Source organism: Magnetospirillum sp. (genome assembly GCA_027532905.1).
Classification (GTDB): domain Bacteria; phylum Pseudomonadota; class Alphaproteobacteria; order CACIAM-22H2; family CACIAM-22H2; genus Tagaea.
Genome location: JAPZUA010000005.1, coordinates 285,328 through 397,078, shown reverse-complemented (window position 1 = coordinate 397,078; position 111,751 = coordinate 285,328). Strand labels below are relative to the sequence as shown.

The 111,751-nt window shown below is 64.6% G+C and carries 116 protein-coding genes (2 of these 116 running past the window's edge); 77 read left to right on the top strand and 39 right to left on the bottom strand.

Translation table 11 applies throughout. The features are described from left to right. The 13 genes in view from O9320_18520 to O9320_18460 are tightly spaced (at most 41 nt apart) and all read left to right on the top strand, a layout consistent with a single transcriptional unit that may run on beyond the window. Positions 1-31, top strand: partial view of an AMP-binding protein gene (locus O9320_18520; protein MCZ8312846.1) — the final stretch only. The gene continues 1,337 nt to the left of window position 1, outside the view; 31 of the gene's 1,368 nt are visible here — the last part of the coding sequence; its start codon lies off the left edge, out of view; the stop codon is at positions 29-31. Next, positions 28-762 carry an SDR family oxidoreductase gene (locus O9320_18515; GenBank protein MCZ8312845.1) on the top strand — a complete coding sequence of 245 codons (735 nt, stop codon included), beginning with the start codon at positions 28-30 and terminating at the stop codon, positions 760-762. The genes O9320_18520 and O9320_18515 overlap by 4 nt, the downstream gene beginning before the upstream one ends. Before the next feature lie 2 nt (positions 763-764). After that, on the top strand, positions 765-1,406 hold the full coding sequence (locus O9320_18510) for a hypothetical protein (GenBank protein MCZ8312844.1): 642 nt from the start codon (positions 765-767) through the stop codon (positions 1,404-1,406). Then, positions 1,403-2,200 (top strand): AAC(3) family N-acetyltransferase, encoded by a 798-nt coding sequence (locus O9320_18505; protein MCZ8312843.1) that lies wholly within the window; start codon positions 1,403-1,405, stop codon positions 2,198-2,200. Before O9320_18510 ends, O9320_18505 begins: the two co-directional genes overlap by 4 nt. After that, positions 2,197-2,955: an SDR family oxidoreductase gene (locus O9320_18500; GenBank protein ID MCZ8312842.1), complete on the top strand. Its 759-nt coding sequence runs from the start codon at positions 2,197-2,199 to the stop codon at positions 2,953-2,955. The genes O9320_18505 and O9320_18500 overlap by 4 nt, the downstream gene beginning before the upstream one ends. Then, a complete protein-coding gene (locus O9320_18495) occupies positions 2,949-3,665 on the top strand; it encodes an acylneuraminate cytidylyltransferase family protein (GenBank protein MCZ8312841.1) in 717 nt (238 codons plus the stop codon). The genes O9320_18500 and O9320_18495 overlap by 7 nt, the downstream gene beginning before the upstream one ends. Positions 3,666-3,668: 3 nt before the next feature. After that, entirely contained in the window at positions 3,669-4,451 is a 783-nt protein-coding gene (locus O9320_18490; GenBank protein MCZ8312840.1) for a class I SAM-dependent methyltransferase, read from the top strand. A gap of 41 nt (positions 4,452-4,492) precedes the next feature. Then, the gene (locus O9320_18485) at positions 4,493-5,230 is read left to right on the top strand and encodes a WbqC family protein (protein ID MCZ8312839.1); all 738 of its coding nucleotides are present in this window, start codon (positions 4,493-4,495) and stop codon (positions 5,228-5,230) included. A gap of 12 nt (positions 5,231-5,242) precedes the next feature. Beyond that, positions 5,243-6,256: a UDP-2,4-diacetamido-2,4,6-trideoxy-beta-L-altropyranose hydrolase gene (gene pseG, locus O9320_18480; protein MCZ8312838.1), complete on the top strand. Its 1,014-nt coding sequence runs from the start codon at positions 5,243-5,245 to the stop codon at positions 6,254-6,256. Beyond that, positions 6,253-6,891: a class I SAM-dependent methyltransferase gene (locus tag O9320_18475; GenBank protein ID MCZ8312837.1), complete on the top strand. Its 639-nt coding sequence runs from the start codon at positions 6,253-6,255 to the stop codon at positions 6,889-6,891. The genes pseG and O9320_18475 overlap by 4 nt, the downstream gene beginning before the upstream one ends. A gap of 4 nt (positions 6,892-6,895) precedes the next feature. Continuing rightward, positions 6,896-7,948 (top strand): pseudaminic acid synthase, encoded by a 1,053-nt coding sequence (gene pseI / locus O9320_18470; GenBank protein ID MCZ8312836.1) that lies wholly within the window; start codon positions 6,896-6,898, stop codon positions 7,946-7,948. Positions 7,949-7,959: 11 nt separating this feature from the next. Next, the gene (locus tag O9320_18465) at positions 7,960-8,811 is read left to right on the top strand and encodes a class I SAM-dependent methyltransferase (protein MCZ8312835.1); all 852 of its coding nucleotides are present in this window, start codon (positions 7,960-7,962) and stop codon (positions 8,809-8,811) included. Next, positions 8,808-10,187, top strand: a complete 1,380-nt coding sequence (locus O9320_18460) for a hypothetical protein (GenBank protein ID MCZ8312834.1) — start codon at positions 8,808-8,810, stop codon at positions 10,185-10,187. The genes O9320_18465 and O9320_18460 overlap by 4 nt, the downstream gene beginning before the upstream one ends. On the opposite strand, the gene O9320_18455 is transcribed toward O9320_18460, so the two are convergent. Together O9320_18455 and O9320_18450 are read right to left on the bottom strand one after the other, a co-directional pair. Continuing rightward, entirely contained in the window at positions 10,177-11,085 is a 909-nt protein-coding gene (locus tag O9320_18455) for a Gfo/Idh/MocA family oxidoreductase (protein ID MCZ8312833.1), read from the bottom strand. The two genes, O9320_18460 and O9320_18455, sit on opposite strands and share 11 nt — an antisense overlap. Then, positions 11,082-12,032: an aldo/keto reductase gene (locus O9320_18450; protein MCZ8312832.1), complete on the bottom strand. Its 951-nt coding sequence runs from the start codon at positions 12,030-12,032 to the stop codon at positions 11,082-11,084. Before O9320_18450 ends, O9320_18455 begins: the two co-directional genes overlap by 4 nt. A gap of 50 nt (positions 12,033-12,082) precedes the next feature. Here O9320_18450 and O9320_18445 point away from each other — a divergent pair, with 50 nt between their 5' ends. The 9 genes from O9320_18445 to O9320_18405 are packed head-to-tail and all read left to right on the top strand — an operon-like array spanning position 12,083 to position 22,626. Continuing rightward, positions 12,083-12,769: an acylneuraminate cytidylyltransferase family protein gene (locus O9320_18445; protein MCZ8312831.1), complete on the top strand. Its 687-nt coding sequence runs from the start codon at positions 12,083-12,085 to the stop codon at positions 12,767-12,769. Further along, on the top strand, positions 12,766-14,406 hold the full coding sequence (locus tag O9320_18440) for a hypothetical protein (protein ID MCZ8312830.1): 1,641 nt from the start codon (positions 12,766-12,768) through the stop codon (positions 14,404-14,406). Before O9320_18445 ends, O9320_18440 begins: the two co-directional genes overlap by 4 nt. 16 nt (positions 14,407-14,422) lie before the next feature. Next, a complete protein-coding gene (locus tag O9320_18435; GenBank protein ID MCZ8312829.1) occupies positions 14,423-16,270 on the top strand; it encodes a hypothetical protein in 1,848 nt (615 codons plus the stop codon). Positions 16,271-16,300: 30 nt separating this feature from the next. Continuing rightward, the gene (locus O9320_18430) at positions 16,301-17,434 is read left to right on the top strand and encodes a class I SAM-dependent methyltransferase (protein ID MCZ8312828.1); all 1,134 of its coding nucleotides are present in this window, start codon (positions 16,301-16,303) and stop codon (positions 17,432-17,434) included. Positions 17,435-17,468: 34 nt separating this feature from the next. Then, entirely contained in the window at positions 17,469-18,509 is a 1,041-nt protein-coding gene (locus O9320_18425) for an N-acetylneuraminate synthase family protein (GenBank protein MCZ8312827.1), read from the top strand. A 4-nt stretch (positions 18,510-18,513) separates the two neighbouring features. Next, a complete protein-coding gene (locus O9320_18420; protein ID MCZ8312826.1) occupies positions 18,514-19,353 on the top strand; it encodes an NAD(P)-dependent oxidoreductase in 840 nt (279 codons plus the stop codon). Further along, entirely contained in the window at positions 19,350-20,570 is a 1,221-nt protein-coding gene (gene neuC, locus O9320_18415; protein MCZ8312825.1) for a UDP-N-acetylglucosamine 2-epimerase, read from the top strand. The genes O9320_18420 and neuC overlap by 4 nt, the downstream gene beginning before the upstream one ends. Continuing rightward, on the top strand, positions 20,570-21,628 hold the full coding sequence (locus O9320_18410) for a nucleotidyltransferase family protein (protein MCZ8312824.1): 1,059 nt from the start codon (positions 20,570-20,572) through the stop codon (positions 21,626-21,628). Before neuC ends, O9320_18410 begins: the two co-directional genes overlap by 1 nt. Next, positions 21,625-22,626 (top strand): GDP-mannose 4,6-dehydratase, encoded by a 1,002-nt coding sequence (locus O9320_18405; GenBank protein ID MCZ8312823.1) that lies wholly within the window; start codon positions 21,625-21,627, stop codon positions 22,624-22,626. Before O9320_18410 ends, O9320_18405 begins: the two co-directional genes overlap by 4 nt. Here O9320_18405 and O9320_18400 read toward each other — a convergent pair. Beyond that, positions 22,614-22,901, bottom strand: coding sequence for a hypothetical protein (locus O9320_18400; GenBank protein ID MCZ8312822.1), 288 nt, complete (start codon positions 22,899-22,901; stop codon positions 22,614-22,616). The genes O9320_18405 and O9320_18400 overlap by 13 nt on opposite strands. Between O9320_18400 and O9320_18395 the strand changes: the two genes are divergently transcribed. Continuing rightward, positions 22,902-24,050: a hypothetical protein gene (locus O9320_18395; GenBank protein ID MCZ8312821.1), complete on the top strand. Its 1,149-nt coding sequence runs from the start codon at positions 22,902-22,904 to the stop codon at positions 24,048-24,050. Between the two features lie 137 nt (positions 24,051-24,187). Continuing rightward, complete coding sequence (locus O9320_18390) at positions 24,188-25,168, top strand: radical SAM protein (GenBank protein MCZ8312820.1); 981 nt, start codon at positions 24,188-24,190, stop codon at positions 25,166-25,168. 223 nt (positions 25,169-25,391) lie between these two features. On the opposite strand, the gene O9320_18385 is transcribed toward O9320_18390, so the two are convergent. Beyond that, positions 25,392-25,556 (bottom strand): hypothetical protein, encoded by a 165-nt coding sequence (locus O9320_18385; protein MCZ8312819.1) that lies wholly within the window; start codon positions 25,554-25,556, stop codon positions 25,392-25,394. Between the two features lie 579 nt (positions 25,557-26,135). Between O9320_18385 and O9320_18380 the strand changes: the two genes are divergently transcribed. From O9320_18380 to O9320_18335, 10 genes are read left to right on the top strand one after another with little or no spacing between them, the layout of a single operon-like run. Further along, positions 26,136-27,950, top strand: coding sequence for an ABC transporter ATP-binding protein (locus O9320_18380; GenBank protein MCZ8312818.1), 1,815 nt, complete (start codon positions 26,136-26,138; stop codon positions 27,948-27,950). Positions 27,951-27,981: 31 nt separating this feature from the next. Further along, positions 27,982-29,076: a Gfo/Idh/MocA family oxidoreductase gene (locus O9320_18375; protein MCZ8312817.1), complete on the top strand. Its 1,095-nt coding sequence runs from the start codon at positions 27,982-27,984 to the stop codon at positions 29,074-29,076. A 23-nt stretch (positions 29,077-29,099) separates the two neighbouring features. Next, a complete protein-coding gene (locus tag O9320_18370; protein MCZ8312816.1) occupies positions 29,100-30,668 on the top strand; it encodes an N-acetylneuraminate synthase family protein in 1,569 nt (522 codons plus the stop codon). Next, complete coding sequence (locus O9320_18365) at positions 30,665-31,276, top strand: HAD family hydrolase (GenBank protein ID MCZ8312815.1); 612 nt, start codon at positions 30,665-30,667, stop codon at positions 31,274-31,276. Before O9320_18370 ends, O9320_18365 begins: the two co-directional genes overlap by 4 nt. After that, the gene (locus O9320_18360; protein ID MCZ8312814.1) at positions 31,273-32,172 is read left to right on the top strand and encodes a class I SAM-dependent methyltransferase; all 900 of its coding nucleotides are present in this window, start codon (positions 31,273-31,275) and stop codon (positions 32,170-32,172) included. The genes O9320_18365 and O9320_18360 overlap by 4 nt, the downstream gene beginning before the upstream one ends. A 28-nt stretch (positions 32,173-32,200) precedes the next feature. Then, a complete protein-coding gene (locus O9320_18355; protein ID MCZ8312813.1) occupies positions 32,201-32,923 on the top strand; it encodes an acylneuraminate cytidylyltransferase family protein in 723 nt (240 codons plus the stop codon). A 7-nt stretch (positions 32,924-32,930) separates the two neighbouring features. After that, entirely contained in the window at positions 32,931-34,013 is a 1,083-nt protein-coding gene (locus O9320_18350; protein ID MCZ8312812.1) for a glycosyltransferase, read from the top strand. Continuing rightward, positions 34,010-35,032 (top strand): hypothetical protein, encoded by a 1,023-nt coding sequence (locus tag O9320_18345; protein ID MCZ8312811.1) that lies wholly within the window; start codon positions 34,010-34,012, stop codon positions 35,030-35,032. The genes O9320_18350 and O9320_18345 overlap by 4 nt, the downstream gene beginning before the upstream one ends. Further along, positions 34,987-36,045: a hypothetical protein gene (locus O9320_18340; protein MCZ8312810.1), complete on the top strand. Its 1,059-nt coding sequence runs from the start codon at positions 34,987-34,989 to the stop codon at positions 36,043-36,045. The genes O9320_18345 and O9320_18340 overlap by 46 nt, the downstream gene beginning before the upstream one ends. Continuing rightward, a complete protein-coding gene (locus tag O9320_18335; GenBank protein MCZ8312809.1) occupies positions 36,042-36,998 on the top strand; it encodes a hypothetical protein in 957 nt (318 codons plus the stop codon). The genes O9320_18340 and O9320_18335 overlap by 4 nt, the downstream gene beginning before the upstream one ends. Here O9320_18335 and O9320_18330 read toward each other — a convergent pair. Both O9320_18330 and O9320_18325 read right to left on the bottom strand, forming a co-directional pair. Next, positions 36,965-38,677 (bottom strand): hypothetical protein, encoded by a 1,713-nt coding sequence (locus tag O9320_18330; protein MCZ8312808.1) that lies wholly within the window; start codon positions 38,675-38,677, stop codon positions 36,965-36,967. The two genes, O9320_18335 and O9320_18330, sit on opposite strands and share 34 nt — an antisense overlap. Then, on the bottom strand, positions 38,674-39,567 hold the full coding sequence (locus tag O9320_18325; protein MCZ8312807.1) for a class I SAM-dependent methyltransferase: 894 nt from the start codon (positions 39,565-39,567) through the stop codon (positions 38,674-38,676). The genes O9320_18330 and O9320_18325 overlap by 4 nt, the downstream gene beginning before the upstream one ends. Positions 39,568-39,690: 123 nt before the next feature. On the opposite strand from O9320_18325, the gene O9320_18320 reads away from it, so the two are divergent. The 8 genes from O9320_18320 to lptE are packed head-to-tail and all read left to right on the top strand — an operon-like array spanning position 39,691 to position 47,596. Continuing rightward, positions 39,691-40,512 carry a class I SAM-dependent methyltransferase gene (locus O9320_18320; GenBank protein ID MCZ8312806.1) on the top strand — a complete coding sequence of 274 codons (822 nt, stop codon included), beginning with the start codon at positions 39,691-39,693 and terminating at the stop codon, positions 40,510-40,512. A gap of 45 nt (positions 40,513-40,557) precedes the next feature. Further along, entirely contained in the window at positions 40,558-41,526 is a 969-nt protein-coding gene (locus tag O9320_18315; GenBank protein ID MCZ8312805.1) for a glycosyltransferase family 2 protein, read from the top strand. Between the two features lie 11 nt (positions 41,527-41,537). Beyond that, positions 41,538-43,496, top strand: a complete 1,959-nt coding sequence (asnB, locus tag O9320_18310) for an asparagine synthase (glutamine-hydrolyzing) (protein MCZ8312804.1) — start codon at positions 41,538-41,540, stop codon at positions 43,494-43,496. A gap of 22 nt (positions 43,497-43,518) precedes the next feature. Further along, on the top strand, positions 43,519-44,319 hold the full coding sequence (locus O9320_18305; GenBank protein ID MCZ8312803.1) for a methyltransferase domain-containing protein: 801 nt from the start codon (positions 43,519-43,521) through the stop codon (positions 44,317-44,319). Continuing rightward, on the top strand, positions 44,316-45,416 hold the full coding sequence (locus O9320_18300) for a glycosyltransferase family 4 protein (protein MCZ8312802.1): 1,101 nt from the start codon (positions 44,316-44,318) through the stop codon (positions 45,414-45,416). Before O9320_18305 ends, O9320_18300 begins: the two co-directional genes overlap by 4 nt. Then, positions 45,413-46,174, top strand: a complete 762-nt coding sequence (locus O9320_18295) for a class I SAM-dependent methyltransferase (GenBank protein ID MCZ8312801.1) — start codon at positions 45,413-45,415, stop codon at positions 46,172-46,174. The genes O9320_18300 and O9320_18295 overlap by 4 nt, the downstream gene beginning before the upstream one ends. Positions 46,175-46,187: 13 nt before the next feature. Next, the gene (locus tag O9320_18290; protein MCZ8312800.1) at positions 46,188-47,051 is read left to right on the top strand and encodes a glycosyltransferase family A protein; all 864 of its coding nucleotides are present in this window, start codon (positions 46,188-46,190) and stop codon (positions 47,049-47,051) included. A gap of 26 nt (positions 47,052-47,077) precedes the next feature. Further along, the gene (gene lptE / locus O9320_18285) at positions 47,078-47,596 is read left to right on the top strand and encodes an LPS assembly lipoprotein LptE (protein ID MCZ8312799.1); all 519 of its coding nucleotides are present in this window, start codon (positions 47,078-47,080) and stop codon (positions 47,594-47,596) included. Positions 47,597-47,614: 18 nt separating this feature from the next. On the opposite strand, the gene lptD is transcribed toward lptE, so the two are convergent. Then, a complete protein-coding gene (gene lptD, locus O9320_18280; GenBank protein ID MCZ8312798.1) occupies positions 47,615-49,780 on the bottom strand; it encodes an LPS assembly protein LptD in 2,166 nt (721 codons plus the stop codon). 295 nt (positions 49,781-50,075) lie between these two features. Between lptD and rpe the strand changes: the two genes are divergently transcribed. From rpe to galE, 3 genes are read left to right on the top strand one after another with little or no spacing between them, the layout of a single operon-like run. Continuing rightward, entirely contained in the window at positions 50,076-50,750 is a 675-nt protein-coding gene (rpe, locus tag O9320_18275; GenBank protein MCZ8312797.1) for a ribulose-phosphate 3-epimerase, read from the top strand. A 2-nt stretch (positions 50,751-50,752) separates the two neighbouring features. Further along, positions 50,753-52,390 carry a heparinase II/III family protein gene (locus O9320_18270; protein MCZ8312796.1) on the top strand — a complete coding sequence of 546 codons (1,638 nt, stop codon included), beginning with the start codon at positions 50,753-50,755 and terminating at the stop codon, positions 52,388-52,390. A gap of 11 nt (positions 52,391-52,401) precedes the next feature. Beyond that, a complete protein-coding gene (gene galE, locus O9320_18265) occupies positions 52,402-53,397 on the top strand; it encodes a UDP-glucose 4-epimerase GalE (protein MCZ8312795.1) in 996 nt (331 codons plus the stop codon). On the opposite strand, the gene rfbG is transcribed toward galE, so the two are convergent. The 5 genes from rfbG to fsa all read right to left on the bottom strand — a co-directional run bounded on the left by rfbG (position 53,394) and on the right by fsa (position 59,349). Continuing rightward, positions 53,394-54,416 (bottom strand): CDP-glucose 4,6-dehydratase, encoded by a 1,023-nt coding sequence (gene rfbG / locus O9320_18260; GenBank protein MCZ8312794.1) that lies wholly within the window; start codon positions 54,414-54,416, stop codon positions 53,394-53,396. The genes galE and rfbG overlap by 4 nt on opposite strands. 46 nt (positions 54,417-54,462) lie before the next feature. After that, entirely contained in the window at positions 54,463-55,638 is a 1,176-nt protein-coding gene (locus O9320_18255; protein ID MCZ8312793.1) for a hypothetical protein, read from the bottom strand. Positions 55,639-55,646: 8 nt separating this feature from the next. Beyond that, a complete protein-coding gene (locus O9320_18250) occupies positions 55,647-57,185 on the bottom strand; it encodes an MBOAT family protein (protein MCZ8312792.1) in 1,539 nt (512 codons plus the stop codon). Between the two features lie 178 nt (positions 57,186-57,363). Further along, positions 57,364-58,662 (bottom strand): MFS transporter, encoded by a 1,299-nt coding sequence (locus O9320_18245; protein ID MCZ8312791.1) that lies wholly within the window; start codon positions 58,660-58,662, stop codon positions 57,364-57,366. Between the two features lie 30 nt (positions 58,663-58,692). Further along, positions 58,693-59,349 (bottom strand): fructose-6-phosphate aldolase, encoded by a 657-nt coding sequence (gene fsa / locus O9320_18240; protein MCZ8312790.1) that lies wholly within the window; start codon positions 59,347-59,349, stop codon positions 58,693-58,695. 133 nt (positions 59,350-59,482) lie between these two features. Between fsa and O9320_18235 the strand changes: the two genes are divergently transcribed. Next, positions 59,483-60,202: an SDR family NAD(P)-dependent oxidoreductase gene (locus O9320_18235; protein MCZ8312789.1), complete on the top strand. Its 720-nt coding sequence runs from the start codon at positions 59,483-59,485 to the stop codon at positions 60,200-60,202. Here the strand turns inward: O9320_18235 and O9320_18230 are convergent. Then, entirely contained in the window at positions 60,199-61,152 is a 954-nt protein-coding gene (locus O9320_18230; GenBank protein MCZ8312788.1) for a hypothetical protein, read from the bottom strand. The genes O9320_18235 and O9320_18230 overlap by 4 nt on opposite strands. 92 nt (positions 61,153-61,244) lie before the next feature. On the opposite strand from O9320_18230, the gene O9320_18225 reads away from it, so the two are divergent. The 4 genes from O9320_18225 (at position 61,245) to O9320_18210 (ending at position 64,012) form a co-directional block, all read left to right on the top strand. Then, positions 61,245-61,679 (top strand): SxtJ family membrane protein, encoded by a 435-nt coding sequence (locus tag O9320_18225; GenBank protein MCZ8312787.1) that lies wholly within the window; start codon positions 61,245-61,247, stop codon positions 61,677-61,679. A gap of 13 nt (positions 61,680-61,692) precedes the next feature. Continuing rightward, on the top strand, positions 61,693-61,845 hold the full coding sequence (locus O9320_18220) for a DUF5989 family protein (GenBank protein ID MCZ8312786.1): 153 nt from the start codon (positions 61,693-61,695) through the stop codon (positions 61,843-61,845). 1 nt (position 61,846) lies between these two features. Continuing rightward, positions 61,847-63,682 carry a carbamoyltransferase gene (locus tag O9320_18215; protein ID MCZ8312785.1) on the top strand — a complete coding sequence of 612 codons (1,836 nt, stop codon included), beginning with the start codon at positions 61,847-61,849 and terminating at the stop codon, positions 63,680-63,682. A 162-nt stretch (positions 63,683-63,844) separates the two neighbouring features. Then, positions 63,845-64,012: a hypothetical protein gene (locus tag O9320_18210; GenBank protein ID MCZ8312784.1), complete on the top strand. Its 168-nt coding sequence runs from the start codon at positions 63,845-63,847 to the stop codon at positions 64,010-64,012. Positions 64,013-64,027: 15 nt separating this feature from the next. On the opposite strand, the gene htpX is transcribed toward O9320_18210, so the two are convergent. Beyond that, positions 64,028-64,939 (bottom strand): zinc metalloprotease HtpX, encoded by a 912-nt coding sequence (gene htpX, locus O9320_18205; GenBank protein MCZ8312783.1) that lies wholly within the window; start codon positions 64,937-64,939, stop codon positions 64,028-64,030. A 75-nt stretch (positions 64,940-65,014) separates the two neighbouring features. On the opposite strand from htpX, the gene O9320_18200 reads away from it, so the two are divergent. The 3 genes from O9320_18200 to O9320_18190 all read left to right on the top strand — a co-directional run bounded on the left by O9320_18200 (position 65,015) and on the right by O9320_18190 (position 66,369). After that, positions 65,015-65,170 carry a DUF1674 domain-containing protein gene (locus O9320_18200; protein MCZ8312782.1) on the top strand — a complete coding sequence of 52 codons (156 nt, stop codon included), beginning with the start codon at positions 65,015-65,017 and terminating at the stop codon, positions 65,168-65,170. 37 nt (positions 65,171-65,207) lie between these two features. Further along, a complete protein-coding gene (locus O9320_18195) occupies positions 65,208-65,861 on the top strand; it encodes a CPBP family intramembrane metalloprotease (protein ID MCZ8312781.1) in 654 nt (217 codons plus the stop codon). A 70-nt stretch (positions 65,862-65,931) separates the two neighbouring features. After that, positions 65,932-66,369, top strand: a complete 438-nt coding sequence (locus O9320_18190; GenBank protein MCZ8312780.1) for a hypothetical protein — start codon at positions 65,932-65,934, stop codon at positions 66,367-66,369. Here the strand turns inward: O9320_18190 and O9320_18185 are convergent. The 3 genes from O9320_18185 to O9320_18175 are packed head-to-tail and all read right to left on the bottom strand — an operon-like array spanning position 66,366 to position 69,542. Continuing rightward, positions 66,366-67,592, bottom strand: coding sequence for a multidrug effflux MFS transporter (locus O9320_18185; GenBank protein ID MCZ8312779.1), 1,227 nt, complete (start codon positions 67,590-67,592; stop codon positions 66,366-66,368). The two genes, O9320_18190 and O9320_18185, sit on opposite strands and share 4 nt — an antisense overlap. After that, on the bottom strand, positions 67,589-68,809 hold the full coding sequence (locus O9320_18180) for a multidrug effflux MFS transporter (GenBank protein ID MCZ8312778.1): 1,221 nt from the start codon (positions 68,807-68,809) through the stop codon (positions 67,589-67,591). The genes O9320_18185 and O9320_18180 overlap by 4 nt, the downstream gene beginning before the upstream one ends. Beyond that, positions 68,802-69,542 (bottom strand): SprT family zinc-dependent metalloprotease, encoded by a 741-nt coding sequence (locus O9320_18175; protein MCZ8312777.1) that lies wholly within the window; start codon positions 69,540-69,542, stop codon positions 68,802-68,804. The genes O9320_18180 and O9320_18175 overlap by 8 nt, the downstream gene beginning before the upstream one ends. 83 nt (positions 69,543-69,625) lie before the next feature. Here O9320_18175 and O9320_18170 point away from each other — a divergent pair, with 83 nt between their 5' ends. After that, entirely contained in the window at positions 69,626-70,396 is a 771-nt protein-coding gene (locus tag O9320_18170) for an aldolase/citrate lyase family protein (protein ID MCZ8312776.1), read from the top strand. Here O9320_18170 and O9320_18165 read toward each other — a convergent pair. Further along, complete coding sequence (locus O9320_18165; GenBank protein ID MCZ8312775.1) at positions 70,393-71,646, bottom strand: class I SAM-dependent RNA methyltransferase; 1,254 nt, start codon at positions 71,644-71,646, stop codon at positions 70,393-70,395. The genes O9320_18170 and O9320_18165 overlap by 4 nt on opposite strands. A 47-nt stretch (positions 71,647-71,693) precedes the next feature. Here O9320_18165 and O9320_18160 point away from each other — a divergent pair, with 47 nt between their 5' ends. Next, positions 71,694-73,040, top strand: a complete 1,347-nt coding sequence (locus tag O9320_18160) for an adenylate/guanylate cyclase domain-containing protein (GenBank protein ID MCZ8312774.1) — start codon at positions 71,694-71,696, stop codon at positions 73,038-73,040. A gap of 37 nt (positions 73,041-73,077) precedes the next feature. On the opposite strand, the gene O9320_18155 is transcribed toward O9320_18160, so the two are convergent. Continuing rightward, positions 73,078-73,413 carry a hypothetical protein gene (locus tag O9320_18155; GenBank protein ID MCZ8312773.1) on the bottom strand — a complete coding sequence of 112 codons (336 nt, stop codon included), beginning with the start codon at positions 73,411-73,413 and terminating at the stop codon, positions 73,078-73,080. A gap of 1,159 nt (positions 73,414-74,572) precedes the next feature. On the opposite strand from O9320_18155, the gene sdhC reads away from it, so the two are divergent. Genes sdhC through O9320_18135 form a run of 4 tightly spaced genes read left to right on the top strand, consistent with a single transcriptional unit; the run spans position 74,573 to position 77,975 of the window. Continuing rightward, positions 74,573-74,962, top strand: coding sequence for a succinate dehydrogenase, cytochrome b556 subunit (sdhC, locus tag O9320_18150; protein MCZ8312772.1), 390 nt, complete (start codon positions 74,573-74,575; stop codon positions 74,960-74,962). 2 nt (positions 74,963-74,964) lie between these two features. Continuing rightward, positions 74,965-75,363 (top strand): succinate dehydrogenase, hydrophobic membrane anchor protein, encoded by a 399-nt coding sequence (gene sdhD / locus O9320_18145; GenBank protein MCZ8312771.1) that lies wholly within the window; start codon positions 74,965-74,967, stop codon positions 75,361-75,363. 4 nt (positions 75,364-75,367) lie between these two features. Next, positions 75,368-77,185 (top strand): succinate dehydrogenase flavoprotein subunit, encoded by a 1,818-nt coding sequence (sdhA, locus tag O9320_18140; GenBank protein ID MCZ8312770.1) that lies wholly within the window; start codon positions 75,368-75,370, stop codon positions 77,183-77,185. 13 nt (positions 77,186-77,198) lie between these two features. Continuing rightward, a complete protein-coding gene (locus O9320_18135) occupies positions 77,199-77,975 on the top strand; it encodes a succinate dehydrogenase iron-sulfur subunit (protein MCZ8312769.1) in 777 nt (258 codons plus the stop codon). A gap of 618 nt (positions 77,976-78,593) precedes the next feature. Here O9320_18135 and O9320_18130 read toward each other — a convergent pair. Beyond that, positions 78,594-79,076, bottom strand: coding sequence for a cytidine deaminase (locus tag O9320_18130; GenBank protein MCZ8312768.1), 483 nt, complete (start codon positions 79,074-79,076; stop codon positions 78,594-78,596). After that, complete coding sequence (locus tag O9320_18125) at positions 79,073-79,474, bottom strand: metallopeptidase family protein (protein ID MCZ8312767.1); 402 nt, start codon at positions 79,472-79,474, stop codon at positions 79,073-79,075. Before O9320_18125 ends, O9320_18130 begins: the two co-directional genes overlap by 4 nt. On the opposite strand from O9320_18125, the gene O9320_18120 reads away from it, so the two are divergent. Beyond that, entirely contained in the window at positions 79,457-79,828 is a 372-nt protein-coding gene (locus O9320_18120) for a 4a-hydroxytetrahydrobiopterin dehydratase (protein ID MCZ8312766.1), read from the top strand. The genes O9320_18125 and O9320_18120 overlap by 18 nt on opposite strands. A 3-nt stretch (positions 79,829-79,831) precedes the next feature. On the opposite strand, the gene O9320_18115 is transcribed toward O9320_18120, so the two are convergent. Both O9320_18115 and O9320_18110 read right to left on the bottom strand, forming a co-directional pair. After that, positions 79,832-80,410 carry a hypothetical protein gene (locus O9320_18115; protein MCZ8312765.1) on the bottom strand — a complete coding sequence of 193 codons (579 nt, stop codon included), beginning with the start codon at positions 80,408-80,410 and terminating at the stop codon, positions 79,832-79,834. Continuing rightward, positions 80,411-81,172: an SDR family NAD(P)-dependent oxidoreductase gene (locus O9320_18110; GenBank protein MCZ8312764.1), complete on the bottom strand. Its 762-nt coding sequence runs from the start codon at positions 81,170-81,172 to the stop codon at positions 80,411-80,413. Between the two features lie 72 nt (positions 81,173-81,244). Between O9320_18110 and O9320_18105 the strand changes: the two genes are divergently transcribed. Then, positions 81,245-81,691: a DUF3429 domain-containing protein gene (locus O9320_18105; GenBank protein MCZ8312763.1), complete on the top strand. Its 447-nt coding sequence runs from the start codon at positions 81,245-81,247 to the stop codon at positions 81,689-81,691. On the opposite strand, the gene O9320_18100 is transcribed toward O9320_18105, so the two are convergent. From O9320_18100 to O9320_18070, 7 genes are all read right to left on the bottom strand, one after another. Continuing rightward, positions 81,675-82,571 carry a DMT family transporter gene (locus O9320_18100; GenBank protein ID MCZ8312762.1) on the bottom strand — a complete coding sequence of 299 codons (897 nt, stop codon included), beginning with the start codon at positions 82,569-82,571 and terminating at the stop codon, positions 81,675-81,677. The genes O9320_18105 and O9320_18100 overlap by 17 nt on opposite strands. Then, positions 82,571-83,455, bottom strand: coding sequence for a DMT family transporter (locus O9320_18095; protein MCZ8312761.1), 885 nt, complete (start codon positions 83,453-83,455; stop codon positions 82,571-82,573). Before O9320_18095 ends, O9320_18100 begins: the two co-directional genes overlap by 1 nt. Beyond that, positions 83,455-84,372 (bottom strand): DMT family transporter, encoded by a 918-nt coding sequence (locus O9320_18090; protein ID MCZ8312760.1) that lies wholly within the window; start codon positions 84,370-84,372, stop codon positions 83,455-83,457. Before O9320_18090 ends, O9320_18095 begins: the two co-directional genes overlap by 1 nt. A 140-nt stretch (positions 84,373-84,512) precedes the next feature. Further along, on the bottom strand, positions 84,513-85,142 hold the full coding sequence (locus O9320_18085) for a 3-oxoacid CoA-transferase subunit B (protein ID MCZ8312759.1): 630 nt from the start codon (positions 85,140-85,142) through the stop codon (positions 84,513-84,515). Between the two features lie 13 nt (positions 85,143-85,155). Further along, complete coding sequence (locus O9320_18080) at positions 85,156-85,857, bottom strand: CoA transferase subunit A (protein MCZ8312758.1); 702 nt, start codon at positions 85,855-85,857, stop codon at positions 85,156-85,158. Positions 85,858-86,229: 372 nt separating this feature from the next. Then, positions 86,230-87,039, bottom strand: coding sequence for a hypothetical protein (locus tag O9320_18075; protein ID MCZ8312757.1), 810 nt, complete (start codon positions 87,037-87,039; stop codon positions 86,230-86,232). Next, complete coding sequence (locus O9320_18070) at positions 87,036-88,178, bottom strand: hypothetical protein (protein ID MCZ8312756.1); 1,143 nt, start codon at positions 88,176-88,178, stop codon at positions 87,036-87,038. The genes O9320_18075 and O9320_18070 overlap by 4 nt, the downstream gene beginning before the upstream one ends. Positions 88,179-88,216: 38 nt before the next feature. Here O9320_18070 and O9320_18065 point away from each other — a divergent pair, with 38 nt between their 5' ends. Next, positions 88,217-88,906: a ribbon-helix-helix domain-containing protein gene (locus tag O9320_18065; GenBank protein MCZ8312755.1), complete on the top strand. Its 690-nt coding sequence runs from the start codon at positions 88,217-88,219 to the stop codon at positions 88,904-88,906. Between the two features lie 30 nt (positions 88,907-88,936). Beyond that, the gene (locus O9320_18060) at positions 88,937-89,182 is read left to right on the top strand and encodes a hypothetical protein (GenBank protein MCZ8312754.1); all 246 of its coding nucleotides are present in this window, start codon (positions 88,937-88,939) and stop codon (positions 89,180-89,182) included. Here O9320_18060 and xseA read toward each other — a convergent pair. Beyond that, positions 89,179-90,675: an exodeoxyribonuclease VII large subunit gene (gene xseA, locus O9320_18055; GenBank protein MCZ8312753.1), complete on the bottom strand. Its 1,497-nt coding sequence runs from the start codon at positions 90,673-90,675 to the stop codon at positions 89,179-89,181. The genes O9320_18060 and xseA overlap by 4 nt on opposite strands. Positions 90,676-90,758: 83 nt before the next feature. On the opposite strand from xseA, the gene purD reads away from it, so the two are divergent. Then, positions 90,759-92,033, top strand: a complete 1,275-nt coding sequence (gene purD, locus O9320_18050) for a phosphoribosylamine--glycine ligase (GenBank protein ID MCZ8312752.1) — start codon at positions 90,759-90,761, stop codon at positions 92,031-92,033. Next, positions 92,030-93,052, top strand: coding sequence for an MBL fold metallo-hydrolase (locus O9320_18045; GenBank protein ID MCZ8312751.1), 1,023 nt, complete (start codon positions 92,030-92,032; stop codon positions 93,050-93,052). Before purD ends, O9320_18045 begins: the two co-directional genes overlap by 4 nt. Here O9320_18045 and O9320_18040 read toward each other — a convergent pair. Next, entirely contained in the window at positions 93,036-93,470 is a 435-nt protein-coding gene (locus O9320_18040) for a nucleoside deaminase (protein MCZ8312750.1), read from the bottom strand. The two genes, O9320_18045 and O9320_18040, sit on opposite strands and share 17 nt — an antisense overlap. A gap of 55 nt (positions 93,471-93,525) precedes the next feature. Here O9320_18040 and O9320_18035 point away from each other — a divergent pair, with 55 nt between their 5' ends. Genes O9320_18035 through rsmD form a run of 4 tightly spaced genes read left to right on the top strand, consistent with a single transcriptional unit; the run spans position 93,526 to position 96,039 of the window. Further along, positions 93,526-94,242, top strand: a complete 717-nt coding sequence (locus tag O9320_18035; protein ID MCZ8312749.1) for a gamma-glutamyl-gamma-aminobutyrate hydrolase family protein — start codon at positions 93,526-93,528, stop codon at positions 94,240-94,242. Beyond that, positions 94,239-95,000, top strand: coding sequence for a pseudouridine synthase (locus O9320_18030; GenBank protein MCZ8312748.1), 762 nt, complete (start codon positions 94,239-94,241; stop codon positions 94,998-95,000). The genes O9320_18035 and O9320_18030 overlap by 4 nt, the downstream gene beginning before the upstream one ends. Beyond that, the gene (locus O9320_18025; protein ID MCZ8312747.1) at positions 94,997-95,434 is read left to right on the top strand and encodes a MaoC/PaaZ C-terminal domain-containing protein; all 438 of its coding nucleotides are present in this window, start codon (positions 94,997-94,999) and stop codon (positions 95,432-95,434) included. The genes O9320_18030 and O9320_18025 overlap by 4 nt, the downstream gene beginning before the upstream one ends. Beyond that, positions 95,431-96,039, top strand: coding sequence for a 16S rRNA (guanine(966)-N(2))-methyltransferase RsmD (gene rsmD, locus O9320_18020; protein MCZ8312746.1), 609 nt, complete (start codon positions 95,431-95,433; stop codon positions 96,037-96,039). Before O9320_18025 ends, rsmD begins: the two co-directional genes overlap by 4 nt. On the opposite strand, the gene O9320_18015 is transcribed toward rsmD, so the two are convergent. From O9320_18015 to O9320_18000, 4 genes are all read right to left on the bottom strand, one after another. Next, positions 96,024-97,250, bottom strand: a complete 1,227-nt coding sequence (locus tag O9320_18015) for a sigma factor (protein MCZ8312745.1) — start codon at positions 97,248-97,250, stop codon at positions 96,024-96,026. The genes rsmD and O9320_18015 overlap by 16 nt on opposite strands. Then, on the bottom strand, positions 97,247-97,603 hold the full coding sequence (locus O9320_18010) for a YciI family protein (protein MCZ8312744.1): 357 nt from the start codon (positions 97,601-97,603) through the stop codon (positions 97,247-97,249). The genes O9320_18015 and O9320_18010 overlap by 4 nt, the downstream gene beginning before the upstream one ends. 97 nt (positions 97,604-97,700) lie before the next feature. Further along, positions 97,701-99,071 (bottom strand): glutamate--cysteine ligase, encoded by a 1,371-nt coding sequence (locus O9320_18005; protein MCZ8312743.1) that lies wholly within the window; start codon positions 99,069-99,071, stop codon positions 97,701-97,703. Positions 99,072-99,109: 38 nt separating this feature from the next. Then, entirely contained in the window at positions 99,110-99,910 is an 801-nt protein-coding gene (locus tag O9320_18000) for a 16S rRNA (uracil(1498)-N(3))-methyltransferase (protein MCZ8312742.1), read from the bottom strand. Between the two features lie 146 nt (positions 99,911-100,056). On the opposite strand from O9320_18000, the gene ubiA reads away from it, so the two are divergent. The 3 genes from ubiA (at position 100,057) to O9320_17985 (ending at position 102,515) form a co-directional block, all read left to right on the top strand. Further along, complete coding sequence (gene ubiA, locus O9320_17995) at positions 100,057-100,995, top strand: 4-hydroxybenzoate octaprenyltransferase (GenBank protein ID MCZ8312741.1); 939 nt, start codon at positions 100,057-100,059, stop codon at positions 100,993-100,995. A gap of 53 nt (positions 100,996-101,048) precedes the next feature. Continuing rightward, positions 101,049-101,669 (top strand): 50S ribosomal protein L11 methyltransferase, encoded by a 621-nt coding sequence (locus O9320_17990; protein MCZ8312740.1) that lies wholly within the window; start codon positions 101,049-101,051, stop codon positions 101,667-101,669. 66 nt (positions 101,670-101,735) lie between these two features. Beyond that, positions 101,736-102,515 (top strand): hypothetical protein, encoded by a 780-nt coding sequence (locus O9320_17985; GenBank protein ID MCZ8312739.1) that lies wholly within the window; start codon positions 101,736-101,738, stop codon positions 102,513-102,515. Between the two features lie 23 nt (positions 102,516-102,538). Here the strand turns inward: O9320_17985 and O9320_17980 are convergent, their stop codons facing one another. Continuing rightward, positions 102,539-103,216 carry a hypothetical protein gene (locus O9320_17980; protein ID MCZ8312738.1) on the bottom strand — a complete coding sequence of 226 codons (678 nt, stop codon included), beginning with the start codon at positions 103,214-103,216 and terminating at the stop codon, positions 102,539-102,541. Positions 103,217-103,300: 84 nt separating this feature from the next. On the opposite strand from O9320_17980, the gene O9320_17975 reads away from it, so the two are divergent. The 4 genes from O9320_17975 to O9320_17960 are packed head-to-tail and all read left to right on the top strand — an operon-like array spanning position 103,301 to position 108,156. Continuing rightward, entirely contained in the window at positions 103,301-104,818 is a 1,518-nt protein-coding gene (locus tag O9320_17975; GenBank protein MCZ8312737.1) for a UbiD family decarboxylase, read from the top strand. Then, complete coding sequence (locus tag O9320_17970) at positions 104,815-105,789, top strand: hypothetical protein (protein ID MCZ8312736.1); 975 nt, start codon at positions 104,815-104,817, stop codon at positions 105,787-105,789. The genes O9320_17975 and O9320_17970 overlap by 4 nt, the downstream gene beginning before the upstream one ends. 11 nt (positions 105,790-105,800) lie before the next feature. Next, complete coding sequence (locus O9320_17965; protein ID MCZ8312735.1) at positions 105,801-107,144, top strand: TldD/PmbA family protein; 1,344 nt, start codon at positions 105,801-105,803, stop codon at positions 107,142-107,144. Between the two features lie 46 nt (positions 107,145-107,190). Next, on the top strand, positions 107,191-108,156 hold the full coding sequence (locus tag O9320_17960) for an NAD(P)-dependent alcohol dehydrogenase (protein ID MCZ8312734.1): 966 nt from the start codon (positions 107,191-107,193) through the stop codon (positions 108,154-108,156). Positions 108,157-108,165: 9 nt separating this feature from the next. Here O9320_17960 and O9320_17955 read toward each other — a convergent pair whose 3' ends face one another. Together O9320_17955 and O9320_17950 are read right to left on the bottom strand one after the other, a co-directional pair. Then, entirely contained in the window at positions 108,166-110,577 is a 2,412-nt protein-coding gene (locus tag O9320_17955; GenBank protein MCZ8312733.1) for a transketolase, read from the bottom strand. After that, complete coding sequence (locus O9320_17950) at positions 110,574-111,545, bottom strand: threonine dehydratase (protein MCZ8312732.1); 972 nt, start codon at positions 111,543-111,545, stop codon at positions 110,574-110,576. Before O9320_17950 ends, O9320_17955 begins: the two co-directional genes overlap by 4 nt. 134 nt (positions 111,546-111,679) lie before the next feature. On the opposite strand from O9320_17950, the gene O9320_17945 reads away from it, so the two are divergent. Beyond that, positions 111,680-111,751, top strand: the beginning of a protein-coding gene (locus O9320_17945) for an Lrp/AsnC family transcriptional regulator (protein ID MCZ8312731.1). It continues 375 nt past the right edge of the window; 72 of the gene's 447 nt are visible here — the first part of the coding sequence; the start codon lies at positions 111,680-111,682; its stop codon lies beyond the right edge, outside the window.

Below are 111,751 nucleotides of genomic sequence, written 5' to 3'. Positions count from 1 at the left end.
CGGCAAAGAAAATCCGAAGGATGGGCAATGAGCGATCGCAAGCAGGTAATCTTGGTGAGCGGCGGGAGCCGCGGCCTCGGACTGGGATTGGTCGAAGCCGGACTTGCGGCAGGCTACAGTGTCGCGACTTTCAGTCGGCAGGCGAGCCCCATGATACAGAGTTTGGCGATCCAGCATCCCGGATCTCTCTTCTGCGGAAATTTCGATGTCACCGACGATGCGGCGGTCGACTCTTTCGTCAAATCGGCGGAAGCGTCGCTCGGGCCGATTACCGGGCTCGTGAACAATGCCGGCGTAGTCCATGAACGTCTTCTGGCCCAGCAATCGATGGACGAGATCGACAATCTGTTGCGCGTGAATCTTCGCGGCATGCTGTCGCTTACCCGCCGCGTCGCGCGCGGGATGATGATCCGGAATTTCGGACGCATCGTGAATATCAGCTCTATCGTCTCGGTTTCCGGCTACAAAGGAACGGTCGCCTACTCGGCAACGAAGGGCGGGATCGACGCCGCGACACGTGCGCTGGCCCGCGAGCTTGGCGGACGACAGATCACCGTGAATTCCGTCGCGCCGGGCTATATGGAAACCGAGTTGACGCGAAACATGAATCCCAAGCACCTCAAGCAGATCGTGCGACGCACGCCGGTCGGCCGCCCTGGCGCCGTGAGCGATGTGGTTGGCCCTGTGATGTTTCTGCTTTCCGATGCCGCCGGATTCATTTCGGGCCAAACGATCGTCGTCGATGGCGGATTGAGCGCGTAGCCGTGACCGAACCCGCGCAACTCGTCTATCGACCGATCGTGGCGCTGCGAGGCGCGCGCAGCTACGTCCATTCGACCGATCTTTACGCCGAAATCCTCGCCGGCGCCCAAGCGCTGTTCGGTGCGCCCTGCCAAGGGCCTCTCACTATCGCCTTTCGGGCCCTGTGCGCGGGGACGCCGCGAATACTTTATCGCAAGAGCGATCCGAGCGAGGGTGAGCCGGTCGCAGAGTTCTCGATCGGTGTCGAGCAGTTGCGCGTTGCGGGAGCCGTTCTGTCGGAGCCGCCTTGCGTATCTGCACGCAAGCCTTACAACGAGACCCGAATCTGCGCAGCCGCAACGATCGACGGCGATGCGATCGCATCGCAGCGCGATGTCGGTGCAGAGCCGATCGAAGTCCTGACGGCACTCGGCGTGGCTCTCCTCAACACGCGCCTGCCGCCGAAGGGAAGCAAGTGGCTTCTCGGAAAACTTCAATTGGCGCGCCCGCTGCGTCGCGATGACGCAGGCGGAATTCGGCTGGCTTTGCGCGCCAATGCGGCCGGAAATGTCGCCCAACTGCAGGCGCTCTCCGAAGGGCAGGCGCTTGGAAACATGATGTTCATGCTGCACAAAGTCGTCGCCGTCGACGCGCATCGCGCATGAGCGGCGTCGAAGAGCTTTGCACCCACTATCGACATCTCGGGGTCGAACGCGGCCGAATCGTCTATGTCGCTTCCGATTTCGGGCGCATGCGCGAGAATGCCGTCGAAGCGCCCGAGAAAATGATGTCGGCCCACCTGGAGGTCTTGTGCGACCTTGTCGGAAGCAGCGGCGCGATCGTCGTGCCGACGGCTTCGCTCAATCTTTGCAATACCGATATTGCGTTTGATCCGGCCAACACGCCGAGCCAGGGTATGGGTGTATTCTCCGAATTCGTGCGCAGGCAACCGGGGGCGCTCCGGAGCTTCCACCCGTTCTGGTCGGTCGCATCGATGGGTGGTGTCGCGGCCTCCCTTGTCTCGGACGTGTCGCGCCACAGCTTCGGCGCTGGCTCCGTTTGGTCTCGGCTGGTCGATGCGGACGCGCTTAGCCTCCACGTGGGTGTGCATCCCCGCTTGTCGTTCAGCGTCATCCATCATGTCGAATTGGCGGTCGGCGTGCCGTACCGATACACAAAAGAGTTTATGCATCCCGTTCGGCGTACCGGCATCCCGCAGGTCGAACCGTTTTATCATTTCGTGACTTATCGCGACGCCGACATCGAGCGCGACGGAAACGTGAAGATATTCGCGAACTTCGCCGAAGACCCGAGCCTTCGCGAGCGGCAATATGCGCGGGGCCGCGTGTTTTCGTTTTCGATGCGCAGGTTTTTCGACGCCACGCAAAGGTTGTTGGTGCGCGACATCTACGCCTGGCTCCGCAAGGAGCCGACAGTGCGGCCATACCGGTTCCAATGAACGAAGCATGCATCCTTGTAACCGGCGGAACCGGAGCCATCGGCCGCGCGATCGTCGGTGCGTTGCTCGCACGCGGCGACACGGTCGTCGCAACAGGCGCGTCTCGAGAAAGCGTCGAAGCGCTTGCGGCCGAACAGCCTCGGGCGAGCGATCGGCTTCACGGCTACGCGGCGGATCTAACGACCGGCCGCGCTGCTGCCGATCTGTCGAAATGGCTTGCGGACCGTGCACTCTTGCCGACCGGGCTGGTGAATGCGGCGAGGGACCGGCGGTTTCTCGCGACGGAGCCCGATGGTACAGTCTCTCGAGAGAATTTCATCGGCGAACTCGTCCTTGGCACAGTGCTCCCTTACGAGCTTTCGATCTCGATCGCAAATTCGCCGGGCGCCCGGCTCGAATCGATCGTGAACATCGCTTCCATGTATGGCCTAGTTGCACCAACTCCGGCGCTGTATCAGCTCGACCTGTCGCGCTCCTCCATCGCATACGGCATCGCGAAGGCGGGCATGGTGCAGATGACGCGCGAGCTCTCGGTACGATTGGCGCCGCGAATTCGCGTCAATGCCGTGTCTTTCGGCGGCGTTGCCGGGCGGTCGGATCTGGCGTTCGAGCAGCGATACGCCGCGCTTTGCCCCGCCGGCCGCATGCTACGCAAGGACGAAGTCGCAGCACCGGTTCTGTTTTTGCTCGATCCCGCATCGTCGAGCATGACTGGCGCCAACCTCGTGGCCGACGGAGGTTGGACGGCATGGTGAATAGACGCGCCATTGCGGTCATTCCTGCGCGCGGCGGCTCGAAGCGGCTGCTGCGGAAAAACGAGATGCCGTTTGCGGGCAAGCCGATGCTGGTTCACAGCATCGAGGCGGCGCAAGCGACGGGTTTCTTCGACAGGATACTCGTAAGCACCGACGATCCCGGAATCGCCGCCGCAGCTTGCGCGGCAGGGGCGGAGGCGCCGTTTTTGCGCGAAGACCATGCCGACGACCATGCGCCAGTCAGTGCCGCGACGATCCTTGCCGTGCAAACTGCAATGCTTCATTACGGCGAACGCTACGAGGTCGTCGTTCAACTCATGGCGAATTGCCCGCTGCGCGGCGCCGAGTCGATCAAGGCGGGTTTTGCGCGCTTGGCCCGGCAAGATGTCCAATTCTTGATAAGCGCGTTCCGCTACGGATGGATGAACCCTTGGTGGGCCGCAACGCTCGGGCCAGACGGACGTCCGACCGCGTTGTTCCCTCAAGTCGGCGATACGCGCTCCCAAGATCTTCCGCCGCTCTTTTGCCCCAGCGGTGCGGTGTGGGTCGCGACGTGGGAAGCGTTGGAAGCCGCCGGAACGTTCTTCGGCCCCGGCCACGTCTATTTCGACATCGGCTGGCACGAGGCGGTCGATATAGACGACACCGAAGATCTCGCGTTCGCGCAAGCGGTTTGGGAAATGCGCGCGCGCGTCCAGGCGAGGAGATAGTCCGTGCCGATCGTGAAAGCGCGCACCCACGTCGAGGTATATCGGCTGCGTGCGTCGTCGCTCGACATTCACGAGTTGAATGGACGCGGCGCCGACAAGGCGACGACTGCGCTCGTGACGGACGAGATCGCAACGCAGATGGGGCTGCTTGCGCCGGGCAATTGGGACTTTCTGGATGTCGGGTGCGGCGACGGCAGTCTGGCGGCGGCGGCGGCGGCATCGAACAAGTCTGTCGTCGGAACCGCGCCCTCCGCTGAGGAAATCGAAAGCCTCGAAAGGCATCATGCCGATCGACCCATTGTGTTCAAGCGTGCCATGGCCGATGCGTTGCCGTTTGCCGATGCAAGCTTCGACCGCGTCGTCATCCACGGCGTCGTAACCATTCTGCCGAACGAAGATGCCGTTCTCGCCGCGATCGGCGAGGTGGCGCGCGTGACGCGTCCCGGCGGTCTTGTTTGGATCGGCTCAGTTCCCGATCGCGACGAAAATGCCTTCTATGGGCGCACCTATGGCGATTCGATCGCCGGTTGGCTGCGTTTCGTCCTGCGCCGCGAGGGGCCGCATGCGGCTTTGCGCGCCGCGTTGCGCGTTGCCCGCGCGGCGGTGTCGAGCGAACCTTTCGTCATTCAGCCCAAAGAAGTGTTTGTGTGCCCGCCCGACAGGTTCGCCGCGCTCGCCGCCTCGCGGGGGCTGCGCGTGTTGCGTCATTTCCGCCTGCGCGTGGCGCGCAATGGAGCGCAGCCGATCGAATCTCTCACGCGCGTGAATTTCGTGCTCGAGCGATGAGTTTCGACATCCGAAATTTGCCGCGCCCCATCGCGGCCATCATGCAACCCACGTTCCTGCCTTGGCAGGGCTATTTCGGCATGATCGAAATGAGCGACATCTTCGTTTTTCTCGACGACGTTCAGTTTGTGCGCCGCAGCTTCCACCATCGAAATCGCATCTTCGGCGAAGGTGCCTCGGTCGATTGGATCACGATCCCCGTTGCGGATACGGGGCAGCAGACTCGGATCGACGCGGCGGGCGTGTCGCTCGACGCAAACCAGCAGCGAAAGATGATGCGACGACTGCAGCACATCTATGGCCGGATGCCGCATTTCGATTCGGTCTTCTCCTTGTTCGTCGAACGGCTCGAACGCAACAAAGGCAAGTCGCTGGCGGACCTAAACATCGACCTGATCGTTGGTTTCGCGCGATTGGCAGGATTTGCGCCGACATGGAAACGCAGCGCCGAACTCGCTGCCGAAGGACAAAGATCTTCGAAGATTTCCGCGATTTTGGAACGCATCGGCGCAAAGAGCTACATCTCGGCAGGCGGCTCGTTCGATTACATGCGCACTGACGGCATATTCCCGCTTCCGAACATACGAACTGCATTTTTTTCCTTCGAAGCCCAAAGCTACCCTCAACGCCAAGCGCCCGATTTCGTGCCGAATCTCTCGATTCTGGATGCGCTGTTCCAGATCGGCGGCCCTGCGACAGGCGAAGCGATAAAATCGGGCCTGCGCACGCCGATGACATGGGGACAACGCGCGGCAGTCGGCGCTGCTTTGGAAGTCTGAGATCGAAGCGGAATGCGCAAGATTGCAATCTGGGCTGCCGGCGGCAACAAGGTCGGCGGCGGCCACGCAACGCGCATGGCGGCTTTGGCAAAGACGGTCGCGCGAACCGGCGTGGAAGTCGATTTCATTGTCGGCGCGGACGCCGCCGCGATCCTTGCGGATCGCATTCGCAATACGCCGCTGATATCGATCGCGATCGTGCCGGATTTTGCCGAAATGGCCGATGCGGTCGCGGCGGCGGGGTACGAATGGGTCGTCATCGACGATTATGCGATCGGCGCGGATCAAGAGTCGCGCATCCGGCGCGCAGGATCCCGCGTGTTGGCCGTCGACGACCTTGCCGACAGGTCCCACGATTGCGACATTCTTCTCGACGCGATGCCGTATCGCCAGGACAGCCACTATGTCGGCCTCGTTCCCAAAGACGCGAAGCTGCTGATTGGTCTTGAATACGCGCTCGTCAACGCCGAATTCCTCGAGCTGCGGGCGCAAAGCCTCGCGCGCCGCGAAGTCCCCAAACTCGGAAACGTGGTCGCGACATTCGGACTTTCGGCCAATATCGAGGGCGCGACACGCGTGCTTGAGGCCTTCGTACTCAGCGGGATCGATGCACGGCTCACTGTGATTGCCGGCAACGAGCGCGTCGCGGACATGCTGCGAAGCAACGCCATCGGACGGTCGATCGAGGTTCGCACGGCACTTGCAGATCCTGCCTCCGTTTTCGCCGATGCCGATTTGGCAATTCTCGCGCCGGGGGTCACGACCTTGGAGATGTGCACGCTTGGCGTTCCGATGATTCAGCTGACGACAAGCAAGCACCAGTTCCCTCTTGCCGGCAATATGGCCCAGCGCTCCGCGGCCGTGACCATCGAGTCCGTCCAATCCTTGGCCGATCGCCTGCTGTCTTTTGCCCGCAACCCAGCTCTTCTTGCGAGGATGTCTCAAGCGGCCGCCGCCGCCGTGGACGGCAAGGGAACCCAGAGAACCGCGCAACGTCTCCTGACCGGACATTGTCTCGCCCAATGAACGACCGCAAATCGGATATGAGGGCGCTTGAGCGCCATTACAGCGAGCTTTTCCGCAAGCACGGCGATACGCCGGCGGCCACGCAGCAGCGGGATCGCGAAACGCAAGAGCGACGCATGGGTCGGCTTTGCGAGATTGCGCCCGACGTTGCGCAGGCGCGCATTCTCGATTTCGGCTGCGGCGCGGGGCATTTGCTGCACGTTCTGCGCCGCGACTTCGATTTCTGCGGCCGTTTCACCGGCTACGACCTTTCACTGCCCCATATCGAGGCGGCGCGCACAAAGTTTCCGGACGCCGTGTTCGAGCGGCGGGACATTCTCGAGGTCGGCATCGAAGGACGGTTCGATTATGCTTTCGTGAACGGAACTTTCAATAACTTGATTGCCGACAATTGGGGATTCGTAACGGAAGTTCTTGCGACGCTTTATGGCGCATGCGATCGCGGAGTTGCATTCAATCTTTTGTCGAGCTACGTCGATTATAACGACACGGGCCTGTACTATGCCGAGCCAGAACGGATTTTCGCGCACTGCAAGCGCGAGATCACGCCTTTGGTGACGCTGCGGCACGACTACCGCCTCAAACCCGGCGTCATTCCGTACGAGTTCACCGTCTATCTCCATCGAAATGGATGATCGCATGAAGTCAATCGACATTGACGGGCGGCGCATCGCAAGCGATGCGCCGCCCTATGTAATTGCGGAGATATCGGGAAATCACAATGCGAGCCTGGATCGCGCGTTCGCATTGATGGATGCGGCCAAAACAGCGGGCGCGGACGCCGTCAAGCTTCAAACCTACACAGCCGACACCATCACGCTCGACATTGACGCGCCGGGCTTCGTCATCGAAGACGGTCTTTGGAAAGGTCGGCGCCTCTACGAACTGTACGACGAAGCGCATACCCCTTGGGCTTGGATGCAGCCCCTTTTCGAGCACGGGCGACGGATCGGCATTACCGTATTCAGTTCGCCGTTCGACGCAACGGCTGTCGATTTGCTCGAAAACCTTCAAGCGCCAGCCTACAAGATCGCGTCGTTCGAAATGGTGGATCTGCCATTGGTGCGCCGTTGTGCGGCAACCGGAAAGCCTCTCGTAATCTCGACCGGCATGGCCGACGAAACCGAGATCGGCGAAGCGGTCGCCGCCGCGCGCGACGCCGGCGCACGCGAAATAGCGCTTTTGCACTGCGTAAGCGGCTATCCAGCGCCCGCTGAGAACATGAATCTGCGCACGATCGCCGATCTTGCAAGCCGCTTCGAAGTAACTGTCGGGCTATCCGACCACACCCTCGGCATTGGCGCAGCCGTCGCCTCGGTGGCGCTGGGCGCGGCAATCGTTGAGAAGCATTTGACGCTCAAGCGAAGCGACGGCGGACCGGACGCCGCGTTTTCCCTCGAGCCGACGGAACTGGCAACACTTTGCCGCGAAGTGCGCACCGCTTGGCACGCGCTCGGCCGGATCGACTATGGTCTGAAGTCGAGCGAGCGTTCGAGCGTTGCTTACCGCCGCTCGCTGTACGTCGTCGAGGACGTTACTGCCGGCGAGCCGTTTACGCTTGCCAATGTTCGAAGCATAAGACCGGGCCATGGTCTCCCTCCGCGGGATATAGAGGCAATTCTTGGCCGACCCGCGCGCATGGACGTCTCGCGCGGGACGCCGCTGTCCATGGACCTGATCGATCTCTCTTAGAGGCGACGCCAATGATCTATTCCGAAGTGCTGCGCCGTGCCGTGCCCGACACCAACCCGAAGACCTTTCTCCAGGTTGCCACAATGCAGCAATTGCGTTTGGCAGCTTCGACGATCGTCCGCAGCGGTCGCCTTCGACGGCTCGAACGCTCGACCGCAGATATGCGCGTTGGGTACGACAAAGTCCGCTCGAGCATCGACATAGGATCTTTCGAGGAGTTTGTGGTCGGAAATCTCAGCGATGACTTCACCCTGATCGACGGGCGCGTCGAGTTCACCTCGCCTCAACGCGCGGCAGCTTACCGCATGGACGCGTTGCTGGAATGGGTTCGCCGCTACGCCAAAGACGGAAGCATCGTCGAGTTTGGTAGCGGAGCCGGGCGCAACCTTCTGCATTTGGCGCGAGCCGGCATCCGCAATCCTCTGATCGGTCTTGAGCTTTCGCCCGTGTCCGCAGAGCTTTCGCGTCGTGCCGCATCGGAATTCGCTTGCGACATTCGCTTCGAGAGCTGCGATGTCACAGACGCTTTGCCTTCGCTTGGTCCGGTCGATGTGGTCTTCAGCGTTCACGCCTTCGAAATGATGCCGCGTGTGTTTGTGCGCGGGCTCGCAAACATCTCGCGCTTGCAGCCGCGCGCCGCGATTTTTTTCGAGCCGATCGAGGAGCTATGGCCGAAATCGCTGCTCGGTTTGATCGGCCGATTGCGCGTAAGGCAACTCGATCGCTTGAAAGGATTCTATCGTCCGGCGAGTGAACTGGGCCGTGTGGTCGAAGCCAAGTCGCTCGGATATGCAACAAATCCGCTAAACCCAACTGCCGTTATGGCGGTCGAATTCGGCGGCCAAGCAAGTCGCACGCTATGAAAATCATTTTAGTCTGTGACCATAAATGGCGTGATTTGCCTCCGCTCGCCGCGATCAAGCTTCATCTGGAGCGCCGCGGCTGCAAGGTCTGGATCTATGCGGTGCGCGATGCGCTGGCGATGATCCCCATGATTGCGCCGGATTGCGTGGTGTTGAACCACTTTTGGGGCGATCGATATCAGAATCTTGCGAGGCAGCTGCGCGCTGAAGGCACGGTCGTTGTCGTTCTGCCGACCGAGGGCGCCGGCCGGCCTATCTTCCATGAGGTCGATCGTGGCGACGTTACCGACTACTCGCTTGTCGATCGCCTCTACAGCTGGGGGCGTCGCAACTCGGATGCAATGCTTGCGCGCGGAGCCATTTCGCCGGGTAATCTGGTCACAAGCGGCTGCCCGCGCACGGACTTCTATCGTGCGCCGCTCATGGGCGCTGTAACGAAACGCGAAGTCTTTGCGGCCGAGCATGGGTTCAATCCGGCCAAGCCTATTCTCACCTGGGCAACACAATTCCCGCACGCAGTCGTGCGGCAAGATCAGGCGGAACAATGGCAGATATACTGCCGCAGCATGGTCGATTTCGGCGTCGATCAATGCTTCAAGACGATCGGCGTCGATTTTCGAATTCTGCCGGAATACCACCGCAACCTTCGCGACAAATCGACCGAAGTATTTTTTAAATTTGCACGCGCCAATCCGAATTTGCAGCTTGTTCTGAAGCCCCATCCGAACGAGGATCGCGCGTACTACGAAGCGGGCATCGCCGACGCCGGCGTTTCCAACGTCCGTTTCTGCCGCGTCGACTACATGTGGAACGTCCTCCATTCCACCGACATACTGCTGCACCGCCACTGCACCACTGCGGTCGAGGCTTGGCTGTGGAACAGGCCGACCATCGAGTTTGCGACTATTCCGGACGAGTTCATGGCGTGGCCGGAACGGGAAGCCGGCAGCCATGTCGCACGCGACCTGACCGAACTCCAGGATCTTGTGGAGCAGTTTTTGGCGGGATACCGGATCGAGCCCCAGACGCGGGCGCTACGCGAGCAGTACATTCGCGACTGGTTCGGCGAGCCTGACGGGCGTCGCTGCGAAGAGATCGCCATTGACCTTGCGGCACTCACGCGTGCCCGCGCACGCCGAGCGGCGCGCGTCTTCCCCGGAGCGGCACTGCGCCCGGTTGCGGCGGCGCGCATTCTTGCGCGATTGGCGCTCTCGTTGCCGCCCAACGCGTCGTTGCGCACCCACGCAATGCGTTCCATCCTCGGCACCTACCACAAAAGCGCGGAGAGCCGTCTGAACAAGGAGATTACGCGGCGCGACGTCCGCGCGTATGAAGACCAGCTGAAGCCGCTTGTCGCGGATGCAGCTAAGGCATGAGTCGCGAGTCGATGCGACCTGCTTCGAGAAGCGCGATCGATGCGAGAATGCGCGCTTGGTCCTGAGGCGGTGTCTGGCCGCGAACGACGGACACGAAGGCCTGCAAGGCGGATTTGAAGGCGCGAAACGTATCTACCAGCCGCATTGCCACGCTGCCATTTTCGCCGTGCACGACGATTTCGAGTGCGCCCTGGCGACTTCCAAGAGCGGTAATGCGCGCGGTCGCCCCGCTCGTCCACTCGACATCGAGATGTCGTCCTTCGTCGTCGATGCTTCGCGCCGCACAAACGGATCCTTCGCAGGCCATTATGGCGATCAGCGGCTCGATCACATGAATGGCGTAGAGGTCCCAAGATTTGGGCGCGACGGCATCGACATGGCGGATCCGGCCGAGCCGTTTGCGCTGCTCGGCGTCGAGTTCGAACTCCGGTGCGAACGACAAGGCGGTCCCGGTGAAGATTTGGCCCGGTCGCTGGCAGCGCGCGTATAGGCGATGCGCCGTCGCAACATCCAGCGCCAGCGGTTTGTCGATGTAGACGGGCAGGCCTGCGTCGAGAAACGGCGACGCGATAGCCTCGTGATTTTCGGCATCGTCACGCGCAAGAAGCAGCGCATCGACGTGGCCGACCATATCGCTTGCCTGTTCTACAACGGTCCTGATCCGGGACGCGCGGGCGATCGACGAGGAGAGCGCGCGGTCCTGGGTCCAGATATGCGTCACGGCCGCATTTGAGATGGCGTCGCGCGGGAAGATTTGGCGCGACAGATATTCAGGAATCGCCGGAAACGGGCAACGCGCCATCTCTGCGGCATCGTATCCGTTGAAGATCGCAGACCACGAATAGGGATGTCCGTTTCCGGGGCTGAGGCCGATGATGCCAAGGCGCAGATCCGTCATTGCCGTGGCCACCGCGAAGGATCCAACAGTTCGTCTGGAACGCGCGGAAGGCTGCGTTGCGCGGCCTCCAGCGCGGCGCAATCCGGCGGCGGATTCGCAAAAAATCCGGCGAGCTGCCCGACTTGTTGCGGCGTTTCAGCGCCAATCACGATGCCGTCGATCCAATCTTGCGCGCGCGCAAATCCGATCGCCAGCGCGCCGACACTCTGATAGCCCGTGCGCTCCGCAACGGCGCGCAGGCGTCGGCGAATATCGACTGCGTCGAGATCGGGGATTGCGGGCCAAGCCGTTTCCGGTCGGTCAGCGAGCAGTCCTTGCAGCAGCACGCTGCGCACATGCACGCACACGCGCGGACGTGCCGCCCGCAGCCGCGCGATCATGCCGCTCGCGGCCCAGCGTCCATCGAGCACATTGAAAGGAAGCTGCACGTGCGAAACGTCCGCATCGTCGAGGGCGGCGCCGAGTTCCTCGGGCGATGCGACCGAGACCCCGAGGCGGCCAATTTGGCCTGCGTCGCGCAATCGGCGCAGCGCCATCCAAACGGCACCGCCCCAGGCAGTACGATGTGCGGCGCGATGCAGAAGCAGGCTGTCGATCCGCGCCAACCCAAGCGTCGCGCGCGACCGTGCGACGCTCGCCTCGGCCTCTGCGACGGCCGAATCGGCATCAAGTGCGGCCAGCGGATCGAGTTTTGTCGCGACCGAAACGTGGCTGCCGCGCCACGCGCGCAGCGCCGTCGCGATGCGCGCTTCTGAATCGCCGTAGGCGCGCGCCGTGTCGAGCCATCGTACTCCGTCCGCAAAGGCAGCCGCCAGAATCGCCTCAGCCTGCGCGGAGTCGGGTTGGCCCGTTTTGTTGGCAATGCCATAGGGCAGCCCAAGTTGGACGGTGCCCAGCACGAAATACGGGCCGTGTCCCAAGGAGTCAGCGTCTTGCCTGTTTTTCATTGCGACATCATATGTCGGCGCTCCCCTTTGGAAAGCCGAAAAACACCGTCATGATGCTGGCGATTGTTCCGGCGCGCGGCGGCTCCAAAAGGTTGCCGGGCAAAAACATCCTTCCGTTCGGCGGCCATCCGTTGGTCGCCTGGTCGATCGCGCTTGCACGAACGCTGCCCGACACGATCTGCGTCGTCTCGACCGACGACGCTGCGATCGCAAAAATCGCCGGCGCCTGCGGTGCCGAAATCGTTATGCGTCCGCCTGAGCTTGCGCGCGACGACAGCTCGACGCTGGATGCGATGATCCATGCGGGCGAAACGGTGCGCAAAAGCGGGCGCGACTTTGCTGACGTGATGCTGCTGCAGCCGACCTGCCCGGTGCGCCCGCGCGATATGGTGCTGCAAGCGTGCGCCGAATACGCCGCCCAACCTTGCGACTCGCTCGTGGCGGTGAGCCAGCGTCCGCTCAAGATCGGCACGGTCGAAGACGGCTGGTATCGACCGAACTACGAATTCGGCGCGCAGTCGCGGCTGACCTCACCGACATGGTACGAAAACGGCTGGCTCTATCTGACGACAGCCGAAACGATGTTCGAGCGCAGAAGCCTAACCGGCGAGCGCGTGCGCGCATTCGAGGTGCCGCGACCGTTCGACGAAGTCGACATCGACACCGCGCTCGATCTGGCGCTTGGCGAGCGCGTGCTCGCCGAGACGCGCGCGCGCCTCGGCTACGCGCCCCGATGACGCTGTCGTTGCGCCGATTTGCGGGCAGCACGTACGACTGGATCCGTGCGGCCGCGTTCGATCTGTCGCCGGCGGGACGCGAAAGCGCCAAAGAACGCGACCGCGCGGACGCTTTTCTGGATGCGTTCGCGCGCGCGGGCGACGCGCGATTTTCGGGCACCGTCCTGGTCGACGGCACGTTCGACAATCCGAACTTTTGGGCGCGCTACGCGCTGCTGCGCCGGTCGCTGGGGCTCGCGCAGGCGCGCGAAGTCGGCCTCGTCGGTCCGTTCAAGCGTCGCCAAGTTCGCGGCATGTTCGGCCGCTTGGGCATCTCGGAAATCTACGATTTCGGCGAGGTGGCGCCCGACAGCCGAACGCGCGACGCAGCGCAAAAGCTCGCCGCGCAGACGCACGATCCCGACGGCGTCATGGCGTGGCAGCTGCCCGGCGGCATGAATCCGGCGATCCTCTACGACGGCGTTCTCAAGGCGCAGCGTTTGCCCAGCGTCGATCCGCTGCGGGCCGATTTCGTGCCCAATGTCGCCCAGGCGCTTGCTTGTTTTGCGCGTGCGCGCGAAATCCTCGACGCGGCCAAACCGGACTTGTTGGTCGTAAGCCATCCATTCGGCTTCCGTTGCGGCGGGCTTGCTTGGCAGGCGCTGCAGCGCGGCATACCGACGATCCTGGCATTCGGCCTGTTCGGCGTTTTGCGTTATGCGCGGATGGACAAGCCGGACGACCTTTTCGAGTTCTACGACCAGCCGACGCACGAAGAAATCGACGGGCTGCCCGACGAAAAGGCAACCCTGCTTCAGGCGATCGGCAGCCGCTACGTCGATGCGCGCATGCGCGGCAAGTCGGACGATCTTGCCGCCTTGCTTGCCTTTCGGCAAAGGCTCGGCTTCGTCGATCGGGCGGCGGTCGCCGAACGTTTCGGCTGGGATCCGGCGAAGCCAATCGTCGCCGTCTATGCGTCGAACTGGTTCGACTGGCCGCATCAACTGGGCATGCGCAATTTCCGCGATTTCCGCGATTGGATCGCGGTGACGGCGGCGGCGGCGGCGGCCAATCGCGATGTGAACTGGCTTTTCAAGCCGCATCCGGCCGAAACAGTATTCGGCGGACCGTCGCTGACGGAACTTCTGCCGCAGATGGCGACGGGCCCCAACATCGCGCTGTGTCCGGCCGACTGGAACAACGGCGCCGTCATGCAGGCGATCGACGCTCTGGTCACGTACCACGGCACGTCGGGCGTCGAGTTCGCAGCAATCGGCAAGCCGGTGCTGTTGCCGGACGTCGGCAAGTACCATCGTGCGGGCTTTGCGCATGTGGCTCAGTCGCGCGCCGAATACACGGATTGCCTGTCGCGTCGCTGGTGGACGTCGCGCGACGCAGTCGGCGACCGGCGTCGTGCGGAAATCTACGCCGGCTGGTGGTTCTGTGCCGCCGACTGGCAAGGCCGCTTCGTGTTCGAAGACGATTCGCGGCGCGATGCGCTCTATGGCGGTCTGCCGCCGCTTTTCGCCGAAAATCCTGGCCCCGTGGCGCGCGAAATCGCCGAAATCGCCGCGTGGTGGCGGTCGGGCGAGCAGCACTACCACAAAGCCAAAATGCGCCGCGCCGACGGCTACGCGCTCAGCAACGTGTCGAACTGATTCGAAAGATTGCAGGATGAACATTCTCGGTATCCATTGCGGACACAACTCGACGGCGGCCTTGATGGTCGACGGCCGCATCGTCGGCGCGGTCCAAGAGGAACGCTTCACGAAGCGCAAAAACCAAGTCGCGTTTCCGCTGCGGGCGATCAAGCATCTCGTGGCGGCGCATCTGGGCGGCGATTCGTCCCGAATCGACACGGTTGCGCATGCCACGCGCGAAATCGATCCCGTGGGTCTTGCCGTCAGCCGCTACTCGGACTTCACCGTGCACGACCACGTCGCGGAGATGCGCGCCTATTGGCGCCCGATTTTCTACGAAGGCAAAGCCAACGACGGCGCGTACTGGCGCGACATGTATCGCGCAGGCGAGCGTCTCAATGCCGACCACAATGTCGATGCAGACAAGCTCATGTCGATGCCGATGGCGGAATCGATCCGCTATCTCGGCGACGTCGAACGACCGCGCGTGCTGGCGCAAGGGATCGGCTGGCAGGGCCCCGCCGAGACGGTCGACCACCACGAATGCCATGCCTACTACGCGTTCTACGGTGCCGCGATCGACCGTGCCCATTGGGCGGACACGCTCGTCTTGACGGCCGATTCGTGGGGCGACGGGCAGAACTGGAGTGCGAGCGTCGTCGCCGAAGACGGGACCCTCGTTAAACTCGCGGGCGGCCGCGACCATGGCGTGGCGCGCATCTACCGCTTCACGACGCTGATCCTGGGCATGAAGCCGCTCGAGCACGAATACAAGGTCATGGGGCTGTCGGGCTACACGCGGCCCAGCAAATACATCCGCGACGTCGAACGGATCTTTTTCGAAGCGCTCGATTTCCGCGACGGAAAATTCGTGCAAGACCGCCCTCTCGTCGACAGCTATTTCGATCTCAAGGACCGTCTCGAAGGCCATCGCTTCGACAACGTCGCGACCGCCTTGCAGAACTGGTGCACGTCCCTCACGCGGGCCTGGACCAGCCATTGGCTGGAGAAGACCGGCAAGCGCAGCCTGTGTTTCTCGGGCGGGCTTGCGATGAACATCAAGACCAACGGCATGCTTGTCGATCTGCCCGGACTCGACCGTCTCAGCGTGCCGGCCTCGGGCGGCGACGAATCGACGCCGATCGGTGCTGTCTTCGCCGTTGCGGCGGGCGTAAAAGCGGCCCCGCAGCCGATGACCCACGTTTATCTCGGAGCCGACCGCGCCGACGATCCGGAGAACGACTGGCGTCACGGCATCGCGCGCGCGAACGCGAACGTCGCCGACTATTCGGAGCGGTCTGGCGTCGGCCCGCGCGAATTGGCGCGCCTGCTTGCCGCGGACCAGATCGTGGCGCGGGCCTGCGGCCCCATGGAATTCGGCGCGCGCGCGCTCGGCAACCGTTCGATCCTCGCGAACCCGAAGAACCCGGCGAATCTGAAGCGCATCAACGACGCGATCAAAAATCGCGATTTTTGGATGCCGTTCACGCCGTCGATGCTGGCGGAAAAGGCGCATCTCTATCTCCAGATACCCAAGGGCATCGTGGCGCCGTTCATGACGGTCGGCTACCAGACGACGGCGCTGGCCCGCACGGAGATACCTGCCGCCCTGCATCCGGGCGATTTCAGCGCGCGGCCGCAATTCGTCTCGCGCGACGTCAATCCCGGCTATTGGGCGATCATCGACGCGTTTTCGTCTCTGACGGGCGTATTCGCCCTTCTGAACACGTCGCTCAACCTGCACGGCGATCCGATGAACCGGTCGGTTTCGGATGCCGCGCGAACCGTGGCGCTGTCGGAACTTGCGTTTTTGGCGCTGCCGGGCGACCGATTGCTGTACAAGGTCGCCGCAGCCGGTAGATTGGCCGAAATTCTCGGCTGAGATCCGGTGGGGCAAACAGTACGAATGGACATGTCGGAGCAAACGACCGTCTACGGACGCTACACGCTGGGATCCGGGGCCATCCTTGCCGATCGCGACAAGGTGTGGGATTCGCTCGCCGATCCGCAGGTACTCGACGGCTATCGCAAGTCGATGCTGCGCGATCTGCGCAAATCCGGCATTCGGCCGGAATCCATGGCCGACTGGAACGTGATGGATGTCGGCACCGGGCGCCAGGCGCTGGTCTTTCTCGAACTCGGCGCCAAGCGCGTCGAGCATTTCGACATCAGCCCCGAGAACGTCGCGCGCATGTCGGCCTATCGCAGCGATGCCGGGCTCGCGGCCCGCCTGCAGACGACGTGCTGCGATATCGTCGACGCCGATCTCGGTCACGACAAGTTCGACTTCGTGTATCTGAACGGCATCGTGCAGCATTTTTCGGATGTCGGTCGCGGCATTTCGAACTGTGCGGCGGCGCTTAAGACCGGCGGCATGTTTTGGCTCTACTTCTACCGCTCGGGCACGTTCGACAATTTTGTGCTCTATGCGCTGCGCACGCTCATGTACGGCAGCAACGTGGTGCCGCCCGGCTACCGCTTCGGCGCCGACTATGTCGGCGCGCGGCTGTTCTACTCGGACCAGGTCAAGGACAACTACCTCACCTCCATCTACATGGACGGCGTTTTCACGCGCCAGGCAAGGCTCTACACGGTCGCAACCTATCTGCGCGCGATGGAGCTGCTCGGTTTCGAGGTCGCCTCGAGTTCGGGGATCGATCCGATCGGGCGCGACGTCGACCATCAGTTCGCGCGTGCGGCGACCGTCGTCACGCTGCGCAAGGTGCGCGCACCCGACGCCGCCGCGATCGAGGCGGCGCGCGGATTGCTGGCGCCCGCAAAAGAAGTCGATCAGCTCGACGAAGCGCTCTACGAAGAGCCCGAAATCCGCGAGACGGCCGCCTTGTTCAAGCGCCTGATCGCGACACTGAACGGTCTGCGCGCAACGGTCGATCTGCGCGCCCTTGCCGCGATGCGTGTTTTTGCGTTCCTCGCCCAGATCGCGCGTGCGGCCGATTTCGATCCCGCCCGCCGCCATCCCGAACTTCAGGCGCTGCTCAAGACGATCTTGGCCGTCGTCGAAGTCGAGATCCCGTCCGTAAGCTGAGCTACCGCGACCTTCGCCCGTCAGGAGTGCCCCCATGCCCGCATTCGAAATCGCCGGCCGCAAGATCGGCCCCGACCATCCGCCGCTCGTGATCGTCGAAGTCGGCATCAACCACGAAGGCAGCTTCGACAAGGCGATCGCCATGGTCGATGCGGCCGTGGGAGCGGGTGCGGAGGTCGTGAAATTCCAGTGCCACATCACCGAAAAGGAGATGGTGCCCACCGACATGACGCCGGGCGAAATCTCGTCCGAGAAATTGTGGGACATCATCAAGCGCTGCGAACTGACCGAAGACGAAGAGCGCCGCGTGCAGGCCTATTGCGCGCACAAGGGCGTCACGTATCTCTCGACGCCATTTTCGCGCGAGGCGGCCGACCGGCTCGACGCGATGGGCGTGCCGGCCTTCAAGATCGGTTCGGGTGAGTGCAACAATCTGCCGCTGCTCGACCATATCGCGCGCCTGGGCAAGCCGGTCATCCTGTCGACCGGCATGAACGATCTTGCCTCGGTGCGCCGGTCGGTGGCCGTTCTCGAAGGCCGCGTACCTTACGCGCTCTTGCACTGCACGAGCATGTATCCCACGCCTTACGAGAAAGTGCGGCTCGGCGGTATCGGCGATCTGCAGCAGGCATTTCCAAGCGCACCGATCGGTCTGTCGGACCATTCGCTCAACATCTATACGTGCCTCGGTGCGGTGGCGCTGGGGGCGAGCATCCTCGAGAAGCATTTCACCGTGTCGCGCGCATGGCCAGGCCCCGATACGCCCATCTCGATCGAGCCGGACGAACTTGCGCATCTCGTGACGGGCTCGAAAGCCGTGTGGCAGGCGCGCGGCGGCGGCAAGACGATCCTTGCCGAAGAACAGCCTGTCATCGACTTCGCCTATGCGACGGTCGTGTCGATCGCCCCGATCAAGGCCGGCGCCGTATTCAGCCGCGACAATATCTGGGTGAAGCGTCCGGGCACGGGCCAGTTGAAAGCCGACCGCTTCGAAGACGTGGTCGGCAAGCGCGCCAGCCGCGACATCCCGGCCGACGTGCATATCGCGCCCGACGACGTGGTCGGCCTCGGCTGACGCGATGTTCGTGGTGACGGGTGCAAGCGGGTTCGTCGGCACCCATCTCGTGCGTGCGCTCTCGGCGCAAGGGTCAAGCGTTCTTGCCGTCGCACGCCGACCGATCCCGGCGCCGCCGAACGGCAAAGCGCTGCAGATCGGCGACTATGCCGATCTCGTTCCGCCGGGCCGCGACTGCGTGCTTGTCGATGTTGCCGACACGCGCGATCTTGCTGCCGCGCAAGCGGCGGGTGAAGCGCATGTGGAAGCGGCCCGCGAACGCGCACGGCTTCTTTATGCGCGCGACTGGGCGTTCGTCGTCGTTGCGTCGTCGGCAGCGGTCTACGGCGATGCTCAGATCCACGCGCATCGCGAAGACGAAGCCGTTTCGCCCGCAAGTGTCTATGCGCGCGCCAAGCATGCCGCAGAGAACGCCGCTTTGGCACAAGGCGGCGCTGCGTTGCGGCTTGCAAATCTCTACGGGCCGGGCATGGCCGCCAACAACGTGCTGTCCGACATTCTGGCGCAGTGCCATACGGCGGGACCAATCAAGATTCGCGACGGCGGGCCCGTGCGCGACTATTTGTGGGTCGCCGATGCCGTGGCCGCGTTCATGCGCGTCGCAACCGCGCGCGCCGGCGGCATCTGGAACGTCGGCACGGGACGCGGCATTTCGGCACGTTCCTTGGCGCGGATGCTCGCAACGCGTTTCGGCAAGCCGGACCGCGAAATCGTCGAGACGGCACCGCAAAGTACGGTCTCGCATTTGGTGCTGGATTGTGCGGCCCTCGCCGCGAAGCTTTCATGGACCGCCCGCACGTCGCTCGACGACGGGCTTTCGCAACTTGCCGCGGATCTGAAATGAGCAAACGCATCGTCGCCGTCTTCACCGGCAACCGGGCTGAATACGGTCTGCAATATCCGATCTTGCGCGCGATCGAAGCGCACCCGGATCTCGATTACCGGCTGATCGTATCGGGGGCGCATCTCGATCCGGATTTCGGCGCCACGCTGAAGGAGATCGAGGCCGACGGCTTTGCGATCCATGCCGAAGTGAAGATCGACATGCCGAAGGATTCGAAATCGAGCACGGCACGCGCTATCGGCTCGGGCATTTTGTCGATGAGTGCGGCCCTCGAGCGCATTGCGCCCGACATTCTCGTGGTCTATGCCGACCGCTTCGAAGGGTTCGCCGCCGTCGTCGCCGGCACGCAGATGAACGTGCCGACGGCGCATGTCGAAGGCGGCGATCTGACCGAAGGCGGTGCGCTCGACGATTCCGTGCGCCATGCGATGAGCAAGCTCGCCCACCTGCATTTCACGACCAATCAGCAGGCGAGCAATCGCGTGCTGGCGATGGGCGAGGAGGCTTGGCGTGTGCACACGGTTGGCTTCCCCGCGATCGACATGATCAAAGACGGAAATTTCGCGCGCCCCGCCGACGTCGCGGCCAAGCTCGGGCTCGATCTAGCGCGTCCCGTGGTGCTGTTCACGCAGCATTCGGTCACGACCGAGTTCGACCAGGCCGCTTCCCAAACGCAGCCCTCCCTCGAAGCGCTCAAGCGCTTGGCGCAGGAGGGCGTGCAGGTGGTTGCGACTTATCCCAACAACGATGCGGGCGGGCGCGCGATCATCGCCAAACTTGAGAATCTCGCAAGCCAGCGTGTGCCGGGCCTCTCTATGCATCGCTCGCTCGGGCGCTGGCTCTATCACGGCGTGCTGGCGCTGGCGCGCGATCCGGCCATCCGCGTGGCGTGCGTGGGCAACTCGTCGTCGGGCATCAAGGAAACGCCGGCCTTCGGGTGCCCGACCGTCAATATCGGTTCGCGCCAGCTCGGCCGCCTGCGCGCCGAAAACGTGCTCGACGCGGGCTACGATGCCGACGCGGTCGCCACCGCAACGCGAAACTGCTTGTTCGACGATGCGTTCAGGTCGCTTTGCCGGTCGGTCGCCAATCCCTACGGTCTTGGCGATGCGGGCGTGAAGATCGCCAAGGTCTTGGCCGAAGTGGCACTCGACGAAAAGCTGCTGCGCAAGCGCATGACGCTGGCGGGCGAAGTACAGGACGGGTGGTTCCGCTGATGCGCAACGCACTGCCCGCCACGGCCAAACTGCGCGACGCGGTCGAAGCGCTCGAGCGTTCGCGCACGCTCATCTGCGCGCTTGTCGATGCCGAAGGGCATCTGTTGGGTGTGCTGTCGGACGGCGACGTGCGCCGCGCATTGCTTGCGGGCCACGGGCTCGACGCCAAGGCCGCCGACGTGATGACGCGCACGCCCGTCACGGGCCCCGCCGAAGCCGCACCGGCGGCCTTGCGCGAGATCATGCAGGACCGGCGCGTCGCCGCCATTCCGCTTGTGGATGCGGCCGGTCGCTTCACCGACATCGCACAGCTTGCCGACATCGACACCGACGTGCCGACCGGCGGCGAAGCGTTCGACTTCGCCGTGATCATGGCGGGCGGGGAGGGCAAGAGGCTGCGCCCGCTCACGCTCGACCGGCCGAAGCCCATGATCGAAATCGCCGGCACGCCGCTGCTCGAGCGCCAGGTGCGCGCGATGGTGGCAAGCGGGCTCAAGCGCATTTTCATCGCGACCAACTATCTCGGCCACATGATCGAGGCGCATTTCGGCGACGGGTCGGCGATGGGTGCGCGCATCGAATATCTGCGCGAATCGGAAAAAATGGGCACGGCGGGGGCGCTGTCGCTGCTGGCCGAAGCGCCCATGCGCCCGATCCTCGTCGTCAACGGCGACGTGTTGACGACGTCGGATTTCGGCCATCTGTGCAGCTTTCACCATGAGGAGCGCGCCTTCGCGACGGTTGCCGCCATCCTCTACCGCGTCGAAGTGCCGTTCGGCGTTCTGCATGTGGAGGGAAGGCGCCTGCATCGCATCGAGGAGAAACCCTTGCAGCGCTTCTTGTGCAATGCGGGCATGTATGTGCTGTCGCCGGAAGCGTTGGCGCTGGTGCCGAAGGACAAACACTACAACATGACCGAACTGCTCGAAGCCGCTCTTGCGGCGGACAAGCGCGTGGGCGTGTTTCCGGTGCACGAGTATTGGAGCGATATCGGCAATCCGGGCGACCTCGAAAAGGCCGTCGCGACGTTCGAGAACCGCAAAACGGAGCGCACATGACGGCGGCAATTTCAGGCGAAAAAGTGTTCGTGACCGGTGCCGATGGTTTCATCGGCAGCCATTTGGTCGAACTTCTGGTGCGCAGCGGCGCCAAGGTGCGGGCACTCGTGCTCTACAATTCGTGGAGCAGCCTCGGCTGGTTGGCGGATGTGCCCGCCGAAATCCGCGCCGAGCTCGAGATCGTGCCGGGCGACATTCGTGATGCCGAGCGCGTGGAGGCAAGTGCCCGCGACTGCGCCTACGTCTTCCATCTCGCGAGTTTGATCGCCATTCCGTACAGCTACGTAGCGCCGCGTTCCTACGTCGACACCAACGTGACTGGCGCGCTCAACGTGCTCGAGGCGTGCCGCAGCGCCAAAGCTCTGCGCCGCCTGGTGCATGTCTCGACGTCCGAGGTCTACGGCACGGCGCAAATCGTGCCGATCCCGGAAAGCCATCCGCTGGTCGGCCAGTCGCCCTATTCGGCGTCCAAGATCGGCGCCGACAAGATGGCGGAATCCTACCATCTCTCCTTCGGCCTGCCGCTGGTAGTGGCCCGGCCCTTCAACACGTTCGGGCCGCGCCAGACGATGCGCGCGGTGATCCCGACGATCGCGGGCCAATTGCTGGCCGGGGTCGAACGCTTGAAGCTCGGCGCCGTGTCGCCGACACGCGACTTCAACTACGTGACCGATACGGCCGCCGGCATGCTCGCACTGGCGCTGTGCGATTCGGCGATCGGCCAGACCGTCAATATCGGGACGGGTCTTGAATACACGATCGGCGAAACAGCCGAAAAGCTGATGGCGATCTGCGGGCATCAAGCGCCGATCGACACCGATGAGCAGCGCCTGCGCCCGGCAGGCAGCGAAGTGAACCGCCTGTGCGCGGACACTTCGCGCATTCGCGCGATGACCGACTGGGCGCCGCAAGTTCCGTTCGAAGACGGGCTCGCGCGCACGGTTGCGTGGCTGCGAGCGACCGGCCAGGCGAACGCGGCGACCGGCTACACGATCTGAGGCGACGAGTGGAGACCGATATGCATGCCCTTCCAGCGCGCCGACAGAAGGCGATCATATTCGTCGATGCGGACGTGACGATCCGTCATTTCCTTCTCAATGATACGTTCGACGCGATGATGGCCAAACACGACTGCATTTTCGTGCTGCCGCCGGTAGGTTGGCGGCGCATCATCAACGGCCGCGAATTGATCCCCAAACGGTACCACCTTCAGATCGTTGAATTGCCCGAAGCGCGCCGCTTGTTGTGGAAGCGACTGGTTGCGATCGATCAAATGCGCTTACCGCTGCGTCTCGACGCATATCGACTTTGGCGACTGCGGTTCTTTCAATGGGGCTTTAAGGCCGCTTTCATCCACGCGATCCTCGCCCTTCCGGGGATCCGCCAATTGGCCGAGTACGTGACCTCCCTTCGCTTGAAGGAAGTGCCGGCACAGGCACTGGAATCGCTGATAGCCGAATTCGAGCCAGACGTGCTGATTCATCCTAGCACGTTCGAAGGCTACTTCATCAACGACGTGGTCGAGATCGGCCATCGGCGTAAGATTCCGAGCATCCTCGTGATGAACTCGTGGGACAATCCCAGTATCAAGCGCGCTGCCGCCGGCACGCCGGACTGGGTCGTCGTGTGGGGCGAGCAAACGCGCATACATTGCGTCGAGATGATGCGTGCCCCCCCCGAACGCGTTCGCATCATCGGTGCGGCACAATTCGACGTGTTCCGCAATCCGCCGCGGATCGATCCGGCCGCGTTCCGTGCCGAGTACGGCTTTGCGGCCGATGCGCGTGTCGTCCTCTATGCGGGTTCGTCCAAGCGTTTGGACGAAGCGCGGCATCTCGACGCAATCGACGCTGCGATTTCGTCGGGCGCTTTGCCACCGATGAAGATCGTCTACCGGCCGCATCCGTTCGGCATGCGCCAGCAATTCGCCAAGAACATTCTGGCCGCGAATTGGCAGCATGTGCAGATCGAAACCACGATGCGCGATTTCCTTGCACGTATCGCGGATGGAACCCATCGCGGCTTCCACATTACCGACTATGCGCGCACCCACGACATTCTGGCGTCGATTGACGCCCTTATCTCGCCGCTCTCGACGATCTTGATCGAGAGCGCAGTCCACGGCAAGCCCGCACTTTGCTACCACCCCAAAGAGGACGAGGCGGAAATCAAAGGCGTGATCACCGCGCAGTTGCGGCATTTCGAAGAGCTGTTCGACATGAGCCTGCTGCTCGTCGCGCGTTCGGTCGATTCGTTTGTACCGTTGTTGTGCGAGCTAGTGGCGCAAGTCGATGATCCGGACTATCCCGTGCGCATCAAGGAACGCGTCGCGTTTTTTGTCGCAACACCCCAGGCCCGCTACAAAGACGCGCTCGAAGCATTTGTTTGTGATGTCATAGCGCGCCACGGGGCTGCCCAGTAGGCGCCAACACGCTGTAAAACAAGGGCGAGTTTGGCCTTGCATCGTCTGGTAACCAATGTTAGAAAAAACCGCGTTCATTACATGAACACGATATCTTCTGTCCCCCGACTTCAATCGAACCTACCGAGGAGTCATCGATGCTCGAGAATCTTGGCGACAAAGGCATTGTGATTGCGTCGCGCGAGCTGACGATCGAGAACACGACCTATTGCGGCGCCAAATGCATCATGTGCCCGCGCGATGAATACTCGATGCGCTGGCAACACATGCCGTTCGACCTTTTCACGACTTCAGTCGACCAAGCGGTGAAACTCGGCGTCACGTCTCTCGATCTTTGCGGCTTCGGCGATCCGCTGATGGATCCGGATTTTGAAGAGAAGCTGCGTTACGCCAAGACCAACTATCCGCACCTGCGCATCTACATTGCGACGACCGGCCACCTTTTGAACAAGAAGGCGCTGCCCTGGATCGCCAAATACATCGATACAATCAAGATTTCGAACTACGGCTTTTCGAAGGAATCCTACGAGGCCGTGCATGCCGGTGTCGTGAAGTTCGAGAAGGTGTGGGAAAACATCCATGCTCTTCTGGCGCTGCCGCGCGGCCAGCGCCCCTACACGATTCTGTCGTACCTGATCTTCCCGGAAAACGAACACGAAATCGAAGATTGGAAGACCTATTGGTCCACGATCGCCGACGAAACGATGGTCTGGCGCCCGCATAATTACGGCGGTGCGCAGTCAATCGAGCCTCTGGCCTACGTCACGAACGACCGCCAGGGCGACCAAAAGGTTCGCTCGTGCGGACGCCCGGTCAAGGGCAACCCGTTCCTGCGCGTCAACGGTGATATTTCGGTCTGTTGTTTCGACTTCAACAACCGTCTGACCGTCGGTAACATGTACAAGGCTTCGTTGTTCGACATTCTGGGCGGCCCGGCGCTTGCGAACGTGAAGCAGGTCCACGAAAATCTCGCATTCAAGGGATGTGGCCTGCTGTGCGATGGCTGCGACCAGATCTACGACCGCAGCGACGCGCTGGTCTACTCAAGCGCCAACCGCCGCACCGACCAGCCGACGACGCATCTCGAACACGTCGTGCGCCTCGTCGAAACGGCTTGATCGACGGGCGTGGGTGCCGACTGGTGCGCTACGTACGTCGCAGCAAGGCTGGTTCGGCTAGACGGTAGGTTCGATGGAAAACTCGCCGAAACGGATACCGTTCGTGTGCTGTCCCGGTGCGCTGCCGACGCCCTTGTCGTCGGGCACTGCGATGATTGTCCACTAGCTACTCCAACGTTTCGCGGACAATAGGTTGGGATTGCGGGGCGTCTCGCTTGCAAAGCTAAAAGCAGGCCAGCAAATCTATGAAGCTATCGCTGGCGTGAGTAGCCAGATGGGGAGCGATTTCGAGTTTCGCTTTCATGATTCGAAAGGCGTCAAATCGAGGGCGGCATTTTTTCGCGGGGAGCTGCCGAGCTATGCCAAGGCCGATGTCGAAATCGTCCATGCATACTACCACTCGCTGGACTACGCGCGACGTCGGGTATTTTCCTAACCCGCTTGAAGCTGTCGAGGCCGTCGCGCGGGAAAATCTCGACGCTATTTCCAATTCTCTGTTTACCGGCGGAAGCAAATCGACCATTTCCTGCATTGGATTGTCGCTTTTCGCGCGTGAAATGCTGCCGTATATCGCTTGGCCGCTCGCGCGCAACGAAATGACGTTTACGATAATTATTCTACGAAACGCAAATCCTGACCCAAACCCCCGGCATCTCCGTAAAGGGGCAGATAAGCCATGCGAAGCTGCTTGCTGAATATGCCGCAACCAACGCGTCATTGTTGCAATCGCCAGAACAAGAATGCTAGTTACATGTTCACAGCGTGAACTCGACCTTTTTGCGCCGAATCCTTTTTTGGCAGTCGGCGCCGCTACGCGGCACGCATCCGTGCGCGCTGCAGCGCCACTCGAGTCGAGCAAAGCAGCGTGGAAAAAGGATCGCCATTGGGCAAACTTAACGATATCAGCGGCGGTTCGCCGGTGACGGGGGGCTTACGGCGCAATTTGGTTGTCCGCGCGTTTCGCTTGATGTCGACGCGCGAGCAGCTCGGCGCTTTCTCTATTGTCGCGGTCTCCCTCCTGTCGGGGATGCTCGAGATTGGCATTCTCGCGATGATCGGCCCGATTGTCTATGTGCTCTTCGATCCGGAAAGCTTGTCGACGTCGAAGGTGGGAACGTTCCTGGCGCTGTGGATCGATCTTGCCAACCAAACTGCAGCGCTCGGCGTGTTTGCAGCCGCCATCGTCATGCTCATGCTCGTGTCGGCGAGCGTGCGCCTTCTGACGCTCTACATTTCGGAGCGCCATTCGGTAGCGTGCCGGACGCGCCTGGCGAACGAAATGCTGGAACAGCTTGTCGCCGCACCTATCGAGTGGTCGCAACGCTTCTCGACCGCCGCGAAATTGAACCTCATTCAGGTCGATGTTTCGACGTGGCGCAACGACTTTCTCCAGAACGTAATGGCGTGCACGCAGTCTTTGGTCCTCATCTTGATGCCGGCGATCGCCGTCGTGGCAATGGCGCCGTCGATGGGCATCGGGGCCATTGCTGTGACGGCTGCATTAGTGGCGGGCGTTGTCGGCTTCTTCCGCAAGCACATAAGGCGCAGCGCAAATGCCGTCGCGGACGTGCGCAATGTTGCCGCCCAACGGCTCATGCAGGTACTGGCGGGCCTTCGCGAGGTCAAACTTTCGGGCAACAGACGCTATTTCGTCGACTACTTCGCAACCCCCAACCGCACCGCCTCGGCATTGGGAATCTCGGCGCGCATATGGGCCGGCTCGCCCGGCATTCTGATCCATACGATGGGCCAGATCGGATTTCTGGCGACCGCATTCGCGCTGTGGGCGACGAGCGACAATGCCGCCGGTGCTGCCGCCACGATGGCGATCGTCGCAGTATTCTTCGCGCGTGTTTTGCCGGTTTTCAATGCGATCGGCAACAGCCTCGCCCAGCTCTTTCGTTCGGCACCGATCGTGCATTCGATCCTTGAGGTTCTGTCCGAACTCGAAGCAGTCAACCGCGCGCAAGCCGAGAAATCGACGATCGAGCCGCCCGCATCGTGGCGGCGCATAGCACTTGAGCGCGTACAGAAAACCTATCTCGACGCAGAACATCCGGCCCTTGCCGTCGATAGCGTCGTCTTTGAACGCGGCAAGGTCTACGGCCTTGTCGGTCGGTCGGGTTCGGGAAAATCGACGCTCGCAAACATTCTCGCCGGTCTCGTTTCGCCGACCAGCGGACGCGTGTCGGTCGACGATGTCGATCTCGCGTCGATCGACTTGCGCAAATGGCACCGGAGCATCGGCTACGTGGCGCAAGCGCCGTTTCTTTTCGATGCCACAATTGTTGAAAACGTCACCTGCGGCGAACAGCTCGACAATGTACGCCTCGCCCAAGTGCTCGAAGAGGTGCAGCTTGCGGCTTTCGTCGCCGCCCAACCGCGCGGCCTCGACACGCATGTAGGCGAGCGCGGCGGGCGCATGTCGGGCGGGCAAATCCAGCGCGTATCGATCGCGCGTGCCGTCTATCGCCGTCCGAGCATTCTTATCTTCGACGAGGCGACGAGTGCGCTTGATGGAGAGACGGAACGTGAAATCCAGTCGGTTCTTGCCGCGCGCGCGCCGGAGCGTCTGACGCTCATCATCGCGCACCGCATCAATACGCTCAAAGAATGCGATGAGATCGTGGTGCTCGAAGACGGCAAGGTCAAAGACCGAGGCACGTTCCAGACGCTGTCTATGCGCAGTCCCGAGTTCAAAGCAATGCTGGCCGCCCACGTCGGCGCGCCAGACCAGTCCGACCCGAAATCTGTTTCCAACCGGCTGCCCGCCGTCGAATGATCGACGCTGCGCTCAGGAGAATCGAGAGAAAATGAAGGTCAAGATCTACGGCGCAGGTTCGATCGGTAACCATCTGGCGAATGCCGCGCGCACGCTCGACTGGGCGGTCGATGTGGTCGATCCCGATCCGCAAGCGCTCGCGCGTATGCGCAACTCGATCTATCCGGGGCGCTACGGCAAGTGGGACGAGGCGATCCGCCTGTTCGCGCCCGCCGACGAGCCCAAAGGCGGTTACGATCTCGTCTGCGTCGGCACGCCACCCGACGTGCACATCAAGCTCGCGCGCGCGGCTGTGGCCGAACGCGCGCGCGCCGTCCTCGTCGAGAAGCCGCTGTGCGGCCCCAATCTTGAAGGTGCCCAAGCGCTCGCCGACGAAGCGGCCAAAGCGGGTGTGGCCGGCTTCGTGGGCTACGACCATGTCGTGGGCCGTGCGGCCCGCCTTGCGTGCGACACCGCGCTGGCCCCCGGAATCGGCAAGATCGCGACGCTCGACGTCGAATTCCGTGAATTCTGGGGCGGCATCTTCGCGGCCCATCCGTGGCTTTCGGGCCCCTCCGACAGCTATCTCGGCTACTGGCAACGCGGGGGCGGGGCTTCGGGCGAACATTCGCACGCGGCCAATCTGTGGCAGCATTTTGCGCATGTCGTCGGCGGCGGGCGCGTCGTTTTCGTTCAGGCCACGCTCGATTTCGTGCGCGACGGCACCATCGACTACGACCGCCTGTGCATGATGACGCTCGAGACCGAGAGCGGGCTCGTCGGGCGTTGCGTGCAGGACGTGGTTACGCAGCCGCCGCGCAAATGGGCGCGCATCCAGGGCGCGGACGGTTTCGTCGAATGGACCTGCGGCTACGCACCCGGCATCGACCAGGTCGAAGCCGCATTGCCGGGCCGTGTTGCGAGCGTGCAGCGCGTTTCCAAAACGCGCCCCGACGATTTCATCGAAGAGCTGCGCCACATCGATCAAGCACTTGCGGGCGACCCGGCGAAGTCGCCCATCGCGTTGTCGCGTGGGCTCGACACGATGCTCGTGGTTGCCGCCGCCCATCTCTCGCAGCAGACGGGCCGGCGCGTGAAGATCGACTATTCCAAAGGGTGGGTGCCCGCTGCACTCGCAGCCGTTTGAGTTTTTCCGAACAAGGTAGCGCCATGACCGAGACGATCGCAAAATTCGGCTTCGAGGATCTTTTTGTCCTCGATCTTGCCAACAACCACCAGGGCAGCGTGGCGCACGGCAGCGCCATCATCCGTTCCTGCGCCGAGATCGCCAAGCGGCACGGCGTAAAGGCCGCGATCAAGTTCCAGTTCCGCGATCTGCCGGAATTCGTCCACAAGGACGAACGCGCCGTGCCGACCAACAAGCACGTGCCGCGCTTCCTGTCGACGCAGCTGAGCTGGTCCCAGTTCGGCGAGTTGCTGGCCGAGATCCGCAAGACGGGCCTGCTTGCGATGTGCACGCCGTTCGACGAGGCCTCGGTCGACCGCATCGCCGACATGGGTTTCGACATTATCAAGGTCGCGAGCTGCTCGGCGCGCGACTGGCCGCTCTTGCAGAAAATCGCGACCTGTGGTTTGCCCGTGGTCGCCTCGACTGGCGGGCTCGACCAAAGCGAGGTCGACGATCTTGTGAGCTTCCTCACCCATCGCGGCTGCGATTTTGCGCTGATGCATTGCGTGTCGATCTATCCCACACCCGATGCTGCCTGCAATCTTGCCAACATCGCCGAATTCGCCGAGCGCTATCCGGGGACGACGATCGGCTGGTCCACACACGAGCCGCCCGGCGAGACCGTGCATGTGGGGCTTGCCTACGCGTTCGGTGCCCGCATGTTTGAGCGCCATGTTGGTATTGAAACCGACACGATCAAGCTCAACGCCTATTCCTCGACGCCCGCCCAGCTCGATGCGTGGATCGCGGCATGGGCGCGCGCGCGCGCACTTTCGGGCAGCCGCCATCGCCAGCCCGCGAGTCCCGCGGAGAAGACCGCGATCGACGAATTGCGCCGCGGCGTTTTCGCGCGCACCCGCATCGAAGTGGGCGAAACGCTGCGCGCCGACCATATTTATTTCGCGTTCCCCTATCGCCCCGGCCAGCTTTCTTCGGGCGAGTGGCGCGACGGGATCGTCGCACGCCAAGCCGTCGCCCCCGACGCGCCGGTCGAGCTTGCCGGCATCGAGTGGCCGAGCGATCCGGATGCACGCGTGATCAAGCGCGCGATCCACGAGGTCAAAGCCTTGCTTGCCTATGCACGCGTGCCGCTGTCGCACGAGTTCCAGACCGAGTATTCGCACCATTACGGTGTGGCCAATTTCCGCAAGGTCGGCGCGGTGCTGATCACGGTCGTGAACCGCGACTACGCCAAGAAGATACTCGTCCAGCTGCCGGGCCAGATGCACCCGTGGCACTTCCACACGCACAAGGAAGAAACCTTCGTCGTGTTGTGGGGCGAACTCGTCATGGAGATGGAAAACAAGCGCAAGGTGCTGCAGCCTGGCGACGTGCTGACCGTGCTGCCCGGCGTGTGGCACCGCTTCTGGACCGAAACAGGCTCGGTGTTCGAAGAGATTTCGACCACGATCCAGAAGTCGGACAGCATGTACCGCGACCCCAACATCAACAAGCTGACCTCGGCCCAGCGCAAGACCATCGTCGACCATTGGGGCCGCTTCCAGCTGACCGAACAGATCCGTTCGGCGACGATCCCGCCGTCGGAATGATCCGCCGCGTCGTTTTCGATTTCGACGGCACGCTGGTCGATTCGAACGCGCTGAAGCGCGCCGCCTACGACCGCGTCGTCGCAGGCGATCCCGACGGCGCCGCGCTGATGGCGCAAGCGCTTGCCGCCGGTCCCGGCGACCGCCACGTCGTGTTCAAGCGCTATGCCGCACTGCGTGCGCGCAAAGATGGCCGCGATGCGGCTGCTTTGGCGCTCGCCTACACGGACATCGTCGATGCGGCCGTCGCTGCCGCACCTGCGATGCCGGGTGCCGAGGTCCTATTGCGGGCCTTGGCAGCCGAGGGGATCGACGCACATCTGAGTTCGGCCACACCGCTTGCGAGCCTTGCCTGGATCGTGGCGCGCCGCGGCTGGGACGGGCATTTCCGTTCGCTGCACGGCCGCCCGGCTGCCAAAGAAGAAACGCTGGCGCAGTTGATTGCCAAACACGGCACCGTACCGCACGAAATCGCCGTCGTCGGCGACGGCGACGACGATCGCGCAAGTGCCGCCGCGTTCGGCTGTGCCTTCTATCCGGTCGGTACGGCGAACGCCGCGCGCATCTACCGGCTCGACAAACTCCTGCCGCTTCTGAGGCTTGCCGCATGAACGAGAAAGATTTTCCGCCGTGCCCGATCTGCGCGGCCGCCGGCTGGACGCAGCTATACAGCGGCCCGGTACGCGATGGCATTTTTGGCGCCTCGCGCGACGCGGCCGTGGCGCGCTGCAGCGGCTGCGGCGTCGATCGCCTTGCGGAAAGTGCGTGCCTGCAGAAGGAAGACTACGAATCGCACGCCTACCGCGCGAAGCTTGCACAGGCCCACGACGTGGGTCGCCATTTCGACATGCACGACGAACTGGCGCGCTTCACGACCGAAGTCGTATGGCCGCGTTCGCTGCGCAAGGCGGTCGTCGCCGATGTCGGCTGCGGCGGCGGCAGTCTGCTCGACCATCTGGGGGCTTTGCCCGCGCGCGCGATCGCCGTCGACCCCGACCAGGCTTTCGCGCCTTCGCTGCAGGCGCGCGGCTACGATTGGTACGCCTCATGCGAAGCGGCTTATGCCGCGATCGGGGCGGGCCTCGACATTGCGTTCTGCATTCAGGTTATCGAGCATGTCGACGCACCGCGCGACTTTCTCGCGTCGATCCGCGCGTTGCTGAAGCCGTCGGGCATCCTCGTGCTGTCCACGCCGAACCGGCGCGACATCCTGATGGATCTGCTGCCCGACGATTTTCCGGCGTTTTTCTACCGCACCCAGCATCGCTGGGCGTTCGACGCGGACTCGCTCGGCAACTGCGCGCGGCGTGCCGGATTCGCCGTTGCCGAGACGCGCTATGTGCATCGCTACGGTATGGCCAACGCGCTCCACTGGATGCGCGACCGCAAACCCAAAGGTCGCACGGCGATGCCGCCGTTGGACGCGACCATGGACAAACATTGGCAGGCGTGCCTCGAAGCCACGGGCCGTGCCGACAATCTCTATCTCGTTCTGACGCCGGCATGAGTGCGGCTGCGCGCCTCGGGAGGCACTTTTGATCGACGGCAAACGCGTGCTCGCGGTCGTCCCCGCGCGGGGCGGCTCGAAAGGCATCAAGCTCAAGAATCTGCGCACGGTGCGCGGCCGCCCGCTGGTCGCCCTTGCAGGCGATGTCGTGCGTCAAGTGCCCGAGATCGACCGCGCGGTCGTCTCGACCGACCACGAAGAAATCGCGGCCGTTGCCGAGGCGGCGGGCCTTGCCGCACCATTCCGGCGCCCGCCCGAGATTTCGGGCGACCGTATTGGCGATCTCGAAGTGCTGGCGCATGCGCTTGGCGAATGCGAAGCGCTTGATGGCGTGCGCTACGACATCGTCGCGATGCTGCAGCCCACCTCGCCGTTGCGCACGCCTGCCAACGTGTCGGACGCGATCCGCATGCTTGCGACCGGCGGCTGGGATTCGGTCGTCACCGTGTCGCAGACCGATCTCAAGGCCCATCCGCTCAAGCAGTTCGTGCTCGACGGGCCCAAGCTCGGGTTCTTCGACGAAAGCGGGCGCGGCGTGATCGCGCGCCAGCAATTGACGCCGCTCTACCATCGCAACGGTATTGCCTACGCGATGACGCGCGAATGCATCATCGACCAGAAGACGATCTTCGGCCGCAACGCGGGCGCGCTCGTGATCCCGGGCCACCACGTGTCGATCGACACCGAGTGGGACATAAGAATGGTCGAGTATGTGCTCGCGCACGGCGACCCGTCGGATACGGACGGCTGAGCGAATCATGCGTCTTGCCTATCTCTTCCGAAGTGGGCGCAGCGACCGGATGGCCGAGGGCGGTCCGCGCGAGTTCACTTACGGCTATGCCGAGCTTGTCGCACAAGGTGCCGACGTGGCGATGCTCGAGGAAAGCGAATTCGGCCTTGCGCGCCCATGGCCCCGAGCCGTCGAAGCGCTGGCCAACCGCGTCAGTGCGGCGATCGGCACGCATCCGCGCACGGTGTGGGCGCTTGCGCGCGGGCGAGGCAAATTCGCGGGCTTTGCCGCGGTCGTCGCAACCAACCATGCGCTTGGCCTAGCTTTGTCGTTCCTGCATCGTTTGAGGCTCGTGTCCGCACGGCCGATCTTGTTGACCATGGGCCTCGTCGAACCGCACACGGGCGCGCTGCGGCGCGCATGGCTGCGATGGCTGTTGCGCGACACAGTGCTGGCCGCCTTGTCGAAGGGCGAGGCCGAATATTTGCGCCAAGCATTTCCCGACGGAGCACTCGATATTCGCGACTTCGTGTTCGGCGTCGATCTCGATTTCTGGAAACCCGATGCGGATGTCGGCACAAGCGACGAGATTTTGAGCGTCGGTAACGATCCCAAGCGCGATTTTGCGACGCTGGTTGCGGCTTGGCGGCCCGAGTTTCCGCTGCTGACACTCATTACAGCGTTGCCGGTCGCGAACGACAAGCCCAATATCCGCATCGAGCGCGGCGACTGGCGCAAGGCGGCAATCTCGGACGCCGATCTGCGCGCGCGTCTGCAGCGCGCACGCTTGGTCGTGGTCCCGCTGCAGGACACGTTGCAGCCGTCGGGGCAAAGTGCGGCCTTGCAGGCGATGGCCTGTGCGCGGCCCGTCGTGCTAAGCGCCAATCGTGGCCTGTGGGATCGGCCCCAGATCGAGCGGCATGCCGCCGCCCGGCTCGTGCCACCGGGCGATCCGGCCGCGTTGGCTGCGGCCGTCGCTACAATGCTCGCCGCTCCGGATGCGGCGGCTGCAATGGGAGCGCGCGCGCGCGACATGCTGGTGCGCGAGAACGTGTCGAGTGCCGCGATGGCGACGCAGATCCAGGCTCTGGCCGCGAGCCTGCGCGCGTGAAGGTCGCGATCAATTATCGCCGCGTCGAGGGGCCGTGGGGCGGGGGCAATCGCGTGGTTGCGGCGATCGAAGCGGCTCTGCTTGCGCGCGGCGACCATGTGGTCCGCGCGCTCGACGATGCCGACATCGACATCGTGCTGATCGTCGATCCCAGGCGGCGCAACCCGCAAATCACCTTCACGCCGGGCCAAGCGCTTGCCTATGTCGCGAATGTGCGGCCCACTTGCGCAATCGTCCACCGCATCAACGAATGCGACGAGCGCAAGGGCACGCACACGATGAATCTGCGCTTGCGCATCGCCAATTACTGCGCCGATCACACGGTGTTCGTTGCCTCGTGGCTCAAAGAGCTCAGCGTCTGGCGCCGCGAGACGGACGCGACTGTCGTTTTGGGCGGCGGCGACGACACGATCTTCAAGCGCGATGCGGCCGCCTCGTGGGACGGGCAGGAACCGCTGCGCCTCGTCACGCACCATTGGGGGGCACACCCGAACAAGGGGCTCGACGTCTATCGCGTGCTCGACGCGATGCTGGCGACACAAGAATGGCGCGGCCGCGTACGCTTCACGCATATCGGTAACCGGCCGCGCGATGCGGGCCTTGCGAACGTCGAATGGCTTGCCCCGCTCGACGGCCCGCCACTCGCCGCAGCTTTGGCGCAGAACCACGCCTATCTGACCGCGTCGATCGGCGAGCCGAGCGGCAACCACCATATCGAGGGCGCTTTGCTCGGCATGCCGATCCTGTATCGCCGGTCGGGCGGCCTGCCCGAGTATTGCGCGCCTTACGGCATTGGCTTCGACGCGCCCCAGGACTTCCCCGACGCGTTGCGGCAATTCATGGCCGCCTACAAGGTCCTCAAGCCAAAGATGGCCGAGTATCCGCACACCTCGACAAAGATGGCAGCCCAGTTTCTGGCGCTGTTCGACCGCTTGGCGGCACAAAGCGAAGAGATCGCCAAACATCGTCGGCCGTGGCGCAATCCGCTTGTGCGCCTTGCCAACATGCTGCCGCTCTGACCATGGGCTATGGCGGCAATCTGATCTGGACGACCGTGTTCAAGGCGCTCAATGCGCGGACGGGGCGCGCCGTCGCACCCGTCCATATGCCGCTGGCAAGCGACCTTGCGGCAGGCGCGCTCTACGACCGTTCGGTGTCGTTGGCCGACGACGCGATCTATCGCTTGAATCCGCGGCTCGCCTTTCCGCCGACCCGCGCCAAGAATGCCGCCGCCCGGCTGCTCGATGTGGGCTTTGTGCGGGCATTGTCGTTGTTGGGCCTGCGTCGCGCATACGAGCTGTGGGTCGTGCGCTGCACTTCCGCGCGCGACGACAGGCAGGGGCCGTTGCTCGTGCATATCGACATGCGCGTGCACTCCTACGCGGCGCGCCAGGATCGGCGGCGCACCTTCTGGAAAAGCCATGCGCGTGCGGCCGACGCGATGCTCGAACATCTGGGCGGCGGCACGGCCGACGATACGTGCGAGATGTATTTTTCGGCCGCCGAAGAAGCGGCGACGGATGCGCTGCTGGCGCAGGCCGGCATCGACGGGCCGTTCGTCGCGTTCGAGCCCGAGACCAACCGCGACTTTTTCGGCGATCTGCGCGCCTGGCCGCGCGAAAATTGGGAAGCGGCGATGGCGCGCTTGGCGGCAGCCCATATGCATTTGCGGCTCGTTCAAGTGGGTGCCGTGACTTCCGTGCCCGCGATCGCAGGTGCAGTCGATCTGCGCGGCAAAACGAGTTTTCGCGCGGCGTGTTTGGTCTTGAAGCGCGCAAGACTGTTCATCGGCACGGAAAGCGGCCTCATGCATGCCGCCAATGCAGTCGGCGCGCGTGCGCTTATCTTATGGGGCGGCCTTACCTTGCCGGAATTCATCGGCTACCCGCAGCGCCAGCGCACCTTGTGCAAATACGTGGCTTGCGCGCCGTGCGGCAACAACGGTTGGTGCGACAACGCGCGCATCTGCATGACGCGCATCGGCGTCGATGAAGCGCTCGCTGCCGCAAATGAAATGCTGGAGGCGGCATGAGTGCCCTGTGGGTCAACATCAATCGCAACGGCGCACTCGGCAATCGTCTGTTCTCGCGCGCGCATGTCTATGCGGCAGCGCGCGAGTTCGGCGCGGTAGTCGCCGATTGGGGGCTTGGCGACTACAAGCGCCTGTTCCCGGCACTGCCCGCCGGGCAACTCGCGAGCTATCCTTTCACCGCCAACGGGGCGGTGCCCGAACTGCCTGACCGCTGGTGGCTCAACGAAGGCACACTCGGCTTCTTGCGCCGCGCGCGCCCGCGCCGCACCGGCCAGCACGGTCCGATCTGGAGCTGCTATTGGGGCGGTGCAGATCCCGACACGATGGCGCTCGACGGCCCGGCCTTCGCCGAGTTTGCGGCTGGGCGCGAGTTGCTGTTTCTCGACGGCTACAAGCTGCGCTGCACGCCGTGGGTGCGCAAACACGCCGACGAAATCCGTCGCTTCTTCGCATTGCCGCAGGCCGTGACCGCGAAATGGACTGCCTTGCAAGCACAGTGGCACCGCCAATGGCCGACGACGGTTGCGGTCCATATGCGCGGCACCGATTTCCGCAAAGCCCAGGGTGGACGCTACTATCTTTCGCCGGCCGAATACGCAAGCGTGCTCAAATCGAGCGACGCGATCGATCCGGCGACGACGCTGTTCGTGCTGTTTTCGGACGAAAGCTTCCGCAAAGACGCCAACTTTGCGGCCCTCGCTTCGGCGTTCGCGGGGCTCGACCATATCTTCATGCATGGCGATCTTGCCGACGACATGGCAGGCATTGGATCGTGCGACCGTATCGTCGGGCCGGTTACAAGCACCTTCTCGCGCTGGGCCGTGTTCGCGCGTGCGCGCCCCTGGGCGGGCGTGTCGCGCTCGATGCTGGCGGGCGAAGCACCGGGCTTGCAGTTCCGATCTGGCCTCGTGCCGTGGGACTACGGGGCTTCGAGCGCGCAGCCCGAAACGTAAGGCGCCTTGAGCGGTGCGATCGTGCTTGCCGCATGGTCCCACAGCCACAAAGTTGTGGCGGGCGTTTGTGCCACAAGGCCGCCCGAGCGGCATTCGCGCTGCACGATCTGCATGCCGTCCCACACGGTGTTCCAGACAAGATCGCGCGCAACGAGCCAGCGCCCGTCCCAACTGCGGATCTCGGCCAAGGATGCCGCATCGCGCGCTTGGGCGGCAAAGGCGCGCCGCGCGATCGCGAACACATGGTGGTTGACCTCGATGACCGGCACGCGCCCCGGCAGCTCGGGTGCCGACAGCAGAAAGTGCGCATCTTGTGCGGGCTGGCCGAACGGGAAAAGCGGCGGATCGACGAATACGGCTGTCAAGAGATCGGCGGGGCGCGCCCATTCGCGCCCGCGCAGATAGTCGCTGGCCGTTAGGCCCGCCCACACAAGGGAGAGGCCGAGTGCCGCACGCCGGATGCCGCCTTCGTTGCGCCACGCCAGAGCGGCGACGAGGCCCAAGCCGAGCGCCAGCCACAGGCTCGCACCCAACGTGGCGCGCGCGCCGAAACCAAGCGAGAAGACAACGTAGTTGCCGATCGCAAACGGCAGTGCGCCGAAACAAATCCCGGCGAGAACCAGGGCGACAACGCCGCCAGCCCCATGCCAGTCGATGCGGGCTTGCGCCGCGCAAAGCGCCAGCAGACCAAGGCCCAAAGCGATCGGCAGAAGGCCTTCGAGCATCGCCAACGGCAAGGTCGCAACGACCGCCGAGGTGCTGACGGCAAGGGCGGCCACGATCATGCAGCGCCAAATGTCGAGGCCGGGACCGTTGCGTCGCAGCAGCGCCCACAGAATTGCACCGGCAAGCAGCGTCGCTGCCGCAACAGCGGCGTAGACGGTCCAGGGAGCAAGGCCGAGAAAGCGGCCGACATAGAGATACCAATGGAAAAAGGTATCGACGAAATTCGCGTTGATGCCGCGCGAGCCCTCGGCACCCAGCATGCGCATGATGCGGCCAAAGGCGATAGCGGCGGCCAAAGCACCGCCATAGACGACCGTCGCAAAAGCGCCGTTGCTGCCGCGCCAGCCGAGCAGCAGGGCCGCGAATACGAGCAGCGGGGCGATCTGGAAATAGTGCGCCTCGTAGACGAGATATCCCAGCAGCGAGATCGCAGCACCTGCCAGCAGCAGGCCGCGCGATCCGTTCCAGCCGCGCAGCAAAAGGCTGCCGGAGATCGCGAAAGCGGCGACCGCCGGCATCGCGGTGGTGCCCGTTGCCCAGAACTGCGTTGCCGCCGAAAAGGGAAAGGCGATCCAGCAGGCACCGGCGAACAGGCCGCCAGCGGTCGCAGGTTCGCCGCGCCCGAGCGCTGTCGCCAGCACGTCGCGCGCAAAGATCGCGACCGCGAACCCGGCCGCAACGTTGAGCAAGGCACCCGTCGCATGCCACGCAAACGGTGTGGCGGGTACCACGGAGGTCAGCACGTAAAACACGACGCGCAGCACCGGCCGGTTTTGCGCGATCTCGAGCGCGTGCCAGCGTGCGGCGGAAAAAGCGGGCGTCCAATCCTGCGGATCGACAAGCACGCTCCAATCGTCGGTCAAGAATCCGAGCGTGAAGGGCCGCCACGCGGTGGCGGCCAGCGCACACAGCGCGAAGCAAAGCCACGCGCGCCGGTCGAAAGCCGTACTCATGCTGCGTTGGGTCCGTCGCTGCGGCGCGCAACGATGCCCATCACGTCGCCCGCATTGATCGCGACCGACAGGCCGCGCAACGGGCGCAGCAGCCAGCGCGCGAGGCGCAGCGGCATGCTCAGCACGCCGTCGCGGTTGAGATAGCACAGCCGGTCGAGCACGTAGCTCAAGCGATAGCGATGCCCGATCGTGCGCATTGCCAGCGTCTCGAAGCCGGTCTGCGCCAGCAGGCTTTGCAGGTTGGCGCGGTCGAACAGCACGATGTGCTGCACGGGGTCGAGATAGTGCCAGCGCAGGCCCATCAGCGTTGCCACAAGGCTGCCCGCATCGGGCGTGGTCACGAACAGCAGCGCACCCGGCTTCATGGTCGCGCGCAGCGCTTGAAGGGCGCGGCGCGGATCGTCGACATGCTCGATCACGTCGAAATTGACGATGCCGTCGTAGGGGCCGCTGCGTTCGGCGGGCAGCGCGTAGATCGAGGCCACGACATTGTCGACGCCGAACTGCGTGCGCGAATAGGCGACCGCGGCAGGGCTGATGTCGAAGCCTTCGGTGCGGTAGACCGCCTGCGCGAGCTTGAGGAAATGGCCGTAATTGGCACCGGCATCGAGAAGACGCGCGCCATCGGGCAGATAGCGTCGCACCCAGTCGAGCTTGATGCGAAAATTCTCGAACTGCGCGTCGTCGAGATAGTAGTCGAGATTGCCGTCGGCGGCGAAAATCGGCACCTCTTCTTCGTAGATGCTGACGCCCGTCGGGCCGGTCGCGACGCCTGCGGGTACGAGCACGAGGCGGCAAGCGACGCAGCGCTGCACGAGCCGCCCCTGTTTGGTCGCCCAATCGCGGCGCGCGCCGCCGCAAACGGGACAAGGGTTCGATGCTTGTGACATGCTGGGCTGTGGCTCGCGCGGATGGGCGTCGGACAAAAAGACGCCGGATTTTACGTCGGGGCCGCGTCGGCAAACAAGCGCGACGGCGCGGCGATTCCCAAGGCCTTGGAGCACGAGACTGAAATGACCGACAAGGACCAGGCGCGTACCGCCACGATCGCCGATTTCGGCGCGCAATGGACGCGTTTCACCGCAAACGACGGCTTCTACGGCAGCCAGGCGCTTTGGCAGGACATTGTCGGGCCGCTGGTGCCGCCGGACGGTTTTGCCGGCCGCCACGTGCTCGACATCGGCAGCGGCACGGGCCGCATCGTCAATATGCTGCTCGATGCCGGTGCCGCCCATGTCACGGCCGTCGAACCGTCGGCAGGCTTTGCCACGCTCGTCGCCAACACGGCGCAGTACGGCGACCGGGTGCGCCTGTTGAACATGCGCGGCGACGAGTTGCCGGCCGATGTCGCCGGTCTCGATTGGGCGGTTTCGATCGGCGTGCTGCACCATATTCCAGATCCGCTGCCGGTCGCGAAGGCCGCACGCCGCAGCCTCGCACCCGGCGGCAAAATGCTGATCTGGGTCTATGGGCGCGAAGGCAATGGCCTCTATCTGGCGCTGGCCTTGCCGCTGCGCGCCCTCGTGCGCTTGTTGCCGCGCCGGGCGAGCGAGGCATTGGCCTGGGCGCTCACGGTGCCGCTGTCGGCCTATGCCGCCTTGTGCCGCCGGATTCCCGGCTTGCCGCTTGGGCGCTATCTGGCGCGCGTGATTTCGCCGCTGACTTGGTCCAAGCGCATGCTTGTCGTCTACGATCAGCTTGCGCCGAATTGGGCTGAATACTACACGCAAGCGCGTGTTCGCGCTTTGTTGACCGATGCAGGCTTCGTCGATATAAGCCTGCATCATCGCCACGGCTACAGCTGGACCGCCGTCGCCACGAATCCGGCATCTTGAGCGCTGATCTGCTCGCTTTCCAACGGTTTGGACGCCCTCCATAAAATGGACAAAAAACTCGTCAGCATTGTAGCGCCCGTCTACAACGAAGAGCGCGTCCTGCCGGAATTCGTGCGGCGCATCGGTGCGGCGATGGCGACCGTGGCCGACCGCTACGACTACGAAATCGTGCTGGTCGACGACGGCAGCCGCGATACGAGCCTCAAAGTTGCGCGCGAACTCGCCAAGGCCGACGCCCACATCGCCGTGGTCGAGCTGCGCCGCAACTACGGCCAGACGGCGGCCTTGCAGGCCGGCATGGACGAAGCGAAAGGCGAATTCATCGTCTCGCTCGACGCCGATCTGCAGCATTTTCCCGAGGAAATCCCGATTTTCCTGGCGCGCCTGGAAGAGGGGCTCGACGTCGTATGCGGCTGGCGCCACCAGCGCCAGGAAGGCATCGTGCGCCGCTGGCCCTCGCGCGCGGCGAACGCTTTGCTGCGCTGGATCACCAAGCTCGAGATCCACGACATCGGCACGACCTTTCGCGGCTACCGCACCGAGATCGTGCGCGATTTCCGCCTGCTTGGCGAGAACCACCGCTTCATTCCGGTGTTCGCCAAGATGGCGGGTGCGCGCATCGACGAAATCCCGATCGAAAACATCGAGCGGCCGGTCGGCCAGTCGAACTACGGAATCGGCCGCACCTTCAACGTGCTGCTCGATCTCGTCTTCTTGCTGTTTTTGACGCGCTATCTCGACCGTCCGATCCGCGCCTTCGGCGCCATCGCGCTCGGCTTTTTCGCCGTCGCCTTCGCAATCGGATCGACCCTGCTGGTTTGGGCGCTTGCGACCGGCACGCCCACGGTGCGCGACCATAGCGGCTGGTTCCTGCTGTCGCTGTTCCTGGCCGTGAGCGGTCTGCAGTTCCTGCTGGTGGGCGTGTTGGCCGAGATCATCGTGCGCGTCTATTACGGCAGCGGATCGCGCACGACCTACAAGATCCGCAACGTCTGGCGCAGCGCTTCGGCGTAACGGTCGGGCCGATGTGCGGCATTTTCGGACAGTTCGTCTGGCAGGGGGCTCCGCCCGAACCGGGCTTGCTGTGGGCGGCCACGCAGCGCCTCGCCCATCGCGGACCTGACGGCGGCGCGTTCTGGGCGGACGCCTCGTTTTTTCTCGGCCATCGCCGCCTGTCGATCATCGACCTTGCGACCGGCGACCAGCCGATGGCGACCGAAGACGCGTCGCTGGTCGTCGCGTTCAACGGCGAGATCTACAATTTCGTCGAACTGCGCGCCGAGCTTGAAGCGCTGGGTGCGCGGTTCCGCACGCGCTCGGATACCGAGATTCTGCTTGCGGGCTATCGCCAGTGGGGCACCGGGCTGCCCGCCCGCTTGCGCGGCATGTTCGCGTTCGCGATCGCCGACCGGGCCGGCGGCAGTCTGTTCGTGGCGCGCGATCGGTTCGGCGAAAAGCCGCTGATGCTGCACGAAGCGCCGGGTCGCGTCACGTTCGCGTCCGAACTCGGCGCACTGGCCGATCTGCTGTCGGCCGATGCGCGCGCGATCGACCGGCAAGCGCTCGGCCGCTATCTGTGCCTCAACTACGTGCCGGAAGAGGCGACGCTGATACGCGCCGTGCGGCGTCTGCGGCCCGGCACGTGGCGCCGCTATCGGCGCGACCGTGTGGAAGACGGTGTTTTCTGGACGCCCGCGGGCGACGGTGCATCGACGCCGACGCAAGTGCCGACCACGATGCCGGCTGCTGCCGCCGCCGTCGCAGCAGAGATCGACCGCAGCGTGGCGATCGCCTTGCGCAGTGACGTGCCGATCGCGCTGTTTTTGTCGGGCGGCATCGACTCGTCATTGGTTGCCGAAAGTGCCGTGCGCCAGGGCCGCTTGACGACGGCCTATTGCGTCGCGTTCGACGATCCGCGCTTCAGCGAAATCTCGGGTGCCAAGCGCGTGGCTGATCGGCTCGGCGTGCGGCTCGAGCAGGTTCCGGCAACGGCTTCCTTGCTCGACGATTTTGCGCGCATCGTCGCGCATGCCGACGATCCATTGGCCGATTCCTCGGCCATGCCGGTATGGGCGCTTGCCAAAGCGGTCGCCAAGGATTTCAAAGTCGCGATCAGCGGCGACGGCGGCGACGAGCTTTTCGGCGGCTATCTCACGCAGCGCGCCACACTGATCCATCGCCGTTTTGTGGCGCCGCTGCCGATGGTCGCGCGCCAAGCGATGGCGTGGCTTGGGCAGTTTCTGCCTGTTTCGGGCGGCAAGGTATCGCCGAGTTACAAGCTGCGCCGATTCCTGCGTGCGGCTCCGCTTGCGTCGGGGGCCGCGCATTTTTCGTGGAACGGCGCTTGGATGCCGCAGGCCGCCGCCGCTTTGCTCGAAGACGGTGCCGCCCGAGCGGCCGCCCTGGCTGCGCTCGACGATCTTGCCGCCGCAACCGGCGTCGACCGCGACGTCGATTTGGGCGCGCTGCAGCGTGCCGACATGTCGGTCTATTTGGCCAACGACATTCTTGTCAAAGTCGACCGCATGACGATGGCGCACGGGCTTGAAGCGCGTGCACCTTTGCTGACGCCGGAGCTGGCAGCACTCGGTCAAGCTTTGCCGACCGAGCTGCGCGCGACGATGCGCGGCGGCAAGCGCGTGCTGCGCCAGCTTGCGAGCGAGCGTCTGGGACCCGCCGTCGGCAATGCGCCCAAGCAAGGCTTCAGCGTGCCGATCCACGATTGGCTCGCCGGTCCCGGGCGCGATCTCGTGATGCACACGCTGTCGGCCGCGCGCATCGACGCGATCGGACTCATGCGGCGCGACGCGGTGCTGCAGGTGCGCGACGCGCACTTGGCGCGCCAAGCGCCGCTCGGCTTCGAGCTTTGGGGCCTTATGGTGCTTGCCGAATGGTGCGCGCAGCAGGCCGACCGGCCAGTTTTGCGCGCCGCCGACGACGCAACGCTTGCCGCCCACCGCGTTGCGCTGCCGCTGGCCGCGTAAGTTTTCGACGAAAGAACACGCCATGCGCAAAGACTATATGACCGTTTCCCCCGACGCGGCCGGCCAGGACGAAACCGCCTTCGTCGCCGCCCACTGGACCAAAGTCTGGCAGCAGATGGGCGGGCCGTCGGGCGCCATCGACCGCGTCGCGCGCAAGGACGAGTACCGCCTGATGCGGCCCTATATCGAAAGCCTGCCGAAAGGTGCGCGTCTGCTCGACGGCGGCTGCGGGCTCGGCGAATGGACGGCGTTTTTCACGAAGGCCGGCTATCCCACGCTCGGACTCGATCTCTCGGCCCAGACCGTCGCCCAACTGCGCGGCGTGTTTCCCGACCAGCGATTCGAGGCGGGCGACATCCGCGCCACGGGCCTGGCGGACGAATCGTTCGACGGCTATTTCTCGTGGGGCACGTTCGAGCATTTCGAAGACGGCCTCGATCCGTGCCTGCGCGAGGCCTGGCGCGTGCTGAAGCCCGGCGGCTATCTGTTCATCACCACGCCGTTCGACAATCTACGCCATTCGCTGGCAGCGGCGTTCGATCTGCGGCGCACGGCCGCGGCGAGCCCGCAGAACGCGCGTTTCTACCAATGGCGCCTGACGCGCGGAGAAATGCGCGGCTATCTTGCCAACAGCGGCTTCGAAGTGCTCGATCTGCGCCCGATCGGCAAGCGCCAGGGGTTGGTGCGCGTGCTGTGGCAGAATTTTGGCCTGCACTACGACTGGAAATTCACGAAGGCGATCGGTGCGGGGCTGGCTCCGTTCGTATGGTCGGGTCTCGTCGCCCACATGCTGATGGGCATTGCGCGAAAGCCCGCGCGATGAGCGACGACGAACGGCGATCAACACCCTTGGCAAAAGTCATCGCACGGCGCGCCTACAGCACTCTGCTCGGGCTCGGCGCCGTCGCGACCGTGCCGTTTTCAGGCAAGCGGGGTGCACCGCGCGTGCAGTATGGCGGTGCGATCACCGGCGACGTCGGCGGGCCGCTCGTGAAGGTCAAGCGGCTCACCGAGTTTTTCCCCGAAGAACGCCTGCGCTACAATCTCGTCTACGCGCTCAGCAACGCGCCCTATCTGCCGGATGTTGCGATTGCCATGCTCAAGCGGCGCGGAATTCCGATCGTGCACAACCAGAATGGCGTGTTCTACCCGGCCTGGTACAGCGGCGACTGGAAGGCCGAGAATGCGCGCATGGCGCGCACGTACCACCAAGCCGACTACGTATTCTGGCAGAGCGAGTTCTGCCGCCGCGCCTCGAATCTGTTTTTGGGGCCGCGCAGCGGGCCCGGCGAAATCCTCTACAATGCCGTCGATACCAAACTTTTCGTGCCGCGCGAGAAGCCGCTCGACGGTCCTGTCGTATTCTTGATGACGGGCAAGATGGATCTCCATCTCTACTATCGCATCGAGAACGCGCTGCTGGGCTTCGCGGCCGCCGTCGCAAGCGGCCTCGATGCCAGGCTGCATCTTGCGGGTTGGATGGCGCCGATGGCCGAGATGCGCGCGCGAACGAGCGTTGCACGTCTCGGCATCGCCGACCGCGTCTACTTCTTCGGCCGCTACACGCAAAGCCAGGCGCCCGACGTGTATCGCGGCGCGCATGTATATGTTTCGACGAAACATAACGACGCGTGCCCAAATGCCGTGATCGAGGCGATGGCGTGCGGTTTGCCGGTCGTCTATTCGGCCAGCGGCGGGGTGCCCGAACTCGTCGGCGATGCCGGCGACGGCGTGCCCGTGCCCGAAGTCTGGGACGAGCCGCAAGTGCCGTCGGTTGACGCGCTTGCCGCCGCGATGGTTTCGACTGCGGCGCGGGTCGCCGAACTGGCACTCCTGGCGCGCGCGCGCGCCGTCGCAAAATTCGATATCGGCCATTGGATCGGCCGGCATCGCGCGATCTTCGAAAGTCTCACGCGATGAAACGCATGCTGCTTGTGGCAGCCGATCTTGTGGGACGGCTTTGGGGTTTCCTGCCGGCGTACCTGCGCCGCCGCCTGCTGCTTGCCCTGTTCGTGCTCGAGGGCCGTGCGGGCGATCCCAAACGCGGTCTTGCAAATCTCTTCGGCGTCGAGCAGTCGCTCGATCTGGCGATCAACGAGCGCGCCATGGCGTATGGAGGGGCCGAGCATCCCAAGCACAGGCTCACGCGCTACCATGATTTCTTCGTGGACCGCGTGCCGGACGGCGCGCGCGTGCTCGATATCGGCTGCGGCTATGGCGCGGTTGCGCGCTCGGTCGCGCGCGCGCGCCCGCAAGCAAGCGTGCTCGGCGTCGAGATCGATGCGGGTCGCTTGGCGCAGGCGCAGGCCGCCGACAAGCCGCCCAATTTGAGTTTTGCCGCCGCCGATGCCACACGCGCACTGCCGCCGGGTCCGTGGAATGTGGTGATGCTGTCCAACGTGCTCGAACATCTCGAGGCGCGCGTCGCGTTTCTGCGCGATCTTCTCGCCACGGCGCGGCCGCAGCGCGTGCTGATCCGCGTGCCGCTGTTCGAGCGCGACTGGAAGATGGCGCTGCGCCGCGAAGTGGGAGCGAACTACATGTCCGACCCCGAGCATTTCATCGAGCACACGCTGGCCGAGTTCGCAGCCGAAACGGCGGCGGCGGGCTTGCGCATCGAAGCGATGAGCACGCTGTGGGGCGAGATTTGGGCCGATTGCCGGCCGACCGACCTTTGACACCCCACCCGTGATGTCCGTATCCCGCATCAGCGTCGTCGTGCCGTGCTACAACGCGCACCGCTACTTGGCGGAGACGCTGGCCAGCGTTCGAGCGCAAACCTTCGCGGACGTCGAAATCGTGCTCGTCGACGACGGCTCGAACGATCCCGCCACGCTCGCTTTTCTGGCTGATCTGCCGCCCGACATCAAGTTCGTGCGCAAGCCTAATGGCGGCCTGTCGTCGGCGCGCAATGCGGGCTTTGCCGCAGCTTCGGGAAGCTACGTCCTGCCGCTCGACGCCGACGACCGGATCGCCCCCGACATGCTGGCACGCTGTGCGGCAATCCTCGATGCCGATCCGACGGTCGATTTCGTCTATACGCAGATCGACGTGTTCGGCGACGAGCGCGGCGTGGTGCGCAAGACCTGGAACCGGTTCGAGCAGCTCGCCACCAATCAGCTGCCCTATTGCATGCTGATGCGCAAATCGACGTGGCAGCGGGTCGGCGGCTACGACGAGACCATGCTGGAAGGCTACGAGGACTGGGAGTTCAATCTGCGCCTGTCAAAGGCGGGACTGCGCGGCGTGGCGGTTGCCGCGCCGCTGTTCCGCTATCGCCGGCTCGCGACAGGCATGCTGCGCAGCGTGTCGCAGCAGCGTCATGCGCGCATCTGGCGCCAGATGCGCGGCAAACATCCCGACCTCTATGGTTTCGTCGGCCTCTGGGCGCTATGGCGCCAATGGCGCGGCAAGCCCTCGACGCATCCTTTGGCGCTGGTCTGGCTGCTGCTGGCGGCCACGCTCGTCCTGCCCGACAAGTTGTTCAGCCGCCTGTTCCTGGCGCTGCATCGCATCGGCCACAGTGCACGCGACCCCGATGCCGTGTTAGATTAGCTGAATAACGCTGGAGCTGTTTGTCCATGGGCCGTCTTGTCCGTCGTTCATTTCTGTTCGCGCTGTGCGCCGTCGCCTTGGCAGGCTGCGGCTTCCAGCCGCTGCTTGGACGTGCGGGCGACAGCGCCGACGCAATCGAACAGCTTTCCGCCATTCGCATCGAGCCGATCCCGGACCGTTCGGGCCAGGTGCTGCGCAACGCGCTGCTCGACCGCATCACGCCGCAAGGCCAGACGCAGGCTTCGCGCTACGTTTTGCGCATCCGTCTTTCGGAACCGCGCCAGACAATCCTGTTGCGCCGCGATGACATCATCAGCCGCAGCAGCTATACGGCAAATGCGACATTCGAGCTGCGCGATATGCAGGGTCGGCGCGTGTTCTCCGGCAGTTCGTCCTTCATAACAGATTATGAAATCACAGCGTCGGAATTCGCCACGCGCACAAGCCTCGAAAACGCACGCGACCGGGTGTTGGAGCTGGTCGCCGACGATATCCGCAACCAGTTGGCGCTCGATTTCCGCCAGCGCCAGAACGCCGCGCGCTGACCCTCACAGGCCGCGCCCCTACAGACCGCGTAGGGACAATTCGCCGAGATTGCGCAGGGCGATTCGGAACAGAATGGCTGTGTCCGGCGGCAGTTCGGCGCGCCCGATATTGCGCCGCGTGAGATCGACGCCCCAGATGAAACAGTCGTCCTCGTAGAACAGCGTGGCACCCGCAACCAAAATGCCGGTATCGTTGCCGAGCGCTTGGATCAAGCGGCTTTCGACGCGCCAGTTTTCCGTGAAAACGATGCCCAGAGTGTGGCCGAGCTGGTTGATCGAGGCGAGCGCGGTCGGCTGCAAAGCGCGGTCGATGCGCGCATGCGCGAGGGTGTAGCGCAGCGCCGACGGCCCCAGCGACACGCTGCTGACGGAGCGCAGGAGCTCGCGGCTCGCATTGTCGATCTGGAATCGGTACGTCGTCGAAAGCCAGGGATGCAGCGTCGTATTGAAGCGTCCGACGAAGTCCGAAAAGCGCGTGTCGATGCCCGAACCGGCAGGGACTGCCGATTCGCCTTTGTGCCGGTATTGCTGGCCCAGAAAGGCGCTGAAGCGTTGGGCCCAAATGTTCGAATATTCGGTATTGAGGCCGTAGATCGTGCGCATGCCGCCCTCGGCACGGTCGTAGCCGGTGAAACGGTTCGGGCGCAGCAGATTGGTGTCGTCGAAGGTGAGGCCCAGGCTGTCTTCGTTGGGCAGATTGCGCTGGTCGCCCAGATTGGGGGCTGCGAAAGCCCCTGCCACTGGCTCGACCAGCAGCCGTGCGGCACCGTTGCTGCGCACCAGCGGATAGCGCCACGACACGCCCAATTGCGGCAGCACGCGCGACTGCACGCCGTCTTCGGTGGGCCGAAACCCGCCGCCGTTGGTATTGATGTTGGCCGTGTGGAACAGGTCCGTCTGCACGGTGGCGCTGACGGTGTAGACCTCACCGGTTCGCGTCGTGTAGGGCAGGGTCCAGCCACCGATGGCGCTGCCGCGCTGCGTGCGCACTCCGTTGCGTCGGTAGATGGAAGCGGTGTTCGCGTCGAACTCGAAGCGCCCGCCAAGCGCGCCCGGTTCGCCGATCCAGCTATACGCACCCGCTGGCAGCACTTGCGGCGAGCGTTCGAGGCTGTCTTCCGGCCGCAATCCCTGGTAGCTCAAACCCTGCAGCACCGCGTAGCCGCGATCGCGGAAGCCTTCGGTGTAGATGCGGCTTTCGAAAACGTTTTGGTCGAGGAACGAAAAACGCTGGCGCAGCCGGTAGCGGTCGACGAAGGTCTTGTCGGTGGCGCGCGCGACGTCGAAACCCCAGCGCCAATCGTCGTCGATGTCGAAGCGGCCTTTGCCGCTTGCATAGCCGCGCGTGTCGCCGAAGCCTTCGCCTTCGCGGCGCGTGCGCATTAAGGCCGCATCGAACTGCACTTTGCCGTTGCGTGCGAACTCGCGGTACTCGCCCGCGAGGATCGGCAGATCGTTCGTCAGCACGATCGGCGTCACGGTCGCGTCGGCGGAGGGCCCGAGCGTCCAGTAGTAGGGCGTGCCGAACATCGTACCGACCTGGCTCGACGAGGTGACGTCCGGCATAAGGAAACCCGAGGCGCGTTTTTCCGTGCCGTCGGGATGTGCCATGTAGGGCGTGTAGGCGACGGGCACACCCGCCACTTCGAGCCACGCATTGTCGTAGGTGATTTCCTTGGCCGCCTGGTCGTGCGTGATGCGCTCGGCGCGCAACTGCCACATGGGTGCGCGCGTCGGATCTTTTTCGCACGGTTCGCACGGGCTGTAGGTCGCACGCCGCATCACGGTTTTGCTACCGTCGGCCCGGCGTGCGGTAACGGCGGCAAAGCGCGACTGGTCGGTCAGCATGGCGCGCAGATTGCGGATCGTGCCGTCGCGCATGTCGCTCGTGAGCTCGACGAAATCGGCGAAAACCACGTCGCCGGCCGGGTCCAACAGCATGACCCCGCCCGAGGCCGTAACCACGTTCGTGCGACGGTTGTAGGTCAGCGTGTCGGCCTTCAAGAGCCGGTCGCCTTGCGAAATCTCGACCTGGCCGCGCGCGATCACCAGGCCCAAATCGTCGTCGACTTGGATTTCGTTGGCGCGCACCAGGGCAGGTGCGTCGAACCCGTCGCGCGTGGATTGCGCATGCGCGCTTGCCGCGGCCAGTGTCAGGGCCGCGACGAGGGCAATGCGCCGCAAGCCGACGCCGACGGCTGAACCTCTCGTCGTGCGGGGCGGAGACAATGTCATTTGCGGGTCAAGTTGCGTCGGCGCTATCTGAAATTATGATGGACTTCGAAGTGCTTACGTCGAAGCGGCGGGCATTATAGCGAGGCACCTCGCGAATGCCATTGGATAAATGCAGCCGCTGTCGCGGCAAAAGTCGCGTAAATTGGGGTTGGCCATCGCACGACCTACCATCCCTTGCTTGCCCCGCCTGCGACCTGATAAATCAACAGGCTTGTTGTCCATTGCTCATTCGGAAGGTCTTTGCTTGCAACAGCCAATTCGCCTCGCCCCGTCGATTCTGTCGGCCGATTTTGCGCAATTGGGTGCGGAAGTGCGCGCGATCGATGCGGCCGGTGCGGACTACATCCATGTCGACGTGATGGACGGGCATTTTGTGCCTAACATCACGATCGGGCCCGGCGTGGTGCGCGCCTTGCGTGCGCATTCGCAGAAAATCTTCGACGTGCATCTGATGATCTCGCCGGTCGATCCCTATGTGGCCGCGTTCGCCGATGCGGGTGCCGACATCATCACCGTGCATCCCGAAGCGGGCCCGCACGTGCATCGCACGCTGCAGCTCATCCGCAGCCTCGGCAAAAAGGCCGGCATTGCGATCAATCCGGGCACGCCGGTCGAGGCGGTCGATCCTTTGCTGGCGGATGTCGATTTGGTGCTGGTCATGTCGGTCAATCCCGGCTTCGGTGGGCAGAGTTTCATTGCGGGTGCGCTCGAGAAGATTGCGGCGTTGCGCGCGCGCATCGACCGGATCGTCGCGGGAACCGCCCGCCGCATCGATCTCGAAGTCGACGGCGGCGTCAACCAGCAGACGGCCCGGCTCGTTCGCAAGGCGGGGGCCGACGTGCTTGTCGCCGGCACGGCCGGTTTTGCCGGCGGTCCTGCCAACTACGCCGAAAATCTGCGACGGCTGCGCGAGCTTTGACGATGGCTCGTGCGCGGCAGCGCTCCCGCTGGTTGGATTTCTGGAACGGCACCCCGCTCTATCGCCTGCTGATCGGCGGGCGGGCCGTGGCGCGGCTCGCACGCCTGGCGCCCGAACCGCTGCCCGGATCGCGGCCACGCGGCGAGGCGATCGTTGCGGGCAAGCTTGTATGCGCGGGACGCGCCCTTCCGGCCGAGCGGCCGGATTGGGCGGCCGCCGATCTGAGCCAAGCCGCCCTCGACGAACTTAATGGCTTCGGTTGGCTTGACGATCTTGCGGCCGTGGCGAGCGAGACGGCACAATCGCGCGCACGCGCCCTCGTCGAAGACTGGATCCTTGCCAATCCCAAATGGCGCCCCGTGCTGTGGGACGCCGAAACGACCGGGCGGCGCTTGGCGGCATGGCTTGCACACGCGCCCTTCCTGTCGCGCGGCGAGGGCGACCGGCTCGGGCCGATGCTGCTGCAGTCGGCCACGCGCCAGGCGCGGCATTTGGCGCGCTGTGCGGGCAAAGCGCCGCGCGGCCTGCCGCGCCTGCAAGCGCTCAAAGGTCTCGTCTATGCGCATGGCTGCGGCCTGCTCGACGAGCGCACTTTGGGTGCCGTTGCACAGCGCCTAGCGATCGAAGCCCAACGCCAGCTGGCGCCTGACGGTTTCCATCTGAGCCGCGGCGCGCGCGCCCAGCTCGAAGCGCTGTCGATCCTCGCCGATTCGCGCCTTGCCATCGAAGCGGCCGGTGCGAACGTGCCGGAAGCCCTGCACCGTGCGATCGAAAAGCTCGCCCCGGCGTTGCACTTTTTCCGCCACGGCGACGGCGGACTTGCGCTGTTCGAAAACTCGAACGTCGAAACCGCCGCCTTGGTCGATACTGTGCTGGTGCGCGCGCAATGGCCAGATCCGCCGCCCGAGCGTGCCATGTCGATCGGCTTCGAGCGCGTGGTCGCCGACCGCGTGCTGCTGTTTGTGGATGCGGGGCCGCCGCCCGAAGAAGGTTTCGACCGCCACGCACATGCGGGTGCTTTGGCATTCGAATTGTCGGCGGGCAAGGAGCGCATCGTCGCCAATTGCGGGGCGGGCCCGCAGGACGATTCCGAATGGGCGCTCGCTCTGCGCGCGACGGCCGCCCACTCCACGCTCACGCTCGAGGATACGAGTTCGAGCGAACCCATCCCCGGCGGTCTGCGCCGCCGCTTGAAAAAGGTCTCGGCCGCGCGCGACGAGGCCGACGGCAATGTCTGGCTCGATCTGAGCCATGACGGCTATGTGTCCGACTTTGGCTTCGTGCATCGCCGCCGCATTTTCGTGGCCGGCGACGGGCTCGATTTGCGCGGCGAAGATTCGCTGCTGCCGGCGGCAGGGGCGACGCCGTCGCCCTCGGCGCGCTTTGCAATCCGCTTCCATCTCTATCCCGATATCCAAGCTTCGGTGATCCAGAACGGCGCGGCGGCTTTGCTGCGTACGCCGCGCGGTCAAGCCTGGCGACTGCAGATCGCGGGTGCGGCCCTCGAGCTTGGCGAGAGCGTGTCGTTCGCCCAGCGCGGTACGGCACGGCGGGCCGAACAGCTCGTCGCAGCAGGTACGGCCGGTGCGCAGGGCATGTCGGTCAAATGGGCCTTCAAACGGATCCAAGGCGAGCGTTAGGCGAAATCGACATGGGCAGCGAGAATAAGGCGAGTGTGCTCGTCACTGGCGGGGCAGGCTTCGTGGGTGCGCATGTGTGCCGCGCGCTTGCGCTGGCCGGACATCGGCCGGTCGCATTCGACAATCTGAGTGCGGGCCATCGCGATTTCGTGCGCTGGGGCCCGCTCGTCGAAGCCGAAGTCGGCGATGCCGCCGCCCTCGATGCCGCGATCGCCGCATATGGCATTCGTGCTTGCGTGCATCTGGCGGGCTCGATCGAGGTCGGCCTTTCGGTCAAAGAACCGGTGCGCTTCTGGCAGAACAATGTTTCGACGACGTTGGTGCTGCTCGACCGGTTGCAGGCGGCCGGCGTGAAGTCGTTTGTTTTTTCGTCGACGGCGGCCGTCTACGGCATGCCTGAACAGGTGCCGATGGCCGAAGACCATCCCAAGCGGCCGACCAATCCCTACGGCGAGACCAAGCTTGCGGTCGAACAGATCCTCGCGGCCCAAGCGCGGGCGACGGGCCTGTCGTGGATCGCGTTCCGCTATTTCAACGCAGCCGGTGCGGCCTGGTCTGACGGGATCGGCGAAGACCATTCGCCCGAAAGCCATCTCATCCCGCTCGCCTGCCAAGCCGCGATGGGCATTCGTCCGCCTTTGACGATCTTCGGCACGGATTATCCCACGCCGGACGGCACGGCCTTGCGCGACTATATCCACGTGGCCGATCTCGGGGCCGCCCACGTTCTCGGCATCGAGCGCGCTTTGGCGGCGCCGGTCGCAACCGCGTTTAATCTTGGCACGGGCCAGGGCTATTCGGTGCGCGACGTCGTGGCGACCGTCGAGCGCGTCGCGGGCACGCCTGTGCCGCACAGTTTCGGCAAGCGCCGCGACGGCGACAGTCCCGCCCTTGTGGCCGATCCTGCGGCCGCCAAACGCGAACTTGGCTGGCAGCCGACGCATTCGGACCTCGCGCGCATCGTCGCCGATGCCTGGGCCTGGCACCAATTGCGCCACAAAAACTAAAGCTTCGAAAACGCCTCGATCTGCGCGCGCGTGACTTTGCGCATGTCTTCGCCGTTGGCCCAGGCGCGATACCAAGCGGCTGTCCACGCCATGGCCGTTTCGAAATCGAGCTTGGGCGCCCAGTCGAGCGTGGCGTGCGCATAGGCTGCCGACAGCGTCAGATACGGCGCTTCGGGCGGCGGGTTCGTGTTTTCGATCGTCCAGCCCGGTTTGCCGTCGAACGCTTTGCCGAATTCTTCGACGACCTCGCGCACGGTGCGCCGTGCGGCTGCCTCCGGCCCGAAATTGAAGGCGCCGTCGCAGCCTTTTTCCAGAATCGCCAGATAGCCTGCCAGCGGGTCGAGCACATGCTGCCAGGGGCGCACGGCCTCGGGCCGGCGCAGCACGAGCGTGGTGCCGGCCGCAAGGGCACGCACCGCATCCGGCACGATGCGATAGGCGGCCCAATCGCCGCCGCCGATGACGTTGCCCGCACGCGCGGTTGCGAGCGGCACTTTGCCCGCAAAATAGCTGCTGCGGAAACTGTCGACCGCAATCTCGCACGCGGCCTTGCTGGCCGAATAAGGATCGTGCCCGCCAAGCCTGTCGGTTTCGACGAAGGCATGTGCGCTGCCGTCGTTGGCGTAGACCTTGTCGCTCGTCACAACCAGGATGGCTTTGGGGGTGACGTGCCGGCACGCGTCGAGCACGTGCGTCGTGCCGAGGAAGTTGGTGGCGAAAGTCTCGACCGGGGCTGCCAGCGACGGCAGCACCAGCGGCTGGGCCGCCATATGCACGACATAGTCGGGTGCAAAATCTTCGAACGCTTTGCGCACGAGGGCGGCGTCGCGAATGTCGCCTTGCGTGTGCGCGGCGCAGAGTGCCGCACCGTCGATCAGCGCAAACAGCGAGGGCTCGCTCGGCGGGGCCAGTGCGAGGCCCGCCACCTTGGCGCCAAGCATCTCGAGCCATGCGAGCAGCCATGCCCCTTTGAAGCCGGTGTGGCCGGTCAGCAGCACGCGTTTTCCCGAAAAATCCATACCTGCTCCTTGGGTCGCCCGCCGCGCGAGCGGTCCAGCGTCTCGTTCAGTCCGCGAGCGCAAAAGCCGGAAATCCGGCGGCCCGCGCCAAGCCGGCTATTTCCGCTACGTCGTCCGGCGCCGTGCCGACCCACGCGCGGAAGCCCGCACGAATCGCGGCAAGATGCGCATCGATGCGCGCGGGCTCAAGCTCTACCCCAAAGTCGGACGGCGTGCCAGCGAAGCGGTCCAGAATCCGGGCACCGAGGACGGGATTGAAATGGATCTGGTCGCGGTAATTGACCATGCGTGCGAAAGGTTCGGCGGCCAACGGCAAGGCCTCGGTGGTCTCGGGCCCGAAGCCCGAAAAATCCCATACGCGCACGCCGGGGCTGCGCGCACCCAAATCGGCGAGGCTGCGCTTCCAGGCCTCGAATGTCGGCCACAGGCCGATCGCTTGGATCACGGCCAACGCACGCGCGTGCGACGGTGTTATGAACATATCGACCGCGATGCCGCGTTCGTGGCACAGCGCCAGCGCATCGGCAAGCACTGCCGTCGGCGCTTTGCCGTACGGGCTTTCGTCGAACGCGTAACGGTAGGCGGGCGGCGTGAGATACGTGCGCTCGATGAAGGCCTGGTCGATCTGGCGGAACATTTCGCGCAGCTTCGTGCGCTGGCCGCTGTCGCCCCCGCTGCCGCCGCGTCGCTGAGCCAGAAATGTGTTGGCCGAGTCGGCAAGACTGTCGATCGACAAAAGCCAGCGCAGCCTTTCGCGCGCCGCCGCTGGATTGGGCAGACCCGCAAGCGTGACGTCGAGCACGTCTTCGCGGAAATCCACGGTCGGCGGCCGATAGCCGTTGAACGCGAAAAAATCGAGCGCGATCACGACCCGGCGCAGCTTGTGGTTGGCTGTGACGTGCTGCAGATAGCGGAACGTCTCGTAGGCATTGGCCCCGCCGACTGCGAGCACGTAGACGCGCGCGTCGCCCCAGAAGGCGTGCTGGTCGGGGATGCCTTCGGCGGTGCTGGCACCGATCACGAGGGCGTCGATCGGTTTGCGGACGGTATCGGCCGCCGTGTATAGCCGTGCCTGTCGGCCCAAAAGCGGTTTGTCCGCGTTGATGCCGGCGATGCGCGGCGTGCCCACGACAGCGTAGGGATCGATCGCCGCATTGAACGCGATCGCGGAACCGAACAGCCCCAAGGCGCCCACCAGCAGCATCTGAAGATAGCGTCGCATCGGCACCCTCAAAATCGGAAATAGATGAATTCGCTGACGCGCTGAAGGCTCAGCAGCGACGCTGCTGCCCAGACGGCCAGACACGCGGCCCACAGCCAATTCGGCCGCCAGGCGAAACGCGTCTTGAGGGACTGCAGATCGCCGCGATAGACGCCGAGGATGGGGCGGTAGCGGCCGAAGATCTGCTGCGTGTTGGGCAGCAGCCAGACGACGAGCAGGCCTGCCGTCACGACCAGGATGCCGGCATTGCGCCAATCCTCGAGCGTCACGATATTCGCCCCCGCAAAGCGGATGCCGAGCGCTTCCAGAGCCGGTGCAAGCGCGCCGATTTTGCCGGCCGCCGCCGCCGGAAAGGTAACGCCGTCGAAGGCGGCCAAGGCCGCGTACATTCGCGCCGTTCCGCCGAGCGTTTCGGCCGCAAACGGAACCCACGCCAGCACCACGCACACGAATGTGAGCGGCATGCCGATGGGTGCGATCAGGTGTTTTGCCGCCGCCGGCGCAAAATGGCGCCACAGATGGTTGAGCGCGAGCAATGCGCCGTGCAGCGCCCCCCACAGCACGAAGTTCCAACTCGCACCGTGCCAGAAGCCGCCGAGCACCATGGTTGCGAACAAAGCCGCGATATGGCGGCCGGCACCGTGCCGGCTGCCGCCGAGCGGAATGTAGAGATAGTCGCGCAAGAACCGCGACAGCGTCATGTGCCAGCGGCGCCAGAAATCGGCCACGCTCGAAGCTTTGTAGGGGCTGTGGAAATTGACCGGCAGGCGAATGCCGAACATGCGCGACAGGCCGATCGCCATGTCCGAATAGCCCGAGAAGTCGAAATAGAGCCGCAGCGCGTAAGCGAGCGTTGCCGCCCATGCTTCGAAGAAGGTCGGTGTGGCACCCGCATCGGCGGCCGCGAAGATAGGGGTCGCGAAGGGTGCGATATTGTCGGCCAGCAGAAGTTTCTTTCCGAGGCCGACCGCGAAGATCGACAGCCCCACCGCAAGATTCGTGGCGCCGAGGCCCAGGCGCACGCGCGCGAATTGCGGCATCATCTCACGGTGGTGGATGATGGGGCCTGCGATCAGATGCGGGAAAAACGTGACGAACAAAACGTAGCGCGCAAAATTGAGCTCACGCACCTCGCCGCGCGCGGCGTCGGCCAGAAATGCTATCTGCGTGAAGGTGTAGAACGAAATGCCGGCCGGCAATGCGATGCGCAGCAAGGCGATGTCGATGCCGGTCGCCGCCGCGAGGTTGCCGACGAAAAAGTCCGCGTATTTGAAAATGCCGAGCAGTACCAGATTGGCCGCGACCGCGAAGGCAAGCAGGGTGCGGCTGCCGGTCGCGGCCAAGCGGATGCCGCACGTGAAATTGAACAGGATCGATCCGGCCATGACGGCCGCGTGCCACGGCTCGGCCATGGCGTAGAAAACGACCGAGGCCACCGCCAGCCAGACGACAGCCGCACTGCGCCCGACAAAATGCCCTGCCATCCAATAGCCCGCCAGCACGAGCGGCAGATACACAAACAGGAACGCAAAGGAGTTGAAAAGCATTGGCGATTTGTTCCGGTCGAGTCGCTTTTTCGTGCCTGGTGCCTGGGGCGGATCGAATCCGGGAACACGTCGCGCAGCGTTATCCAACGCGACAGGCTTCTGGGCCGAATATCGCATTCGTTCGCTGGCAGGGCAACTTGCCGGGTGGATGAGGAACCGCGCCGCGTGCCCGGAAACGTCAGGCGTTTCGTCGCAGCCGTGCCGCGAAAAATCCGTCCATGCCGCCCGGTTCCGCCCAATGGCTCGGCAGCGTCGCAAGATCCCCGTCTTTCGATACGAGCGCGTCGGTGCCTGGGATTTCGCCGGGGCCAAGCGGCAGGCGCTTGAAGGCCGCATTGCGCGCGAGGAAGGCCGCCACGCGGCTGCGCCCTTCGCGCGGATCGAGCGAGCAGACCGCATAGACGAGCGTGCCGCCGGGTGCCGTCATCTCGGCTGCGGCATCGAGCATGCGGTCTTGCACGTCCACGAGCTTGGCGGCATCGAGCGGCGATTTGAGATACGCGATTTCGGGATGGCGGCGCAGCGTGCCGGTTGCCGTGCAGGGTGCATCGAGCAGCACGTGCGAGAAAGCTTGCGCCGGGCGCCAATCGGCCAAATCGCCCGCGACCGTTTGCGCCGCAAGCCCGACGCGCTGCAGATTTTCCGTCACACGCCGCAGCCGCTTGGTCGATTGATCGACTGCTAAGACATCCGCACCCGCGGCGGCAAGCTGCATCGTTTTGCCGCCGGGGGCCGCACATAGGTCGAGCACCTGTGCGCCCTTCACGTCGCCGAGCAGGCGTGCGGGCAACGCTGCGGCCGCGTCCTGCACCCACCAGGCCCCTTCCGCAAAACCCGGTAGCTCGGCAACGTTGCCGCTGTCGGAAAGCCGCAGCGTGCCGGTCGGCAACGTGGTGGCACCCAATCGTTCGGCCCACTCGCTCGCATCGCCCTTGAGCGTAATGTCGAGCGGCGGTTCCTTGGCATGCACGGCCGCAACCGCGCGCGCGGTTTCCTCGCCATAGGCGGTCGACAGGATGTGCCACAGCCAGGGAGGGGTATCTAGGCAGGCGGCGTCGCACGCGGCGATCAGCTCTTTGCCCTCGCGCGCCACGCGGCGCAGCACCGCATTGACCACACCGCGCAACGCCGCTTCGCGCGGGCCGCACAGTTCGACCGTTTCGCCGACGGCTGCGTGGGCGGGCGTGTCGAGTAGCAGCAATTGGGCAGCGCCTAAGCGCAGAATATTCAGGATCGGTGGCGGCGGCGTGCCGCGATCGAGGCACTTGGCGAGGACGGCGTCTAGCGAGCCCATGCGCCGCAGCACGCTTGCCGCAAGCAGGCGGGCGAAGGCGCGATCGCGCGGCTCGAGCCGATGCAGCTCGGGCAGGTTAGCCGCCGCATCGTCGAGCGTGCGCAGCTTGAAGACGACGCGGTCCAGCATCTCGCGCGCGAGCGCACGCGCGGTCAGCGGCAAGGCGTGTTTGGGGTGCGCCATAGCGGCGACCGGTCCGACCGCGGCCCGCGCCTAAAGGATCGACTGGCCGGTCTTTTTCCAGTCGGCGTTGAACTGCGCAAGGCCCTTGTCGGTCAGCGGATGGCTGAAGAGCTGTTTGAGTGTGGAGGGCGGCATCGTCGCCACATGCGCACCCATCTTGGCGGACTCGACGATGTGCACGGGATGGCGCACCGAGGCCACCAGCACTTCGGTTTTGAGGTTCGGATACTGGCGATAGATCGTGCAGATATCGGCGATCAGGCTGAGGCCGTTGGTGCCGACATCGTCGAGCCGGCCGACGAACGGCGAAATGAACGTCGCACCCGCTTTGGCCGCGAGCAGCGCTTGGGCGGCACTGAAGCACAAGGTAACGTTGACCTTGGTGCCTTCGTTTGCAAGCGCGTAGCAGGTCTTGAGGCCATCGACGGTCAGAGGCACTTTGACCGCGACGTTCTTGGCGATCTTGGCGAGCTTGCGGCCCTCTTTGAGCATCGTGTCGAAATCGTTGGCGGTCACCTCGGCGCTGACGGGGCCGGGGACCAGCGCGCAGATTTCGGCCACCACCTCGAGGAAATTGCGCCCGCTCTTGGCGATCAAAGACGGGTTGGTCGTCACGCCGTCGACGAGACCCGTCATGGCGGCTTCGCGGATTTCCGAAACTTCGGCGGTGTCGATGAAGAATTTCATGGCTTCTTCCTGCAGGGGCTAGGGCACGGCGGGCATAATTCGGCTTCTGACGCGCAAAAACAAGCAAAGAAAAAGCGCCGTTTGACCGCGCCCGCAAGGCGTCTAAGCTCGGCGCGAGGCGGAGGCGACACGCGTGGATTTGGGATTGAAGGGAAAGCGCATTCTGGTGACCGGAGCGGCGCGCGGCATTGGCGCTGCGAGCGCACGCTTGCTGGCCAACGCGGGTGCGGTCGTGGGCGTGCATTTCGTCCATGCCGAAACTGCCGCCGCTGCGATCGTCGCCGCATGCCCGGGCAGCCGCGGGTTTCAGGCCGACCTTGCCGATCCCGCCGCCCCGGCAGCTTTGATGGCGGCTTTCTGCCGCTGGGCCGGTGGGATCGATGGGCTTGTGAACAATGCAGGGGGTGTTCCCGCCGATGCGGCCGCAACTTGGCAGCTCAATTGCGCCTCGCCCATCGCCTTGATGGATCTGGCGCAAAGCCAGCTCACCGTCGGTAAATCATCCGCAATCGTTAACGTGTCGTCGATCGTGGCCGGCCGTGCGGCCTCGCCAAGGCTCGACGCCTATGCACAAGCCAAAGCCGCCCTCGAGCAGGCGTCGCGCAACCGCGCACTTGCGTGGGCGCCGGTGGACATTCGCGTCAATTGCGTGCGGCCCGGCGTGGTCGATACCGATCTCAATGTTTGGCCCGACGATCCGGACCGCACCAAGTTCCAGGCACGCATCGCGCGTGTGCCGATGGGCCGTGCTGCAACGCCGAACGACGTCGCGGCTGCAATCCTGTTTCTTGCGAGCGACGCGTCGAGCTACATGACCGGCACCGTGCTCAAAATCGCGGGCGGCGAAGATTAGGAAAGCGCCGCGCGCGCCACGAACGGGGCCACGCATTCGGTCCACATGGCATGGCGCTCGGCTGTCGGATGGCCCACGCCGCCGATGCGCAAAGAGGGCTCGCGCTCGAATTCCGGCGCGCGGCAATCGGCCACGACGATGCCGTTGCGCTGCAAGGCCGGCACCATCCAGTCCGACGCGTCGGCAAGCAGTAGCACCACAAGCGTTGCATTGGCTTCGCGCGCCGTCTTTGCCATTTCGGCGAACAACGCTTCCATCGTCGGCCGCACGAAATCGCGCCGGCCGCGCAATTCGTAGCGTAGCCACGCGCGTTTGAGTTCGGTCACGATGACGGACTGTGCTTCGAGCGGCCACGGCTCGATGGGCCCGCCCGCATGTTCGACGAGGCTGCCGTCCTGGAACAGCGCATGCGGCGGCACGAGATTGCGCCCTTGCGCGTCGAACAGCGAACGCACCCAGCCGAGCGAGGCGACGTTGCGATCGCGATGGTCGCCGAACAGGCCGTAGACGAATACGCGCGGCGGATCGCTTGCGCGGGCGCGCATGCGCAATAGCGATTGGTAGGTGCCGTAGCCGCCCACGCCGAGATTTTCGAACGCGATGTCGGGCAGTTTTTCGCCAAGCTGCCACACGAAGGTTTCGGCGTCGGCCACACCGTAGCCTTGCGTGATCGAATCGCCGACGAAATCGATGCGCGGGCCGCGATGGGCGAGCTCTCTGCGGCTGGCGCGCTGGCTGTTCGGCCAGAAGGTCATCGGCACGTTGCCGGCCTCGTTCGACGCGACGATGCCCGGCCGATTCGTCCAGCCGAATTGCGGATGCGGTTCGGCCCAGCTATTGGCGCTGCGGGCCGCAAAATCGGCGGGCGTATAGCCGACCCAGCGCAGCATGGCCTCGCCCAGCGCCACCGACACCAGCAGCGAAACCGCAAACAAAATCGCCGATTTCAAGCCAACCCTCTGTCTTTTCGTGGATATTTTCGCTGGCAGGCCCCCTGGTCGGGGTCTAGTATCCGCGCGATTCGAACCCTAGGCGTTTTAGCATGGCGAAGCCCTCCGGCACCCACGAAGATTACGCGCGCGACGAAGATCTGCAAGGCTCGAGCGATCGCAGCTTCGGCTTCGTGTTCACCGGCTTTTTCGCGCTCGTCGGCGGCGTGAAGCTCTACACGGGCCACGCTTGGGCGCTCTATTGGTTCGCGGGCGCAGCAACGTTTTTGGCGGCCGCGTTGCTCGTGCCGCGGATCCTCGCGCCGCTCAATCGGCTGTGGATGAAGTTCGCCCTGCTGCTTTATGCGGTCATGAATCCGCTGACGATGGCGCTCTTGTTTTTTCTGGTCGTCACACCGATCGGCGTGGTGATGCGGCTTGCCGGCAAGGATTTCCTGCGCAAGCGCCTGGAGCCCGACGCACCGAGCTACTGGCTGCCGCGCGATCCGCCGGGGCCGGCACCCGATTCGATGAAACAGCAGTTTTGAGGACCGAGGGCCGATGCTGTCGCTGATCAAGGAACTCTGGCTGTTCATGCGCGTGCGCAAGAAATTCTGGCTGCTGCCGATCGTCGCGATGATGGCGCTGTTCGGCGGACTCATCGTGCTGACCAAGGGTAGCGCCATCGCCCCCTTCATCTACACGCTGTTCTAGAATGCGCATTCTCGGTCTTTCGGCGTTCTACCACGACTCGGCGGCCGCCCTCGTCGTCGACGGGCGCATCGTGGCGGCCGCGCAAGAAGAGCGTTTCACGCGCAAGAAGCACGATGCGCGCTATCCCGTGCACGCGATCGAATATTGCTTGGCTGAAGCCGGGATCGCGCTCGACCAGATCGACCATGTTGCCTTCTACGACAAGCCGTTCTTGAAGTTCGAGCGACTGCTCGAGACCTATCTTGCGTTCGCACCGCGCGGCTTCACATCGTTCCGCATGGCGATTCCGGTGTGGCTCAAGGAAAAGCTGTTCCAGAAAAAGCTGTTGTCGGACGAACTTGCGAAGGCCGCACCCGGCTTCGACTGGGAATCCAAATTGCTTTTCGCCGAGCACCATCAAAGCCACGCGGCGTCGGCGTTTTTCCCGTCGCCGTTCGAAGAGGCTTTGGTGCTCACGATGGACGGTGTGGGCGAATGGGCGACCACGTCGGTCGGCATCGGGCGCGGGAATACGTTGGAAATGGTGCGCGAGATCCATTTCCCGCATTCGCTGGGGCTGCTCTATTCGGCCTTCACCTACTATACGGGCTTCAAGGTCAATTCCGGCGAATACAAGGTCATGGGGCTTGCCCCCTACGGCACGCCGCGCTTTGCGCAAACGATCCTCGACCATGTGCTCGATCTCAAAGCCGACGGCAGCTTCCGTCTCAATATGGATTATTTCGACTATTGCACCGGCCTCACCATGACCAACGCGAAGTTCGATGCGTTGTTCGGCGCACCCCGGCGCCAGCCCGAACAGCGCCTCGACCAGCGGCACATGGATTTGGCGGCTTCGGTGCAGGCGGTTCTCGAAGAGGCGGTGTTGCGGCTCACGCGCAGCCTGCAGGCCGAAACCGGTATGGAAAATTTGTGCCTAGCCGGCGGGGTCGCCCTCAATTGCGTGGCCAATGGCAAGATCCTGCGCGACGGCAAATGGAAAAACCTGTGGATCCAGCCGGCGTCGGGCGATGCAGGCGGGGCACTCGGGGCGGCACTTGCGGGCTACCATTTGTTCAAAGGCGGGGCGCGCACGGCCAACGGTACGACCGACACGATGCAGGGGGCCTATCTCGGCCCCGAATTCGCGCAAGCCGACATCGAAAAGCGCCTCGCCGCGGTAGGCGCCAAGTTCGAGGTGCTGAACGAGAGCGCACTTGTCGAACGGGCGGCGGGCGATTTGGCCGACGGATTGGCGCTGGGCTGGTTCCAGGGCCGCATGGAATTCGGGCCGCGCGCACTTGGCGGGCGCTCGATCTTGGGCGATGCGCGCAGCCCGGCCATGCAGAAAACCCTCAATCTGCGGGTCAAGTACCGGGAAAGCTTCCGCCCGTTTGCACCCTCGGTGTTGCGCGAGGACGTAGCCGACTGGTTTGAGCTCGACGGCGATTCGCCCTACATGCTGCTGGTCGCCGACGTGGTCGAAAAGCGCCGCCGCGCCATGACGCAAGCCGAGCAGGCTTTGTTCGGCATCGACAAGCTTAATGTGCCGCGCTCGGACATTCCGGCCGTCACGCATGTCGATTATTCGGCGCGCATCCAGACCGTCCATTCCGACACCAATCCGCGTTACCACGCGTTGATTTCGGCCTTCAAAGCGCGCACTGGCTGCCCGGTCATCGTCAATACGAGCTTCAATGTACGCGGCGAGCCGATCGTCGGCAGCCCCGAAGACGCGTTCCGCTGCTTCATGGGCTCCGAGATCGAGCGCTTGGCCGTGGGGAATTGCTATCTCGTCAAAGAGGCGCAGGATCCGGCCCTCAAGCTCGATTACAAAGACGAATTCGAGCTCGATTAGGCGGATTCAAGCTTTCGCGGGTCGCGCGGCTTTGCCCCGCTAGCGGTTGAAGTGCCCGCGTGCGGCACAAAAAATGAATCGGAGATTGTTGTGGAATAGGCGTTTGGGGGCTTGCGTTCTCCAAGCGAATGCCAGTTTATACAGCGTCTCGGATGGACCGCCATGACCGACATCGCCCCGCAGCATCTTGCCCAACCTTCGCGCCGGCCGCGCGCCTTGAGCCGCATTCAGGCGCTTTTGTTGGCGTTGGTCTTGATTGTGGGCGGAGTGGCGATCGCGCGAGCCGACCGGCCGGATCCCGCCAACCTGCCGGTCGCAGGCGGGCTTTAAGCTACCCTCCCAGACTTAACCCCAGGGCCCGCGGCGACGCGGTGCGGCCGGCGCAAAACCGCTCGTAATCCCACTCCTGGACCCACCCATGGCCTGGGCTTGCGCCGTCAGCGCTTCGATGCGGTTGGCGGGATTGGGATGCGTCGAGAACAGATTGTCCATCCGCGCACCCGACAGCGGGTTCATGATGAACATATGGGCGGTCGCCGGGTTTCGCTCGGCCGTATCGCTCGGGATTTGATGCACGCCTCTGGAGATTTTGGCGAGTGCCGAGGCCAAAGCCATCGGGTCGCCGCACATCTCGGCCCCAATCCGGTCGGCCTCGTATTCGCGCGATCGGCTGATCGCCATCTGCACAAGACTTGCCGCCAATGGCGCCAAAACCATCATCACCAGCGTGCCCGCAATGCCGATCCCGCCGCGCTCGCGATTGCCGCCGAACAGCATCGCGAAATTGGCGAGCATGCCGATGGCACCGGCAAGCGTGGCCGTCACGGTCATCGTCAGCGTGTCGCGGTTTTTGACGTGCGCGAGCTCGTGCGCCATCACGGCGGCCACTTCGCGCTCGTCGAGGATCTCGAGCAGGCCCTTGGTTGCCGCAACGGCCGCGTTTTCGGGGTTGCGGCCGGTGGCAAAGGCGTTGGGCTGCGCATCGTCGATCAGAAACACTTTGGGCATCGGCAGGCCCGCATTGGCCGCCAGATTGGCGACGATGCGATGGAAGCCGGGCGCTTGCTCGGGCGAGACCTCGTGCGCGCCGTACATGCGCAGCACCATCTTATCCGAGTTCCAGTAGGCAAACAGGTTCATGCCTGCGGCGAACAGCAGGGCCAGCAGCATGCCGCCCTCGCCGCCGAGCATGAAGCCGATGGCCAGGAACAAGCCGGTCATGCCGGCCAACATGATCGCGGTTTTGGCGTAATTCATGTCTCAGCAAATAAGCAGGCGAAGGCGCACGTTCAAGTCTTGCCCGCCGGGCCCAAAGGCCGCATATCTTTGGCCATGACCGAGACGCCCGAAACCGACGCGAAACCGCCCGAACCCGCACCTGCGGCCGAAAAGCTGACGCCCAAACCTGCCGAAATAGGCGGGCCAAAGGGCCCCGAGCCCACGCGCTACGGCGATTGGGAGCGGGGCGGGCGCTGCGTCGATTTCTAGCCCCGCCGCACAAGCCGCCGCACCGACTGGGCCGGCTTTGCGCTTTTTATGGGCGTTCCTCGGCGTTTTTTTCGTCGTCTGGATCGCCCGGATCCTGCTGATCCCGTGGACTGATGCCGCCGCCGACCAGCCCAGCACGGTGCGTCTGATCGCCGATCTTTGGCGTTTGGCGATTTGGCTCCTCCTGCCGCTCGTATGGCTGATCCGCTTCGAGCGCGTCGATCCGCGTGTGGCCATCGACCAGCGCCCCGGTGTTCGTCCTTGGCTAGGGCTGGCACTCGGGCTTGGCTATCTTGGTGCCGCGCGCCTCTACGACGTGGCGATGGGCGCACCCTGGATCGCGATCCCGGCCCTGCCGGTGCCGACGTTGGCGGCCTCGATGGTCGGCATCGCGTTTGCGGCCCTGTGCGAGGAGTTTCTGTTTCGCGGCGTGCTGCTCAAGGAACTTGCCCGCCGCTACGGCTTCGGTCGCGCCAATTTCCTGCAGGCCGTTTTGTTCGTGGCGATCCAGTGGCCGGCCTGGATTGCGCTGATCGAGTTCGATCCGGCCACACTTGCCCTGTTGAGCGGCCTTGCCTTGCTCTATGCGCTGCTGCTGGGGGTGATCGTGCGCCAGACCGGCACGATCTGGATCGGGTTCGGGGTGCAAACGCTCGGCAATGTGCTGCAAGGGCTGGGGTTCGGTGCGTAGACCGGGGCCTGAAGTTGCGCAAAAGCGGCGCTTGGGGCCAAATGGGGCTCGAACGGGAGTATCGACAGTGATGTTTTCTCGCCTTGCAACCTGTGCGGCCCTGCTGGGCTTGGCGGCCTGCCAGGGTCCGGCTCCTGCCGGGGCCTTGCCGCGCCTCGACGTCAAAAGCACGTTGACGGCCGACAATCTGTGCTCGCAGGGCCTGTCGCCGGCGATCGAGCTCGGCCGTGTGCCGGTCGGCACGGTGCGCTACCGCGTGCGTTTCCAGAATGTCGGCGTACTGTTCAGCGCACCGCTGGACTACGAATTCGATGCCGGTTCGACGCGGCTTGCCGAGGGTGCCATTGCAGGATACCGCGGCGTGTGCCCGGGCGAGCGCCAGCGCTTTGAGATTCGTACCGAGATCCTGGCCCTCGACGCTGTCGGCCGCACCTTGGCTTATGGGGTCACGAACCAGACCGTGACCTCGACGACCTCGATGCTGAAAGCGCCCAAGCCCGAGCTTTAGTTGATTCGTTTCGCACCCGGTCGCACGAGAAAGAACAGGCTGGCCGCGACGGCGACGGCACAGAACATCACAAGGCCCGCAAGGGCGAGCGGCGTGCCGTCGTGCAGATGGCCGAACGCGATGCCCACGAGGGCCGCACACGCCATCTGCAGGAAGCCCATCAGCGCCGAAGCGGCGCCCGCCATATGCGGATAGGGGCCGAGCGCCCCGCCCTGGCCGTTGGGCATGCCCATGCCCATGCCGCACATATAGAACGCCATTGGTCCGACGAGGAACGCCGCCCCAACGATGTCGGCCGTGACTGCACCGGCGAGCGTTGCTGCCAGCATGCCCGCCCCGCCCAGCAGCTTGATGCTCGTCGCGAAAATCAGCATGCGGTCGATGCCGAGCCGCAGCGTGAGATGTGCGGCCAATTGCGCACCCGTGAAATAGCCGACGACGCAGGCGGCGAAGAAATAGCTGAACGTGTCGGGTGCGAGGCCAAGATCGCCGATCAGCACGAAGGACGAGCCCGAGATGAACGCAAACAAGCCGCCATAGCCGAACGCCACGCACAGCGCGTAGCCGAGATAGCGCCGGTCGCCGAGCAAGGTCGCGTAGTTGCGTTGCATGCGGCCAAGCTCGAGGGCGGTCGGGTCGCGCTGTTTGTTGGTCTCGACCAGATAGAAGGCGAGCAACGCCAACAGAGCGCTTGCAAGAGCCACCAACAACGCGAAATTCCAGCGCCAGCCGAAATTGACTTCGACGATGCCGCCGAGGATGGGGCCCGCCGCCGGTGCGAACGCCATGACCGAGCCCACAAGGGCGAGCATGCGTGCGGCTCCCTCGCGCCCATAGACGTCGCGCACGATGGCGCGGCCGAGGACCACGCCTGCACAAGCCCCTGCGGCCTGCAGGGCACGTGCGGCGATCAGCGCTTCGATCGAAGTCGCGATCGCACAGGCAGCCGAGGCCACGACATAAAGGGCGATACCGCCAAGCACGATCGGCCTGCGGCCGAAACGGTCCGACAGCGGGCCGTAGACAAGCTGCACGAGCGCAAAGGCGGCCATAAAAACCGACAGCGTCAATTGCGTGGCCGCCACGTTTGCACCCAAGCTTTGGCCGATGGCGGGCAGCGACGGCAGATAAAGATCGGTCGAGAGCGGCCCGATCGCGACCAAGCCGATGATCAGCCCGAAAAGCAGGCGCGAATGCCCGGCACTGGCAGGCGAAGCGTTCATGGTGCGGCTGCGGCTTGCCGCAGCTCGGCCGGGCGCGCGATCAGGAAATAGCCGGAAGCCGCAAGCAGCCCGCCCCCCAGCACGCCCATCGCCAACGACCACGCCGTGCCGTCCGAGAGGGTCGCGACGATCAGCGTGCCCAAGGCCGCGCAGGCGGTCTGCAGGAAACCCTGCAGCGCCGATGCGGCACCCGCGATGCGCCCAAAAGGCTGCATGGCACTCGCCGTTGCGTTGGGAAGGGCAATGCCGAATCCGAGCATAAATAGCATCATGGGGGCGACGAGCGTTGCCGGCGCCGATAGGCCGCCGAGCACGACGGCCGCCATCGCCACGCCGCCGGCCGCACAAATCGAGGTGCCGATGGCAACCGCGCGCCGTGGGGCCACACGCCCCGACATGCGGCTGGCCGTAAGCGAGCCCGAGAAATAGCCGACGACCGTAAAAGCCGGCACGAAGCCGAACATGGCCGGCGACATGCCGTAGACGTCGATGAAGATGAACGGAATGCCGGTCGTGAAGGCCATCAACCCAGTGAAGGCGCCGGCCCCCACGAGCGTGTAGCCGACATAGAGGCGGCTCGACAGCAATTGCCCGAAGGCACCCAGCAGATGGGCGGGTGCGAGCGCATCGCGGTTGAGGTTGCGGTTGCTCTCGGCCAAGAACCGCCACGACGCGAGTCCCACGAGACTGCCGAACACGAGCAGCGCCAGAAACGCCGAACGCCAGCCGAACAGGGTCTGCAGCTGGCCGCCGATGACGGGGGCGATCGCCGGCCCCGCCGCCATCGCCATGCCGATGAAGGCAAGGGCGCGCGCGGCCTCGGCGCGGTCGTAGCGGTCGCGCGTGATTGCGCGCGACACGGTGGTGCCCACGCTCGCCCCGATCCCCTGCAAAGCGCGCCCGGCAATTAGCATCCCAATGCTGGGGGCGAGCGCACACATCAGCGTGCCCGCAAGATAGACGCCCACGCCGACGAACAGCACCGGCCGCCGTCCGAACCGGTCGGAGAGCGGCCCCCACACGAGTTGGGCCAGCGCGAGTGCGGCCAAATAAAACGTCATCGTGAGTTTGACTTGGTCGGGCGGGGCCATCAGCGCTTGGCCCATCGACGGCAGCGACGGAATGTAGAGCGAGATCGACATTTGGCCGAGCATGACCATCGAGGTCAGCAGGGCGATGGCGCCGAGCGTGGCGCGCTGGGGCTCTTTGCTATCCATGACGCAGCAAATGCGCACCGTTGGCGGCAAGCCATTGGCGCGGCCGCTCGAAGCCCGGGTACAGGCGAGCCACGAGCGCCCAGAATTCGGCGCTATGGTTCATGTGCGTGAGATGCGCCACTTCATGTGCAACGACATAGTCCAGTACTTCGGGCGGTGCCAGCACGAGGCGCCAGGAAAACGCCAAAGTGCCGTTGCTTGCTGCACTGCCCCAGCGCGTGCGCGTGTCGCGAATGCGGATGGCCGCAACTTTGCGCCCCGTGGTCGCCGCCAAGGCATGCGATTTTTCGGCGAGCATGCGCCGCGCTTGCGCCTTCAGCCAATCGCGCACGCGGCGTTCGGCAAATTCGGGCGCACCCGCCACATGCAAAATGCCGCCTTCAAGATGCGTAGGGCCGCGTTCGACGCGTGCGACCATTACAGGTTGGCCCTGATACGAAAACCGGCTGCCGGGGGCGAATTCGACGCGGTCGGGCACGGCCGCCAAGCGCGCCTTCAGCCAATCGCGCTGGCCGCGCACAAAGCCAATGCCGCGCTCCACGCTCGTGTGCCACGGCACGGTGAGGGCGATCGAACCGTCGCTGGCATCCACGCGCACGCTGATGCGCCGCGCGCGCGGATTGCGCCGCACGCGCACGCTCGCAATCTCGCCGTCGGCCAGCAGATCGGGCACGTCAACGCGTTTTTCGCGCGCGACCGCACGGTTTGGGAACAGGATTTTAAAGAGGCCCACGCCTCGTGTTTTAAGGGCTTGCTCGTGACCGGCGCAAGCGCCGAAGATGGGACGGAAAACAAAGACACGCGAGGAACCGCCCGATGCGCAAACCAAACCAGCTCAAGCGTCGCTTGGCTAGCGGCAAAAACGCCTTCGGCGTCTGGCTGCATTCGGCCCATGCCGTGACGGTCGAAGCGCTCGCCGACACGGGCTACGATTGCCTCATCATCGACAACGAACACGGCCCCTCGAGCCTCGAGCAGACGCGCGCGCAATTGCAGGCAAGCATGCCCTACGATTGCGGCATGTGCGTGCGCATTCCGTGGGCCGATCCTGTCTATATCAAGCAGGTGCTCGATCTTGGGGCCGACACGCTGATGGTGCCGATGGTCGAGACGGCCGATGCGGCCCGCGCGGTCGTCTCGGCATGCCGCTACCCGCCCGAGGGCAAGCGCGGCATGGGGCCGTGGCGCGCGATGGCGCAGGGGATCGCGGTCGACGCCTATATCGCGCACATGGCCGAGAATCTTTTCGTGATCTGCCAAATCGAATCGCCGCAGGCGGCCGAAAACGCCGCTGCCATTGCAGCCGTGGACGGCGTGGACATGCTGTTCGTCGGCCCTTACGACCTCTCGGGCGCTTTGGGCCTGCCCAACCAGTTCGAACATCCCGCCCATCGGCGCTATGTCGATATGGCGCTCGCGGGTGCCGCGGCCGCCGGCAAGCCGTGCGGGATCGTGCCGCACGGGCCCCACGATGCAGCCAGCCTGTTCGAACGCGGCTTCAGGTTCGTCTCGGCCTCGACCGATTTCGGGCTGATGCGGCGGGCCGCCCTTGCCGAAATTGCGGGGCTTGCGAAAGCGCTCGGTTAGCGCTTGCGCGTTTTCGGCTTCGTGAACACGGCGACGAGTTCGAGATGGCTCGTCCACAGGAACTGGTCGACGGGCACGACGCGCGTCAGCGTGTAGCCGCCGTCGGCGAGGATGCGTGCGTCGCGCGCGAAGGTCGTGGGATTGCAGCTCACCGCCACGATCGTCGGCACGTCGCTTTGCGCAAGCCACCGCGCCTGTTCGGCCGCCCCCTCGCGCGGCGGATCGAAGATCGCAGCGTCGAACGGCTCGAGATCTTCGGGCATGAAAGGGCGGCGCTCGAGATCACGCGCCTCGGCCGTGAAGCGCCCGGCGCGGAAGCTGGCGCGCGCGGCATCCTGCATGGCGGCCACAGCCGCAAAATCGCCCTCGACCGCATGCACGCGTCCGGTCAGCGGAAAGCCGAACGTGCCGAGGCCTGCGAACAGATCGACCGTGCGTTTGGCGCGCCCGACAGCGACCGAAATCTCGGCGGCGATCGCAAGCTCGGCAGGCCGTGCGGCTTGCAAAAACGCCCCCGGCGGCGGGACCACTTGCACGGTGCCGAACGTCACGTGCGGATTTTCGTGCAGCGCCACGATCTCGGCGACCGCACCGGGCTCGCTGCGCCAAGTCGTGCGCACAATGCCGTTGGCGGCCGCAAAATCTGCGAAGGCGAGGCGCTTGCGCGCATCGAGCGTGCGCCCGGTCAACAGCAGATCGAAGCCGTTGTCGGCGCGCGTCAGATGCAGATCGAGCGCTTCGTTGCCGCGCAGCAGATCGTCGAGCAACGCGCGCAGCTTCGGCAGCAAGGCAACGATCGACGGTTCGAGCACGTGGCACGCGGTCATGTCCGCGATCGCGTCGCTTGCCGGCGCATGGAAGCCGAGCAGCAGCCCGTCGCCTGTGCGCCTTGCGGCAAGCTCGGCGCGCCGGCGGGTGCCGGGTGCAATGCGCAGCATCGGCAACGGGGCGATGTCGAAGCCCCGGCTGGCCAGGGCCGCGCGCAGCAAGTCGCTTTTCCACGCGACATAGGCGGCATCCGACAGATGCTGCAGGCTGCAGCCGCCGCAGCGGCCGAAAAGCGGGCAGGGCGCTGCGATGCGGTCGGGCGAGGTTGCGAGGATTTCGACCAGCTGGGCGCGCTCTTTGCCGGTTCGTGTCGCCCGCACCTGTTCGCCCGGCAAGGTGCCGGCCACATAGAGCGGGCCGTCGGCAATGCCGTCGCCATTCGCGCCGAGCTTGCGGATCGTGATATCGATTGTTTCTGCCATGATGGCGCAGGTGTAACCAACAAAGGCCGGATAGCGAAGCGAAACCTATGGGCTGGCTCCACAATATCCGGCGTCTGACCGGGACCGCACCGATCCGGCTGTCCGCGCGCGTGCGCCAGGCCATCGCCGCCGAGCAGGATCGCGCCGAAATCGCGATCGGCTCGGTCCAGCTCGCCATCGTCGTGGTTTTCGGCGTTTTCTATGCGGCAAGCCCCAAGACGTTTGCGGCCGGCGTGCCGTTTGCGCCTGTCCCTTACGCGCTCTCGGCCTATGCCGCCTTCACGCTGCTGCGGCTTGCCGCCGCGTGGCGCGCGCGATTGCCCGGTTGGTTCTTGGCGGTGTCGATCGTGGTCGACATGGCGCTCTTGATGACGCTGATCTGGAGCTTCCACATCCAGTACATGCAGCCGCCCGCCTTCTATCTGAAGGCGCCCACGTTGCTCTACGTGTTCATCTTCATCGCGTTGCGCACGCTGCGCTTCGAGGCGCGCTACGTGCTGCTGGCGGGGCTTGCCGGGATGGTTGGCTGGCTCTGCCTCGTCGCCTACGCCGCTGCCTACGATATGAACAGCATGCCGGTGACGCGCGACTATGTGCGCTACATGACAAGCCCGTCGATTCTGTGGGGCGCCGAGATCGACAAAATCCTGTCGATCGCGATCGTGACGTCGATCCTTGCGTTGGCGCAGGTTCGCGCACGCGCGATGCTCGAGCGCGGTGCGGCACAAGGCTCGGCGATCCTCGAATTGTCGCGGTTTTTCGCGCCCGAAATCGCCAAACGCATTTCGGACGCCGAGCAAGCGCTGGTGCCCGGCGAAGGCGAAATGCGCGCGGCGGCGGCTTTGTTCGTCGATCTGCGCGGCTTCTCCAATCTCGCGCGCGCTTTGCCCCCGCGCGATCTCGTGGCGCTGCTCTCGGACTATCAGGCGCGTTTTGCGCCCGTCATACGCGCGCATGGCGGCTCGATCGACAAATTCATCGGCGACGGCATTCTCGCAAGTTTCGGCGCGGCCCTGCCGAACCCGCGTGCGGCCGCCGATGCGCTTGCCTGCGTCGATGCATTGCTGTTCGAAGCGCAAGCTTGGCGCACGGCGCGCGACGCCCAAGGTTTGTCCTCGCTCGAGGTGGGATTCGGCGTGGCGGCGGGCACGGTATTGTTCGCGTGCGTTGGCGATGCCGACCGCCTCGAATACACGGTCATCGGCGACGTCGTTAATCTCGCGGCTCGCCTCGAAAAACAGACCAAAACCGAAAAATGCCGCGCCCTTGCCACGCGCGAGACGTTCGAACTGGCGCTGACCCAAGATTTCCGCCCGACCGTCGAGCCGCGACGCGTCTTGGGCGTTGCCATCCCAGGCCTTGCCCAACCCGTCGATCTCGTCGTGCTCGGCTGAAAACTTGACAGGTTTGGGCGCCGATGGTGCCAGCGCTTCAAAAGCGGTCGCTGAGCGCCGGGTCGAGTTCTAATTTCTCTGCAATTTCAAAGGCCGACGCGGTTCGGTCGATTTTGCGACTCGAAGCCAAGGCAGCCCGCCGCAGGATTGGGCTGGCGGCCCAAGTCTTTGAAAATAAACGAAGTCGAAAAAGTCCCAAAATCCATTTGGCGGGGGGGTGGGGGCGTGATACCCAAATTGTTGTCAGGAAAGCGAAGTCTTCGCCGTCTTCGCGCCGTTGTTGTCCGGGCGGGACATCAGGCTCCGACACGCCGATGGAGTGCCGGCGGTCGCGCGCAAGCGGACCGTCGGCACCACCGGCTTTTCGCTTCAAAAATCCCAATGAAATCAATTTTCACGCGCCCCAAAATAAAAGAGGCGTCAGGGGCGATCTTGCGATCGGCCGTTGTCCGGGCGGGACAAAGGGCTCCCTGACGCCTCATGAGGACCGTCCGGGGCCGACATGCATTTCGGCCCCCGACACCACCCTGCCGCAGCCGGGGTTTGCACCCTCGGGCATCGGCATGGCCGCCTCGCGGCAAGCCAAACTCGGGTTTGCTCTCGGATGGACCTGCTTCGCACGGCAGCTCGGACCCTGGTCAGGCCGTCCGCCGCGTTCCACCGACAGGGGCCTGCCGCACCGCGCGCGGGTGCCTGCCAGCCCATTCCCCGATACGCCCGACCCTTGCCAGCCCCCGTGCTTTCGAGCCGACCCGGAACCATGTGCGAGCCTCGATCAGACCGCAGCGAGTTGCCCCGCGCTAAGTCTTTCGTCCCTCGCGCGTCGCTTTCGGCCGCCGCAGGTGCTTAGGGCTTCCCGAGCCCCGCCCGCCGTCGCCGCCGAAAGGACGGGTTCCTTGCAGAACCCATGCTTCCCGACCCAACCCGAACCCATGCCCGAAGGCGCGGATCCATCGGCGCCGTTCGTATCGCCCTGGCGTGGCCTGGCTCTCGGGGAGCCCGACGACCGTCGCGATACAAACGAGTTGCTGCACCCTCGCGCGGACTTTCGCCCGCATCCGGTCCAGCCGCTCCTGAAGACCTTGAATTGCCCCTTCCGCCCGCGCCGCAACGCCTTTCGGCGGCGGCTCCTGCCAGTGGATGGCGCTTCAGCTCTTGGCTAGCCACGAAGCGCTCTGCGGTTTGATCGAGGCGACCCGCCTGTCTTCACGTTCTCGCTTACCAAGGCCTAGGGTCTCAAAGGCGCCGTTAACCCTCAATAATAATCAAAAAGATCGACGCATATTTCTGTTGATAAAGTTTCGAGTTGATCACAGCTTGCGAACAATTATTCCACAGACCTATCCACAACCAATTCTTTGCAGGTGCGGCAAGTCTTTGCCCCGCGCCTGTTTATTGGGCTTTGTGCGGCCGTCAAGCGTGCGATTGACGGCGTGGCGAAGCCGGTCTACATCGATACCGCAAGACGCAAGGGCGGAGCCAACAAGGGGGGCAGTGCCACGATGGCGGCGGAAACCAAAGAAACAGTCAAAATGCATGCGCGGCCCTTGTCGCCGCATTTGCAGATCTACCGCCCGCAATTCACGTCGGTCCTGTCGATCACGCACCGCATCACGGGCGTTGCACTTGCGGTCGGCACGCTGCTGCTGGTCTGGTGGCTCGCGGCGGCCGCCCTTGGCGAAGCGGCCTATGCGCGCGTCGGCGGCTTCATCGATTCGCCGATCGGCCTGTTGCTGCTGTTCGGCTGGTCGCTGGCACTGTTCTACCATTTGGGCAATGGCATCCGTCATCTGTTCTGGGATGCCGGGCGCGGCTTCGATCTGCCGACGGCCGAAAAATCCGGTTATGCGGTGATTGCCTTTGCACTCGCGGCCACATTGGTTGCCTGGGTGGTCGGTCTCGCCGTTTTGGGAGGGCGCTGAACATGGCGACCATCGGCAAAAAATCGCTGCGTTCGGATCTGGGGCGCGTACGCGGCCTCGGCTCGGCCAAGGACGGCACACATCATTGGTGGGGCCAGCGCGTGACCGCGATCGCCCTGGTACCCCTCACGATCTGGTTCGTGGCGAGCATCGTGGGTCTTGCGGGCGCACCGCTCACGGCACTCAAAGCTTGGGTTGCGTCGCCCGTGGTGGCCGTGTTGCTGCTGGCCCTGATCGTCGCCGTGTTCCAGCATGCGCGTCTGGGCTTGCAAGTCGTGATCGAAGACTACGTGCACGACGAGGCCTTCAAGATCGCGTCGCTGCTGGCGATGAACGCGGCGGCCCTGCTGCTCGGCGGCATTGCCGTTTTGTCGATACTCAAGCTCGCTTTTGGAGGCTGATACCATGCCCGACGCATCGAGCGGACCGTCGCTGGGCGGCCAAGCCTACAAAATCGTCGACCATATTTACGATGTCGTGGTCGTGGGCGCGGGTGGTGCCGGTCTTCGCGCCACCTTCGGCATGGCGGCCAAGGGCCTCAAGACCGCCTGCATCTCCAAAGTATTCCCCACGCGTAGCCACACCGTGGCAGCGCAAGGCGGCATCTCGGCAGCACTCGGCAATATGGGCGCGGACGATTGGCGCTGGCACATGTACGACACCGTCAAGGGCTCCGACTGGCTCGGCGACCAGGACGCGATCGAATACATGTGCAAGGAAGCGATCCCGGCCATCATCGAGCTCGAGCATTACGGCGTGCCGTTCAGCCGCACGACCGAAGGCAAGATCTACCAGCGCCCGTTCGGCGGCATGACGACCGACTACGGCAAGGGCGTTGCCCAGCGCACTTGCGCTGCCGCCGACCGTACCGGCCATGCGATCCTGCACACGCTCTATCAGCAGTCGTTGCGCAACAATGCCGAGTTCTTCATCGAGTATTTCGCGCTCGACCTCATCATGGACGAAGACGGGGCCTGCCGTGGCGTGATGGCGTGGAACCTGCTCGACGGCACCTTGCATCGCTTCACGGCGCACCTTGTTGTTTTGGCCACTGGAGGCTACGGGCGCGCCTATTTCTCGGCGACGTCGGCGCACACCTGCACCGGCGACGGCAACGCGATGGCGCTGCGCGCCGGCTTGCCGCTCGAAGACATGGAATTCATCCAGTTCCACCCGACGGGCATCTACGGGGCGGGCTGCCTCATTACCGAAGGCTCGCGCGGCGAAGGCGGCTACCTCACCAACTCGAACGGCGAGCGCTTCATGGAGCGCTATGCGCCGTCGGCCAAGGATCTCGCCTCGCGCGATGTCGTGAGCCGCGCCATGACGATGGAAATCCGCGAAGGGCGCGGTGTGGGCGAACATAAAGACCACATCCATCTGCATCTCGAGCATCTCGACGCCAAGCTGCTGCACGAGCGTCTGCCCGGCATTTCGGAGACCGCGAAGATTTTCGCGGGCGTCGATGTGACCAAGGAGCCGATCCCGGTGCTGCCGACCGTGCACTACAACATGGGCGGCATTCCGACCAATTTCCGCTGCGAAGTCGTGACGATGAAAAACGGCTCGGCAAGCGTCGTGCCGGGCCTCATGGCGATCGGCGAAGCGGCGTGCGTGTCGGTGCATGGTGCCAACCGCTTGGGCTCGAACTCGCTGCTCGACCTCGTCGTGTTCGGCCGCTCGGCTGCGATCCGCGCAGCCGAACTCGTGCAGCCGGGCAGCCCGCACAAGCCCCTGCCCGCCAAAGCGGGCGATGCGGCCGTGGCGCGCTTCGACAAGATGCGCAACGCCAAGGGCCCGGCGCCCACGTCGGCTCTGCGTGCGGAGATGCAGCGCATCATGCAGAACAACTGTGCTGTCTACCGCACGGGCGACGTTTTGTCGGAAGGCTCGAAGCTCATCGGTGCGACATTCGCCAAGAACGGCGATATCGGTGTCGCCGACCGTTCGATGGTGTGGAATTCCGATCTCGTCGAAGCGCTCGAGTACGACAATCTGATCGCCCAGGCCGTCGTCACGCTCGAGAGTGCTTTGAACCGCAAGGAAAGCCGCGGCGCGCATGCGCGCGAAGACTATCCGAACCGCGACGACAAAGATTGGATGAAGCACACGATCTGCTGGCTCGACGACAAGGGCAAGGCGACGATGGGCTACCGCCCGGTCGTGCTGACGTCGCTGACCAACGAAGTCCAGGCCTTCCCGCCCAAAGCGCGCGTGTATTGAGGGGTTAAGATCGATGGCCGAGTTCACACTGCCCGCAAATTCCAAGGTGCATGACGGCAAGAAGTGGCCGTCGCCCGAGGGTGCGAAGCGCACCAAGAATTTCAAGATCTACCGCTGGGACCCGGACACGGGCGCCAATCCGCGCGTCGATACCTACACGCTCGATCTCGACAAGACCGCACCGATGGTCTTGGACGCGCTCATCAAGATCAAGAACGAGACCGACAGCACGCTCACCTTCCGCCGCTCGTGCCGCGAGGGCGTGTGCGGCTCGTGTGCGATGAACATCGACGGCACCAACACGCTCGCCTGCACGAAGCCCATCGCGGAGTGCGAAGGCGACGTCAAAATCTATCCGCTACCGCACATGCCGGTGGTCAAGGACCTGGTGCCGGACCTCACGCAAGCCTATGCGCAGCTGCGCTCGATCGAGCCGTGGCTCAAGAGCGAAACGCCGCCGCCCGACCGCGAGCGGCTGCAGAGCCCCGAAGAGCGCGCCAAGCTCGACGGCATGTGGGAATGCATTTTGTGCTTCTCGTGCACGACCTCGTGCCCGAGCTATTGGTGGAATGGCGACCGGTATTTGGGGCCGGCGGTGTTGCTGCAGGCCTATCGCTGGATCGCCGACAGCCGCGACGAAGCCACGGGCGAACGGCTCGACAATCTCGAAGATCCGTTCCGCCTCTATCGCTGCCACACGATCATGAACTGCACGAAGACGTGCCCCAAAGGCCTAAACCCGGCCAAGGCGATCGCGGAAATCAAAAAGCTGATGGTGGCGCGCAAGTAACGCGCGCCGGAGAGCCGTCGTTGTTATTCGGTTGCGGCTTGCGCCGAAGCGCCAGCGCGGGCGGCCGTGTCTTCCGACATCATGGCCGCACCTGCCATCGTCAATGTCAGCGCCAGAATCGCGATCGCAAAAAGCCGCATGGCGACGGGTCCACTCTTAGGGATAACGAACGAGTTTCCAGACGCAGGATTTCTTGTCGTAGGCGGGCATGCGTGTACCCCTCGGGAAGGAGGAGCGGCCCGACGGCGTTCCCTGGCTTTCCCAAATTCCGCTCTCGGGGCATGTCTGGCCCGTGACGACCATCGTACCGATCGGCAATTTGGCGGGAGCTGCAGCACCCGGTTTGGCGGGGCCTCCCATTTTCGGTGGTAGCGGCATTGCGTTCCTCTGGCGGCCGAACATTGCTCGTTGCCTGTGTTCTAAGCCGGTTTTGCGTTGCAAATTGCGACCGGCGAATGCCCGACGCTTTCTCACGGCATACCCGGTTGCCTGCCGAATCAATTAAGGCAGATTCGCCCGGTACACAATATCGAAGCGTTATGATGGATAATAACCCATCTTCATTAAACGGTCAACTGAGGGGTGCGTCATAAGAATTTGTAAACATTGGAAAATTCTCTATTGCCGCGGATTCCGGCTTTTGGGTACGGAATATTTGCGGGGCAACAGCTCGTCGACCGGTACCGCGACCGCCCCTTCTTCGCCCGGAACCACGACTCGACAGCCGCGCGCGAAGTCCGACAGCAGCTCGCGGCAAATGCCGCACGGGCTCACGATGCGGATCGTGCGGTCGGCCTCGGACGGGCGCGGATGGCGCACCGAGACAATCATGTCGATCTCGCTTTCGCCGTCGGCGAGGGCTCGGCCGACTGCAACGGCCTCCGCGCAGACCGAGGCGCGGCCCACATAGGTATCGAGATGCACGGCCGTGTAGATGCGGCCAGTGCGTGTGCGCAAGGCCGCCCCGATATGATGGCGGTTTTCGGCATAGAGCCTGGCGATCGCCTCGCGGGCCGCATCGATAAGCGCATGATCGCTTGGGGCGAGCGTTTGGAAGGTCTGGCCGTTGCCGGTGGCTGTCTGGTCGGAATCGGCGGTCATTCGCTGCGTCTTTCCAGTTCTTCCATGTCGTCGTCCGAGAAGCCGAAATGGTGGCCGATCTCGTGGATCATCACGTGGCGCACGAGCGTATAGAGGTCTTCGCCGGTTTCGCACCAGTAGTCGAGCAGCGGACGGCGATAGAGGAAGATCATGTCGGGTGACGTGCGCACGGTTGCGACCGACTCGCGCAGCATGTCTATGCCGCGATAGAGGCCCATGAGCTCGAACGGGCTTTCGAGCTCCATCTCTTTTTCGGTCTCGGCGTCGCAGAAATCCTCGATGCGCAGCACCACGTTTTCGACGTGGCGGCGCAGCTCCGCCGGGATCGTGGCGAGTGCCTGTTCGGCAAGCCGTTCGATTTCGGCGAGATCGGGCGGCAGATGGGGCTTGTGTTCCATGGCAGGGGCGGACCTTATCAAGCTAATGTTGCGGCTGCCAACATATGCCAAGGAGGATCGAGGAAAATGGCCGAAAAACTCACGGGGCCTGCGCGCACCGCCGCCCTCGGCGCGCTTTCGGGCTGGAGCGAATTGCCGGGCCGCGACGCGATCGCCAAATCCTTCAAATTCGTCGACTTCAACGCGGCCTTCGCCTTCATGACGCGCGTGGCATTGAAGGCCGAGGCGATGGACCACCACCCCGAATGGTTCAACGTCTACAACAAGGTCGACATCGTGCTCGCGACCCACGATGCGGGCGGCCTGTCGGCCCTTGATGTCGAAATGGCCAAATTCATCGACGCAATCGCGTGAGGTTCACCTCGCACTCGCATGCACGACCGGTTTGTAGCCGGCGGCCAAGGCTGCGACCGTGCCCTCGGGCGTGAGGACTTCGACCGTGCCCGTCGGAATTTCGGCGGGCGTATAGCCGGCGTGGTGCCAGCGCCAGGCTTTGCCGCGCCATTTGACAAAGGCCTCTGTGTCGATCGCGAACATCGCCCCCTCGGGCAGTTCGCTGAAAGTCGCGGGCCACGGGCGCAGGCGGTCGGATGCCAGATATTTGTCGAGCGTTTCGGCGTTCGCACGTCTGCCGGGATAGAGTTTTAAGAAAAGATCGTAGGCTTGGCGGCGGCATTCCGCACACGGGCGGTGGCCGGCGGCGAGTGCGGTCGCTTCGTCGAGGAAGAACAGCTCGGTGTAGTGGCCGGGCTGCATGATGCGCCGCTTGCGGCCTTTGAAGCTCGTGAGGCACACGAGCCAGCGTTTCTCGCGCGTATGTTCGACCTCGAGATTGCGGTGCTCGCCATGCAGGCAGCCGCGATTGCCCATAAACATGCCGCGCGCCGGATCGGCCTGGATCGTCGAAAACGGCGTGACGCGATTTTGCAGCGGCATCTATTTGGGGCCCATGCGGATCGCCCCGTCGAGGCGGATCGTTTCGCCGTTCAGCATCGGGTTGGCGAGCATGTGCAGCACCAAGGCCGCGTATTCGTCGGGCCTGCCGAACCGTGTGGGGAACGGCACTTGGGATGCGAGGCTGTCCTGCAGCGCTTGCGGCATGCCGAGCAGCATCGGCGTGCCGAAAAGGCCGGGGGCAATGCTCATCACGCGGATGCCGGTCTTCGCGAATTCGCGTGCGGCGGGCAGCGTGAGAGCCGCAACCCCGCCCTTTGAGGCCGCATAGCCCGCCTGGCCGATCTGGCCGTCGAAGGCGGCGACCGAGGCGGTCATCACGATGAGGCCGCGCTCGCCGTCCGCGTTGGGGGCGAGGGTCTGCATGTCGGACGCTGCAAGGCGCATCATGTTGAAGGTGCCGATCAAATTGATCTCGATCGTGCGCCGAAACGCATCGAGCGCCATCGGCCCGTCTTTGCCGACGATGCGGGCGGCGGGTGCAATGCCCGCACAATTCACCAGCAGGCGTGCGGCCCCGTGCGCGCTGCGTGCTTGCGCGATCGCCGCTTCCGCCGATGCGGCCGATACCACGTCGCAGGCGATGGACATGCCGCCGATTTCGCCGGCGACGCGGGCGGCGGCTTCGTGGTTGATATCGAGCACCGCGACTTTGGCGCCGGCTGCTGCGAGTGCGCGCGCGGTCCCTTCGCCGAGGCCGGAGCCGCCGCCGGTTACGATCGCTGCTTGGCCTTTGATGTCCATGGCTTGATTCCTTTGCGCCGACGCGTCAGGTTCGGGTCCCTGTTCCTCTAGCGGATTCCCGCAAGGTCGCCAATGTCTGCCTTTTCGCTGAATCTGGTTCCGCGTCCGGCATTGTGGCTGGGGTTCGGCGGTTTGCTGCCGTTCTATGGCTGCGTTTTTGCGCTGTGGAACGGCGATGCCGAAGCCGCTGCCACGGCCGTGCTGCTGAACTACGCGGCCGCGATCCTTTCGTTTCTGGGGGCCGTGCATTGGGGCCGCGCCCTTGCCGACCCCGCCCAGCAGAACTGGAACGTGCTCGGCTGGAGCGTGGCCCCCGCTTTGCTCGGCTGGCTCGCCGCGACATGGATGGAGGCGGCTCCGGCCCTCATTCTGCTGATCGTCGGGTTCTGGGCGGCCTTTGCGGTCGATTTGCGCGCGGCCGCCGAAGGCCGCTTTCCGCTCTGGTACTTGGCGCTGCGCCGCGCTTTGTCGGCCCTCGTAGTGCTGGCCTTGGCGCTCGCCCTTACGGCCGTTTGGTGAGCTTGGCCTCGCGCCTTGCGATATAGAAGGTGCTGGCGGCGATGATCGCAGCCCCCACCAGCGTGTGCGTCTCGAGCGTTTCGCCGAAGACAAGCACGCCGATCGCGGCGGCGAGGATCAGGCGCCCGTAGTCCATCGGATCGACTGCCGTGGCTTCGGCGACGCGATAGGCGCGCACGATGAAATACTGGCCGAGCGACCCGAGAATGCCGAGGCCGACCAGGAACGGCCATTCGGCCGCCGTGGGCGTGCGCCACACGAGCCAGGCCGGACCCGCCGCCAGCACGGTCGACATGGCTGCGAACCAGAACACGGTGGTTTCCGCGGTTTCGGTTTCGCTGAGCCGTTTGAGTGCGACCGAAACGCAAGCCACGAGGAAGCCACTGAACAGCGCCACGAATGCGTAGGGGTTGAGGCCTTCCGCACCGGGCTGCACCATCACGACCACCCCTGCGAAGCCGACGGCCGTGGCGGTCCAACGCCGCCAGCGCACTTGCTCGCCCAAGAACAGCACGGCGAGCAAGACGAGGAACAGCGGCCGCACGAAACCCAAGGCCACGGCATCGGCAAGCGGCATCTGCGTGATCGCGAAGAAGCCGGTGGCCATGGCGCTGAAGCCCAAGATCGTGCGCGCGAAATGAGCACCCAAGCGCCGCGTGGCGACGTGCGCAATGCCGCCGACGGCAAGCACGACGGGGGCGATCGTCGCGAAGGCGAACAGGCAGCGGAAAAACACGATCTGCATCGGATGCATCGCCGCACCCAGATGTTTGATGATCGCTTCCATGCTGCCGAAGGCCAGCATCGCCGCGATCGCCCACAGGCAGCCGCGCGCATTGCCGGGCAGGCTTCGCACCCATCGAAAAAAACGCGCGCCCATCAGCCGCCGCCCAGGCTGGGCTTGCGGCCCATGCGGATTTCGCGAAAGGCGATATAGGCCGTGGCCGCGATCAGCACGCAAGTGCCCGCAAGCGTCCAGCGGTCCGGCACTTCGGCGAAGATCGCCCAGCCGAATAGGATCGAGAACACGAGCCGCAGATAGTCGAACGGCACCACGGCCGACGCGTCGGCGGCGCGGTAGGCGCGCAAGGCCATCCACTGCCCGAGCGTGGCCGCCACCGCAATGCCGACGAGCAGTGCGAATTCGAACAAGGTCGGCGCGAGCCAAACATAGAGCGCCGGGCCCACGCTCGCGAGCGATGTGACGATGCCGAAATAGGCCATGATCGTGGCGTTCTTTTCGCTCCCCTGCAGCTTCTTCACGAGGACGACGACGTCGGCGATGAAGAAGGCACCCAGCAATGCTGCGATGTGCGCGACTTCGAATGCGTAGGAGCCCGGCCGCACGATGAGGGCCACGCCCAAGAAGCCCACGAACGTGGCGAGCCAGCGCGGCAGGCCCACCTTTTCGCCAAGGAAGAAGGCCGCAAGGCACACCGCGAACAGCGGTTTGGCGAACGAGATTGCGACCGCGTCAGCGAGCGGCAGATGGGCGATCGCGTACATGCCGCAGAACATGCCTGACACGCCCGCCAAAGCGCGCATCACGTGCAAGGCGGGCCTGCCGGTCAAAAACAGCCCGGTCCCGCCGCGCAGCACGAAGGGCAGCGTCACGAGCAGGCCGAAAAAACAGCGCACGAACGCGATCTGGAAAACGTCGAGCCGCGCGCCGAGCTCCTTGACCGCGACCCCCTGCAGCGAGAACACCGCGCCCGCGCCGATCATCCACAAAGCGCCCTCAAGGTTCCTGTTCGGCAGCACCATCACGAGATCCGCTCGGCTGCGGCGATCTGCGCTTCGCGGCGCGCGATATATACCGTGGCGCCGACGATGACGGCCCCGCCGACCCAGGTCCACAGATCGGGCACTTCGCCGAACACGAGATACGCGAGCAATGCAACCATCGGCAGCCGCGTGAAATCGAACGGCAGCACGTAGCTTGCGTCGCACACGGCCAATGCGCGCGTGAAACTCTGGTGGGCGAGGGTCGCGAACAGGCCCAGGAAAAACGTGAGAACCCAAGCCTGCGCCGACGGCCATTGCCACACGAACGAAGCCGGGATCGCCGACATCGGCACGAGATAGAGCGTCATGTAGAGGATGATCGCATTGGGATTGTCGGTGCGCGTGAGCTGCTTGACCGTGATCGAGTTCCAGCCGCCCAACGCGGCCGAGGCCAGCACCAGCAGATGCGCGAACGACACCACGTCGAGCCCCGGGCGCAGCACGATCATGGCGCCGAGGAAGCCCACGATCGTAGCGGTCCAGCGCCGCTGCCGCACGACCTCGCCCAGCAGCAGCGCCGCCGCCGCCGTCGCGAACAGGGGCGACGTGAAGGAGAGGGCGGTTGCTTCCGCGATCGGCAGCGAGGCGATGGCCGTGAACCAGCACAGCATCGAGCCGTAGCCGACGAAGGCGCGCGAGAAATAGAGTTTGTGGCTGGCGGTGCGCAGCCCCTCGAAGCCCGTGCGCGCGAGCCACGGAAGCATGAACGCGCAGCCCGTGGCGCAGCGCAGGAACGCGACCTGAAACGGATGCAGCTCCTGGTTCATCGCGCGGATGACGACGTTCATGGCGGCAAAACACGCCGCCGCGGCCGTCATCAACAGGGCTCCCTTGACCGCTCCGGACAGGCCGCCGAAACGGGTGCGCGCCTTGCCGAGTATTGCGGGGTCGAACATTGCGGGCGTTTTCCTCTCGCGAGGAAAAGTCTAGCCGCCGCACCCCGGCCGGAGCCAGTGACCTTGCGCACAAGGCAGACTTGTCGCAAGCACGGGGCTCGCCGCCTTTGTATTCGAAATAAGATGAAACAAACGCGGTGCTAAGCCACCAGCGTCGCCGCGGTTGCAGCGCGGAACGCGGCTTCGTCCACGCCGTCGGCCAGTTCCACGATCTTGAGGCCGCCGGGTACCACATCCATCACGCCAAGATTTGAGATGATGCGGTTGACGACCCCCTTGCCGGTCAGCGGCAGGGTGCAGGCCTTCAGCACTTTGGATTCGCCGGCCTTGTTCGTGTGGTCCATCACGACCACGACGCGGCCCACGCCTGCGACCAGATCCATGGCGCCGCCCATGCCCTTCACGAGCTTGCCTGGGATCATCCAGTTCGCAAGATCGCCGGTTTCGGAGACTTCCATGGCGCCCAGAATCGCCATCGCGATCTTGCCGCCGCGGATCATGCCGAAGCTCGTGGCGGAATCGAAATAGGCGGTCTGCGGAAGCTCGGTGATGGTCTGCTTGCCGGCATTGATGAGGTCGGGATCTTCCTCGCCCTCGTAGGGGAAAGGCCCCATGCCGAGCATGCCGTTCTCCGACTGCAGCGTGACGTTCACGCCCTCGGGGATGTAGTTCGACACCAAAGTCGGGATGCCGATCCCGAGATTGACGTACCAGCCGTCCTGCAGTTCTTTGGCGGCGCGGGCGGCCATTTGATCGCGATTCCAGGGCATCGGTTCGTCCTCCTCAGACGGCGCGCTTGCGGGTGGTGCGCTGTTCGATGCGCTTTTCGTGTTTGCCGGCCACGATGCGGTGCACGTAGATGCCGGGCAGATGGATGGCGTCGGGATCGAGCGCGCCCAGCGGCACGATCTCTTCGACCTCGGCCACGCACACCTTGCCGCACATGGCGGCGGGCGGATTGAAATTGCGCGCCGTCTTGCGGAACACGAGATTGCCCGACGGATCGGCCTTCCACGCCTTCACGATCGCAAGGTCGGCGACGATGCCGCGCTCGAGAATGTAGGTCTGGCCGTCGAACTCTTTGTGCTCTTTTCCTTCCGCGATCAGCGTGCCCACGCCCGTGCGCGTGTAGAAGCCGGGGATGCCGGCCCCGCCGGCGCGCATGCGCTCGGCCAGCGTGCCCTGCGGGTTGAACTCGAGTTCGAGCTCGCCCGCCAGGTACTGGCGCATGAACTCGGCGTTTTCGCCCACGTACGACGAGATCATTTTTTTGATCTGCCGCGAGGCCAGCAGGATGCCGAGGCCAAACCCATCGACGCCCGCATTGTTCGACACGACGGTGAGGTTCTTGGTGCCCGCATCGCGGATCGCGGCGATGGAAAGTTCGGGAATGCCGCTCAAGCCGAAACCGCCGGCTGCGATCAGCATTCCGTCGAACAGCAGACCGTCGAGCGCTGCTGCTGCGGTCTTGTATGTTTTTTTCATGCCACTCCCTCGATGCGCGGGCGTCTTCGCGCGTGCGACTAGACCAAGACCGGTCCTCGAAATCAAGGTTCGCAAGCGCGCGCGCAAAAGCAACCGCGCCGAAATAGGTTACCAAACGCGACCAACAGCGACGGTCGCCGATTTAACCCGTTGATTTTCAACACATGTAACCGCGGCGAAGATTCGAGGTTACATGTTGCAGGGATCGTCGCGTGAACGGACGCCCGATCGACTTTCTTCACATTTCAAACAGCGCACGAAGCCAGATGCGAACCCGGCGACGATGCTTGATCCGAGCATAGTTCGAAGTTTATTTAAAGAACAAAGATAAAAAACCTTACTAAGACAAAAAAGGTATAAAGCGGCGATAGTTCACGCGACGTGGGATTCGGAGAGATCGAGCGACGAGAGATCGACGCTGAGATCGACATAGCCTGGATGTTGGACCATCCGGCGCACATGGTCGCGGCACGCGATCAGGATGCGATAGTCGGTCGCCGCACCTTCAGCCGAATAGCGGCGCGCGAAGGTGGTGACCATCTCATAGCCATGCACGTCGAGCCCGTAATGGTCGGCCACGCGCGGCTGCGCGATCGAGACCGAATAGGACCAGAACCAATGCGCGAATGTGTAGAGATGCAGCAGACGCATCAGGGTTGGAACCATCGTCTTGGGCACATTGGTGTCGGCCCACAGGCTGGAACCCCAGGCGATGGGGACATCGGCGATCTTCTCGACGAAGCCGCTTGCGCGAAAACGTTGGCCGACCGGCAGCAGATCGGGGCGCTCGGCGAGCAGTGATTGGCTCGCGATGTGTTCCGACAGACTGCCCTCAAGGCGCTTGAGGCGCATGGCGGCGCAGCCGACTGGTTGGTTCTCACGGCGCAGAATGATTGCGAATGTGTCATGCGGACCAGCGGACGGATTCAGATCGGGGTCGCATGGCTCGGCCAAACGCGGCCAGCGCGCCGCTGCGAGCTGCAGCGCTTTGATCGTCGCCAGATTGTGGCTGATCCCGACGACGATCCCGAATTCGCCGAGTTGGTTGACGAGGCGCAGCGCAACCTGGTCGGTCAGATACATGCGCAGCGTGCGCGGCAGGTGCCTTGCGTCCCACGCATCGAGAAAAGGAACGATGCCGCTCAAGAAGGCGGGGTTGTTTCTGTTCGATATTTCATTCATGGCCTGAAGGGCTCCCAGCTGATGCGTTCAATGCAGGTCGCGACAAAAACAGGCTCGTTCGACCATTTTGAGGTCGCGCGGTTCTCGGGCACGGCAACGCGGCGGTAGCGCGCCCGCAAGCCGTCGAGCGCGATATCGAGATCTCGGAACACGGGCTCCGACTCGCCTATCGCCTCGAGCACGTGGTGGTGGACCATTTGGCCGTAGCGGCGGTCCTTGCGGTCACGCACGTCCTTGCCGATCACTTCGCGGCGAACGACGGCCAGATTCTGGCCGGCCCAGATCGACTGGACCGACGTGCCTTCGACGCGGAACACGGCACAGCGGTCGCGGAATTCCGGCCGCATGGCGAAATCGAAAAGGTTCTCGACGTTTCGGGCTTCTGCGGCGAACCGCGCAAGCGCTTGGTCGGCGATCGCGTCGAGCGGTTTGCGCTCGATCGTCCACTGGAAGGCTTTTGCGGCATCCGCTTTGCGTTCGCGCGCGGCCTGTGCGAGCAGCGCTGCATGCGCCTCGTGCCGGCCGAGGGCGACGCCGTTGATGCGGACCTGATAGACCGCCATCGTCATGACGTGGCGTGCGGCTTCGTGCAGCGCTTCTGGCGAGGCCCCGTAGTCCGCGAAATCGAAACCCAGCGGCCCGACCCGGATCCAGCCGAGATTGACGCAAGCGTAGCGGATCGCATCCGTCTCGACTGGCAGATTGAGGGCGAGGCGTGCCGCATGTGCATGGTCGGGGTAGGCCATGACGCGGCGGCCGCGATCGTCGATCCAGAAATTGGCCTCCTGGGCGGCTGCACTCGCGGGCACGCGCAGCATCTCGCCGATGGAGGCCTTGAGCCGATCGATCGGCCGCATCGTGGCGGCGGAGCCGCCGCTCGGGTCCGGCAGGCCGAGTCCGCTGAAACATTCGAAGCGAATAGTCGTGTCGCCGCGCTTTTCGCAGTAGGCAACGATCTTGAGCAGCAGGGCGAGATCGAGTTTTCTGGATTTACCGTTCAGCACGCGCCCGATCGTGTCGATCGACACCCCGGTTTCGGCCGCAATGGCCTGGAGTTTCAAATGCAGTGGCGATGCCGAGCCCAGGCGACGCAGCAACGCGCGCCGGACGTCGGCGAGAATCCTGTTTTGGTCGATCATTGTCGCTTCCCCGCAGAAATCGGCACGATTCCGCAGAATTGCGGCGCGTCTTCGGACATTATTTGTGTATTCGTGAGCTCTGTTTCCATCGTGGCCACCCTGGGATCGTTGACGTGCGTTGCGAGACGACGAAAAAAACCGAGAGCGGACCCGCTCAGACCCGACCCTCTGCGGACGGAGGCAATGCAAGCCGTGCGCCGAAGGGGTCGGCGGCGAGCGCGAGGACCGCGCTTGCGTCTCTATCTTCAGCAATTCACCCCGAAGAATTGCAAGCTCTTTTTGTAGCGCTCGCAGCGGCCGAGCCGCAAGATTACACAAGTATTGCGAAAGCTTCGGGTGCCGGTATCGGCGGCGGCGAAGTCCGCCGCAGCTTCGGAAAAGTGGTGCTTGCGCCGCGTACAATCCGTGTGGGCAGGCGGCGAACCTCGGTTCGGCTTGAGCCGGAATTCTGGCTGGCGATCGCCTATATCGTTTCGGTCGCGAAGATCGACCAAAGCAAATTCTTTCTCGACATCGAGCGGCGCTGCGGCCGGTTTGCGTTCGCCTCCAAGATCCGCGGCGCCGTCGTGTCCGCGTTGCTGACGATGGCTCTCGTTGGCCGCGTTCATTTCGCGCGCCTGTCGGCCGGCAGAAGCAGCGACGCCGACCTCGGCGAGCGTGCGCCGAAAAAACGCGCGGCGGCCATCGCCCTGCGCAAACGCGCGCGCCGAATGCGCGATCGCGGCTGAGGAGCAGCGCCGAAAACTTTGCAACGGCGTGTGACACGCGTCACTTTCCTGCCGTATTTGTTCGGCTATTTTCCGCGCATGAACGATCTCAAGGAAATTGCCGTCGCATGGGGCTTGGCACTTGTGCTGCTCGCGGTCGGCATCTTCATTGCCGAATTCGAAACGCGCCAGATCCACCCCGTGGGCCAGCAAACTGTGGTGCGCTTCACCGAACCGCTGCCGAGTGCCGAAGCGCCAGCATCGTTTTACGATCCGCTCGAAGAGGAATTCCGCTAGAGCAGCGAACCCTGGCCGGCTTTGGGGTCGGCTTTGGGGTCCGGCTTCGGAGCGGTTTTGGCGGGCGGCTTTGCTGCCGCACCGTCGAGCGTGGCGCCGATCTTGCCGTCGGCAAACGCCAGCGTGACGGCAGCACCCGGTTTGGCAACCGCTGCCGACACGATGGGTTTGCCCGCCGCGTCCGCGACCAGCACGAAGCCGCGTTCGAGCACGCGCTGGTACGATACGCTGTCGAGCAGTTTGGCCAAGCCCGCGACCTGCGCGTTGCGTGCGGCAAGGTCGCGGTCGAACGCGGCCCGCCCGCGCGCCAGCGTTTCGCCAAGCCGTTCACGGTGCCGTGCGGCCGACAGCGCCAGCGCTTTGCCGCCCGCTTCGAGCCCGGCTTTGCTGCTGAGCAAGAGCCCGCGTGCGCGTTCGAGCTGCGTCTTGGGATCGGGCAGGCGCGCACCCAGTTCGAGCGTGTGGCGCTGGTGGCGCTCCAGGAAGGCGGCGACGGCGCGCTTCAAGCGTTCGCCGCGTTCGTCGAGGCGCTGGCTGCGCTCTTCGAGCAGGCGCCTGGGATCGCCCAATGCGCGCGCGGCGTTTTCGAGCCGCAGCCGCCCTTCGGCCATCGCGCGCGCGGCACCGGCTTCGAGCGAGGCTGTGTTGCGCGCGACGCGTGCGACCAGCTCTTGGCGTACGGGCACTACCATTTCGGCGGCGGCGGTGGGTGTGGGCGCGCGTCGGTCGGACGCAAAATCGATCAAGGTCGTGTCGGTCTCGTGGCCGACCGCCGACACGAGCGGAATTTCGCTCTCGGCTGCCGCGCGCACGACGATCTCTTCGTTGAACGCCATCAGGTCTTCAAGGCTGCCGCCGCCGCGCGCCACAATCAGCACGTCGGGGCGTGGGATCTTGCCGCCGATTTCAAGCGCGTTGAAGCCGCGAATGGCCGCGGCGATTTGCGCTGCCGCGGCTTCGCCTTGCACGGCCACCGGCCATACGAGCACATGGCGCGGGAAGCGGTCGGCAAGCCGGTGCAGAATGTCGCGGATCACGGCGCCGGTTGGCGAGGTGACGACGCCGATCGTGTTCGGCAAAAAGGGCAGGCTGCGTTTGCGCGCCGCATCGAACAGGCCTTCGGCGGCGAGGCGCTTCTTGCGGTCTTCGATGAGCTTCAGCAGCGCACCCTGGCCGGCCAGCTCCATGCGCTCGACAACGATCTGGTATTTCGAGCGGCCCGGATATGTGGTGAGCCTGCCGACCGCGACCACTTCCATGCCGTCTTCGGGGCGGATGCCGAGGCGGGCCGCTTGCCCGCGCCAGCACACGCCGTCGATCGCGGCGTCGGCGTCTTTGAGCGCAAAGTAGAGATGGCCCGAGCTGTGGCGCTTGAAGCCCGAGATTTCGCCGCGCACGCGCACGATCTCGAAATTGTCTTCGACCGTGCGTTTGACGGCTTGCGACAACTCGGAGACCGAATATTCGGGCAGATTGCTGGGCGCGGCTTCCATGGCTTTGGGCTTCGTTTATGCTACAAGCCCGACCTGTTTGGTAGCGCCGGTTTGGTAGCGCCGGTTTGGTAGCGGGAGCATGCATGCGGATTCTGGTGGTGGGATCGGGCGGGCGCGAACATGCGCTGTGCTGGGCGCTGGCGGCGTCGCCTTTGTGCGCCAAACTCTTCTGCGCGCCCGGCAATGCCGGCATTGCGGCCGAGGCGCAGTGTGTGGACATTTCGGCCGACGATCTTGCCGGCCTTGTGGCGTTCGCCGTGGCCGAGAAGATCGACTTCGTCGTGGTCGGGCCCGAAGCCCCGCTTGTGGCAGGGCTCGTGGATCGGCTCCAGGCGGCCGGCATCAAAGCCTTCGGGCCGTCGATGGCGGCTGCGCGCCTTGAAGGCTCCAAAGGCTTCATGAAGGATTTCTGCGCGCGTTACGCGATTCCGACGGCCGCGTACAAGCGTTTTTCCGATCGCGATGCCGCACGCGCCTATGCAATGGCGCATGCCTTGCCGGTCGTCGTCAAAGCCGACGGGTTGGCAGCGGGCAAGGGCGTGGTTGTGGCGCAAACGCACGACGAAGCGCTTGCGGCCATCGACGATGCGATGCAGGCCCGCCGCTTCGGGGCGGCCGGTGCCGAGCTTGTGATCGAAGAATTTCTCGAAGGCGCCGAAGCAAGTTTCTTCGCACTCTGCGACGGCACCAATGCTGTGGCGTTGGCGGCCGCCCAAGACCACAAGCGCGTGGGCGACGGCGATACCGGCCCCAACACCGGCGGCATGGGGGCTTATTCGCCGACCCCGCTCGTCGATGCCGCCATGGAAGCGCGCATCATGGCCGAAATCGTGATGCCGACATTGCGCGGCATGGCCGCCGAAGGTGCGCCCTTCAAGGGCGTGCTGTTCGCAGGCCTGATGATCGGCAAGGCGGGGCCGCGCCTCATCGAATTCAACGTGCGCTTCGGCGATCCCGAATGCCAGACGCTGCTTGCGCGCCTCAAATCCGATCTGCTGCCTGCGTTGCTTGGCGCCAGCGACGGCACGCTCGACCGGCTCACGCTGCGCTGGGATGCAAGCACGGCTCTCTGCGTGGTAATGGCCGCCAACGGCTATCCCGACACGCCGCAGAAGGGCAGTGAAATTCGCGGCCTCGAAGCGGCTTCGTCGGTGCCGGGCGCTTATGTTTTCCATGCGGGCACGCGCCAGAACGGCGAAAAAATCGTCGCCAATGGCGGACGCGTGCTCGGCATTGTGGGTTTGGGTGCGGACGCCGCTTCGGCCCAGAAGACCGCCTACGCCTCCGTCGACCGCATCGACTGGCCGGGCGGCTTCTGCCGGCGCGACATCGGCTGGCAGGTCGTGGGCAAACAATGAGTATTGTTTACGATCCTGCCGAGCCGCCCGCACCGGGCCACGCGCTTGAGATTCGCCCCGGCCTTTTCTGGGTGCGCATGCCGCTGCCCTTTCCGCCCGACCATATCAATCTTTGGCTGCTCGACGACGGGGCGGCGGGCTTCGCGATCGTCGATACGGGCCTGCATCGCGAGGACAGCAAGGCGCATTGGCTGGCGGCGATCGGGTCGCGCAAAATCAGCCGCGTGATCTGCACGCATTTCCACCCCGACCATATGGGCTTGGCCGCGTGGCTGTGCGCGCATTTCGGCGTCGAATTGTGGACCACGCTCGGCGAGTACTACACAGCGCGCGCCGTCCATGCCGAAAGCTCGGACGCCGACGTTGCACACAAGGTCGAATTCTATCGGGCCAATGGTGTTGCGGCCGACGCGATGGGCCATTTCGCGAGCCCGCAGAGCATCTACCGGCGCGGCGTGCCGGACGTGCCGGCCTTCTATCGCCGCATCCAAGGCGGCCAGCCTTTTGCGGTCGGCGAAACCGCATGGACGCCGATCATCGGGCGCGGCCATTGCCCGGAACATGCGTGCCTGTGGGCGCCGTCGTCGAGTATTCTGATCGGCGGCGACATTCTGCTGCCGCGCATCACGCCCAACATCGGCGTATGGCCGGCCGAACCGCTTGCCGATCCGCTCGGCGACTATCTCGCCTGCCTCGACGGTTTTGCCGCCGTGCCCGAGGATGCGCTGATCCTGCCCGCGCACGGCCAGCCCTATGTGGGCGTGCACAAGCGCATCGCTGAAATCCGCGCGCACCATGCCGAGCGTCTGCACGTGCTGCGCGCCGCTTTTGCGGGTACGGCGCAGGGGCTCAGTGCGGTCGATTGTTTCCCGCTTTTGTTCAAGCGCCCGATCGGCCCCCACAATGTGGGCCTCGCGGTCGGCGAGGCGCTGGCGCATCTGCATCGGCTCGAATGTCTGGGCGATGCGCGCCGCATGCGCGATGCGGAAGGAATATGGCGCTTCAGCGCAGCTTCCTGAAAAAATCCTGCAGCAGCGCGGCTGCGTCGCGCTCGCCAATGCCGCCATAGAGCTCGGGACGATGGTGGCACGTGCTCTGCGCGAAGATGCGCGGGCCGTTTTCCACGCCGCCGCCTTTGGGATCGCTTGCCCCCCAATAGAGGCGACGCAGGCGCGCAAACGCGATCGCCTGCGCGCACATGGCGCACGGCTCGAGCGTGACGTAGAGATCGAGGCCGTCGAGCCTTGTGCGGCCGAGCGATGTTGCGGCCATGCGGATCGCCAGCATTTCGGCGTGTGCGGTGGGGTCGCGGTCGCGTTCGACGCGGTTATGGGCGGCCGCCACGACCGTGCCGGCGTCCGCATCGACGATAACGGCGCCGACCGGCACTTCGCCCGCTTGGGCGGCCAGTTTGGCTTGGGATAGGGCAAGATCCATGAAACGCATGCCCCCAAGCGTTTACGCCGGAATCGCCGCCGTGATAAGAGGGGGCATGAAAATCCCCCGCATTGGAATAACGCTCGATTCGGAACCGGCCGGCGGCTGGTCCAAAATGCCGTGGTACGCGGTGCGCCAGAACTATTGCGACGCTGTGGTGCGCGCGGGCGGCCTGCCGCTTGTGTTGCCGCACGAAGCGGCATTGGCCGAGGCGTATTTGGACGGTCTCGACGGGCTGCTCGTGACCGGCGGCGCCTTCGACGTCGACCCGGCCTTGTTCGGCGCCACGTCCAAACACGCGACGGTCACGACCAAAGACCGGCGCACGGCGTTCGAATACGCGATGGTGAAGGGCGCACTTGCGCGCGACTACCCGATCCTCGGCATTTGCGGCGGCGAGCAACTTCTCAATGTCGTGCTCGGCGGCACGTTGCACCAGCACATTCCCGACGAAATACCGGGGGCACTCGCGCACGAGCAGCCGAATCCCCGCACCGAGCCCGGCCACAGCGTGGCCGTCGTACCCGGCACTTTGCTGCACCAGGCGACTTCGCGCGACACGATGCACGTGAACTCCGCACACCACCAGGCGGTCAAAGATGTCGGCCCCGGCGTGCGCGTCAATGCGCGCGCACCCGACGGCGTGATCGAAGGCATCGAACTGCCGGGCAAGCGCTTCTGCCTTGGCGTCGAGTGGCATCCCGAATATGCGATCGATCCCGGCGACGAGCGGATCTTTTCGGCGTTCGTCGCCGCGAGTGTGGGCCGATGAGCGAGAAGGTTGGAGAGCGCATCGCCAAGGTGATCGCGCGTGCAGGGCTCTGCTCGCGGCGCGAGGCCGAAGTTTTGGTCGATCAGGGCCGCGTGTTCGTGAACGGCACAAAGCTCCAGCGTGCCGCGCACAATGTGGTGCCCGGCGACGAGATCGTCGTGGACGGCAAGAAGCTGCAGGCGGCCGAACGGCCGCGCCTGTTCCGCTTCAACAAGCCGCGCGAAGTGCTGGTGGCCGCGCGCGATCCGCAAGGCCGCCCCACGATCTACGACGGCCTGCCGGGCCATCTGCCGCGGCTGATGCCGGTCGGCCGGCTCGACTTCAATTCCGAGGGCCTGCTGCTGCTCACCAACGACGGGGCGATTAAGCGCCATCTCGAACTGCCGGCCTCGGGCCTTGTGCGGCGCTACCGCGTGCGCGTGTTCGGCTCGCCCGATCCCGACCGGTTGGCGCGCCTCAAAAACGGCATTTCGATCGACGGCGTGCAATACGGCTCGATCGAAGCCTCGATGGACGGCGCACCCGAAGGCCGTAACGCGTGGCTCGTGTTCAAGTTGGCCGAAGGCAAAAACCGCGAAGTGCGCCGCGTGTGCGAACAGCTCGGCTTACAAGTAAACCGGCTGATCCGCACGGACTACGGCGCTTTCTCGCTCGAGGGCCTGCCGCGCGGGGCCTTTGAAGAAGTCGGCCCCGGCGAATTGCGCAAGACGCTTGGGGCACTCGCAGGCCCGCCCAACAAAAAAGGCAAGCCTGCATGATGCGCCATTTCGAGGATTTCGCGGTCGGCCAAAGTTTCGCGAGCAACACGCTGACGGTCGACGAAGCGATGATCCGCGATTTTGCGCGTCAGTTCGATCCGCAGCCCTTCCATCTCGACGCAGCAGCGGCAGCGGACTCGTTTTTCGGCACGCTTGTGGCAAGCGGCTGGCATACGGCATCTCTCACCATGCGCTTGCTCGTCGAAACATTGCCGATCGCGGGCGGCGTGGTGGGCGCGGGCGTGCAGCTTACCTGGCCCAAACCGCTTGCGGCGGGCGAAACGATCCGGGTGGCGATCGAAGTAGTGGAGATTCGCGCGTCCAAATCGAAGCCGCATCTGGGCCTCGTCAAAATCCGCACCACGACCCGCGACAGCACCGGACCCGTGCAGATCATGACGGCCGATCTCGTCGCCCCGCGCCGCCCCATATGAAAAAGTCGCCGCCGCCGGGCGAGATCCGCATTGTCGCTGGCGAATGGCGTGGGCGCAAACTCGCCGTCCCGCCCGGCGATGCGGTGCGGCCCACGGGCGAGCGCCAGCGCAAAGCCCTGTTCGACATTCTGGGCCACGGAAGATATGCGAACGGCGGCGTGTCGATGCTCGTCGGTGCCCGCGTGCTCGACGCGTTTGCAGGCACGGGTGCGCTCGGCCTCGAAGCTTTGTCGCGCGGGGCCGCAAGCTGCCTCTTTCTCGACAAGGCGGCTTCGTCGCGCGCCGTGTGTGCTGCCAATGTCGCGAGCTTGGGTGCCAATGCGCGCGCACGCGTGTTGGCCGCCGATGCGTGCGATCCGGGGGCGACCCCGGTCGAACCGTTCGCCCCGTGCAATCTGGTGCTGCTCGACGCGCCCTATCGCAGCGGTTTTGCCGCGACGGCACTTGCCACTTTTGCCGCGCGCGGTTGGCTTGCGGCCAATGCCGTGTGCGCGGTCGAACTCGCACTCGACGAAAAAGCCGAATTGCCCGACGGCTTCACGCGCGACGATGAACGCGTCTACGGCCAGACCAAGTTTCTGCTGGGGCGCTACGCGTCGAGCTGAGCGGCGAGATAGGCGCGTATCGCCGGATCGTCGGCCAGGCCCATGGCGCGGGCAAAGGCATCGCGCGCACCGCAGGCTTCGCCTGCCTCGCGCAGCAGGTGCGCACGCACCGCCCAGTAGGGCTGGTAGTTCTGTTTTTCGGCGTCGGGCAGCAGATCGAGCAATTGCAGGCCCGCCTCAGGCCCGCGCACGCGCGCTTCGACGGCCGCTTGGCCTACGCGCACGCCGAGTGCTGGCGCAAGCTCCGCCAAGGCCGCATAGAGCAGCGACAAAGCCTCCCATTCCGTGCGGCCGCTTGCCGCCCGCCCGGCATGCACGGATTGGATGGCGGCTTCGAGCTGGTAACGCCCCGGCCGCTGCAGCTGGGCCGCACGCTGCAGCGTTGCTTCCGCGCGCGCGATCTCCTGCTTGTCCCACAGCGTCGTATCCTGCGCGTCCAACGGCACAAACGCACCGGCCGCATCGCGCCGCGCGCGGCGTCTGGCATGGCAATGGCGCATCAGCGCCAACAGCCCGTGCACTTCCGCCTCAAGCGGCAAAAGCGACGCGAGCACTTGGCCGAGCCAGATCGCTTCGACGTCGAGGGCGGTGCGCGCGTCTTGCGCCAGATCGTCCCAGCCGCAGGTGAAGGCCGTGTAGATCGCCGCCAGCACGAATTCGAGGCGAGGCCCGAGTTCGGCCGCGTCGGGCACTTCGAAGGCGATGCCGGCGTCTTTGATTTTGGTCTTGGCGCGCACGAGGCGCTGGCCCATCGCGGCGGGTGCCGTGAGGAAGGCCGAGGCGATGCGGGCGGCATCGAGCCCCAGCACGGTCTGCAGCATCAAGGGCGTGCGCGCGGCTTCGTCGATCGCCGGATGCGCGCACACGAACATGAGCTTCAGTCGCGCGTCGGGGAAATCGGCTTTGTCGGCGATGTCGTCTTCCATCAGCGCCAAGGTCGGTTCGGCGGCGTTGCGCACGCGCGCATGGCGGACCCCGTCGAGGAAGCGGCGTTTGGCGGCCACAAGGAGCCAGGCTTCGGGCTTGTCGGGGATGCCGCTCGCAGGCCATGTCGCAAGGGCGGACGCAAACGCGTCGCCGAGCGCATCCTCGGCGGCCGCGATGTTGCGCGTGGTGGCGGCAAGATAGGCAAGCAGGCGGCCATAGGCGTTGCGTGCGGCGGCTTCCGCCGCCGCACGCACGGCCTCGAAATCGGACGCCGCGCCGCTCACGGCATCGGCGGCAGCACCGGGCGCACCTCGACCGCCGCATCGACCGCCGCCGGGCTGCGTGCAGCCCAAGCGAGGGCCGTGTCGAGATCCGGCACGTCGATGATGAAGAAGCCCGCCAGCTGCTCCTTGGCGTCGGCGACCGGCCCGTCCTGCACCTGGCGCTTGCCGCCGCGCAGCCGCACGCTGGTGGCGGTCCCCGGCGATTGCAGCCCCTGGCCGCCCTTGGAAATGCCTGATTCCATGATCGCCGTCACATACGCACCCCACGCGCCCCAATAGGCGGCGGATTTTTCGGGATGGTTGCGGGCGGCGTCGGCTTCGGCGGTTTCGTAGAACAGAATGGCGTATTCCATGACGTTATCCTTCAGGCAGAGCGGGGCGAAATTGCCGGACCGCATGCCGTAAAGACGCGCGGCACCGCCCGATTTCGACAAGGGCCCAAAAAAATCTTCAGTACGCGTAGATGTCGTAGAGCGGGGCCACGCTGCCGTGCCATTCGGTCGCGTAGCGGCGCAGTTTTTCCTCGGCCGGGCAGTCGCCGGATTCAACCGTTTCCTGCAACGTTTCGAGGAACACGGTCTCGTCGGCGTCGCCCATGCGGTTGAACCGCGCGCGCGCGCGCAAACCGCGCCTGGCGATCGCGACCATTTCGGCCGCGACGTCGTTGACCGTCCCTTTGCGGAACTTGGCTTTGAGTGCTTGCTTGGTCACGTCGCGGCGCAAGGCGAGCATCTCTTCGATGGTCCAGCCTTTGATGAGCGCACTTGCCTCGTCCAATGCGGCCTGGTCGTAGAGCAAGCCCACGAACAAAGCCGGCAACGCGCACAGGCGCTTCCACGGGCCGCCGTCGGCCCCGCGCATCTCGAGATACTTCTTGAGCCGCACTTCCGGGAACGCGGTCGTGATGTGGTCCGACCAGTCGCCGGTCGTCGCCGGATCGGGTGTGAGGTCCGGCAGGCCTTCGGCCATGAATTTGCGGAACGAGCGGCCGGCAGCGTCGATGTATTTTCCGTCGCGATAGACGAAATACATCGGCACGTCGAGCATCCAATCCACGTAGCGCTCGTAGCCCATGCCTTCTTCGAACACGAACGGGATCAGGCCGCAGCGGTTCGGATCGGTGTCGGTCCAGGTGTGGCTGCGGTAGCTCATATAGCCCGAGGGTTTGCCTTCGAGAAACGGCGAGTCCGCGAACAAGGCCGTGGCGATGGGCTGGAGCGCCAACGACACGCGGAATTTCTGCACCATGTCGGCCTCGCTCGAAAAATCGAGATTGGTCTGCACGGTGCAGGTGCGCAGCATCATGTCGAGGCCCATCGTGCCGACCTTCGGCATGTAGTCGCGCATGATCTTGTAGCGGCCCTTGGGCATCCAATGGATGTCGGCGCGCTCCCATTCGGGCGCGAACCCCATGCCGAGCAGCCCCAAGCCCAATTCGGCCGCGACCGTGGCGCACTCGCGCAAATGCGTGTTCGTTTCGTCGCAGGTCTGGTGGATCGTCTCGAGCGGTGCCCCTGACAATTCGAACTGGCCGCCGGGCTCGAGGGTCACCGAACATTTGTCTTTGAGCAACGCGATGGGCTTGCCGTTTTCGAGCACAGGCTGCCAGCCAAAGCGCGTGAGCCCTTCGAGCAGGCCGCGCACGCTGGCTTTTTGCCCCTCGTACGGCAAAGCGCGATGCGTGCCGAGCTCGAACAGGAATTTCTCGTGCTCGGTCCCGATGCGCCAATCGGATTTTGGCTTCTCGCCCGATGCGATCCAGTCGATCAGCTGCTGCTTGGAGACGAGGCGCTGGCCGCTCGAAGTTGGGGGTGCAGACATGGGAAAACGAGAACCTTTCGGGGCCGGGATTCGAGGGATTAGGTCGCTTGGAAATTCGGGCGCCGGTCGGCGTCGGGTGCAAATGCTTGGAACACGGCCAAGGCGGCAAGGGCGGCTGTGTCGGCGCGCAAGACGCGTGGACCCAAATCGACGGGCCGCACGAAACTTTGTTTGCGCAGCAAGGCGAGTTCTTCGGGCGCAAAGCCGCCTTCGGGGCCGATCAGGATCGCCCACGGCTTTGCAAGGTCTTGGCCCGCCAGAAACTTGCCCAACGCTTGGCCCCCGCCAGTTTCGTCGCACAGGAGGATCTGGCGGTCATTGGGCCAGTGCGCAAGGGCGGCGGCAAGGCTCGCAGTCGTTCGGACCTCCGGCACGCTCAAGCGCTCGCTCTGTTCGGCCGCTTCGATCGCGATGGCCGCAAGGCGCGCTTCGTTGACGCGCTCCACATTCGTGCGCTGCGTGCGCACGGGCCACAGCACGCGCACACCCAGTTCGGTCGCCTTCTGCACTTGGTATTCGAGGTGCGCGCGTTTGATCGGCGCGAAGACGAGCCAAATATCCGCCTCGTCCGTTTCGGGTGCGCGCAAGAGTTCTTCGACGACGAGATGGGCTGCCTTTTTGTCGTAGCTTGTAATGCGCGCAGCGAATTCGCCGTCCTGCGCATTGAACAAGGCGACGATCTGGCCGGGTACCAGGCGCAAAACGTCGCGCAGATAATGGGCGGCGGCCGCGTCGAGCGTCGTTTCGCCCGCAGCGATAGCGGCGGCACGATAGAGGCGTGCGGCCGGGCGCTGTGCAGCGCTCGCGTTCGGCGCCATCTTGCGTGCGCTTTTTCCCATGCTGCTATGTTTGCCCCTCGACGCTTATCCCCATCCGACCAATTATCGTATCGCCTGGGAACGCGCAACAGGGGGGCTACCCTGTCGCCCCTTTCGAAAAGCGGCTTTCGACCTGACGGCTTTTACCGTGCTAGTTTAAGCACCGAATGACGACACTCGAAGACAGCAAGGGCGAGCGCAGCAAAGACGCTGCCAGCGACATTCCCAAAAACGGCTGGGTCGATCGCTTTCTGCCCCCCGCTTTGCGCGGCTATGCGCGATTGGCTCGGCTCGACCGGCCGATCGGCACGTGGCTGTTGCTTTTTCCGTGCTGGTGGTCGATCGCACTCGGCGCCTTGCCGCTGGCCGACACCGCGTGGCTGTTCGCGTTGTTCGGCCTCGGGGCCGTGATGATGCGCGGGGCTGGCTGCACCTACAACGACATCGTGGACCGCGATTTCGACGCGGCCGTGGCGCGCACCGCCGACCGGCCGATCCCGTCGGGCCAGGTCTCGGCCAAGCGTGCGGCATTTTTCCTGCTCGTCCAATTGCTCGCGAGCTTCGTCATTCTGCTGCAATTGTCGGCGACCGCGATCTGGCTCGGCGTTGCCTCGCTCGTCCTCGTCTTCACCTATCCGCTGATGAAGCGCGTGACGTGGTGGCCGCAGTTCTTTCTGGGCCTTGCCTTCAATTGGGGCGCTTTGATGGGCTATGCGGCGGCCGTGGACGGGCTCGATGCGGCTCCCATCCTCCTTTATATCGGCGGCATTTTCTGGACGCTCGGCTACGACACGATCTACGCCCACCAAGACAAGGAGGACGACGCCCTCATCGGCGTCAAATCCTCGGCCCTGCGCTTGGGCAACGCCACGCGCGGTGCGCTTTACTTTTTCTATACGGCCGCGGCGGCGACGTTCGCCGCCGCCGGTTTTGCGGCCGAGCTCGGCACTGTCTATTACGCGTTCCTCGCAGCCGGTTTCGGCCAGCTGCTGTGGCAGGCCAAAACCGGCCGCTTCGACGATGCGGCCGATTGCCTGGCCAAATTCAAATCCAACCGCCTGTTCGGCTGGTTGCTGCTCGCAGGGATCGTGCTGGGCGGGCCGTGAGCCCGGTCACAAGTCTCGAGCGCCGTGCGTTTGTGCAAGCCCAGACGCGGCTGATGGCGCCGCCACTCGTGCCCGAAATCCAGCTCTATCTGGCCGCAGTCGCGACCGATCTGTGGGAGGCAACGGAGGCCAAGCTTACCGAGACCGGCTTGCCCCCGCCTTATTGGGCTTTCGCGTGGCCGGGCGGGCGGGCCTTGGCGCGCCTGCTCCTCGACCGGCCCGAGCTTGCGGCCGGCAAAACCGTGTTCGATTTTGCGGCAGGCGGGGGTATTGCCGCGATCGCGGCCGCCAAGGCCGGTGCTTCTCGCGTTACCGCATGCGAGATCGACGCGTTTGCGCTCGAGGCTATGGCGCTCAATGCGGCGGCCAATGGCGTGGTGCTTGACATGGCGGCAGGCGATTGTTTGGGGGCCCTGCCCGAAGCCGACCTCGTGCTGGCGGGCGACGTGTTCTACGAAAAGCCGATGGCCGACCGCGTTTGGCCGTGGCTGCAGGCCTTGGCCGCGCGCGGTGCTGCCGTGCTGGTGGCAGATCCGGGCCGCGCCTATCTGCCCGCGAGCGGCCTTGTCGAGATCGCCTGCTACGACGTGCCGACCGACCGCGATCTCGAAGACCGCGACATAAGGCGCACGCGCGTGCTGCGCGTCGTGGCGCTTGGGCAACAGGTCGCATAAAACTGCGTCGGCGTGCGAAGCGCCGTCTGGTCGGGCCTGCGATGGCCTGCCTATAGTCCTCGCCCAATGACGCGCAAACATCAGCCCAAACAAGCCTCGCCGGAAATCTATGAACGCATCTACAAGATGTTCATGGCGCCGGTCTCGGCATTCGATTGCGGCGCCAAGTGCGGCGAGCACAACGGGGGTGCGCCCATCTGCTGTTCGACCGACGTGGCGATCCCGATCGTCGACAAGCACGAATGGAATCTGCTGCAAAGCCGCACTGATCTTTGGCACGAATTCGAAATCAAAGACAAAGCGACGGAGAAGGAACTCTCCGATCTGCACGAAGATTGCCGCGCCATCGAATGCAAGGGTGCCCGCTTCTGCGAGCGCGAGAACCGCTCGGTCTCGTGCCGCACCTTCCCGTTTTTCCCCTACATCACGCGCGAGCGCGATTTCATCGGCATGTCGGTGTTCTGGACGTTCGAGGATCGCTGCTGGGTGCAGTCGCATCTGCAGATCGTCAATCTGCGTTTCATCGACGAGTTCGTCGCCGCCTACGAATTGCTGTTCGACCACGACATGGACGAATTCGACGCCAACAAAGAGCATTCGGCAAACATGCGGCGCACCTTCACGCGCTGGAAGCGGCCGATCCCTTTGTTGGGCCGCGACGGGCGCTGCTACAAGGTGATGCCCGAAACGCACGAAGTGGTGCCCGCGCGCTTCGCCGAATTCGGCAAATGGGGCTACTACGAAAAAGACCTGCCGGCCGAGCCCGCCGCCAACTGGGCTGATCTCGATCCGCAAGCCCTCAAGGGCCTCGCTGACAAGATCGGCGCGAAGGCGCCGGCGAAGTAGCCCCCCCCTCGCGTTTACACACCTCACGCGTACAGAAAAGTCCCGAGGATGACCCAGCGTGCGGCGTTGCGCCCGCCCTCGAGGGGCGTCGTGTAGTGCCAGAAGGGCAAGCGGTAGGCCGCGATCGTCGCAGGGCCTGCCACATCGACCACGCGATCCAAATGGCCGCTTCGCGCATAGACCAGCAATTGGCGTGCGGCGGCCGCGTTGGCAAAACTCAGATGCAGATCGAAATAGCCGCCCTGCGCGCGCGGCTCTTCGGGGTGGTGGTCGGTATGCGGACCGGCATAGTCGCCGGGCCCGTAGCGCAAGACTTGGCGGCCGAAGGCGGGATCGAGTTTGCGGCCTGCGAGCATTTGCGCGAATGCAAAATAGCTCGGCGACGACAGCATCTCGGCAAGCCCAATTTGGGCCGCAAGTTTGGCGGCCTTGCTGCGCGTGCCGTCGATGTCGGCGGCGCGGTTTCGCACGGTCTTGGGCAGGCGTTCTTGGTAGTTGCGCGTCTGGTTGGCGATCGTCTCGGGCGGGATCGCGCGCACGAGCGGCTTGAGAGCGGGGGCCAAATGCCGCTCGAGCAGTGCGAACGAAGCGGCGGCACGCGCGGGTGCGATCAAGTCGCTGGCCGCAAAAAACGGCGCTGCTGCACGCAGGGCGACGCGCGGTTTCAAAAGGTCGGAAAATTCGGCGGGGAATCGACGCATGGGCAGCGCCGACCTTAGCCGAAGCGCCGTCGCTTGCACCATCGCGCGATTGGCGGCGCGCGCGGGGCGCTCTATATAGGGGTCATGGCTTATGCGTCGCTGCGCGATTTCCTCGATCGCCTGGAAAAAACCGGACGGCTGGTGCGGGTTTCCGAACCCGTTTCGACCGTCCTCGAAATGACCGAGATCCAAACGCGCCTGCTCGCCGAGGGCGGGCCGGCCGTGCTGTTCGAAAAGCCGGTCAAGGCCGACGGTTCGGTCTCGCCGATCCCGGTGCTCGTCAATCTGTTCGGCACGGTCGAGCGCGTGGCCTGGGGCATGGACCGCGAGCCGCATCAATTGCGCGAAGTGGGCGAAACGCTCGCCTTCCTGCGCCAGCCGCAGCCGCCCGAGGGCTGGCGCGAAGCGCTCGAGCTCGTGCCGCTCGCCAAGACGGTGCTGTCGATGAAGCCGTCCACGCGCATGTTCGGCACCGCCCCGTGCCAGGAGATCGTGCTGACGGGCGATGCGATCGATCTCGACAGCCTGCCGATCCAGACCTGCTGGCCGGGCGAACCCGCCCCCTTGATCACATGGCCGCTCGTCGTCACCAAAGGCCCCGGCGACAAGCGCGAGGACGGTTTCAATCTCGGCATCTACCGCATGCAGGTGCTCGGGCGCGACCGCACCTTGATGCGTTGGCTCAAGCATCGCGGCGGCGCCCAGCACCATCAGCGCTGGAAAAAAGCCGGAAAAGCCGAGCCGTTGCCTGCGGCCGTGGTCCTCGGGGCCGATCCCGGCACCATCCTTGCGGCCGTAACGCCCGTGCCCGATACGTTGTCGGAATACCAATTCGCAGGCCTGTTGCGCGGCAAACGCGTCGAGCTTGTCGATTGCAAGACCGTGCCGCTCAAAGTGCCGGCCGAAGCCGAGATCGTGCTCGAGGGCCATGTGAGCCTCGACGAATACGGCGACGAAGGCCCGTACGGCGACCATACGGGCTACTACAACTCGGTCGAGAAATTCCCGGTCTTTACGGTGACGGCGATCACGATGCGCCGCAACCCGATCTATCTTTCGACCTTCACCGGCCGGCCGCCGGACGAACCGTCGGTCTTGGGCGAAGCGCTCAACGACGTGTTTGTGCCTTTGCTGCGCCAGCAATTTCCCGAGATCGTCGATTTCTGGCTGCCGCCGGAAGGCTGCTCCTACCGCATCGCCGTCGTGTCGATGAAGAAGGCCTATCCGGGCCACGCCAAGCGCGTGATGCTCGGCGTGTGGAGCTATCTGCGCCAGTTTATGTACACGAAGTGGGTCATCGTCGTGGACGACGAGATCAACGCGCGCGACTGGAAAGACGTCATGTGGGCGATCTCGACGCGCATGGACCCGGCGCGCGACATCACGGTGATCGAGGGCACGCCCATCGACTATCTCGATTTCGCGAGCCCCGAAAGCGGGCTCGGTTCCAAGATCGGGCTCGACGCCACGAACAAATGGCCGCCCGAGACCAAGCGCGAATGGGGCGAGCAGATCCGCATGTCGGATGAGGTGGTCGAGACCATCACCAAAAAATGGGCCAAGCTCGGTCTGCCCGGCAGCGGCAAGGCGATCTGGAAATGACACGCGCGGCGGCCGTGTTTGCCGCCGTGTGGCTGGCCTTCGCACCAATGCCGTCGGCGGCATCCGACCTCGCGCGCATGGCGCCGATGATCGACGTGCAGGGCTTGATCGACGGCGACGTCACGCTCGCGGGCGGGCGCATTGCGGTCGAGGCCGAGATTGCGGGCGATCTCGTGGCGACGGGGGCCAGCATCGGCATCGGGGCCGCCACCCGTGTTGCGCGCAACGTGTTTTTGTTCGGCGGCGAGATCGCCATGGCCGGGCGCTATGCCCAGCGCGTGTGGGCGGCCGGCGGCGAAGTGGTGCTCGACATCGCGGCGGCGGGCGACGTTTCGCTCGCGGCAGGGCGCGTCGTGGTCGGCCCCAACACGCGCATCGCCGGCAAACTGCGCGTGTGGTCGCCGGACCCGCCGCTGATCCACGCTTCGGCCGAAATCGCAGGCGGGGTCGCCTATGCGCCGGGCGACGTGGCCAATGCGGTCGACGCGTTGCTCGGCTATGTCGGCGCGATCCTGCGCTGGGGTTTCACGTTCGCCGTGTGGGCGACGGCGATTTTGCTGGCAGCATTCGCACCCGGCTTCGTTGCGGCGTGCGCCGAGGCGATCGCGGCGCGCACGGGGGCGGTTCTGCTCTGGGGCCTTTGTCTCGTGTTCGGTTTGCCGTTTTTGATTCTGCTGTCGGCCGTAACGCTCGTGGGATTGCCGCTCGCGGGTGCCTTGATTTTGGCGCTCGGGTTCGGGCTTGGGCTCGGCTATGCGATCGCGGCGGCTGCCCTCGGGCATTGGGGTTTGCGGCTTCTCGGGCGCAGCACCGATCCGGCGCTGTTTTGGCGCTTGGCCGCCGTGTTCGCCGGGCTTGTGGCGCTGGCGGCCTTGCGCCATATCCCTGTTGCGGGCACCGTCGTTCTGGCGGCCGCCTTCGTGTTCGGCCTCGGGGCCGCCTCACGCGAGATCAACCGGCGCATGCGATAGGAACAGGGTTCATGGAAAAGACCGCTTCGACGCTCGATCTTCTGGGCGATCTCATAGCCAAGGCCAAGCGCGCCGGTGCGACCGACGCCGACGCGGTGTTCGTCGAAGGCATTTCGGTGAGCCACGCGCGCCGCTTGGGCAAACTCGAAAAGCTCGAGCGCGCCGAAGGCTACGATCTGGGCTTGCGCGTGCTGATCGGCAAGCGCCAGGCCATCGTGTCGTCGAACGACCGTTCGCAAAAAGCGCTCGCAGGCCTCGTCGAGCGCGCGGTCGCAATGGCCGCCCAAGCGCCCGAAGATCCCTATTGCGGCATTGCGGACGCTGCCGCCATCGCGCGCGATTTCCCCGATCTCGATCTTGTCGACCCCGTGGAACCCACGGCCGAAGCACTGATGGCCCGTGCGGCCGCTGCCGAAGAGACGGCGCTCGCCGTCAAAGGTGTGACCAATTCCGACGGGGCCGAAGCGGGCTGGGGCATGAGCCGTGTGGCCCTCGTCGCATCGAACGGGTTTGCCGCCGAATACGGCCGCTCGTCGCATTCCTTTTCGGCCTCGGTTATTGCGGGCGAGGGCACGGGCATGGAGCGCGACTACGATTGGTCGTCTGCCGTGCATGCCGAAGACCTCGACGATCCGGCAAAGATCGGGCGCGAAGCGGGGATGCGCGCCGTGCGCCGCCTCAATCCGCGCAAGATCGAAACCTGCAAGCTCCCCATCGTGCTCGATCCGCGCGTGTCGGGCAGTCTGTTGCGGCATTTCACGAGCGCGATCAACGGCACCTCGATCGCGCGCGGAACGAGCTTCCTCAAGACCAAGATGAATGCGGCGGTGTTCGGCCCCGGCATCACCATCGTCGAAGACCCGTTCCGCAAGCGGGGCCTCGCTTCCAAGCCCGTGGACGGCGAGGGGATTGCGCCCAAGCGCCGCAATCTGATCGACAAGGGCGTGCTCACGAGCTGGGTGCTCGATCTGCGCTCGGCGCGCCAATTGGGCCTCGTCTCGACGGGCCATGCCGCGCGCGGCACGTCGTCGCCGCCGAGCCCGTCCACGTCGAACATCTACATGGAAGCGGGCAGCCTCTCGCGCGCCGCGATGCTGAAAGACATCAAGCGCGGCCTCTACGTGACCGAGTTCATCGGCATGGGGGTCAACGGCGTCACCGGCGACTACAGCCGGGGTGCGGCCGGCTTCATGATCGAAGACGGCGAATTGACCTATCCGGTCAGCGAAGTGACGGTCGCAAGCAATCTCGTCGAGATGTTCATGCACACCACGCCCGCCGACGATCTCGTGTTCCGTCACGGGGCAGACGCGCCCACATTGCGCATCGACGGCTGCACGATCGCGGGGCGTTGACGCGCGCGTGTCCCTGCCGCCTTCGTCTGCCGAAAGGCAGCCCGTCATGCGGGCTTGGATGTGCCGTGCCTACGGCGCGCCCGATCGGCTGACGCTCGAAACCGTCGCGCGGCCGGTTCCCAAAGCAGGCGAGGTGCGCGTACGCATCGTTGCAACGACCGTATCGTCGGCGGATTGGCGCATCCGAAGCCTCGAGATGCCGCGCGGCTTCGGCTTGTTCGGGCGTCTTGCCTTCGGGCTGCGGCGGCCGCGCCAGCCGGTGCTGGGGGCGGAATTCTCGGGCGTCGTCGACGCGGTTGGGGCCGGTGTGGCGTCGTTTGCGCCGGGCGATGCGGTCGTGGGTTTTCCCGGCATCGCGATGGGCTGCCATGCGGAATACCGCACGATGCGCGCGGACGCGGCCTTGGTGCGCAAGCCCGAAAATCTGTCGTTCGAGGAAGCGGCAAGCCTGTGTTTCGGCGGCACGACCGCCCTTCATTTTCTGCGTCGGGCCGGTCTTGCGCCCGGCGCGCGGATCCTCGTGCTCGGAGCGGCGGGGGCGGTCGGCTCGGCGATGGTGCAACTTGCCGGTCGGCGCGGCGCCGTCGTCACGGCCGTGACGCGTGCCGCCAACCACGATCTGGTTCGGTCGCTTGGCGCTGCCGTCGCGATCGACCGCGAAGCGGTGGATTTCCACGAGATCGGCGAAACGTTCGACGTGGTTGCCGACACGGTCGGCGCGTCGGACTTCGCGCGCTGCGCGAAGCTGCTCGACGAGGGCGGCCGCTATCTTGCGATCGCTGCCGATCTCAAAGGTATGTTCCAGCGCCGCATCGGGACCAAACGCGCGATTGCCGGTCCGGCACCCGAGCGTGTCGCGGACGTCGCCGAGTTGGCGCGCCTGGCCGAAGCGGACGCGTTTCGGCCGGTCGTCGGCAGCGTCCTGCCGTTCGAACGTTTGCCCGAGGCGCATATCCTGGTCGCGAGCCGACGCAAGTGCGGCAGTGCCGTCGTGCGCGTCGCAGCCTCGTAGAACAGCCGATCACGCGCGATGGCGCAGCGGGCGGCCCGGGGCGAGTGCTTCGGCCGCACGCAGGATGCCGTCGGCGTCGATGCCGTAATGGCGATAGAGATCGGCGATGGTGCCGGTCTGGCCGAAATGCTCGACGCCGAGCGCGCGCATGCGATGGCCGTTCACGGCCCCGAGCCACGCAAGCGTGGCCGGGTGGCCGTCCACAATCGAGACGATGGCGGCGCCTGAAGGCACGTCCGTCAGCAAGCGTTCGACATGGGCGCGCGCGTTCGGGTTGCCGTTTTCGCGCGCGCGCTGCGCGGCCGACCAGCCCGCATGCAGACGGTCGGCCGAGGTGACGGCGAGCAGGCCGATATCGCGCCGATCTTCGCCCATGCGGCCCACCGCTTCGATGGCCTCGGGAGCGACCGCCCCGCTATAGGCCACGACGACCGATGCGTTGGGGCCGGGTTGCCTGAGCCAATAGCCGCCATCGACGATGCTGCGCGCGAGATCGGGCGTCATCGCGCGTTTGGGCTGCTCGAGCGGGCGCGTGGACAGGCGCAGATAGATCGACCCGCCCGTGTCGTCGCGCAGCCAGGTGCGCTTGTCGGGTTCGCTTTTATCGCCCCCGCTCTTGTCACCATCCCGCTGCATGTAGTCGAAGCCGAAGCGCATCGCGACGGCAAGCTCGTCCACGAACGCAGGCTCGAAGGCGCACAGCCCGTCCTGCGCCATGCCGACGAGCGGCGTTGCGATCGATTGGTGCGCCCCGCCCTCGGGGGCGAGCGTCACGCCCGAGGGCGTTGCGACGAGCATGAAGCGCGCATCCTGGTAGCACGCATAGTTGAGCTGGTCGGCCGCGCGCAGGATGAACGGATCGTAGACCGTGCCGATCGGCAACAGCCGTTCGCCGTTGATCGCGTGCGACAGGCCGAAGGCCGACAGCGCCAAGAACAGATTCGACTCCGCGATGCCGAGTTCGAGATGCTGGCCTTGCGGCGAGAACGACCATGCGTAGGTCGACGGGATGCGCTCGGCCTTGAAGATGTCGGCCATCTTCTCGCGCGCGAACAGGCCGCGCCGATTGACCCACGGCCCGAGATTGGTCGAGACCGTCACGTCCGGGGCCGTCGTCACGATGCGGGCGGCGAATTGGCTGTTCTCGCGCGCGATCTCGTTGAGGATCTGGCCGAAGCCCATCTGCGTCGAGATCGGTTTGGCACCCGGTGTGGGGTAGGCCAGCGTTTCGGGCACGGGAACGGCAGGGGCTGCAAGGCGCCGCGAGTGGGCGCTGAAGAACGGCGTTTCGTCGAGGAAGGCCTGCAGCTTTTCGGACGGCTGCGTCGTCCCTTCCCATTTGTCCCATTCGTGGCCGGGACGCACATTCGCGGCGGCACGAAAAACTTCCATCTGCGCCGGATTCATCAGGCCGGCATGGTTGTCCTTGTGGCCCGCGAGCGGCAGGCCGAAGCCTTTGATCGTGTAGCAGATGAACACGGTCGGGCGGTCGTGCGTTGCGGCTTTCTCGAAGGCTGCGAGCAAGGAAGGCAGATCGTGGCCGCCGAGATTGCCCATGAGGGCGGCAAGCTCGGCGTCCGAGCGCTTCTCGATCAGGCGCAAGACCGGGCCTTGATCGCCGATCTCGTCGGTGAGGCGCTTGCGCCATGCGGCCCCGCCCTGGAACACCAGCGCCGAATAGAGCTGGTTCGGGCAGCGATCGATCCACGCCCGCAGCACCTCGCCGCCGGGTTCCGCAAAGGCGGCTTCCTGCAAGCTGCCGTATTTGACGATCGCCACGTCCCAGCCGAAATTGGCGAACATCGTCTCGAACTTTTCCCACAGACCTTCGCGGACCACGGCGTCGAGCGATTGACGGTTGTAGTCGACGACCCACCAGCAATTGCGCAACCCGTGCTTCCAGCCTTCGATGAGCGCTTCGTAGATGTTGCCCTCGTCCATCTCGGCATCGCCGATCAGCGCCACCATGCGGCCTTCTTGGCGGTCCTTCATCCAGCCGCGGCTGCGCACGTAATCCTGCACGAGCGACGAGAACAAAGTCTGCGCCACGCCCAGGCCCACGGAACCCGTCGAGAAATCGACGTCGTCGGTGTCTTTGGTGCGCGAGGGGTAGCTTTGCGCTCCGCCGAGCCCGCGGAAATTTTCGAGTTTTTCGCGGGTTTGGTTGCCTGCGAGATATTGCAGCGCATGGAAGATTGGCGAGGCGTGCGGCTTCACCGCCACGCGGTCCTGGCCGCGCAACGCGCCGCAATAGAGTGCGGTCATGATCGTGGCGAGCGAAGCCGACGAAGCCTGGTGGCCGCCGACTTTGACTTCGCCTGCCGCGCGCAGATGGTTGGCGTTGTGGATCGTCCACGACGCCAGCCACAGCACGCGCCGTTCGATGTCGGCGAGATATGCGAGGTGCGCTGCGTTTTTCATGCGGGCACCGGCGTTTGGCCGCCGAGCACTGTGCGGAAAACCGGCGTGTCGACATTGCCGCCGCACAGGATGAGGCCGATCTTTTCGCCCTTCATGCTGTCTTTCTCCTGCAGCAAGGCCGCAAGCGGGGCCGCACCGGCACCCTCGGCCACATTGTGCGTATCTTCGAAATAGGCGCGCATGGCGGCCGCGATCGCATCCTCGCCGACCGAGACGATGCGCGCCGCACCCGCCGATATGATCGCGAGCGCTTCGGCCGAGGGCACGCGCACCGCCATGCCGTCGGCGAATGTGCGCGCCGAGTTGGTCTCGACCACGCGGCCGGCATCGAGCGAGAGCTTGTAGGCTTGCGCTTCGTCGGCAACGACGCCGACCACTTTGGTTGCAAGGCCGAGAAGATCGCGTGTACGGATGACGCCGCAAATGCCGGAGCCGAGCCCGATCGGCACATAGACCGTATCGAGATCGCGGTGGCTCCCGAACAGCTCGTGGGCATAGGTCGCAACGCCGAGCACGAGATCGCGCTGGAAGGACGGGGCGAATTCGTAGCCGCGCGTTTTGGCGAGTTCCATCGCGTGGCCGCGCGCCTCATCGAAATCGGCGCCGTATTCGACGAGTTCCGCGCCGAGGCTGCGCATCGCCGCGTTCTTCTCGACCGAGTTGCCGCGCGGTACCACGATCGCGACGGGCACACCCGCTTTCGCACCGGCATAGGCGAGGCTCTGGCCGTGATTGCCGCGCGTGGCGGAGACGACACCCTTCACATGCGGGCGCTCTTGTTTGAGGCGGGCGAAATAGACGAGCCCGCCGCGAATTTTGAACGCACCCACGGGCGTATGGTTCTCGTGTTTGACGACAACCTGCGCGCCGGTGCGTGCGGCCAAGAGCGGCCACGCATATTGCGGAGTCGCCTGGAAATGCGTGTGCACCAGGGCCGCGGCGTCTTCGAGTTCTTTGAGGCTAAACATGTCGCGACTTTAACATGGCCAAGGCGCGTTCGATCATCGGCGCCAAAATATCAAAAACTTGATTTTTGTGGCGCCTAAATCAAATTTTGTGCAAATAGTTTGCATTATCCTAAAGAAACCTGGAGTTTTCGCGCGTGGATGAATTCGACGATCGTATTCTGGCCGCACTGACGAAAAACGCGCGCGCGAGCAATCTCGAGCTCGAG

Excerpts from the sequence above, each read along its gene's own strand:
- O9320_18515 (MCZ8312845.1), top strand. The coding sequence starts at position 28 with ATGAGCGATCGCAAGCAGGTAATCTTGGTGAGCGGCGGGAGCCGCGGC.
- O9320_18505 (MCZ8312843.1), top strand. The coding sequence starts at position 1,403 with ATGAGCGGCGTCGAAGAGCTTTGCACCCACTATCGACATCTCGGGGTC.
- O9320_18500 (MCZ8312842.1), top strand. The coding sequence starts at position 2,197 with ATGAACGAAGCATGCATCCTTGTAACCGGCGGAACCGGAGCCATCGGC.
- O9320_18495 (MCZ8312841.1), top strand. The coding sequence starts at position 2,949 with ATGGTGAATAGACGCGCCATTGCGGTCATTCCTGCGCGCGGCGGCTCG.
- O9320_18485 (MCZ8312839.1), top strand. The coding sequence starts at position 4,493 with ATGCAACCCACGTTCCTGCCTTGGCAGGGCTATTTCGGCATGATCGAA.
- pseG (MCZ8312838.1), top strand. The coding sequence starts at position 5,243 with ATGCGCAAGATTGCAATCTGGGCTGCCGGCGGCAACAAGGTCGGCGGC.
- O9320_18475 (MCZ8312837.1), top strand. The coding sequence starts at position 6,253 with ATGAACGACCGCAAATCGGATATGAGGGCGCTTGAGCGCCATTACAGC.
- pseI (MCZ8312836.1), top strand. The coding sequence starts at position 6,896 with ATGAAGTCAATCGACATTGACGGGCGGCGCATCGCAAGCGATGCGCCG.
- O9320_18465 (MCZ8312835.1), top strand. The coding sequence starts at position 7,960 with ATGATCTATTCCGAAGTGCTGCGCCGTGCCGTGCCCGACACCAACCCG.
- O9320_18460 (MCZ8312834.1), top strand. The coding sequence starts at position 8,808 with ATGAAAATCATTTTAGTCTGTGACCATAAATGGCGTGATTTGCCTCCG.
- O9320_18455 (MCZ8312833.1), bottom strand. The coding sequence starts at position 11,085 with ATGACGGATCTGCGCCTTGGCATCATCGGCCTCAGCCCCGGAAACGGA.
- O9320_18450 (MCZ8312832.1), bottom strand. The coding sequence starts at position 12,032 with ATGAAAAACAGGCAAGACGCTGACTCCTTGGGACACGGCCCGTATTTC.
- O9320_18445 (MCZ8312831.1), top strand. The coding sequence starts at position 12,083 with ATGATGCTGGCGATTGTTCCGGCGCGCGGCGGCTCCAAAAGGTTGCCG.
- O9320_18440 (MCZ8312830.1), top strand. The coding sequence starts at position 12,766 with ATGACGCTGTCGTTGCGCCGATTTGCGGGCAGCACGTACGACTGGATC.
- O9320_18435 (MCZ8312829.1), top strand. The coding sequence starts at position 14,423 with ATGAACATTCTCGGTATCCATTGCGGACACAACTCGACGGCGGCCTTG.
- O9320_18430 (MCZ8312828.1), top strand. The coding sequence starts at position 16,301 with ATGTCGGAGCAAACGACCGTCTACGGACGCTACACGCTGGGATCCGGG.
- O9320_18425 (MCZ8312827.1), top strand. The coding sequence starts at position 17,469 with ATGCCCGCATTCGAAATCGCCGGCCGCAAGATCGGCCCCGACCATCCG.
- O9320_18420 (MCZ8312826.1), top strand. The coding sequence starts at position 18,514 with ATGTTCGTGGTGACGGGTGCAAGCGGGTTCGTCGGCACCCATCTCGTG.
- neuC (MCZ8312825.1), top strand. The coding sequence starts at position 19,350 with ATGAGCAAACGCATCGTCGCCGTCTTCACCGGCAACCGGGCTGAATAC.
- O9320_18410 (MCZ8312824.1), top strand. The coding sequence starts at position 20,570 with ATGCGCAACGCACTGCCCGCCACGGCCAAACTGCGCGACGCGGTCGAA.
- O9320_18405 (MCZ8312823.1), top strand. The coding sequence starts at position 21,625 with ATGACGGCGGCAATTTCAGGCGAAAAAGTGTTCGTGACCGGTGCCGAT.
- O9320_18395 (MCZ8312821.1), top strand. The coding sequence starts at position 22,902 with ATGCGCTTACCGCTGCGTCTCGACGCATATCGACTTTGGCGACTGCGG.
- O9320_18390 (MCZ8312820.1), top strand. The coding sequence starts at position 24,188 with ATGCTCGAGAATCTTGGCGACAAAGGCATTGTGATTGCGTCGCGCGAG.
- O9320_18385 (MCZ8312819.1), bottom strand. The coding sequence starts at position 25,556 with ATGGACGATTTCGACATCGGCCTTGGCATAGCTCGGCAGCTCCCCGCG.
- O9320_18380 (MCZ8312818.1), top strand. The coding sequence starts at position 26,136 with ATGTCGACGCGCGAGCAGCTCGGCGCTTTCTCTATTGTCGCGGTCTCC.
- O9320_18375 (MCZ8312817.1), top strand. The coding sequence starts at position 27,982 with ATGAAGGTCAAGATCTACGGCGCAGGTTCGATCGGTAACCATCTGGCG.
- O9320_18370 (MCZ8312816.1), top strand. The coding sequence starts at position 29,100 with ATGACCGAGACGATCGCAAAATTCGGCTTCGAGGATCTTTTTGTCCTC.
- O9320_18365 (MCZ8312815.1), top strand. The coding sequence starts at position 30,665 with ATGATCCGCCGCGTCGTTTTCGATTTCGACGGCACGCTGGTCGATTCG.
- O9320_18360 (MCZ8312814.1), top strand. The coding sequence starts at position 31,273 with ATGAACGAGAAAGATTTTCCGCCGTGCCCGATCTGCGCGGCCGCCGGC.
- O9320_18350 (MCZ8312812.1), top strand. The coding sequence starts at position 32,931 with ATGCGTCTTGCCTATCTCTTCCGAAGTGGGCGCAGCGACCGGATGGCC.
- O9320_18335 (MCZ8312809.1), top strand. The coding sequence starts at position 36,042 with ATGAGTGCCCTGTGGGTCAACATCAATCGCAACGGCGCACTCGGCAAT.
- O9320_18330 (MCZ8312808.1), bottom strand. The coding sequence starts at position 38,677 with ATGAGTACGGCTTTCGACCGGCGCGCGTGGCTTTGCTTCGCGCTGTGT.
- O9320_18325 (MCZ8312807.1), bottom strand. The coding sequence starts at position 39,567 with ATGTCACAAGCATCGAACCCTTGTCCCGTTTGCGGCGGCGCGCGCCGC.
- O9320_18320 (MCZ8312806.1), top strand. The coding sequence starts at position 39,691 with ATGACCGACAAGGACCAGGCGCGTACCGCCACGATCGCCGATTTCGGC.
- O9320_18315 (MCZ8312805.1), top strand. The coding sequence starts at position 40,558 with ATGGACAAAAAACTCGTCAGCATTGTAGCGCCCGTCTACAACGAAGAG.
- asnB (MCZ8312804.1), top strand. The coding sequence starts at position 41,538 with ATGTGCGGCATTTTCGGACAGTTCGTCTGGCAGGGGGCTCCGCCCGAA.
- O9320_18305 (MCZ8312803.1), top strand. The coding sequence starts at position 43,519 with ATGCGCAAAGACTATATGACCGTTTCCCCCGACGCGGCCGGCCAGGAC.
- O9320_18300 (MCZ8312802.1), top strand. The coding sequence starts at position 44,316 with ATGAGCGACGACGAACGGCGATCAACACCCTTGGCAAAAGTCATCGCA.
- O9320_18295 (MCZ8312801.1), top strand. The coding sequence starts at position 45,413 with ATGAAACGCATGCTGCTTGTGGCAGCCGATCTTGTGGGACGGCTTTGG.
- O9320_18290 (MCZ8312800.1), top strand. The coding sequence starts at position 46,188 with ATGTCCGTATCCCGCATCAGCGTCGTCGTGCCGTGCTACAACGCGCAC.
- lptE (MCZ8312799.1), top strand. The coding sequence starts at position 47,078 with ATGGGCCGTCTTGTCCGTCGTTCATTTCTGTTCGCGCTGTGCGCCGTC.
- O9320_18270 (MCZ8312796.1), top strand. The coding sequence starts at position 50,753 with ATGGCTCGTGCGCGGCAGCGCTCCCGCTGGTTGGATTTCTGGAACGGC.
- galE (MCZ8312795.1), top strand. The coding sequence starts at position 52,402 with ATGGGCAGCGAGAATAAGGCGAGTGTGCTCGTCACTGGCGGGGCAGGC.
- rfbG (MCZ8312794.1), bottom strand. The coding sequence starts at position 54,416 with ATGGATTTTTCGGGAAAACGCGTGCTGCTGACCGGCCACACCGGCTTC.
- O9320_18255 (MCZ8312793.1), bottom strand. The coding sequence starts at position 55,638 with ATGCGACGCTATCTTCAGATGCTGCTGGTGGGCGCCTTGGGGCTGTTC.
- O9320_18250 (MCZ8312792.1), bottom strand. The coding sequence starts at position 57,185 with ATGCTTTTCAACTCCTTTGCGTTCCTGTTTGTGTATCTGCCGCTCGTG.
- O9320_18245 (MCZ8312791.1), bottom strand. The coding sequence starts at position 58,662 with ATGGCGCACCCCAAACACGCCTTGCCGCTGACCGCGCGTGCGCTCGCG.
- fsa (MCZ8312790.1), bottom strand. The coding sequence starts at position 59,349 with ATGAAATTCTTCATCGACACCGCCGAAGTTTCGGAAATCCGCGAAGCC.
- O9320_18225 (MCZ8312787.1), top strand. The coding sequence starts at position 61,245 with ATGGCGAAGCCCTCCGGCACCCACGAAGATTACGCGCGCGACGAAGAT.
- O9320_18220 (MCZ8312786.1), top strand. The coding sequence starts at position 61,693 with ATGCTGTCGCTGATCAAGGAACTCTGGCTGTTCATGCGCGTGCGCAAG.
- O9320_18215 (MCZ8312785.1), top strand. The coding sequence starts at position 61,847 with ATGCGCATTCTCGGTCTTTCGGCGTTCTACCACGACTCGGCGGCCGCC.
- O9320_18210 (MCZ8312784.1), top strand. The coding sequence starts at position 63,845 with ATGACCGACATCGCCCCGCAGCATCTTGCCCAACCTTCGCGCCGGCCG.
- htpX (MCZ8312783.1), bottom strand. The coding sequence starts at position 64,939 with ATGAATTACGCCAAAACCGCGATCATGTTGGCCGGCATGACCGGCTTG.
- O9320_18200 (MCZ8312782.1), top strand. The coding sequence starts at position 65,015 with ATGACCGAGACGCCCGAAACCGACGCGAAACCGCCCGAACCCGCACCT.
- O9320_18190 (MCZ8312780.1), top strand. The coding sequence starts at position 65,932 with ATGTTTTCTCGCCTTGCAACCTGTGCGGCCCTGCTGGGCTTGGCGGCC.
- O9320_18185 (MCZ8312779.1), bottom strand. The coding sequence starts at position 67,592 with ATGAACGCTTCGCCTGCCAGTGCCGGGCATTCGCGCCTGCTTTTCGGG.
- O9320_18180 (MCZ8312778.1), bottom strand. The coding sequence starts at position 68,809 with ATGGATAGCAAAGAGCCCCAGCGCGCCACGCTCGGCGCCATCGCCCTG.
- O9320_18170 (MCZ8312776.1), top strand. The coding sequence starts at position 69,626 with ATGCGCAAACCAAACCAGCTCAAGCGTCGCTTGGCTAGCGGCAAAAAC.
- O9320_18165 (MCZ8312775.1), bottom strand. The coding sequence starts at position 71,646 with ATGGCAGAAACAATCGATATCACGATCCGCAAGCTCGGCGCGAATGGC.
- O9320_18160 (MCZ8312774.1), top strand. The coding sequence starts at position 71,694 with ATGGGCTGGCTCCACAATATCCGGCGTCTGACCGGGACCGCACCGATC.
- sdhC (MCZ8312772.1), top strand. The coding sequence starts at position 74,573 with ATGCATGCGCGGCCCTTGTCGCCGCATTTGCAGATCTACCGCCCGCAA.
- sdhD (MCZ8312771.1), top strand. The coding sequence starts at position 74,965 with ATGGCGACCATCGGCAAAAAATCGCTGCGTTCGGATCTGGGGCGCGTA.
- sdhA (MCZ8312770.1), top strand. The coding sequence starts at position 75,368 with ATGCCCGACGCATCGAGCGGACCGTCGCTGGGCGGCCAAGCCTACAAA.
- O9320_18135 (MCZ8312769.1), top strand. The coding sequence starts at position 77,199 with ATGGCCGAGTTCACACTGCCCGCAAATTCCAAGGTGCATGACGGCAAG.
- O9320_18130 (MCZ8312768.1), bottom strand. The coding sequence starts at position 79,076 with ATGACCGCCGATTCCGACCAGACAGCCACCGGCAACGGCCAGACCTTC.
- O9320_18120 (MCZ8312766.1), top strand. The coding sequence starts at position 79,457 with ATGGGGCTTGTGTTCCATGGCAGGGGCGGACCTTATCAAGCTAATGTT.
- O9320_18125 (MCZ8312767.1), bottom strand. The coding sequence starts at position 79,474 with ATGGAACACAAGCCCCATCTGCCGCCCGATCTCGCCGAAATCGAACGG.
- O9320_18115 (MCZ8312765.1), bottom strand. The coding sequence starts at position 80,410 with ATGCCGCTGCAAAATCGCGTCACGCCGTTTTCGACGATCCAGGCCGAT.
- O9320_18110 (MCZ8312764.1), bottom strand. The coding sequence starts at position 81,172 with ATGGACATCAAAGGCCAAGCAGCGATCGTAACCGGCGGCGGCTCCGGC.
- O9320_18105 (MCZ8312763.1), top strand. The coding sequence starts at position 81,245 with ATGTCTGCCTTTTCGCTGAATCTGGTTCCGCGTCCGGCATTGTGGCTG.
- O9320_18100 (MCZ8312762.1), bottom strand. The coding sequence starts at position 82,571 with ATGGGCGCGCGTTTTTTTCGATGGGTGCGAAGCCTGCCCGGCAATGCG.
- O9320_18095 (MCZ8312761.1), bottom strand. The coding sequence starts at position 83,455 with ATGGTGCTGCCGAACAGGAACCTTGAGGGCGCTTTGTGGATGATCGGC.
- O9320_18090 (MCZ8312760.1), bottom strand. The coding sequence starts at position 84,372 with ATGTTCGACCCCGCAATACTCGGCAAGGCGCGCACCCGTTTCGGCGGC.
- O9320_18085 (MCZ8312759.1), bottom strand. The coding sequence starts at position 85,142 with ATGCCCTGGAATCGCGATCAAATGGCCGCCCGCGCCGCCAAAGAACTG.
- O9320_18080 (MCZ8312758.1), bottom strand. The coding sequence starts at position 85,857 with ATGAAAAAAACATACAAGACCGCAGCAGCAGCGCTCGACGGTCTGCTG.
- O9320_18075 (MCZ8312757.1), bottom strand. The coding sequence starts at position 87,039 with ATGAATGAAATATCGAACAGAAACAACCCCGCCTTCTTGAGCGGCATC.
- O9320_18070 (MCZ8312756.1), bottom strand. The coding sequence starts at position 88,178 with ATGATCGACCAAAACAGGATTCTCGCCGACGTCCGGCGCGCGTTGCTG.
- xseA (MCZ8312753.1), bottom strand. The coding sequence starts at position 90,675 with ATGGAAGCCGCGCCCAGCAATCTGCCCGAATATTCGGTCTCCGAGTTG.
- purD (MCZ8312752.1), top strand. The coding sequence starts at position 90,759 with ATGCGGATTCTGGTGGTGGGATCGGGCGGGCGCGAACATGCGCTGTGC.
- O9320_18045 (MCZ8312751.1), top strand. The coding sequence starts at position 92,030 with ATGAGTATTGTTTACGATCCTGCCGAGCCGCCCGCACCGGGCCACGCG.
- O9320_18040 (MCZ8312750.1), bottom strand. The coding sequence starts at position 93,470 with ATGGATCTTGCCCTATCCCAAGCCAAACTGGCCGCCCAAGCGGGCGAA.
- O9320_18035 (MCZ8312749.1), top strand. The coding sequence starts at position 93,526 with ATGAAAATCCCCCGCATTGGAATAACGCTCGATTCGGAACCGGCCGGC.
- O9320_18030 (MCZ8312748.1), top strand. The coding sequence starts at position 94,239 with ATGAGCGAGAAGGTTGGAGAGCGCATCGCCAAGGTGATCGCGCGTGCA.
- O9320_18025 (MCZ8312747.1), top strand. The coding sequence starts at position 94,997 with ATGATGCGCCATTTCGAGGATTTCGCGGTCGGCCAAAGTTTCGCGAGC.
- rsmD (MCZ8312746.1), top strand. The coding sequence starts at position 95,431 with ATGAAAAAGTCGCCGCCGCCGGGCGAGATCCGCATTGTCGCTGGCGAA.
- O9320_18010 (MCZ8312744.1), bottom strand. The coding sequence starts at position 97,603 with ATGGAATACGCCATTCTGTTCTACGAAACCGCCGAAGCCGACGCCGCC.
- O9320_18005 (MCZ8312743.1), bottom strand. The coding sequence starts at position 99,071 with ATGTCTGCACCCCCAACTTCGAGCGGCCAGCGCCTCGTCTCCAAGCAG.
- O9320_18000 (MCZ8312742.1), bottom strand. The coding sequence starts at position 99,910 with ATGGGAAAAAGCGCACGCAAGATGGCGCCGAACGCGAGCGCTGCACAG.
- ubiA (MCZ8312741.1), top strand. The coding sequence starts at position 100,057 with ATGACGACACTCGAAGACAGCAAGGGCGAGCGCAGCAAAGACGCTGCC.
- O9320_17990 (MCZ8312740.1), top strand. The coding sequence starts at position 101,049 with ATGGCGCCGCCACTCGTGCCCGAAATCCAGCTCTATCTGGCCGCAGTC.
- O9320_17985 (MCZ8312739.1), top strand. The coding sequence starts at position 101,736 with ATGACGCGCAAACATCAGCCCAAACAAGCCTCGCCGGAAATCTATGAA.
- O9320_17980 (MCZ8312738.1), bottom strand. The coding sequence starts at position 103,216 with ATGCGTCGATTCCCCGCCGAATTTTCCGACCTTTTGAAACCGCGCGTC.
- O9320_17975 (MCZ8312737.1), top strand. The coding sequence starts at position 103,301 with ATGGCTTATGCGTCGCTGCGCGATTTCCTCGATCGCCTGGAAAAAACC.
- O9320_17970 (MCZ8312736.1), top strand. The coding sequence starts at position 104,815 with ATGACACGCGCGGCGGCCGTGTTTGCCGCCGTGTGGCTGGCCTTCGCA.
- O9320_17965 (MCZ8312735.1), top strand. The coding sequence starts at position 105,801 with ATGGAAAAGACCGCTTCGACGCTCGATCTTCTGGGCGATCTCATAGCC.
- O9320_17960 (MCZ8312734.1), top strand. The coding sequence starts at position 107,191 with ATGCGGGCTTGGATGTGCCGTGCCTACGGCGCGCCCGATCGGCTGACG.
- O9320_17955 (MCZ8312733.1), bottom strand. The coding sequence starts at position 110,577 with ATGAAAAACGCAGCGCACCTCGCATATCTCGCCGACATCGAACGGCGC.
- O9320_17950 (MCZ8312732.1), bottom strand. The coding sequence starts at position 111,545 with ATGTTTAGCCTCAAAGAACTCGAAGACGCCGCGGCCCTGGTGCACACG.